At 67.2% G+C, this 111035-nt stretch carries 115 protein-coding genes and 1 pseudogene (2 of these 116 running past the window's edge); 56 read left to right on the top strand and 60 right to left on the bottom strand.

The features are described from left to right. The 16 genes from ACYQ1L_RS10530 to ACYQ1L_RS10455 form a co-directional block, all read right to left on the bottom strand. Positions 1–510, bottom strand: the 5' portion of a protein-coding gene (locus ACYQ1L_RS10530) for a cation diffusion facilitator family transporter (RefSeq protein WP_460005802.1). It extends 345 nt beyond the left edge of the window; the window shows 510 of its 855 coding nt (coding positions 1–510); it begins with the start codon at positions 508–510; its stop codon lies beyond the left edge, outside the window. Between the two features lie 59 nt (positions 511–569). Beyond that, positions 570–1511, bottom strand: a complete 942-nt coding sequence (locus tag ACYQ1L_RS10525) for a transposase (RefSeq protein ID WP_460005739.1) — start codon at positions 1509–1511, stop codon at positions 570–572. 5 nt (positions 1512–1516) lie between these two features. Then, on the bottom strand, positions 1517–1834 hold the full coding sequence (locus tag ACYQ1L_RS10520; protein ID WP_460002273.1) for a transposase: 318 nt from the start codon (positions 1832–1834) through the stop codon (positions 1517–1519). A 15-nt stretch (positions 1835–1849) separates the two neighbouring features. Further along, a complete protein-coding gene (locus ACYQ1L_RS10515) occupies positions 1850–3520 on the bottom strand; it encodes a cytochrome c oxidase assembly protein (RefSeq protein WP_460004111.1) in 1671 nt (556 codons plus the stop codon). Beyond that, complete coding sequence (locus ACYQ1L_RS10510; RefSeq protein WP_460004110.1) at positions 3517–3981, bottom strand: DUF3515 family protein; 465 nt, start codon at positions 3979–3981, stop codon at positions 3517–3519. The genes ACYQ1L_RS10515 and ACYQ1L_RS10510 overlap by 4 nt, the downstream gene beginning before the upstream one ends. 148 nt (positions 3982–4129) lie before the next feature. Further along, positions 4130–5689 carry an apolipoprotein N-acyltransferase gene (lnt, locus tag ACYQ1L_RS10505; protein ID WP_460004109.1) on the bottom strand — a complete coding sequence of 520 codons (1560 nt, stop codon included), beginning with the start codon at positions 5687–5689 and terminating at the stop codon, positions 4130–4132. 76 nt (positions 5690–5765) lie between these two features. After that, positions 5766–6704 carry a cytochrome c oxidase assembly protein gene (locus tag ACYQ1L_RS10500; protein WP_460004108.1) on the bottom strand — a complete coding sequence of 313 codons (939 nt, stop codon included), beginning with the start codon at positions 6702–6704 and terminating at the stop codon, positions 5766–5768. After that, the gene (resB, locus tag ACYQ1L_RS10495) at positions 6701–8239 is read right to left on the bottom strand and encodes a cytochrome c biogenesis protein ResB (protein ID WP_460004107.1); all 1539 of its coding nucleotides are present in this window, start codon (positions 8237–8239) and stop codon (positions 6701–6703) included. Before resB ends, ACYQ1L_RS10500 begins: the two co-directional genes overlap by 4 nt. Before the next feature lie 124 nt (positions 8240–8363). Beyond that, a complete protein-coding gene (locus ACYQ1L_RS10490) occupies positions 8364–9131 on the bottom strand; it encodes a cytochrome c biogenesis CcdA family protein (protein WP_292888481.1) in 768 nt (255 codons plus the stop codon). After that, positions 9128–9718 carry a TlpA family protein disulfide reductase gene (locus tag ACYQ1L_RS10485; RefSeq protein WP_460005801.1) on the bottom strand — a complete coding sequence of 197 codons (591 nt, stop codon included), beginning with the start codon at positions 9716–9718 and terminating at the stop codon, positions 9128–9130. The genes ACYQ1L_RS10490 and ACYQ1L_RS10485 overlap by 4 nt, the downstream gene beginning before the upstream one ends. A gap of 2 nt (positions 9719–9720) precedes the next feature. Continuing rightward, positions 9721–10050 (bottom strand): DUF6804 family protein, encoded by a 330-nt coding sequence (locus tag ACYQ1L_RS10480; protein ID WP_460004106.1) that lies wholly within the window; start codon positions 10048–10050, stop codon positions 9721–9723. Beyond that, positions 10047–10589 carry a signal peptidase II gene (locus tag ACYQ1L_RS10475; RefSeq protein WP_460004105.1) on the bottom strand — a complete coding sequence of 181 codons (543 nt, stop codon included), beginning with the start codon at positions 10587–10589 and terminating at the stop codon, positions 10047–10049. The genes ACYQ1L_RS10480 and ACYQ1L_RS10475 overlap by 4 nt, the downstream gene beginning before the upstream one ends. Continuing rightward, on the bottom strand, positions 10586–11299 hold the full coding sequence (locus ACYQ1L_RS10470; protein ID WP_460004104.1) for a copper resistance CopC family protein: 714 nt from the start codon (positions 11297–11299) through the stop codon (positions 10586–10588). The genes ACYQ1L_RS10475 and ACYQ1L_RS10470 overlap by 4 nt, the downstream gene beginning before the upstream one ends. After that, entirely contained in the window at positions 11247–11582 is a 336-nt protein-coding gene (locus ACYQ1L_RS10465; RefSeq protein ID WP_460004103.1) for a TFIIB-type zinc ribbon-containing protein, read from the bottom strand. The genes ACYQ1L_RS10470 and ACYQ1L_RS10465 overlap by 53 nt, the downstream gene beginning before the upstream one ends. Further along, positions 11579–12490, bottom strand: a complete 912-nt coding sequence (locus tag ACYQ1L_RS10460; RefSeq protein ID WP_460004102.1) for a cation diffusion facilitator family transporter — start codon at positions 12488–12490, stop codon at positions 11579–11581. The genes ACYQ1L_RS10465 and ACYQ1L_RS10460 overlap by 4 nt, the downstream gene beginning before the upstream one ends. A gap of 69 nt (positions 12491–12559) precedes the next feature. Next, positions 12560–13222 carry a DsbA family protein gene (locus ACYQ1L_RS10455; protein ID WP_460004101.1) on the bottom strand — a complete coding sequence of 221 codons (663 nt, stop codon included), beginning with the start codon at positions 13220–13222 and terminating at the stop codon, positions 12560–12562. Between the two features lie 714 nt (positions 13223–13936). On the opposite strand from ACYQ1L_RS10455, the gene cmtR reads away from it, so the two are divergent. From cmtR to ACYQ1L_RS10440, 3 genes are all read left to right on the top strand, one after another. Beyond that, positions 13937–14272, top strand: a complete 336-nt coding sequence (gene cmtR / locus ACYQ1L_RS10450; protein ID WP_292888470.1) for a Cd(II)/Pb(II)-sensing metalloregulatory transcriptional regulator CmtR — start codon at positions 13937–13939, stop codon at positions 14270–14272. Next, the gene (locus ACYQ1L_RS10445; RefSeq protein ID WP_460005800.1) at positions 14269–16380 is read left to right on the top strand and encodes a heavy metal translocating P-type ATPase; all 2112 of its coding nucleotides are present in this window, start codon (positions 14269–14271) and stop codon (positions 16378–16380) included. Before cmtR ends, ACYQ1L_RS10445 begins: the two co-directional genes overlap by 4 nt. 262 nt (positions 16381–16642) lie before the next feature. After that, the gene (locus ACYQ1L_RS10440) at positions 16643–17977 is read left to right on the top strand and encodes a peptidoglycan DD-metalloendopeptidase family protein (protein WP_460004100.1); all 1335 of its coding nucleotides are present in this window, start codon (positions 16643–16645) and stop codon (positions 17975–17977) included. Positions 17978–18335: 358 nt separating this feature from the next. On the opposite strand, the gene ACYQ1L_RS10435 is transcribed toward ACYQ1L_RS10440, so the two are convergent. After that, positions 18336–18764 (bottom strand): LexA family protein, encoded by a 429-nt coding sequence (locus ACYQ1L_RS10435; RefSeq protein ID WP_460004099.1) that lies wholly within the window; start codon positions 18762–18764, stop codon positions 18336–18338. A 203-nt stretch (positions 18765–18967) separates the two neighbouring features. Beyond that, positions 18968–19558, bottom strand: a complete 591-nt coding sequence (locus tag ACYQ1L_RS10430) for a hypothetical protein (protein WP_460004098.1) — start codon at positions 19556–19558, stop codon at positions 18968–18970. A 59-nt stretch (positions 19559–19617) separates the two neighbouring features. Between ACYQ1L_RS10430 and ACYQ1L_RS10425 the strand changes: the two genes are divergently transcribed. From ACYQ1L_RS10425 to ACYQ1L_RS10395, 7 genes are all read left to right on the top strand, one after another. Beyond that, positions 19618–19938 carry a hypothetical protein gene (locus ACYQ1L_RS10425; protein WP_460004097.1) on the top strand — a complete coding sequence of 107 codons (321 nt, stop codon included), beginning with the start codon at positions 19618–19620 and terminating at the stop codon, positions 19936–19938. 39 nt (positions 19939–19977) lie between these two features. Beyond that, on the top strand, positions 19978–20457 hold the full coding sequence (locus ACYQ1L_RS10420; RefSeq protein ID WP_460004096.1) for a hypothetical protein: 480 nt from the start codon (positions 19978–19980) through the stop codon (positions 20455–20457). Positions 20458–20511: 54 nt separating this feature from the next. Next, positions 20512–21162 carry a hypothetical protein gene (locus ACYQ1L_RS10415; protein WP_460004095.1) on the top strand — a complete coding sequence of 217 codons (651 nt, stop codon included), beginning with the start codon at positions 20512–20514 and terminating at the stop codon, positions 21160–21162. An 85-nt stretch (positions 21163–21247) separates the two neighbouring features. Continuing rightward, on the top strand, positions 21248–24790 hold the full coding sequence (locus ACYQ1L_RS10410) for a 3'-5' exonuclease (RefSeq protein WP_460004094.1): 3543 nt from the start codon (positions 21248–21250) through the stop codon (positions 24788–24790). Between the two features lie 5 nt (positions 24791–24795). Further along, complete coding sequence (locus ACYQ1L_RS10405) at positions 24796–25407, top strand: hypothetical protein (protein WP_460004093.1); 612 nt, start codon at positions 24796–24798, stop codon at positions 25405–25407. Beyond that, the gene (locus ACYQ1L_RS10400; protein WP_460004092.1) at positions 25394–26059 is read left to right on the top strand and encodes a DUF2637 domain-containing protein; all 666 of its coding nucleotides are present in this window, start codon (positions 25394–25396) and stop codon (positions 26057–26059) included. The genes ACYQ1L_RS10405 and ACYQ1L_RS10400 overlap by 14 nt, the downstream gene beginning before the upstream one ends. After that, entirely contained in the window at positions 26056–26421 is a 366-nt protein-coding gene (locus ACYQ1L_RS10395; protein WP_460004091.1) for a hypothetical protein, read from the top strand. The genes ACYQ1L_RS10400 and ACYQ1L_RS10395 overlap by 4 nt, the downstream gene beginning before the upstream one ends. On the opposite strand, the gene ACYQ1L_RS10390 is transcribed toward ACYQ1L_RS10395, so the two are convergent. The 9 genes and pseudogenes from ACYQ1L_RS10390 to ACYQ1L_RS10350 form a co-directional block, all read right to left on the bottom strand. Then, positions 26403–27272 (bottom strand): hypothetical protein, encoded by an 870-nt coding sequence (locus ACYQ1L_RS10390; RefSeq protein ID WP_460004090.1) that lies wholly within the window; start codon positions 27270–27272, stop codon positions 26403–26405. The two genes, ACYQ1L_RS10395 and ACYQ1L_RS10390, sit on opposite strands and share 19 nt — an antisense overlap. Next, entirely contained in the window at positions 27256–27705 is a 450-nt protein-coding gene (locus tag ACYQ1L_RS10385; RefSeq protein ID WP_460004089.1) for a hypothetical protein, read from the bottom strand. Before ACYQ1L_RS10385 ends, ACYQ1L_RS10390 begins: the two co-directional genes overlap by 17 nt. Continuing rightward, entirely contained in the window at positions 27702–28661 is a 960-nt protein-coding gene (locus ACYQ1L_RS10380; RefSeq protein WP_460004088.1) for a hypothetical protein, read from the bottom strand. Before ACYQ1L_RS10380 ends, ACYQ1L_RS10385 begins: the two co-directional genes overlap by 4 nt. A gap of 3 nt (positions 28662–28664) precedes the next feature. Next, positions 28665–29792, bottom strand: a complete 1128-nt coding sequence (locus tag ACYQ1L_RS10375; protein ID WP_460004087.1) for a ParA family protein — start codon at positions 29790–29792, stop codon at positions 28665–28667. Between the two features lie 91 nt (positions 29793–29883). Continuing rightward, on the bottom strand, positions 29884–30636 hold the full coding sequence (locus ACYQ1L_RS10370; RefSeq protein WP_460004086.1) for a hypothetical protein: 753 nt from the start codon (positions 30634–30636) through the stop codon (positions 29884–29886). Next, positions 30609–34139 (bottom strand): DNA polymerase III subunit alpha, encoded by a 3531-nt coding sequence (gene dnaE / locus ACYQ1L_RS10365; protein ID WP_460005799.1) that lies wholly within the window; start codon positions 34137–34139, stop codon positions 30609–30611. Before dnaE ends, ACYQ1L_RS10370 begins: the two co-directional genes overlap by 28 nt. A gap of 921 nt (positions 34140–35060) precedes the next feature. Next, positions 35061–35144, bottom strand: a pseudogene (locus tag ACYQ1L_RS10360) (hypothetical protein); the annotation flags it as partial. 103 nt (positions 35145–35247) lie between these two features. Further along, on the bottom strand, positions 35248–38376 hold the full coding sequence (locus tag ACYQ1L_RS10355) for a hypothetical protein (RefSeq protein WP_460004085.1): 3129 nt from the start codon (positions 38374–38376) through the stop codon (positions 35248–35250). A gap of 492 nt (positions 38377–38868) precedes the next feature. Then, positions 38869–39393, bottom strand: a complete 525-nt coding sequence (locus tag ACYQ1L_RS10350) for a DUF1643 domain-containing protein (RefSeq protein WP_460004084.1) — start codon at positions 39391–39393, stop codon at positions 38869–38871. 113 nt (positions 39394–39506) lie between these two features. Here ACYQ1L_RS10350 and ACYQ1L_RS10345 point away from each other — a divergent pair, with 113 nt between their 5' ends. From ACYQ1L_RS10345 to ACYQ1L_RS10305, 9 genes are all read left to right on the top strand, one after another. After that, the gene (locus ACYQ1L_RS10345; protein ID WP_460004083.1) at positions 39507–40598 is read left to right on the top strand and encodes a KTSC domain-containing protein; all 1092 of its coding nucleotides are present in this window, start codon (positions 39507–39509) and stop codon (positions 40596–40598) included. 25 nt (positions 40599–40623) lie between these two features. Next, positions 40624–41229, top strand: a complete 606-nt coding sequence (locus ACYQ1L_RS10340) for an exonuclease domain-containing protein (protein WP_460004082.1) — start codon at positions 40624–40626, stop codon at positions 41227–41229. 109 nt (positions 41230–41338) lie between these two features. Continuing rightward, positions 41339–41884: a single-stranded DNA-binding protein gene (ssb, locus tag ACYQ1L_RS10335; protein WP_460004081.1), complete on the top strand. Its 546-nt coding sequence runs from the start codon at positions 41339–41341 to the stop codon at positions 41882–41884. A gap of 99 nt (positions 41885–41983) precedes the next feature. Next, positions 41984–42349, top strand: coding sequence for a hypothetical protein (locus tag ACYQ1L_RS10330; RefSeq protein WP_460004080.1), 366 nt, complete (start codon positions 41984–41986; stop codon positions 42347–42349). A gap of 164 nt (positions 42350–42513) precedes the next feature. Further along, positions 42514–42816: an HNH endonuclease gene (locus tag ACYQ1L_RS10325; RefSeq protein WP_460004079.1), complete on the top strand. Its 303-nt coding sequence runs from the start codon at positions 42514–42516 to the stop codon at positions 42814–42816. Between the two features lie 254 nt (positions 42817–43070). Next, the gene (locus ACYQ1L_RS10320; RefSeq protein ID WP_460004078.1) at positions 43071–45071 is read left to right on the top strand and encodes a hypothetical protein; all 2001 of its coding nucleotides are present in this window, start codon (positions 43071–43073) and stop codon (positions 45069–45071) included. A 3-nt stretch (positions 45072–45074) separates the two neighbouring features. Beyond that, complete coding sequence (locus ACYQ1L_RS10315) at positions 45075–45914, top strand: hypothetical protein (protein ID WP_460004077.1); 840 nt, start codon at positions 45075–45077, stop codon at positions 45912–45914. A 29-nt stretch (positions 45915–45943) separates the two neighbouring features. After that, positions 45944–46330, top strand: a complete 387-nt coding sequence (locus ACYQ1L_RS10310; RefSeq protein ID WP_460004076.1) for a hypothetical protein — start codon at positions 45944–45946, stop codon at positions 46328–46330. A gap of 43 nt (positions 46331–46373) precedes the next feature. Continuing rightward, entirely contained in the window at positions 46374–47171 is a 798-nt protein-coding gene (locus ACYQ1L_RS10305) for an HNH endonuclease family protein (protein WP_460004075.1), read from the top strand. A 44-nt stretch (positions 47172–47215) separates the two neighbouring features. Here ACYQ1L_RS10305 and ACYQ1L_RS10300 read toward each other — a convergent pair whose 3' ends face one another. Then, a complete protein-coding gene (locus ACYQ1L_RS10300; RefSeq protein ID WP_460004074.1) occupies positions 47216–48286 on the bottom strand; it encodes a hypothetical protein in 1071 nt (356 codons plus the stop codon). A 211-nt stretch (positions 48287–48497) separates the two neighbouring features. Here ACYQ1L_RS10300 and ACYQ1L_RS10295 point away from each other — a divergent pair, with 211 nt between their 5' ends. Then, positions 48498–49376: a hypothetical protein gene (locus ACYQ1L_RS10295; protein ID WP_460004073.1), complete on the top strand. Its 879-nt coding sequence runs from the start codon at positions 48498–48500 to the stop codon at positions 49374–49376. Between the two features lie 12 nt (positions 49377–49388). Here the strand turns inward: ACYQ1L_RS10295 and ACYQ1L_RS10290 are convergent, their stop codons facing one another. Further along, entirely contained in the window at positions 49389–50096 is a 708-nt protein-coding gene (locus ACYQ1L_RS10290; RefSeq protein ID WP_460004072.1) for a hypothetical protein, read from the bottom strand. Between the two features lie 32 nt (positions 50097–50128). Beyond that, the gene (locus tag ACYQ1L_RS10285; protein WP_460004071.1) at positions 50129–50296 is read right to left on the bottom strand and encodes a hypothetical protein; all 168 of its coding nucleotides are present in this window, start codon (positions 50294–50296) and stop codon (positions 50129–50131) included. Between the two features lie 26 nt (positions 50297–50322). On the opposite strand from ACYQ1L_RS10285, the gene ACYQ1L_RS10280 reads away from it, so the two are divergent. After that, entirely contained in the window at positions 50323–51261 is a 939-nt protein-coding gene (locus ACYQ1L_RS10280; RefSeq protein ID WP_460004070.1) for a DUF3841 domain-containing protein, read from the top strand. 24 nt (positions 51262–51285) lie between these two features. Here the strand turns inward: ACYQ1L_RS10280 and ACYQ1L_RS10275 are convergent, their stop codons facing one another. Next, a complete protein-coding gene (locus tag ACYQ1L_RS10275) occupies positions 51286–51936 on the bottom strand; it encodes a hypothetical protein (RefSeq protein WP_460004069.1) in 651 nt (216 codons plus the stop codon). 133 nt (positions 51937–52069) lie between these two features. Here ACYQ1L_RS10275 and ACYQ1L_RS10270 point away from each other — a divergent pair, with 133 nt between their 5' ends. From ACYQ1L_RS10270 to ACYQ1L_RS10260, 3 genes are read left to right on the top strand one after another with little or no spacing between them, the layout of a single operon-like run. Further along, entirely contained in the window at positions 52070–54211 is a 2142-nt protein-coding gene (locus ACYQ1L_RS10270; RefSeq protein ID WP_460004068.1) for a DEAD/DEAH box helicase, read from the top strand. Between the two features lie 48 nt (positions 54212–54259). Further along, a complete protein-coding gene (locus tag ACYQ1L_RS10265; RefSeq protein WP_460004067.1) occupies positions 54260–55267 on the top strand; it encodes an ArdC-like ssDNA-binding domain-containing protein in 1008 nt (335 codons plus the stop codon). Positions 55268–55296: 29 nt separating this feature from the next. Then, entirely contained in the window at positions 55297–56106 is an 810-nt protein-coding gene (locus ACYQ1L_RS10260; RefSeq protein WP_460004066.1) for a RusA family crossover junction endodeoxyribonuclease, read from the top strand. On the opposite strand, the gene ACYQ1L_RS10255 is transcribed toward ACYQ1L_RS10260, so the two are convergent. Continuing rightward, positions 56107–56235: a hypothetical protein gene (locus ACYQ1L_RS10255; protein WP_460004065.1), complete on the bottom strand. Its 129-nt coding sequence runs from the start codon at positions 56233–56235 to the stop codon at positions 56107–56109. Between the two features lie 48 nt (positions 56236–56283). Continuing rightward, entirely contained in the window at positions 56284–56538 is a 255-nt protein-coding gene (locus tag ACYQ1L_RS10250; RefSeq protein WP_460004064.1) for a hypothetical protein, read from the bottom strand. Positions 56539–56665: 127 nt separating this feature from the next. Between ACYQ1L_RS10250 and ACYQ1L_RS10245 the strand changes: the two genes are divergently transcribed. The 9 genes from ACYQ1L_RS10245 to ACYQ1L_RS10205 are packed head-to-tail and all read left to right on the top strand — an operon-like array spanning position 56666 to position 62825. Continuing rightward, complete coding sequence (locus ACYQ1L_RS10245; RefSeq protein WP_460004063.1) at positions 56666–57664, top strand: J domain-containing protein; 999 nt, start codon at positions 56666–56668, stop codon at positions 57662–57664. Then, positions 57661–58038: a hypothetical protein gene (locus ACYQ1L_RS10240; RefSeq protein WP_460004062.1), complete on the top strand. Its 378-nt coding sequence runs from the start codon at positions 57661–57663 to the stop codon at positions 58036–58038. The genes ACYQ1L_RS10245 and ACYQ1L_RS10240 overlap by 4 nt, the downstream gene beginning before the upstream one ends. Positions 58039–58092: 54 nt before the next feature. Continuing rightward, on the top strand, positions 58093–58311 hold the full coding sequence (locus tag ACYQ1L_RS10235; RefSeq protein WP_460004061.1) for a hypothetical protein: 219 nt from the start codon (positions 58093–58095) through the stop codon (positions 58309–58311). Continuing rightward, positions 58308–58736 carry a hypothetical protein gene (locus ACYQ1L_RS10230; RefSeq protein ID WP_460004060.1) on the top strand — a complete coding sequence of 143 codons (429 nt, stop codon included), beginning with the start codon at positions 58308–58310 and terminating at the stop codon, positions 58734–58736. Before ACYQ1L_RS10235 ends, ACYQ1L_RS10230 begins: the two co-directional genes overlap by 4 nt. Then, the gene (locus ACYQ1L_RS10225; protein ID WP_460004059.1) at positions 58733–59638 is read left to right on the top strand and encodes a hypothetical protein; all 906 of its coding nucleotides are present in this window, start codon (positions 58733–58735) and stop codon (positions 59636–59638) included. Before ACYQ1L_RS10230 ends, ACYQ1L_RS10225 begins: the two co-directional genes overlap by 4 nt. A gap of 18 nt (positions 59639–59656) precedes the next feature. Continuing rightward, positions 59657–61924, top strand: a complete 2268-nt coding sequence (locus ACYQ1L_RS10220) for an ATP-dependent DNA helicase (RefSeq protein WP_460004058.1) — start codon at positions 59657–59659, stop codon at positions 61922–61924. Positions 61925–61945: 21 nt separating this feature from the next. After that, positions 61946–62095 carry a hypothetical protein gene (locus ACYQ1L_RS10215; RefSeq protein WP_460004057.1) on the top strand — a complete coding sequence of 50 codons (150 nt, stop codon included), beginning with the start codon at positions 61946–61948 and terminating at the stop codon, positions 62093–62095. After that, entirely contained in the window at positions 62092–62463 is a 372-nt protein-coding gene (locus tag ACYQ1L_RS10210; RefSeq protein WP_460004056.1) for a hypothetical protein, read from the top strand. Before ACYQ1L_RS10215 ends, ACYQ1L_RS10210 begins: the two co-directional genes overlap by 4 nt. Continuing rightward, the gene (locus ACYQ1L_RS10205) at positions 62460–62825 is read left to right on the top strand and encodes a hypothetical protein (RefSeq protein ID WP_460004055.1); all 366 of its coding nucleotides are present in this window, start codon (positions 62460–62462) and stop codon (positions 62823–62825) included. The genes ACYQ1L_RS10210 and ACYQ1L_RS10205 overlap by 4 nt, the downstream gene beginning before the upstream one ends. Before the next feature lie 27 nt (positions 62826–62852). Here ACYQ1L_RS10205 and ACYQ1L_RS10200 read toward each other — a convergent pair whose 3' ends face one another. Further along, the gene (locus ACYQ1L_RS10200) at positions 62853–63104 is read right to left on the bottom strand and encodes a helix-turn-helix domain-containing protein (RefSeq protein ID WP_460004054.1); all 252 of its coding nucleotides are present in this window, start codon (positions 63102–63104) and stop codon (positions 62853–62855) included. Positions 63105–63325: 221 nt separating this feature from the next. On the opposite strand from ACYQ1L_RS10200, the gene ACYQ1L_RS10195 reads away from it, so the two are divergent. The 9 genes from ACYQ1L_RS10195 (at position 63326) to ACYQ1L_RS10155 (ending at position 69669) form a co-directional block, all read left to right on the top strand. Next, entirely contained in the window at positions 63326–63550 is a 225-nt protein-coding gene (locus ACYQ1L_RS10195; protein ID WP_460004053.1) for a hypothetical protein, read from the top strand. An 8-nt stretch (positions 63551–63558) separates the two neighbouring features. Next, positions 63559–63981, top strand: coding sequence for a hypothetical protein (locus ACYQ1L_RS10190; protein WP_460004052.1), 423 nt, complete (start codon positions 63559–63561; stop codon positions 63979–63981). 65 nt (positions 63982–64046) lie between these two features. Continuing rightward, positions 64047–64628 (top strand): hypothetical protein, encoded by a 582-nt coding sequence (locus tag ACYQ1L_RS10185; RefSeq protein ID WP_460004051.1) that lies wholly within the window; start codon positions 64047–64049, stop codon positions 64626–64628. A gap of 72 nt (positions 64629–64700) precedes the next feature. Further along, the gene (locus ACYQ1L_RS10180; RefSeq protein ID WP_460004050.1) at positions 64701–65084 is read left to right on the top strand and encodes a hypothetical protein; all 384 of its coding nucleotides are present in this window, start codon (positions 64701–64703) and stop codon (positions 65082–65084) included. Positions 65085–65126: 42 nt separating this feature from the next. Further along, positions 65127–65567 (top strand): hypothetical protein, encoded by a 441-nt coding sequence (locus ACYQ1L_RS10175; RefSeq protein ID WP_460004049.1) that lies wholly within the window; start codon positions 65127–65129, stop codon positions 65565–65567. A 362-nt stretch (positions 65568–65929) separates the two neighbouring features. Next, positions 65930–66970: an abortive infection family protein gene (locus ACYQ1L_RS10170; protein WP_460004048.1), complete on the top strand. Its 1041-nt coding sequence runs from the start codon at positions 65930–65932 to the stop codon at positions 66968–66970. A 15-nt stretch (positions 66971–66985) separates the two neighbouring features. Next, complete coding sequence (locus tag ACYQ1L_RS10165; protein WP_460004047.1) at positions 66986–67546, top strand: hypothetical protein; 561 nt, start codon at positions 66986–66988, stop codon at positions 67544–67546. A 52-nt stretch (positions 67547–67598) separates the two neighbouring features. After that, on the top strand, positions 67599–68591 hold the full coding sequence (locus ACYQ1L_RS10160; RefSeq protein WP_460004046.1) for a hypothetical protein: 993 nt from the start codon (positions 67599–67601) through the stop codon (positions 68589–68591). 514 nt (positions 68592–69105) lie between these two features. Further along, entirely contained in the window at positions 69106–69669 is a 564-nt protein-coding gene (locus tag ACYQ1L_RS10155) for a hypothetical protein (protein ID WP_460004045.1), read from the top strand. Positions 69670–69979: 310 nt separating this feature from the next. Here the strand turns inward: ACYQ1L_RS10155 and ACYQ1L_RS10150 are convergent, their stop codons facing one another. The 7 genes from ACYQ1L_RS10150 to ACYQ1L_RS10120 form a co-directional block, all read right to left on the bottom strand. Next, positions 69980–71032, bottom strand: coding sequence for a tyrosine-type recombinase/integrase (locus ACYQ1L_RS10150; protein WP_460004044.1), 1053 nt, complete (start codon positions 71030–71032; stop codon positions 69980–69982). A gap of 77 nt (positions 71033–71109) precedes the next feature. Continuing rightward, complete coding sequence (locus ACYQ1L_RS10145; RefSeq protein ID WP_460004043.1) at positions 71110–71343, bottom strand: DUF7455 domain-containing protein; 234 nt, start codon at positions 71341–71343, stop codon at positions 71110–71112. Between the two features lie 58 nt (positions 71344–71401). Further along, positions 71402–72205 (bottom strand): hypothetical protein, encoded by an 804-nt coding sequence (locus ACYQ1L_RS10140; protein ID WP_460004042.1) that lies wholly within the window; start codon positions 72203–72205, stop codon positions 71402–71404. 45 nt (positions 72206–72250) lie between these two features. Further along, on the bottom strand, positions 72251–72628 hold the full coding sequence (locus tag ACYQ1L_RS10135; RefSeq protein WP_460004041.1) for a hypothetical protein: 378 nt from the start codon (positions 72626–72628) through the stop codon (positions 72251–72253). A 2-nt stretch (positions 72629–72630) separates the two neighbouring features. Beyond that, positions 72631–73374 carry a hypothetical protein gene (locus tag ACYQ1L_RS10130; protein WP_460004040.1) on the bottom strand — a complete coding sequence of 248 codons (744 nt, stop codon included), beginning with the start codon at positions 73372–73374 and terminating at the stop codon, positions 72631–72633. 5 nt (positions 73375–73379) lie between these two features. After that, the gene (locus ACYQ1L_RS10125) at positions 73380–73763 is read right to left on the bottom strand and encodes a hypothetical protein (protein WP_460004039.1); all 384 of its coding nucleotides are present in this window, start codon (positions 73761–73763) and stop codon (positions 73380–73382) included. Further along, a complete protein-coding gene (locus ACYQ1L_RS10120; protein ID WP_460004038.1) occupies positions 73760–74686 on the bottom strand; it encodes a ribonuclease H family protein in 927 nt (308 codons plus the stop codon). The genes ACYQ1L_RS10125 and ACYQ1L_RS10120 overlap by 4 nt, the downstream gene beginning before the upstream one ends. On the opposite strand from ACYQ1L_RS10120, the gene ACYQ1L_RS10115 reads away from it, so the two are divergent. Then, positions 74655–76034: a hypothetical protein gene (locus tag ACYQ1L_RS10115; RefSeq protein WP_460004037.1), complete on the top strand. Its 1380-nt coding sequence runs from the start codon at positions 74655–74657 to the stop codon at positions 76032–76034. The genes ACYQ1L_RS10120 and ACYQ1L_RS10115 overlap by 32 nt on opposite strands. Here the strand turns inward: ACYQ1L_RS10115 and ACYQ1L_RS10110 are convergent, their stop codons facing one another. The 8 genes from ACYQ1L_RS10110 to ACYQ1L_RS10075 all read right to left on the bottom strand — a co-directional run bounded on the left by ACYQ1L_RS10110 (position 76035) and on the right by ACYQ1L_RS10075 (position 85060). Further along, positions 76035–76475, bottom strand: coding sequence for a hypothetical protein (locus ACYQ1L_RS10110; protein ID WP_460004036.1), 441 nt, complete (start codon positions 76473–76475; stop codon positions 76035–76037). Between the two features lie 71 nt (positions 76476–76546). Further along, positions 76547–77011 (bottom strand): hypothetical protein, encoded by a 465-nt coding sequence (locus tag ACYQ1L_RS10105; RefSeq protein WP_460004035.1) that lies wholly within the window; start codon positions 77009–77011, stop codon positions 76547–76549. Then, the gene (locus tag ACYQ1L_RS10100; RefSeq protein ID WP_460004034.1) at positions 77008–77490 is read right to left on the bottom strand and encodes a hypothetical protein; all 483 of its coding nucleotides are present in this window, start codon (positions 77488–77490) and stop codon (positions 77008–77010) included. Before ACYQ1L_RS10100 ends, ACYQ1L_RS10105 begins: the two co-directional genes overlap by 4 nt. Positions 77491–77525: 35 nt before the next feature. After that, complete coding sequence (locus tag ACYQ1L_RS10095) at positions 77526–80618, bottom strand: Hint domain-containing protein (protein WP_460004033.1); 3093 nt, start codon at positions 80616–80618, stop codon at positions 77526–77528. Positions 80619–80761: 143 nt separating this feature from the next. Next, a complete protein-coding gene (locus ACYQ1L_RS10090; RefSeq protein ID WP_460004032.1) occupies positions 80762–83251 on the bottom strand; it encodes an ATP-binding protein in 2490 nt (829 codons plus the stop codon). Next, positions 83251–83421 carry a hypothetical protein gene (locus ACYQ1L_RS10085; RefSeq protein ID WP_460004031.1) on the bottom strand — a complete coding sequence of 57 codons (171 nt, stop codon included), beginning with the start codon at positions 83419–83421 and terminating at the stop codon, positions 83251–83253. Before ACYQ1L_RS10085 ends, ACYQ1L_RS10090 begins: the two co-directional genes overlap by 1 nt. Next, positions 83418–84521 (bottom strand): hypothetical protein, encoded by a 1104-nt coding sequence (locus tag ACYQ1L_RS10080; RefSeq protein WP_460004030.1) that lies wholly within the window; start codon positions 84519–84521, stop codon positions 83418–83420. The genes ACYQ1L_RS10085 and ACYQ1L_RS10080 overlap by 4 nt, the downstream gene beginning before the upstream one ends. Beyond that, positions 84518–85060, bottom strand: a complete 543-nt coding sequence (locus ACYQ1L_RS10075) for a hypothetical protein (protein ID WP_460004029.1) — start codon at positions 85058–85060, stop codon at positions 84518–84520. The genes ACYQ1L_RS10080 and ACYQ1L_RS10075 overlap by 4 nt, the downstream gene beginning before the upstream one ends. A 606-nt stretch (positions 85061–85666) precedes the next feature. Here ACYQ1L_RS10075 and ACYQ1L_RS10070 point away from each other — a divergent pair. Together ACYQ1L_RS10070 and ACYQ1L_RS10065 are read left to right on the top strand one after the other, a co-directional pair. Further along, entirely contained in the window at positions 85667–88999 is a 3333-nt protein-coding gene (locus ACYQ1L_RS10070) for a PD-(D/E)XK nuclease family protein (protein ID WP_460004028.1), read from the top strand. Between the two features lie 21 nt (positions 89000–89020). After that, a complete protein-coding gene (locus ACYQ1L_RS10065; protein WP_460004027.1) occupies positions 89021–89644 on the top strand; it encodes a hypothetical protein in 624 nt (207 codons plus the stop codon). Between the two features lie 569 nt (positions 89645–90213). On the opposite strand, the gene ACYQ1L_RS10060 is transcribed toward ACYQ1L_RS10065, so the two are convergent. The 5 genes from ACYQ1L_RS10060 to ACYQ1L_RS10040 all read right to left on the bottom strand — a co-directional run bounded on the left by ACYQ1L_RS10060 (position 90214) and on the right by ACYQ1L_RS10040 (position 98545). Continuing rightward, positions 90214–93975, bottom strand: a complete 3762-nt coding sequence (locus ACYQ1L_RS10060) for a hypothetical protein (RefSeq protein ID WP_460004026.1) — start codon at positions 93973–93975, stop codon at positions 90214–90216. Further along, entirely contained in the window at positions 93975–94589 is a 615-nt protein-coding gene (locus tag ACYQ1L_RS10055) for a nuclease-related domain-containing protein (protein WP_460004025.1), read from the bottom strand. Before ACYQ1L_RS10055 ends, ACYQ1L_RS10060 begins: the two co-directional genes overlap by 1 nt. Positions 94590–94594: 5 nt before the next feature. Further along, positions 94595–94765, bottom strand: coding sequence for a hypothetical protein (locus ACYQ1L_RS10050; protein ID WP_460004024.1), 171 nt, complete (start codon positions 94763–94765; stop codon positions 94595–94597). Positions 94766–94829: 64 nt separating this feature from the next. Further along, a complete protein-coding gene (locus tag ACYQ1L_RS10045; RefSeq protein ID WP_460004023.1) occupies positions 94830–96185 on the bottom strand; it encodes a hypothetical protein in 1356 nt (451 codons plus the stop codon). After that, complete coding sequence (locus tag ACYQ1L_RS10040; RefSeq protein WP_460004022.1) at positions 96182–98545, bottom strand: type IV secretory system conjugative DNA transfer family protein; 2364 nt, start codon at positions 98543–98545, stop codon at positions 96182–96184. The genes ACYQ1L_RS10045 and ACYQ1L_RS10040 overlap by 4 nt, the downstream gene beginning before the upstream one ends. A gap of 1037 nt (positions 98546–99582) precedes the next feature. Between ACYQ1L_RS10040 and ACYQ1L_RS10035 the strand changes: the two genes are divergently transcribed. Further along, complete coding sequence (locus ACYQ1L_RS10035; protein ID WP_460004021.1) at positions 99583–100311, top strand: hypothetical protein; 729 nt, start codon at positions 99583–99585, stop codon at positions 100309–100311. Between the two features lie 444 nt (positions 100312–100755). Here ACYQ1L_RS10035 and ACYQ1L_RS10030 read toward each other — a convergent pair whose 3' ends face one another. Then, entirely contained in the window at positions 100756–100896 is a 141-nt protein-coding gene (locus ACYQ1L_RS10030) for a hypothetical protein (RefSeq protein WP_460004020.1), read from the bottom strand. Positions 100897–101036: 140 nt separating this feature from the next. Here ACYQ1L_RS10030 and ACYQ1L_RS10025 point away from each other — a divergent pair, with 140 nt between their 5' ends. Continuing rightward, a complete protein-coding gene (locus tag ACYQ1L_RS10025; RefSeq protein ID WP_460002273.1) occupies positions 101037–101354 on the top strand; it encodes a transposase in 318 nt (105 codons plus the stop codon). 5 nt (positions 101355–101359) lie between these two features. After that, complete coding sequence (locus ACYQ1L_RS10020) at positions 101360–101872, top strand: IS3 family transposase (RefSeq protein WP_460005798.1); 513 nt, start codon at positions 101360–101362, stop codon at positions 101870–101872. Here the strand turns inward: ACYQ1L_RS10020 and istB are convergent. Together istB and istA are read right to left on the bottom strand one after the other, a co-directional pair. Further along, on the bottom strand, positions 101835–102623 hold the full coding sequence (gene istB / locus ACYQ1L_RS10015) for an IS21-like element helper ATPase IstB (protein ID WP_460003683.1): 789 nt from the start codon (positions 102621–102623) through the stop codon (positions 101835–101837). The two genes, ACYQ1L_RS10020 and istB, sit on opposite strands and share 38 nt — an antisense overlap. Then, positions 102623–103876, bottom strand: coding sequence for an IS21 family transposase (istA, locus tag ACYQ1L_RS10010; protein WP_460003682.1), 1254 nt, complete (start codon positions 103874–103876; stop codon positions 102623–102625). The genes istB and istA overlap by 1 nt, the downstream gene beginning before the upstream one ends. Positions 103877–103885: 9 nt before the next feature. On the opposite strand from istA, the gene ACYQ1L_RS10005 reads away from it, so the two are divergent. The 8 genes from ACYQ1L_RS10005 (at position 103886) to ACYQ1L_RS09970 (ending at position 109400) form a co-directional block, all read left to right on the top strand. Next, entirely contained in the window at positions 103886–104482 is a 597-nt protein-coding gene (locus tag ACYQ1L_RS10005) for an integrase core domain-containing protein (RefSeq protein WP_460004019.1), read from the top strand. After that, a complete protein-coding gene (locus ACYQ1L_RS10000; protein ID WP_460004018.1) occupies positions 104479–105183 on the top strand; it encodes a hypothetical protein in 705 nt (234 codons plus the stop codon). The genes ACYQ1L_RS10005 and ACYQ1L_RS10000 overlap by 4 nt, the downstream gene beginning before the upstream one ends. A gap of 59 nt (positions 105184–105242) precedes the next feature. Then, positions 105243–105737 carry a phosphatase domain-containing protein gene (locus ACYQ1L_RS09995; RefSeq protein ID WP_460004017.1) on the top strand — a complete coding sequence of 165 codons (495 nt, stop codon included), beginning with the start codon at positions 105243–105245 and terminating at the stop codon, positions 105735–105737. Continuing rightward, a complete protein-coding gene (locus ACYQ1L_RS09990) occupies positions 105734–106012 on the top strand; it encodes a hypothetical protein (protein WP_460004016.1) in 279 nt (92 codons plus the stop codon). Before ACYQ1L_RS09995 ends, ACYQ1L_RS09990 begins: the two co-directional genes overlap by 4 nt. A 178-nt stretch (positions 106013–106190) precedes the next feature. Continuing rightward, positions 106191–107102, top strand: a complete 912-nt coding sequence (locus ACYQ1L_RS09985; RefSeq protein WP_460004015.1) for a hypothetical protein — start codon at positions 106191–106193, stop codon at positions 107100–107102. A 3-nt stretch (positions 107103–107105) separates the two neighbouring features. Next, a complete protein-coding gene (locus ACYQ1L_RS09980) occupies positions 107106–107309 on the top strand; it encodes a DNA methyltransferase (protein ID WP_460004014.1) in 204 nt (67 codons plus the stop codon). Positions 107310–107343: 34 nt separating this feature from the next. Continuing rightward, positions 107344–108831, top strand: coding sequence for a hypothetical protein (locus ACYQ1L_RS09975; protein WP_460004013.1), 1488 nt, complete (start codon positions 107344–107346; stop codon positions 108829–108831). 155 nt (positions 108832–108986) lie between these two features. After that, positions 108987–109400, top strand: a complete 414-nt coding sequence (locus ACYQ1L_RS09970; protein ID WP_488199506.1) for a hypothetical protein — start codon at positions 108987–108989, stop codon at positions 109398–109400. 30 nt (positions 109401–109430) lie between these two features. On the opposite strand, the gene ACYQ1L_RS09965 is transcribed toward ACYQ1L_RS09970, so the two are convergent. The 3 genes from ACYQ1L_RS09965 to ACYQ1L_RS09955 all read right to left on the bottom strand — a co-directional run. Continuing rightward, complete coding sequence (locus ACYQ1L_RS09965) at positions 109431–109700, bottom strand: helix-turn-helix domain-containing protein (protein ID WP_460004011.1); 270 nt, start codon at positions 109698–109700, stop codon at positions 109431–109433. Positions 109701–109765: 65 nt separating this feature from the next. After that, on the bottom strand, positions 109766–110260 hold the full coding sequence (locus ACYQ1L_RS09960) for a hypothetical protein (protein WP_460004010.1): 495 nt from the start codon (positions 110258–110260) through the stop codon (positions 109766–109768). A 5-nt stretch (positions 110261–110265) separates the two neighbouring features. Further along, on the bottom strand, positions 110266–111035 hold the 3' portion of the coding sequence (locus ACYQ1L_RS09955; protein WP_460004009.1) for a tyrosine-type recombinase/integrase. Its footprint extends 307 nt past the window's final position; the window shows 770 of its 1077 coding nt (coding positions 308–1077); the start codon falls outside the window, past its right edge — the gene reads right to left on this strand; it ends in the stop codon at positions 110266–110268.

The following is a 111035-nucleotide window of genomic DNA, read 5'->3' as shown; positions in this document are numbered from 1 at the left end:
CAGAACTCCGACCCCGCCGATCACGACAGCGAGAGACGTGAACCCATCGGTTCGGGCATGGACCCCGTCGGCGACGAGGGCTGCGGATCCGATCCGGCGGCCGATACGGATCCGATAAATCGCGACCGCCTCATTCCCGACGAAACCGATGAGCCCGGCGACGATCACCCACCACACGTTCTGCAGCGGCTGCGGATGCAGCAGCCGGTCGATCGACTGCCAGGCCGCGACCACCGCAGACAGCAGCACGACGAAGACAATGAACAGGCCCGCGAGGTCCTCGGCACGTCCGAACCCATACGTGTATCGGCGAGTCGCGGCACGGCGGCCGAGAACGAACGCAACCCACAGCGGGATCGCGGTGAGCGCGTCAGAGAAGTTATGCACCGTGTCTGCCAGCAACGCGACCGATCCACTGAGGAAGAACACCACCGCCTGCAGGATCGTCGTGACGAGCAGAATCACCATGCTGATGATCAGCGCCCGCACGCCCTCGTGGCTGGCCTCCATCGCGTCGTCGATCGAGTCCCCTGCGTCATGCGTATGCGGCACGAACAGCCTGTCCCGCGTCAAGTAGTTGGCAGGATTTCTTCTCTTTCAAAGGTGGGGATGGTGGGGTCGGCCAGGCCCAGGTGCACCTGCATCGGCCTGTTCCAGGCGATCGCCTCGTGCGGCCGCTCGGTGTTGTACTCGACCCGGTAGTCCTCGGCGCGTTCGATCAGCGTCAAGGCGTCGGGGATCTCATCGAGGAACAATCGCTCGTACTTCAGCGTCCCGAACCCGCGTTCGCGTGACCCGTTCTGCCCGGGCGAGCGCACCCTCGTGCGGACGTGCCGCAGCTCGGGGTGCCGCATGATGAACAGCTCGAAGTTCAGCGACCGGAACGGGCCGCCGTTGTCGGTGACGATCGTCACCACCGGCAGCACCTCACCCGTCTCTTCATCGACCTGACATTCGTCGACGAGCGGGTGCTCGAACATCTGCTCGTAGTCGGCGAGGGCGAGTTCGATCGCGGCGATCGCGTCGTACTGGTTCGCGGTCGGCGACACGTGGAACGGGTACTCGAGCTTCGAGTACCAGTCCCGGCACCCCGCGATCCGCCAGGTCCCACCGGTCGTGGTCTCGAACTCGCTGAAGTCCAGCTGCCAGACCTGGTTCGGTCCGGTCGGGTTCCGCGCGAACGCTGCCTTCCGCTCCTTTGCCAGCTCGCGGCGCTGCTTCTGGTACTCCGACGGCAGGATCAGCCCGTCATCGCGCATCAGGCGCAGCACGGTCGCCTGCGACACCTTGTGACCGTCGTGCCGAGTCAGCGCCCAGATCTTCCGATGCCCCCACGCCGGCTTCGCCAACGCATGCCCCGTCACCAGCGGGCGGGCGGCGTCCCTTGCAGGCTGCGGCCAGGGCCCCTTCGTCGGCCGGTCTTGCTTCGCCTTGGCCTGCCAGCGCCGCCAGGTGCGTTCGGGCATGTCGATCAGGCGGCAGAACCTCGAGGTCGACATGCCCGCCTCCATGCGGATCACCTCGAGGTCCTCGAAGGGCCCAACCGGCCCTCCGCACTCTTCTTCCACACCCGAATCTCGACGGCCGCCTCGCCCAGCGCCTGGGTCAGATCGGCGACCTCCGCCTCGAGCTGCTGCTCCCGGGTCGACGGCCCCGTCTTGCCAGCGGCCAGGCCGGTCTTGCCAGCCTCGAGGAAGTCCGCCTTCCACCGGCCGATCGACTGCTCGCTGACCTTCTCACGCCGAGCCGCTTCAGCGATCGTCATCTCGCCGGCGAGGATGCTCAGCACGATCCTCGTCTTCTTCTCCACCGGGATCACTGGTGGTCTACCCATCGTCAAACACTCCGCTCAGGACTCAATCAATCGTCCTGCCACAAAGTCTGACGCGCGACACATCCAGAGCCGCCGCACGCCGCGATGAGGCGCTGTGCTCCTGGCGGAGCGGAGCAGAATGGCGCCGGCGAGGACGGTGATCACGATGCGCGTCTGGTGCCCGAGTGGGTCGGACAGCGCCCATCGAAGTCCCGGCCCGGTCGACGTGGCGGCGGTGACCAGAACGAACACCGCTCCGGCGATGAGTGGGTGTGAGAGCGCTTTGACGGGTCGTGAGTCGCCGATTCGGATCAACCATTCGCGGGCGCCGTCGCTCCCGTCTGTGCGGATCGGGAGAGCCTCCACCGCGAGGCGGTAGGGGGCTGCAGTGACGAGCAGCGCCGGAACCAGCGTGAGGAGCAGAGCGCGTCCCAGCACGTCGATGCTGTGCAGGTAATCACCGTACGCAGCGATGGGACCACTGGTGACCCAGACGAGCAGCAACATCCCCGCGACCCAGGAACAGGTGCGCAGTCGCGGCCAGGCCTCACCGCGGCGTCGCAGTCTCCGGGCCGCCCCGACGTATCCGATGATCGTGAGGGCCGCGATGACAAGCCACAGGACGTCCAGGTCCCACTCGGTGAGCCAGGCCATCGGGGTGAGCGGGGGCGGCACGGGCGCTTCGGTGAGAATCTCCGCAGCGGTCTGGAGAGGCGCCGCGGTGGTGTCGGCGGGCGAGGGTGTTCGCGCGAGTGCTGCGGCGGCTCCGCTGGCGATCCCCATGACGGCGAGCTCGACGGCAACGAAGGTCCAGAAGGTGCCCCCGCCCGTTGCGCTTCTGCTGATGAATCGCCGGCGGTACATCGCACCGAACGCGCCGAGGATGAGGAGGGCCACGACTTTGAGGGCGAGGACTGTTCCGTAGGGGCTGATCAGGTCGCCCGGGTTGCTGACTGATGCGATGGTGCGGGCGACACCGGAAATGACGACGATGCAGAACGCGATCAACGCGAAGCTCGAGTATCGTTCCACGATCACCGGCAACCTGCGGGCGGGCAGCGTCGGCCGGATGATCACTAACGCGACGAGTCCGCCCAGCCAGACGGCGGCACCGAGAGTGTGGAGCACGAGTGCCATGACGGCAGCGTCGTGGTTGGCGAGGCTTCCCGAGTGTCCTTGTGTTGCCATCGGAATGGCCGCGGCGACCGAAAGCGCCCATGTGGACAGGGTCACCCAGGGGCCCCTTGCGGCGAAGGTCACGATCGTGATCGTCGCCGCGGCGAGGGTGGTGATGAGCCAGACGCGGCCCAGTTCCGTGTCGATGAGGAACCGTCCCAGTTGTTGACCGAACTCTGTCCCGAGGGACAGTTTCGGGTTGAAGGACGACAGGAAGGTCAGGAAGCCTGTCGCCCCGCTGGCCACGGTGAACACGGCGGCACTGGCTGAGGCTGTGTCGAGTGCTCTGGCCGACTCCGCGTCGCGGCGGCGCAGCAGGAAGGCGGCCAGGGTCAGTGCACCGATCATGACGGACAGGGAGAGGTTGGCGATCAGCTTGGCGGCCGGGAGCCCCCACCGTACGATCGCGCCGGGATCGTTTACCAGGCGTGGGGCTGCTCCCCCGCCGATAGCGAGCCCGAGGATCATGGTGAACAGCGCAGCGGTGACGAGTATGACGGGGCCGGCTGCTCGGAGCGTCGGTGACTTCATTGCGATTTCTGCCCATCTGCAGGAGACGGCGTTGGCGTGGAGGTCGCACATCCGGTGGTGGTTGCCGGGAGTTGCTGCAGGGTGGAAGCGAGTGCGGCAGCGACCTTGTCTGCCGAGAGGACCCGGGTATCGACGATGGCTTCCGCTGCGGGCGTGCGGCCGCTCGTGGTGAGGCGCAGCTGGGGGCTGTTCGTCGCGTCGACGGTCCAGTCGACGCCCTTGATGATGACGCATTGCAGGGTGGTCTGCGAGGGGGCTTCGACTCCGCATCGGAGGATGGCCGCTTTGTTGCCCCAGGCAGCTGTGGCCTGCGCGTCAGTCCATTGCCGTTTCAGGCCGTCGATCGTGTCTGGAAGGCGCACGGACACGTTCGCGCATCGGGGATCGTTGGCCGCCGGGGCAGGGTCCAACGCGATCGTGGTCGTGCAGCCCGTCACCATCGCTGCGGCGAGCATCAGCATGAGGACTCCTGCTGCGGTCCGCCTCCGCACGGGGTGCTGTGTTGTTGTGGGTGAAGCGTCGGGGCGAATGTTGGAACCTCCGGGCAAGGTTGGCGGTGGGGCGGGGCGGGTCTTGCTGGCGCCCGCGGCGGGTGGGTCTGGTTGGTGTTCAGCTGGCATGGCCCTCGACCGGTGATCGGCCTTCCGGTGCCGCCGGTGCATTGGCGGCGTCCCGCGGACGTCGTCGCCGATGGATGATCCCGAGGCTGAGCATCGCGCCCACGGATAGGACCGGGAGTAGCCCGGTGCTCCGCGGGCCGATGACCGAGGCGGGGGTTCGCCCGGTGCGCAGCGGGAGCGTGGTGACCGTGCCTGCGGCGGTGTCGACGGGGAGAGTATCGATGACGGTGCCGTCTGGGGAAAGGGCTTGGCTCGTTCCGACGGTGGAGATGTTGACGACCGCGCGCCCCGTTTCAATGGCCCGCATCTTCGCGAACGCCAGTTGCTGGAGGTTCTCGCTGCTGCCGCGGAAGTCCGCGTTGTTGGTCTGGAAGACATACAGCTGGGCGCCATGGTCGACCCCGTCCCAGATCACGCGGTCGAAGATGACGTCGAAGCAGATCGCGAGGCCGATGGGCACGCCGCGCAGGTTGACGACCGGCGCATTGCTGCCCGGGGTGTATTCGCGCTGGATGAGTCCGACAAGGTCCGGGACGAGCCGCTCGTAGAACCAGCGGTCTGGCACATACTCCCCGAAAGGCACCGGATTCACCTTGTCGTGGAGTTGACGGTTCGTGGCGTCCGGGTCCCAGAGGAAGGACGTGTTGAAGGTGCGGCCGCCGCGGGTGGTTGCCCCGTTGGCGAGAAGTGGGGCGCCGACCGAGGTCGCGACCTGGGTGAGCGTCGCTGCCGTGCCGGGGGTCGCGAACGCGTCGGAGTCCACGGAGCCTTCTGGCCACACCAGGAGGTCCATGCGGGCACCGCTGATCCGCTCGGAGACGGTCCTCTGCGCCGCGAGCACGTCGCCGGGATTCTTCTGATCGAAGTAGCCGGCCGGGCCATTGCCCTGAACCCACCCGACGGTGAACGTGCCGGTATCGGTGGTGGGGAACTGAGGAACGATCAGCAGCACGGTGAGGATGGTCGCGGCTGGGAGTGCCCCACGGCCGAATCGCCAACCGCCCGCGCGCGCCCATTGCAACAGGCCGGCTGCGACCGCAGCGATGAGGAAGGAGAGACCCGTGACGCCGGTCCAGGAGGCGACTTCGCGGAACGGCCCGTCGACCTGTGTCATGCCCAAGCGTGCCCACGGGAACCCGTTGTAGGGCCACGCTCCGATCACGACCTCCCGGCTGACCCAGATTCCTCCGATCAGCAGCGGGACCAGGATCAACTGTGCCGCTGCTCTGTGCGTCCCCCGGGCCGTCCACCGGTAGGCGAGGACGATCGGCACGGCTCCTGCTGCGGTGAGGAGGGCTTCGAGACCGGACAGTGCGAGACGCGGGATCGGCCCCAGGAACTGGCCGACCCACGCCAGGTGGAGCCCGTAGAACACGGCGCCGAAGACGACGCCGACGAGAAGTGCTGCGCCGACTGACCGTCCGATGAGCGTCGCGAGGGACAGGCCGACTCCGACGAATGCCATCGGCCACCAGCCGGTCGGCTGATAGGCGAGGTTGAGCGCGAGCCCGGCGACTGCGGCGACCGGCAGCGCCAGCCTCAGTCGCATCAGCGGGCCCTCTGTCCCTGGCTGTGTGGGCGGGGCGGTCGTATCGGTGGCACGACGGTGCCTGAGCAGCACCATGTCAGCGTCCGTTTCCGTGCAGGTTTCGGAGGTATTCGTTGTAGCTGTCCAGTTCGGTGTCTCCGTGGGCGTCTTTGTACCGGTCGTCTGCCGCGGTCCGGGTCGTGTCATCGCGGAACCAGCGGTGCATGACGTAGAGCAGCATCAGAACCGTCGGCGCCTCCCCGTAGGACCAGGCGAGACCGCCGGCGAGGCGCTGGTCCTCTAACGGGTCAATCCCGAGGGCGGTCGTGGTGGCGGTGAAGTCGACGACGAGCAGGCTGGTCGCCATCATCAGGAACACCCCGAAGAACGCGTGTAGTGCTGCTTCGGCGAACACGTCCAGTGCGCGGCCGGGGTGACTGAACTTCGAAGGCAGCGGGTCGGACGACAAGACGGGGATCGTGAAGAGGATCCCCGCGACGAGGAAGCCGATCTCCAGCGCAAGATGACCGCCGGGGGTGGCGAGGACGACGTCGGCGAATCCGGCGAGATAGAGCCCGTAGAACGCGGCCAGGTACAGGGGCAGGGTCACCCAGGGGCTGAGCGCCCATCGTGCCGCGGGGTGCCGAAGTCCCGCATGAGCCGTGCGCAGCATCACGAGACCGACCCCATGGTGCGGTGTCGCACGGAGGAGCAGGGTTCCCGGGGATCCGAGGATGAGCAGCGGGGGGACGGTCATCATGAGCGTGAGCTGCTGGAACATGAAGACCGATAGCAGGGCATACCCGTACGCTTCGACACCGACCCCGGTCGTCGCGGCAAGCACCAGGCAGCCGAGCAGGAAGCACACCGTGCGCCAGAGAGGCCACCGTCGACGCTGACGACGAAGACGAACGACCCCGAGCAGGTAGGCGATCGCGAGCACGGCAGCGAGCATCGGCAGGGTCGGAAATGGTCCCTGCGCGGGCAGGAGGAGGTTCGTCAGCGTCGGCGCGTCGTCCGGAATCCAGGGAGTCATCGGTTCTCGCTGCCCGGACGGTCATCGTGGTACTGCCGTGCGTGGTGCTTCGCCAGCGCTGTGACGGCGCCCTGCAGGGTGGGGTCATCGCCTCGGGCGAGCCCGGCATATTCGACCACGATCCCGTCCGTCACGGACCGTGCTTTCACCCACAGCCGCCGGCGCGGCAGGAACAGGCCCGCGAACAGTCCGAGGGTCGCGACAATCGCGAATCCCAGTACCCAGCCGCTGCTCGGGTCGTGCTGGATCTGAAGCGACGCGAAACGCTTCACCGGCGCGGCCGACGAGGAGATCTCCCAGGTGACCGTTCCCAGCCCGTCGGGCAGGTCGGCCGAGGTTCCGGGGGTGAGTTTGAGGGCTTGGACGCCGGTCTTCCCGCCTGTTCGTTGGGTGAGGCCTGAGGTGTCGAGCGTGTAGACGGAGCGGGGCGTGCCGTCGTCGATGCCGAGATCTCCGCTGTACACGTTCATGGTGAGGACCGGGTTGATCACGTCCGGGTAGATCGACGTGAACGCGCCGGAGGGAAGGGTGCCCTGCGTGGGGTAGAAGAACCCGACCAATCCGAGTTGTTCCGGCATCCCGTCGACGACTTTGATGACACCGAGCGAGGTCATGTTCGTGTCTTGCGGCAGGAACGGTTGAGAGTCTCGGTAGACGACGTCCCCGCGGCCGTTTCGGACGGTGAGGGTGGGCGCATAGCCGTTGCCGAGCAAGTAGATCCGGTCGCCGGCGAGCGTCAGCGGAGCATTCACCCGTACGGACAGGTCCTGCTTCTTGGCCGTATCGTCGCCCCGCACCGTCACATTCGCCGAGAAGTCCCCCGCCTGACCGGCGCCGGGCGCGCCGGGCAGTTGGTAGGCGACCTTGAAGTCGTTGAGCCTGAGTGAGTACGGGGTGAGGCCGGCGCCGTCCACGAAACGTCCCGGGTTGAATGAGGAGTAGTCGCTGAGGGCGTTGACGAACGTCGTCCCTTCCACCACCACCCGTTGGCCGGTGTATGCGAAAGATCCGCCGATGGCGACGGAGACGATGATGCCGACCAGCGCGACATGAAAGACCAGGTTCCCGGTTTCGCGGAGGTATCCACGTTCGGCGGAGACTGAGCTCCACCCGGGCCCGGAGTACAGCTCGACTCGATAGCCGGCCTTGCGGAGGAGACCCTCGGCGAGTGTGATGGCCCGTTCCGTGCTGTCGTTCTCACCTGCGGTGACGGGGAGCGTCGTCTGCGTGTGGGCGCTGAGGCGTGACAACCGCGCAGGAGTTCGTGGCGGGCGCGACCGAAGCGCTGTGTAGTGGTGGCGGGCGCGAGGCACGACACAGCCGACCAGCGAGGTGAACAGCAGCAGGTAGATCGCGGAGAACCACGGCGACACGTAGACGTCGAACAGTCCGACACCGTCGACGAACGCAAACAGGTCCGGGTTGTCCCGTTTCCATTGGGTGACGCCGTTCGGGTCGGCGCTGCGTTGGGGGAACAGGGAGCCGGGTACGGCTGCGACGGCGAGGAAGAGCAGCAGCACCAGGGCGGTTCGCATGCTGGTCAGCTGCCGCCAGGCCCAGATCGGTATCCCCCGCAGGCCAATCTGGGGCTGCGTCACGTCGACGGGAGCGCTGTCCAAGTGGTCGTCCGGCCGGTGCGGGTCGACACCGACTTCGGTGTCAGAGCGGGAGGGGAACACGGATCACCACCTGTTGCAGAGCCGACATCAGGGCCGTCCACACGCCGGTCACCATGAGAAGGCCCAGCAGAATGAGCATGACCCCGCCAGCGAGGTTGACGACGCGGATATGGCGGCGCACGAAGCCCGCGGAGCGGGTCGTCCATCCCCAGCCGACGGCGAGCAGCAGGAACGGGATGCCCAGCCCGAGGGAGTACGACAGTCCCAGCAGACCGGCCCGCCACGGATCGCCAAGGTTCCAGGACATGGAGAGAATCGCGGCCAAGGTGGGGCCGATGCAGGGCGTCCAGCCGAGGCCGAGAGCGACACCCAACAGGGGCGCTCCGATGAGCCCGATCTTCTTCGGCAGTCGCGGTCGGATGGTTCGCTGCGCGGTCGCGAACACGCCGACGAAGACGAGGCCGAGCAGGATCACCACGCCGCCGAGAACGCGGACGAGCACGGCCGTGTACTGCTGCAGCAGGAGCCCAATTGTGCCGCCCAGGATCGTCACGGTGATGAACACCGCCGCGAACCCGAGAATGAATAGCGCCACGCCCAGCAGAAGCCTGCCGCGTGAGCGCGTGCTGGTTGCCGGTGCGGTGGAGCTTCGGGGCGAGGGGTCGCCGCCGAGGGCGCCCACGTATCCGAGGTATCCGGGCACGAGCGGCAGCACGCAGGGCGAGACGAAGGAGACAAGACCGGCGAGAGCCGCGAGCGGCAGTGCGATCCACAAGGCACCGTCGACGATGATCTGACCGGAGTTCACCGCGACTCCGCGAGGGTGTCTTTGACCAGACTGGCGAGTATCGAGGAGCTCGGCAGTTGACCGATGATGCGGGCGGCGACGCGCCCCTGCCGGTCGAGGACGACCGTCGTGGGTGTCGCCTGGATGGGTGTCACCCGGGCGAAGGCGAGCTTGACGGTTCCCTCATCGACGTCCATGACGCTGGGGTACGTGATGCCGTTGTCGCGGGCGAACGACAGCGCGGTGGCGGGCTGGTCGTAGGTGTTGACGCCGAGGAAGCTCACGTCCTGCTCTTTGTACTTCTGCCAGACCTTCTCCAGCAGCGGCGCTTCGACGATGCACGGACCGCATGCCGCGTACCAGAAGTTGACGACGAGGACTCGTCCCTCAAAGTCGCTGCTGGAAACGGTCTCTCCGCGCTCGGTTCTCCCTTCGAAGGTGACCGGGTCTCCTCGCTCTGCACGGGGAATCTCAACGACCTGGAAGTTGCCCGCGATGTACCCCTTTTCGTTGCCGCCGCGGTACTGCTCCGTCAGCGGCCCATTTGCTGCGCAGCCGGTGAGGACGAACAGGAGAACTGCTCCGGCAACCGCTGCTGCTCGTCGAATACTCACGGGTGCCTCGTCTTGATCACGGCGCCCGCGACGAGGAACACCAGTGCGGCGGCGGGTTGAGCGATGTCCCAGACGATGCCTGAGAACGGGAACGGCAGCACGGGGTTCCATAGCACCGCGATCGCGCCGAAGATCAACACCCATGCCCACTGTCGGGCTCGGAATGCGAACCATCCGATGATCAGCGCCAGGATCGCCGTCGCGAACAGCGCTACCAGCTTCCAGGATCCAGCCGGCAGGATCGGCGAGAGGAACAGCACCGCCGCCGCGATCAGGGACGGGGCAAGCGCGTTGCGTTGGACAGGTGCCGGGTCACGGGGTTTCATACACGCTGGCCTGAGTTCGGGGACGTGGCACGGGGCTCGATCGCGGCGCTGACCGCCTGGTTCCTTGACCGGCGTCGTAGCCAGGCGCCGACGCCGATCACGACGAAGCCGACGCCGAGCGCGATGTCCGCAAGGTTTCCGATGAACCATGTCCCATAGGCGAGGAAGTCGGTCACATACCCGCGGCCGAACGCGGGGGGCGCGAAGACACGATCGATCAGGTTCCCGATCGCTCCGCCCAGCAGGAACCCGATGCCGATGGCCTGGGACCGTGTGCGGGTGCGAAGAGCTGCGACGAACAACAGCACGGTTATTCCTGCTCCGAGCAGGGTGAGAAGACCGGTGACACCCGATCCGAGGGAGAGCAGGGCGCCCGGGTTGAAAGCCAGGGTCAGCCCGAGGAAGTCACCGAGCAGAGGGATTCTCTGTTCGGTGCTCAACCATGTCATCGCGGCTACCTTGGTGGCCTGATCGATGACGGCGACAAGGCCGGTGACGACGCAGACGATGAAGAACCGGCGTGCTTGTCCGTGTGTCATTGCTGTGCCTCCGCTGGTGCGTCCGTGTCGACTTGTTCGGCGCGGTCTCGTTTGCGGCGTTGCCATCCCGCGTACATCACGACGCCGGCTGAGGCCCCGAGAATCGCCCCGAAACCGAGAACGGTGAGCACACCGATCTGTCCCAGGTCCTCCCGCGGCGGGGCCTCCTGGTAGGGGACGTCGTCTGGTTCAGGAGCGGGGGTCGGTGATTCGTCCGCCGCGGGAACAGTGTTCGTTGCCGCGGTGACGTCGTAGCTGAACGAGTCGGTGACGGTCTTGCCATCGCGCCCCATGATTCGCCAACGCACGGTGAAGGCACCGGTGCTGCTGGTTTTGCGGACGGGTTGGATGACCGTTCGATCCTGGATCCTGGGGTTACCGTCGGCGAGCTCCTGACCTGCCGCATCGGTCACTTCGACGACGATGTTGCTGTCGAGGGCGTGCATGAGTCCGGTGAAGGTCAGGGAGATCTCGGCCGGTGCGACGTCGATTGTGGTGCCCGCGGCAGGTGTCGATGATTCCAGCCCGTCTTCCGCGGCTGCGGGAAGGGCGGCCGACATGGCGAGGGCGACGCCGAGCAGCGTCGCCGTCCCGCCGGCAATGACACGTCGAGGCCATTGCCGGCGGGCCGAGTGCGCTCGCGGCGACGCGTGACTCTCAGAAATCAAAGAGGTCACCGAATCGCCGCCGCCCGCCATGGTGCCCTTCACGGCTGCCGTGATGACCGTTGCCCCGGTTCTGCCCTCGGTCGTAGGTGGGCATGGGTGGGGCGTAGCCGTTGTTCGCCGGCGGTGCGGGCTCGGTGAAGCCTGTGCTGCGCTCGATGATCTTGTCCAGTTCGCCGCGATCGAGCCAGACCCCGCGGCACTGTGGACAGTAGTCGATCTCGATGCCTGACCGGTCTGCGATAAGCAGGTCGGTGGCGTCAATGGGGCATTTCATGGTGACTCCTTCGTATATTTCCGGTTGCGCGTCCTGGTCGGTGCCAGTCACGCGTGGCTTACGTGTTCTTCCGGGTGTGAGCGGGGCTCGAGCTGGAACGTCGAATGCTCGACGCTGACGGGGAAGTGTTCCGCGACGCATTCCTGCAAGGAACGCAGCAGATCGGCGGATTGCTGGGCGGTGAGCCCGTCGTCGACGACGACGTGTGCAGTGAGCGTGGGCAGGTCGGTGGACACCTGGGACGCGTGCAGATCGTGGACCTCCGCGACGTGGTCGAGCTCGTTGAGGTGGCGGCGCACTTCGTCCAGGTCCAGCCCCGGAGGGGTTGCTTCGAGAAGAACGCTCGCTGAGGCGCGCAGCAGGATCAGAGTCCGGGGGATGATGAGCGCGGCGATCAGGATTCCTGCGACCGCGTCCGCCTGGTACCAGCCGAAGACCGCGATGAGGATGGCGCTGATGATCACGGCGACGGAGCCGAGCGCGTCATTGACCACTTCCAGGAACGCGGCCCGCATGTTCAGGTTGTGCTTCCGGCCGCCGAGCAGCACGATCAGCGACGCCACGTTGGCGAGCAGGCCGATGATCCCGAAGAAAAGCAGGCTGCCCGATGCGATCTCGGGCGGTTCGAACAGGCGCCGGACACCCTCCACGAGAGCGAAGATGCCGACCGCGAGCAGCAGCGACGCCTGGGTCAGGGCGCCAAGGACCTCTGCCCGTCGAAGACCCCAGGTGTGCTTCTGGGATGGCGGACGGTTCATCAGATGCGCCGCTGTGACGGCGAGAGCGAGACCGATGACGTCGGTCAGCATGTGCGCTGCGTCGACGAGCAACGCCAGGCTCCCCGTGATGATCGAGCCGACGACTTCGACCACAAAGAACGAGGCCGTGATCCCGAACGCTATGAGGAGGCGCTTGCGTGGGGTCGTCTCGCCTGCGTCATGGCTGTGTCCTGCGCCCATGATGGTTTCCTTTCACCAGGTGACGGATCGGGCCGGGGTGGCGACGGTTCGCCACCCCGGACGATGAGGTCAGTTCTTGTTCTTCGTCGCGGAGGCGACGGCGTTCTCCAGGTCGTTCTGCTTCTGCAGCTCCAACCGCTTGCCGTCAAGGAAGAACGTCGGGGTGCTGTTCACGCCGAGGTTCTGGCCGTCGTTGAGGTCCTGCTCCACCCGTGTGATGGTGGCGGGGTCCGCGACGGCCTTGTCATAGGCCGCCATGTCCAAGCCCAGCTCGGTCGCATATCCACGGAACACGTCAGCGCGCGACGTTTTCGCTTCGGCCCAGTCGGGTTGGGTCGCGAAGAGACGGCGATACATGTCCTCGAATCGTCCCTGCTGGGCAGCCGCCTCGGCGGCGACAGCGGCGTTCGTCGAGTTGAGGTGGCCGGGCAGGGGGAAGTAGCGGACGACGTAGGTGATCTTGCCGGCGTAGGTCTTTCGAAGCTCTTCGACGACTGGGTACCAGGCGCCGCACGCCTCGCACTCGAAGTCGAGGAACTCGACCAGTGTGACCGCCCCCTTACCCCCCTCGTCGAGGACGTGTGAGTTGGGTCGCTGGACTGGGGGCGGCCCGGCTGTGGGATCCGGGGCCCCCTGAGCTGACGGGCGGGTGAGGGCAAAGACCAGCACGATGATCAACAGGACGACGATCACGGCAGCGGTCACGATCGTCGCTTTGACGGACGTTCTCATTCGGGGTACTCCAAACACAGGTACGGCGGTAGAAACCTCGGAGGAAGCTCCGGGGCTCGAGGCATCATCGGCAGAGGATGATGGCCGTACTCAGGTTCGGGAAAGACCCAGCTGTGACAGGGACGGACCGGTCGTGCGCGGGAGAAGGTCGCGCATCATCGACAGACGGAACGGAAGCTCTCGCCGAGGGGCGAGAAGACCGACGAGCGTACGCCGTCGCAGCAGCCCCCTCAGTGCGAGGGCAAGGATGAGGCCGCCCAGCGCCCCCAGAATGCACAATGCCCCGGCGCTGAGGGAGCCGTACTCTCGCTCGGACGCTGCAGGAGCGTCCGAGGACGATTCCGCCGTCGCGGCGTGCGTCATCGCCGAGTTCGGGAGTGCGCTGGTCGCCGTGTTTGAGGGGGCTTGGCTGCCCTCGAGGTGCGATGCTGCGGCGATGCCGGTGACGAGCAGTATCGCCAGGCCGAGGATGCTAATGATTTGCATTATCAGCGCCGCGTGACTCCGCTGCTCGCACTGGGTTCCAGCCGAGAGGGTCACATGCCAGATGATACCCGGTCGTCCCACGAGAACCTGATGAAGGAGCCGATAATCGGACGGGCAGCGGCGCTGAGACCGCCCGTGCGACCTGCGTCGAGCACCCGGCGGCTTCCCGTGAGAGGGCAGCCAGGATCTCGACCATCCAGAATTCACTATTCGCTGTATAGTCAGTACATGCTGACTATTGCTTCCCGTCTGGATGTGATGAACCGGCTGGGGAGGGCGATGGCGGACCCGACCCGAGCCAGAATCCTTTTGGAGCTCTTGGACCACCCGGGGTATCCCGCGGAGCTCGCGCGGGACCTCGACCTCACGCGCACCAACGTGTCCAACCATCTGGCGTGCCTGCGTGGCTGTGGTCTGGTCGTCGCGGCGCCGGAGGGGCGCCGCACCAGGTACGAGATCGCCGACCCGCACCTGACGATCGGACTGCGGCACCTCCTCGAGGCCGTGGTTGCCGTCGATGAAGGGGTCAGTTGCGTCGACGAGAACTGCGAGTGCTGCGCATGAGCGAAGAGTGCTGTGGCTCTGATGAGCAACGGCAAACCGTTGGGCGCAAACGTGTCGAGCTGCGACGCTCACAGGCAGGAGGCGACGCCTGCTGCGCGGTGAGCTCGGCGACTGACAGCGTCGATCTCGCCTCTAGGTCGTCTGAGGCCGATGCTTGCTGTGGTCCGGACGGGGCCGCGGTTGCTGCGGTGGCCGATGCGGCCCGCTCGTCGTGGTGGCGCGACTCCGCGTTGCTGCCGTCTGCCCTGTCGGGGGCGTTCCTGGCCGTGGGGTACGGGCTGGAGTGGGCGGGCTTGCCCATCCCTGCGTTGGTGCTGCAATGGGCGGGTCTGCTCGTCGGCGCCTACACGTTCGCCCCTGGGGCGATGCGTCGTCTGATGCGTGGCCGTCTTGGTGTCGGCCTGCTGATGACGATCGCCGCGATCGGGGCAGTCTTGCTCGGCCGTGTCGGTGAGGCCGCAGCCCTGGCATTCCTGTTCTCCCTCGCCGAGGCACTCGAGGACCGGGCGATGGACCGCGCCAAAGAGAGCCTGCGCGCCCTGCTTTCGTTGATCCCCGACACCGCCCGCATCTCCCGGCTGAGCGGAGACCTGACGGTCCCTGCCCAGGATGTCCGTGAGTTGGACATTCTGGTCGTCGGTGCCGGCGAACGCGTACCGACGGACGGTGTTGTCGTCGAGGGGCGCTCCAGCCTGGACGCCTCGGCGATCACCGGTGAGTCGATCCCGGTCGAGGCAGGACCCGGCGACTCGGTCATGGCCGGATCCGTGAATGGGGCGGCGACACTGCGGATCGAAGCGACCGCGGACGGTCGTGACAACTCCTTGACCCAGATCGTGTCCCTGGTGGAGCAGGCGCATGCTCGCAAAGGCAACAGGGCACGTCTAGCCGACAAGATCGCCCGACCTCTTGTCCCGGCCGTTCTGGTCGCGTCAGCACTCGTTGCACTGTTCGGGATCCTGATTGGCGACCCGTGGACGTGGATCGAACGCGCTCTCGTCGTTCTCGTCGCGGCCTCACCCTGCGCATTGGCGATCGCGGTCCCGGTCACGGTGATCAGTGCGATCGGAGCCGCGTCGAAGTTCGGTGTCGTGGTCAAATCCGGGGAGGCCTTCGAACAGCTCGGGACGATCCGCACTGTTGCCTTCGACAAGACCGGCACCCTGACCCGCAACGAGCCCGCTGTCGCCGAGATCTTCCACACTCCCGGCGTCAGCAACGACGAGCTCCTCGCATGGGCGGCGGCCGTCGAAGCGAGCAGCACCCACCCGCTGGCCGCGGCGATCACCAAAGCATCCTCCTCCGCCGTACTGGCGACGGGAGTGGTCGAAAACGCCGGGCGCGGTGTATCCGGAACTGTGGACGGGCGGCGGATCCGGATCGGGAACGTGCGATGGATCGATCCCGGTCATGCTCGCGACGTCGCGGAGTCGATGTCCGCACGAGGCATGACCGTCGTCGTCGTCGAAGCGGACGGAGTCATCGCCGGATTGATCGGCGTGCGAGACGAACTGCGCCCGGAATCAGCCGAAACGATCCGAATGCTGCAGGAGCTGGCGATCGATGCGGTCATACTCACCGGTGACAACGCCCGCACCGCCCGGGCGATCGCATCGGAGGCAGGCATCATCGATGTCCGCGCTGAGCAGCTCCCCGCCGACAAGGCCGCGGCCATCGACACTCTTGCCGAGACGCAGCCGACCGCCATGGTGGGCGATGGCATCAACGATGCCCCCGCCCTCGCGGCCGCGACGGTCGGGATTGCAATAGGCGTGAACGGCTCGGCCGCCGCAATCGAGTCAGCCGATGTCGCATTCACCGGACACGATCTCCGCCTCATACCCGACGCACTCGCCCATGCCCGCCGCGGCCGCCGCATCATGACGGCCAACATCGGTCTCGCCCTGGCCGTGATCATCGGACTCTTCCCGCTCGCGCTCCTCGGCATCGTCGGGCTCGCCGGCGTGGTCTTGGTGCACGAGCTTGCAGAGATCGTCATCATCCTCAATGGCCTTCGAGCGGCCCGCCGCCCCCTGCCCGACCGCCGGATGTCACCGCTCGCCGAACTGTCGCCGAGCCTTGCCACGGATAGCGTCGACGTGCAATAGCCGCCCCCGGCTGCGGGTCCGTGGCTTCGGCCAGCCTCCGAGGGCTCATCGCACAGATGTCGACCCAACCGATGTGTTGCGGTGCCACGGCGGGAGCGTGTGACATTTCTTTCATCGAGCTGGGAAAGCACCACCTTTGGGCGTGCCGACCGGGAGCCTTCGCGATGCCCGGGACTATGGAATCGTCGGAGGCCGCCACAACACTGAGCACCGTTCCCTCCCGACGTGACACGCCGCTCCAATCGCCCACCGAAAGGGCAAAGTGAACGACCAGACTCCGAAACACCCCCGACGAGAAGCTGACCCGCGAGGATTCGGCTCCACGACGACGGCACGCGACTCTGTTTGGAAGTTGCACGTCAGCCGGCGCGGCGCCCTGGGAATCGGAGCGCTGAGCCTCGCGGCCTTCTCCTCGCTCGGCATGGGTATCCCCGCTGCGTTCGCATCGTCGTATCCCAGCTGGGACGATGTACAGCGCGCAATGAACGACGAGGGCGCCAAGGCAACAGAGGTCGCTCGCATCCAAGCGCTCATCAGCGACCTGACGCAGAAGGTCGCCGACACTCAATCCGCCGCCGCAGCAGCCTCGGACCAGTTGTATGCCGCTCAGCAACAGTTCTTCGCCGCGATCACCAAAGCAGATCTCCTACAGGCGCAAGCTGACTCGAGTGCACGAGTCGCAGACCAGGCGGCACGCAAAGCGAATCAGGTCGCCGCGCAGCTGGCCCGCGACGAGGGCAACGACCCCGCCCTCCGCCTTTTCTTCGCCGGTAACGCGGAGAACACCGATGACCTGCTCACCCGTCTGGGCACGATGGACAAGTTCCTCGACTACAGCCGGTCTGTCTACGAGAACGCAGTCTCGACGCGGAATACTGCGCAATCGCTCGCCGACCAGGCGAAGGTCGCGCGAAACGAGAGAGACCGGCTCCAGCAGGCCGCGGAAGAGAAGATGAAGGCCGCGCAGGCAGCAGCCCAAGCAGCCAAAGCGGCCCTGGACGAGCAGGCTTCCAATGTCGAGACCCTGAAGGCACAACTCGCGGCGTTGAAAGACACGACGACCAACACCGTCGCGGGGTACCAAGCCGGCGTTGCCGCCCGAGCGGCGGAAGAGCAGGCACGACGTGAACGCGAAGCGGCCGAAGCCGCAGCGAACGGAGGTGGCGCGGCCGCCGGATCAGGCGGATGGGTCCGACCCCACGGCGGCGCACGCAGCTCGAGCTACGGCCCCCGCACACCCGACTGCGGTCCACAGGGCTGCTCCTCCAGCTACCACTATGGCGCTGACCTCGCGAACGGGTGCGGAGCCCCCATCTATGCCGCCAACTCCGGCACGGTGGACTACGCCGGCCGCAACGGAAACTACGGCAACTACATCCGCATCCAGCACGGCGCAGGCATCAGCACCGGCTACGCGCACATCATGGATGGCGGCATCATCGTCGACAGCGGTCAGCAGGTCGGCTCGGGCCAAATCATCGCCTACGCCGGCGACACCGGACGCTCCTTCGGATGCCACCTGCACTTCGAGGTCTACATCGACGGCGGATACACCAACCCCATCCAATTCATGGAAGACCGCGGAGTCTACGTCTGACCTCAACGCACTCCACGAAGCAGAGCTCGCAGTAGACCTCAGATACGCCCTTGTCGCCGAGCAGCGTCCCCCGCAGAACGGCCGGCTTCGCCGACGACATCTGATGGGCGCCTTCTCGCTCGTTTGACGCACGCAACTTTCCGCAGGCCGTGACCTCGGAGTGCGCTCTGTCCTCGTTGATTCTGCGTTTGGGTCCGAGGTTGCTCGTGGTCCGACGTGCCGTGGTCGCCGAGTGCCTACTGGACAGTGTCGAGACGTACACAAGCCAGAACGAGTGGCACCCCCTCCAGATCCGGGCGGAACACCCTCTCCCAGCTCGCGTAGGCGGAGTTAACATCCACGTGGGCCAGAATTTCGATCACCTCAAATGGTGCAGGCAGTACGTCGCGACACCCCAGACGGTCAGGTCCGCGAGCTCGGGGACGACGATGTCGGGGTACTCGGCGTTGTCGGCCTTCAGGACGACGCCACCCGCGGTGACGTGCAGCCGTTTCAGGGTGAGCTCGCCGTCGAGGACGGCCACGATCACGTCACCGTCGCGGGGCGTCGTCGACCGGTCAACGAGGAGCTCGTCGCCGTCGTAGATTCCGGCGCCGGTCATGGAGTGCCCGGACGCCCGGACGATGAACGTCGCCGCGTCATCGTCGACGAGCATCGCAGTCAGGTCGATCGGGCCGTCGTAGTAGTCCTGGGCGGGGGAGGGGAAGCCGGCGCTGACGGCGATCGGGGCGACGTTCAGGACCGTTACCGTGGCATGTGACACGGGCCGAGGCGTCAGCAGGTGCATCACACCACCCCTAGAACCGAACAACAAGACGATAGTCAAGTATGTGCTGGTTGACTGACATTCGGAAATATGCCTGATCGGATCCGCGTGGCGTACTTCATCGGTCGCACCGGGTATGTGGAAGGCATCGCGGAATCGCCTCCGGGCCGGCCACCAGCCCTCGGGGGCGATTTCCCAGTCCGCGGGGAACGCCGGAGCGGTCGTCAGGCACCGTCGGACGCGGCACGCAGCCGTGCGACCGCGTCCGGGAAGAGACCATCGAGCTCAAGGTACGACGCGAGATGCTTCGCGTACGCGTCCGTGTTCCGGTCCCGGCCCGGGTCCTCCGCCGCACGAATCGCGTCCGCGACGACCTGATCGGACGCCTGCCCGGTGCGCACGAGCCGGGTCAGCTCCCGCATATCGTCGAGCAGTTCCTTCGGGTCCCGGGCGTTCGCGGGCAGCGGGGCGGCGATCACGCGCAGGCGTGCGTTCGCCGGGACCGGGTAGCTCGTCGTGCCGTCGTCGTAGATGATGTCGATCATCGACCGCATGTCGGACAGGCGCGTGTACCCGCGAACGTCGAAGACACGCCGCTGCACGATGACCTCGCTGTCCGTCTCGTCGTTCCACGCGTCGCCGACGACGACGTCACCGACACGGATTGCATCGGCGCGGGTCGGCACGGGCTCAGCCACGACGACCGGGGCCTCGAGGGTGTCCGTGGGGCGTGTGCGGGCGTGCGCCGCGAACTGCCCGCCCGCGGTGGTTCCTGCCGGGTGGTGGATGTTGCCGTGCCCGTCGATGCTCGTCATGCCCAGTACACGAGCGGCCAGGAGGCGAGCGTGGCCGACCGGCCGGGTATGTGGTCGGTATGGACTCTCCGCAGACCGACGTCAGGGACGTGAACCTCGACGAACTGGAAACACTCGCACACGCGGCGACCGCCGGCCCGTGGCGATGGACCGACCACCGCGTCCCGGACCTTCTGGGACGTGCCGGGGACCCGGGTACCTACGAGTACGAGCGGGAGGTCATCGAAGCCGCGCACTGGGGTGACTGCGGATGCCGGAGCGCGTGCACGCTCGAACTGAACATCCGCCCGCAGGACCGTGCGTACATCGCGAGCGTCAACCCCGCGACGGTGCTGGCCCTCATCGGGCGGGTCCGGGAGCTCGAGGCCCGGATCGCGTGACCGGCCGGGCGGGGCCCGCCTGCCGCCCGTATCTCCCACATGAGCACGTTCGAGCACGACCATCCCCGCGGCCAGCCCCGCAACGCAGGACAGTTCCGCCGGAGGGCGGCGACACTGCCGGATGAGAACCTCCCGACGGCACACAGGAACCGGTTCGAGGACCTGGACGACAGCATCATCGAACGAGGCGAGCGTCCGCTTCGCCCGCACCTGCCGTTGCAGGCCGGCGATGACGACGAGTTCTTCGACTGCCCGGCCGGCACCCGGCTCATCTACATCGACGAAGACGGTCAGCACGAGTACGTGAAGCGATGGGACGAGTCCGGCTTCGGCGTGTGGGCGGACACGACGAATCCTGACGGACGGGAACGGACAGCGGGGGAGGTCTGGGAGAGCCTGTTCGAATCCCCGCAGGTCGCGGTCGGGCTCGAACCCGGCAGCATGCATGACGCGGTCCTCCACCTGCCCGCCGGCATCCAGTACTCCGATCGCACCCACTTCATCCGGGACGCCAGCTGACACCGGCACGGCGCCGGCGGCCGCAATCGGTCGTTCGCCGCACGTGTAGCGAGCATGACCACCTTCGAGCAGGACCATCCCCGCGGCCAGGCCGGCAAGTTCACCGTCAAGGACCGCACCATCCCGGACGCTGAGCTGTACTCCGAGGACGACGAGGCCGCTGACGCCGCATTCGAAGCCCTCTGCACGCAAGCGGACGAGCTCATGGCGCAGGCGGACGAGGCGGGCGTCGATGCCACGGATCTCGACGACAGCATCGACAGCGGAGACCCGGAGACCATCCGGGACGGGATCCGACGGCTGCGAGCCCGACTTCACCCGGACTTCGCCGAGCAGGTTGACACTGCCGATCGGGCGGTTCTCGAATGCGCCCTGTGGTCTTCGAGCGACTGGACGAGCGGTGAGCCGCTCGACGGTGCGTACGGTGTCGATGACTTCGACGCGGCGACCGCGGCGCAGCTTCGCGCGGACACGGACGCGTTCATCGCCGACAACCATGAAGCGCTCTCCCGGGTCATCGACGCGTCCGGTGGCTCCTACGACTGGTCCAACGTCGGCCACGACTTCTGGCTCACACGGAACGGGCACGGTGCGGGCTTCTGGGATCGTGGGTTCGGGGAAGACGGCAAAGCGCTCAGCGAAGCCGCCCACGCCTACGGCGCCATGGACCTGTACGCCGGTGACGACGGGAGGATCTACGGCTGAACGGGAGCACGCCGCGACCGCCCGGAGGTGCCCGGTCACGGGTATGTGAAAGGCAGACACCACCCGCGATCCCCTGGGAGCATCCGTGAAGCCCACCGAAGAGCAGCAGCACGCCATCGACCTTTTCGCCGGCGGCGGGAACGTCGTCGTCGAAGCCCTTGCGGGAACCGGGAAGGCGCTGCGCAACGACCAGCGTGTCCTGACCGATGAGGGGTGGGTTCCGATTGGGGACGTCACGATCAACCATCGCGCGTACGGGTCTGACGGGAAGGCCCACGCCATTACCGGAGTGTTCCCGCAAGGCCAGCGTCCTCTTTTCAGAGTCGTCATCAGCGACGGCACCGAGATCTATGCCGACGGAGACCACCGTTGGACGGTTGAGAATACGTTCGACAGATCGGCGAAGCCCGGGTTCACCGCGCGGGTCATGACGACCCTTGAGTTGATCCGTCACGGGGTCCGTAGCCCAAAGGGCCGGGCGAAGTGGTACCTGCCTCCGCTTGCTCCGATCGATCGAGACGACGTGGAGCTGCCCATTGACCCCTGGCTTCTCGGCGTGATCCTCGGGGATGGCTGCATCAGCGCCTCGCTGGCCATCAGCATGCCTGACCCTGAGATCCTCGCCCGGGTGCGGGGCATCGTCGAGCCCCTGGGCGTGCAGGTGAGGAGGAATGGTTCGGATGAGTCTTGCATCGACTACCGAATCTCTTCTCGCCGGAGTCGACCGGGGAGGAAGGGATTCTGGAACCCTCTTCTTGATGCATTGAACGATCTCGGGCTTAGGGCGGCCGCGCAGACGCTGGCTACGAAGTCGAACGTGAAGTTCGTGCCCGAACAGTACCTGCGAGCATCCGCATCGCAGCGGCTCGAGCTACTCCGAGGGCTCTTGGACACTGACGGCACACGTGGCACAGGTCCCAACTCGTTCGAGTTCTATTCCATGAGTGTCGATTTGGCGGATGCGGTCGTGTCCCTCGTAAGGTCTCTTGGCGGGACAGCCCGCAGAAAGAGCAAGCGCAGCGCGGTAAAGGGTGCGCATGGCGCACGGTACGACGAGTCGTTCCGCGTCTACGGCGTCTTCCCGAGTGCCGTCTGCCCATTCTGGCTACCGCGGAAGGCAGCGGACTGGGGACTTGGGGCCCGGCTTGAACCGTTCCGGACCATCGCGAGTATTTCGCCCGCGCCCGCCGCAGAGGCCACCTGCATTGCGGTAGACGCGCCGGACAGCCTGTACGTGACGGAAGGCTACGTGCTCACCCACAACACCTCGACATTGCGGTTCATGGCTGACGTCGGGGCGGCGCGACGGCGGCGTGGTCTGTACGCCGCGTTCACGAAGGGCGTGCAGCTCGAAGCGCAGCGGAAGTTCCACGGCACCGGGGTGCAGGCCCGGACGATGCATTCCCTCGCGTTCGCGGAGTTTGGCAAGCCTATGCAGCATCGGCTCGGGAAGCAGCCTCCGATGCGGCCGACGGAGAGGGCGCAGATCCTCGGGATCAACGACAAATACCTGCTGACCGCCGCCGACGGCAGCGGGCTCCCCGGGGCGCTCAGCCGTCAGCAGCTGGTGTCCTACACCGGGCACACGATGAAGGCGTTCCTGGGGTCCACCGCCGAGCATGTCGACCCGGGCATGGTCTACCTGCCGCCGACGCTCGCCCCGAAGCTGAATGAGCGGGGAGAGGCGCGACTGCGCGCCACGATCGCCGAGTTCGCGGAGGCGTACTGGCGTGACCTGCAGGACCCGAACGGGCGGATGAAGTATCTTCCCGACGCGTACCTGAAGTCCTGGTACCACTCACATCCGGTTCTGCCGTTCGACTACGTCATGTTCGATGAATGCCAGCCCTCGGACACTGTGGTGTGGGCTCTGGAAGATGGCCACGGCAACTTCAAGAACCGCATCCGCCCCGTCACCATCGACACCCTTCGGGAAGGCGACCGCGTTGTCTCGTACAACAAGAACGGAAGGCTTCGTGCTCATGGGGCTCGCGTTGCGGGGATCTCCAGCAGGCACTTCACTGGCGACCTCGTTACGGTCAAGACTGACTCTGGCCTCACGTCGTCGTACACGCCGAACCACCGATGCATCGCCGTGCTCGGGCCAGCGTTCCTCGGTAAACACGCGGTCTATCTGATGCGTAGGGGGGACAGCTACCGAATCGGCGTGACGGGGCCACGGACGGTCGCACGGAGTCGAACCGCCGACTGGTCTGGCAGAGCGATGCCCCTTGGTCTTGCAACCCGTATCAGCGAGGAGAAGGCAGACGCGATCTGGGTACTTAGCCTCCATGAAACCAGGGCCGAGGCGCGGCTGGCAGAAGAATGCGTGTCAGCCAAGTTCGGTATTCCGCAAACCCGATTCATTGCCGGTCAAGGGCGACTAGATGTGACGCAGGAACGCCTGGACGAATTCTGGCGCGAGTTCAGCGACAACTCTGATCGCGCTGAGGCGGCGCTCCGTGCTCACAACCGGGATATCCGCTATCCGTTCACGAGTCGCGGTGAGTCACGCTCCCTGACGTACTGGAGGCCACGCGAGATCCGAGCCGTGAACCTCGTTGACGGGATGCTCGTTCTCGACGCGACCGTGATGGTTGACACTAACGGGCAATGGAACCGCGGCGCCACGACTCCGATCCGGGTCGGCCGTAGGGGCTACGACGACAGGGTCTGGTCGATGACCATCGATCCTGATCAGACGTATGTCGGTGACGGAATTGTTACTCACAACTGCCAGGACGCTGACGCGATCATCACCGCCGTGCTGCTGGAACAGGACACCCAGATCGTCGCGGTCGGCGACAGGAACCAGCAGATCTACGAGTGGCGCGGCGCGAACTCGGCCATGGATGCGTTCGGCGGTGAGCGGGCGACTCTGCGGAAATCGTTCCGGTTCGGGCCCGCGATCGCCGACTACGCGAACGGCTGGTTGGATGCGATCGGCGCTCCCGTGGACATGCGGCTCATCCCTTCCGACAAGCTGTCCACCGTCCGGCGTCGCACCCCGTTCACGGGCCGGCAGCCGGACGGGGTGCTCACCCGCACGAACGCGACCGCGATCGACGAGATCGTCACCGCGCAGGAGGAAGGCATCGCGGTAGGGATCGCGGGGGAGAAGAAGGCTCAGGAGCTTCGGGAGCTGGCTCAGGCGGCCGAGGACCTGCAGGAACGCGGGTGGACGAAGCACCCGGAGCTCAGCGTGTTCAACACCTGGTCCGACGTTCGCACACACGCGGAATCTGAGGACGGTGAGGACCTTCGCCCTCTCGTCGCTCTCGTCGACCGGGTCGGTGCGCGGCAGGTCGGACGGGCGATCGACCGGTGCGTTCCCGTTCAGGATGCCCGGACCACGGTGTCGACCGCCCACGTCGCCAAGGGCCTGGAATGGCCGCAGGTGCACATCGCCGACGACTTCCGGGAGCCGAAGCCGGGGGAACCGATGCCCGCGGAGGAAGCACGCCTCGCGTACGTCGCCGCGACGCGTGCGATGCGGTTCCTCGACCCGTACGGTCTGGAATGGTTCGAACGGTTCCGTGCCGATGGTGGTGTCGTCGCCGGCGCGGAGACGCCTGTGAGCGCTCAGACGGGTTCGACAGTGGCAACCTCGGCCGGTGGGGGTATGTGAACGTCATGAGCACCCTCACGACACCCTCGACCCCGGCCGATTCGGCAGCGATGTCGCATGCCGACCGGCTGGCTGCGCTGACGGCGCTCCGCGACGCCATCGACGGTCACATCGACCAGGAGAAGGACGCGATCCGCACGGAATGGGCAGGTGCCGTCGACACGGTCACGATCCCCACCCGGTTCGGTGGCATCAGCTTCCAGCCGGGACGCCGACCGATCGTCATCAACGAGGACGCGCTCCTCGCCTACGCGAAGACCTACGCCCCGGATCGGGTGGTCACGACCACGACGAAGGAAGTGGCCATCACCGGTGAGGAGTTGATCGCGTTGCTGGAGCGCGTCGCCCCGGACGCTCTGCGCACCGTCGTCACCGAGACCGTCCCGGAAGCGCTCCGCAACGTCCTCATCGCCGATGCGACACCGCTGGACGAGGACACGTTCGTGCGCCTGTCCACGGGCGAGCCGATCGACTACGCCACCTTCGGGAAGCAGGCCGAAGCCCGGGTCTCCTACCCGGCGTCGAAGGAGCAGAAGCTCACGAAGCTCCGCGCCCGGCACGCTGTCGCGGCACGGATCGACGGGCTCACCCTGGAGGTCACCGATGGCACCCTCTGATCACCGGGCCGCGCGCATCAACCCAGACCGGCAATGGGTGGCGACGGGTGCGATCGGGCTGGTCCTGATCGTCATGCTCGCCTCGTTCGTTTTCTCGTTCGTCGCGATCATGAACTCCGGGATCTGGGCCGGCGGCACCGGATGGGTGGCCGCACTCGCGCCCCTGTTCATCGACGGGCCGATCCTCATGTACACGACCGCGCTCGCGATCTACCGGGCACGCCACGACACCGCAACTGTCGTCCGCCGCACCCGGCGCCGGCTGTGGGCGTTCACGTTCGCTTCCGTGCTGCTGAACGCGGCGCACGCCAGCGCGTTCTGGCAGTGGGACTACACGCGCATGGAAGCCTGGTTCGGCACGCTCGTCGCCGCGCTCGCACCGCTGGCCGCTCTGCTGTCCGCGGAAGAGCTCATGCACCTCGCGTTCACCGACACCGCCGTCAGCCCGCCGGACATCGAACCGGATCCCGCGCCCGCCGCAGACGATCGGACGGAGGCGGGAGACCCGGACACGGGTGACGGCGTAGCGGGGGAGCAGGACCTCGACCAGGAGCTGCTGGAGATCACCGCCGCCGAGGAACGGACCTCCGCTCCCGTCATCGTCGGTGGCGCGTTCGCCCACCCGTCCGACAGCGAAGCGGGTGCCCGATGATGCAGCTGCGTGAAGAGGTCACCCTCGCGGTCCTCGACTACTCGCTCGGCGGCACCCCGTACCCGATCCCCGAACCTGTCCTGGTCGAGTACCTCGAGCAGGCTGCTCCCGGCGCCCCGGTCACCCGGGACGCCCTGGACCGTGCCGTGGACGTGTACATCGGCGAGTTCGACACCGTCGCCGACGCGGCCCGGGCGATCACCGCGCAGTCCCTGCCGCGAGATGTCCGGCACCTGATCGCCGGATGGCCGTTCACGTACCTGGACTGGGATGCGGCCTCGCATGCGCTCACCGGCGAACTCGACGGCTCAGATGGCGGGCGTGTGCTCCGGATCGGCCGGCACTACTTCGCGCGAGACTGAGCGTCCGCCTTGTCCTGGTCCCGGAACATGCTGAGGACCGCGTTCACCCGGGCGACCAGCTGGCCCGCCCGGTACCGGGACACACCCATCCGGTCTCTCAGGTTCCGGTCCGTCCACGATTCGCCCTCGAGGGCGATCGCCGCCCAATGGCCGATGGCCGCCGAGACGTCGTCCGCGGATTCCTTCCCCGGGAATGCTGTGAAGGCGAGTGTCTGCAGCTGACGGATGGTGGCGACCAGGGCGCCACGCGTTTCGGGGTCAGGGGCTGCGGAGGTCAGAAGGTCGTACTCCACCGCGTCCAGGGACGTCTTCGACACCCGTGCGCCGGTCACGTCGTCGACGTCGATGAGTGCGCCCTGCTTGGCCGCGTCCGAGCGGGCCGCGAGGGCGTCCGCGTTGTACGCCTCGACGACTTCCTCGTCGGCGACCTGGCGTCCGAGGTCGGCCTCCATGGCCGAGCGCTTCGCGGCGGCCGCGCGGCGGCGACGCATGATCCCGGACATCTCCCCGGCGATCGTCACGGCCGAGGAGTCGCACCACGCCTGAACGTGGTCCCGGCCCCAGCAGTACAGGCGCTTCTGCAGGTCGAGCCGGACACGGCTGAGGAGGTCCGGGGTGAGGTCCATCAGCTTCGCGATGATGCCGACGGTCAGCTCGTTCGTGGTGTCCTCGGCATGGATGCCGGCGCTCGCGAACCGGCGGGCGAGGTAGCGTCCCCACTGCGTGAGCGTTCCGCTGTGGTGCAGGAGCTCGATGAGCTCGTTCACCTTGGTACGTTTGCCGTCCTCGTCCGTCTGCTGAGCGATCTGCTCGAACAAGGAGCGCAGCTGGTCCTCACCAGGTACCGCCATCGCTCCCACCCCCATCCGTTCCGTATGCCTGCGATCGTTCCGGGCCCGGGCTGTAGGGAAACCCCGGCCACGGCCGCCCCTCTTTCGTCCTCGTTGCGTCACAGAATGCCATGAGCCTCCGACCTCCGCTCCTGCCATCGACGAGCCATTGCACCTTGAGGCGAACGGCTTCCGGCCTGGTCAGAGGTTCGGCGCCCAGTAATTCTTGCACCCTGCCCAGAATTCGGACAGCCTTCGCCGTGCTGTAGCCGGGCTGCTCCGCGATCACCCGCGTCAACGGCAGCCGAAGCAGCGCGTGGAACCCGGGCTGGCACGCCTGACGGAGAAGACCCGGCAGGTCCGTCTCGCCCTGCTGCAGCTTCAGCAGCCATTCCGCGCGGATCCGACGCGCACCGTCCAGCTGGTCGTTGACCTGCCGCATGCCTGCGCTCACCATGCCTCATCACGCTCCGGCGGCCGGTAGTCGATGCTGAGGGTCCCGGACGCGGCGATCGTGGCGCCAGCGGTCAGCGCGGCGATCACCCGGCCGCGGGCGACATCGTCGGGGTTCCTCATCCGGTACTCCGCGAGGACCAGGTCCGGGTCCGTCGATTTCAGATCCCAGGCGACCTGCCGGATCTTCCGCCCCTGATGCGGGTCACCGATCAGGGAACGGACCTGGGACTCCGCGGCCGACCAGATGGCCCGGGACATGATCGCCATCGTCGACTTGCGGATGACATGCCCGGTCGTCGCGGTACGCACGATCAGCCGGGTGACCACGGAGCTCGTCTCGCCGTCCCGCCCGTACAGGAGCCGGGAGATGACCTGCTCCACGCCCTCCCGGTCGATCACGCCGCCGCTGCTGTCCTCGCCGAGCCGGTGGATCTCCCGGAACACCTTCCGGCTTGCGCTCTCCACGGAGCTGCGCGCATACGGGCCGAGCAGGTCGACGAGATAGAACAGCGCCGCCTTGCCGTCATCCGCGAGTGCGCGCAGCGACGAACGGCAGTTGCCTTCCAGGATCCGCACGACCTCGCCCGGCCAGGCCGGGTCCGGCATGGCACCGGACAGCGTCGCGACCCCGCCGTGCACGGACACCGTCACGGATCCGGTCTGAGGGGCGTGCCCGCTGTCCTCGACCACCCACCCGAGTTCGACGGCATCCCCTTCCGACAGGACCAGCACGGTCCTGTTCGTGCCCGGGAAACCGCCCCACTGCACCCGGTTGATCAGCCGGCTGCTGTTGTGCAGGGTCGTCGCGAACTGCGGCAGCGCGACCACCACCGATGCCAGAGGATCGAGGTCCGTGAGGAGCTCACCGGCACGATGCCCGCGTGCGACATCGGTGAGATACCGGGCAAGGTTCTCGCCCGTGGGGAAGACGGACCGGAGGGACTCGGAGAGCATCACTCAGCGCCCCGCCCCCGTGAACTGGCGTCCGATCCGCTTGAACACGCCCGGTTTCGGCTGCGGCGGTGCCGGATCGAACACGTCGGAGCGGCCGGTGACACGCAGCAGGATCGCGTTCAGCGCCGACGCCACCGCCGAGGACGAGGCTGCGTCCTGCACCCGGCCCCAGTTCATCAGGTCGTGGAACGCCGGATCCGACGCGGTGTGGCCGATGAACGACCCGAGCGATCCGAACTTCTTCATGAAGTACGCGGCGTCCTCGTCGGTGAACCCGTCGTACCGTGTGGCCAGGAGGAGGGACCGGGACAGTTCGACGCCGAGCGTGCGCAGCTCGGAGAGGCGCTCCTCGAGGTTCGCGAGAGCGGGCCGGTCGTCGGATGCCAGGCCCAGCAGCCACGCGCCGCCCTGCCGCAGCAGCGGGGTGTGCAGGTGCGCCCACAGGTCACCCTGCGGCGCGTACATGATCGATGCGTCGATGATGACGAGGTCCGCGATGCTCCGGGCGTGGTCGATGATCTTCGCGTACACCGACGCGGACACGATCCGCTCGTCAGCCTGCTTCGCGGTCGGTCCGAGCACGACGGCGAAGTCGGGGACTTCCAGGCCCGCCTGCTGACGGTACGTGGCGTAGTCGCTGGGGCGCATGATCGCCCGGTCCGGGTCCCCGGTGACGTACGCGTCGTATGCGGTGGGGACGGGGGCTGTCCGGGGGAGCCGCAGGTATTCGCGGACATCGGCCTGCCCGCGGTTCGCGTCGATGACGATGGTGACGAGTCCGGCCTCCGCGGCACGGTCCGCGAGGGCGATCGACATGGTCGTCTTCCCGACCCCGCCGCGGCCGGCGCCGACGATGATCACGTCCGCGAAAGCGATGCTGGATCGGCGGTTCGACCGTGCATCCTGGTCGATCGCGCCGCGGGCGACCGCGCGTCGCTCCAGGAGGTCGGGCTCCTGCGCTGCCGGCGCTGGGGCGGGGCCCGTGATCTCGATCGCGGGCGCGGGTGCGGGCGCTGACGACGGTGCGATCGCCGGGTCGGACGCCGGTCGTGCGTACGGGTTCCGGCGCAGGTACGGGTTCACCGGGGCGTTCGAAGTCCCGGGCTCGGTTGGGCTCGGCTGGTCGGTCATGTGCTCGCTGCCTTCGCTGATGGTGCCCATACCTTGTAAGAGGCACTCGGGGAATGATCGGTCCACAAAATCGACATGCGCGGTCCGGCGGTCATGCCATCACCACCGCGAAAACCGGGGTCCCCGCGCGGGTCACGGTGACCGCGGAACCGCCCGTGGTCCGCGCGGTCCGGGAGATCTCGGAGGTGAGCTCGCGTCCGTCAGGGCCGTCCGGGAGCGGGACGTCCCGTCGCACGCGGACGAGGATCTCGCTCAGCCGGCGACCTGCGTAAACGGGCACGTCCGGGTGTGCGCCAGCGACCACAGACCAGGTCGGGCTGGGGGCAGGGGCTTGGAGCTCGGCCGGCGCCGACGCCTCGAGGACGGTTGTCTGCGCCGGGACGGGGGCGGCGCTGACCGCTTCGAACAGGGTGTCGTCCAGCACGGCCGCACGAGTCGACGGGGCTGTTGGACGAGCCGTCGTCGCGTCGGACTGGTCGCCGTCGTGCACGTCGTCCGGGGCAGGCTCCGCCGCCTGGACGAAGGGGATGGTCTCGGGCACGGGTGCGGGCGTGAAATCGATCCGCGGGAACGTGGTGGCGGGGAAGCCTCCGGTCTGCGGGTCCAGGAGCGTCACCCGCCGCACGGACTGGACGGTGAGCTCCTTCACGGCCACAGAGTCGGAGTCCGGGTCGGATGGGTCGGACAGCACCTCCCGGTAACGGACCTTCCCGCGTGCGACCACGACGTCACCGGGCCGGGGGACGGGTGCGTGGTCCGCGGTCTGGTGCACCTGGGTCAGCACGTCATCCCAGATCGTCCCCGGGATCGACGCGTTCACGCCGTCGAGACGGACGTTCGCCATCCGTCCTCGCGAGTAGTTCTTCTCGGACCAGGACCCGATGATCGCGAGGATGTCCACGACCTCACGGACGTGTTCGGGATCTCCTCCACCCGGACCGGCTTCGCGTCGAACCGCGGATCCGCGGCAGGCACGGTCACCTGATCCAGCTGGTCGCTGAGGAGGGTCATCGGGCTGTCCCCGAGGGACACCAGCAGCCGGTCCCGCTGCCGGGTGGCCCGCTCGAGCACACCCCATTCCATCGGGGGCACCGGGACCGGCCCGGCGGCGAGGGCGGCAGAGACGGCGGTCAGGCCGAGCCGGGACCCGAACGCGTCCGCGGCGCCGGAGTCGATCAGGGTGCGCAGCGCGGACTGCGTGACGACCGCTTTCGTGGTCTTCTCGCCGTCGCTGCGGTCCGCGTTCACGAGCCGGACGATGTCGTGCAGTGAGGAGAACGGGCCATGCAGGTCCCGTGCCTGGGCGATCAGCGCCCCGGGCTTGCCCAGCCCCTTGATCTCGCTCAGCCCGAACCGGATCGCCATGCTCCCTTCCGGGGCGGTCCGCGCCTGGGAGAGGTTCACATCCGGGGGCAGGACGGTGACCCCCTCCCGCTGCAGCGCACGGAGCACCATGATGCGCTTCTCGTCCTTGCTGGTGCTCGTCGTGGTCGCCAGCATGGCCGCAGCGAACTCCGCCGGCCAGGTGCCCTTCAGGAACGCGGTCACATAGCTGAGCAGCCCGTACGCGGTCGAATGGGAGGCATTGAACGCGTACTCCGCGAACGACACCATCGTGTCCCACAGCGCCTGCACGGTCTCCGGGCGGAACGGGGCGGACTGCACGGACGTCGCAGAATCGGTGGTGGCGATCACACCGGACGCCATGAACTGCTCACCGACCGCCGCCATCACGTCCTTCTTCTTCTTCGACGTGGCCTTGCGCAGCTTCGAGCGGCCCGTCGCGTCGAAACCGGCGACGACGGATCCGATCCGCATGATCTGCTCCTGGAACACGATCACCCCGAACGTCTCCGCCAGCACGGAGGCGATCAGCTCCTGCTCCTTCGGGTCCGAGGTGAAGTCCCGATAGGAGATCTGCTCCTCACCGCGCTTGCGGCGCGCATACGTGTCGTGCATGCCCATGCCCATCGGGCCAGGCCGGTACAGGGCGATCGTCGCAGAATGCTCCGCCAGGCTCCGGGCACGCACCCGCATCGCCAGCTCCGTCATCGGCGGCGAATCCAGCTGGAACAGCCCGGCCGTGCGCCCATCCGCGATGACCCGCCAGGCCGCGTCGACACGTTCCGCATCCCGCCCGGTGTGCGGGACGTCCGGGTCGGGGATCTTCGTCCAGTCGAGCTGCTCGCCCGTCGTCTGCGCGATGTACTTCACGGCCTGATCGATCACGTCCAGGGTGCGCAGCCCGAGCACATCCACCTTCAGCAGCCCGAACTGCTCCGCATCAAGCCCGGACCATTGCATGACCCACCCGCGGCTGTCCTTCCGGAGCGGAACCAAGTCGCCAAGCGGCTGGGACGACACGATGATCCCGGACGCGTGCATCCCGAAACCGGCGACCACGTCCTCGAACGATGACGCGAGCTCGTGGATCCGCTGCGCGGCCGGGTCACTCTCGACCAGGTGACGGTACTCGGCCGCGGCCGTCACCGCCGGGTCCATCAGCTGCGCGGCCGGCATCGGCTTCGCTTCAGCGTTCGGGACCAGCTTCTTCATCCGGGCGCCGAGGGGCGCCTGGTCGAGGACCCGGGCCGCATCGTCGATGGCCCTCTTCATCCGCGACATCGTGAACGTGCCCAGGAACGCCACGTTCCCGTGCCCCCAGCGCTCCCGGAGGTACTGGATCACCTCGTCACGCCGGGACTCCGGAAAGTCCAGGTCGATGTCCGGCGGTTCGCTGCGACCCGCCTCGTAGAACCTCTCGAACAGCAGCCCGTACCGTCGCGGCTCGATCTGCGTAATCCCGAGCAGGTAGGCAATCTCGGACCCCCCGGCGCTTCCTCGTCCAGGGCCGACGGAGATCGGCTCCTTCACAGGCCCCCCGGGCCTCGCGGGGGCGTCGGAGCGCGCCCAGGTCACCAGGTCGTGGACGATGAGGAAGTAGTCCACCATCCCGGCCTGCTCGACGACCCCGGTTTCGGTGAGCACCCGGTCCCGGGTCGCCTGATCGATGCCCCCGTACCGGCCGGCGGCACCGGCACGGAGCAGATGGAACAGGTACTCCCGGTTGGTCGTGAAGCCGTCCGGGGTGGGGAAACGGGGGATCAGGTTCCGCCAGGTCGGCAGGGTGCGCTCAGCGCAGCGATCGGCGATCGTGTTCGTCGTGTCGCACGCCTCCTGCCACCACGACTCCGGGCGCAGCGCCCGCATTTCCGTCTCGGACCGCAGATGGAAGCCGGATCCGTGGAACCGGTACTTCGGGTTCTCCAGCGTGGACTTCGACTGCACCAGCAGCCAGGCAGCGTGAGCCTGCGCGTCGTCGGCGGTGAGATGGTGCGCGTCGTTCGTCGCGACAATGCCGACACCCTCCTCCCGGGCGAGAGCGACCGCATCGGCGAGGATCGCGGATTCGGCGGGGATCCCGTGCTCCATCAGCTCCACGTACACGTTGTCGGATCCGACGGCGCCGATCAGGGTGCGCAGGTAGGTGCGGGCGCTGTCCGCCTCCGCCCAGATGCTCGCGGCCGCGGCCACTGCTTCGTGGACGTCGGCACACCCGGACTCCTCCAGGGCTGCAGCCACCGTGGTCAGATCCGGTGCGTACGGGACGACAGTCTTGGCGAGGGCTTCACGGTGCAGTTGAACCGCCCGGTCCGCGACGGACTGCAGGCGTTCCGCCCGCTCAAGAACCCGGGCGCGCCGGGACAGTGGCCCGAGGACCGGGCCGCCGACGCACCCGGTGAGCACGATCAGCCCCTCCGCATGCTCGGCGAGCAGGTCGAAGTCGATCCTCGGCTTGGACCAGACCGACTCCTGCGCGGCGTTGTTCAACCGGACCAGGTTCGTCCACCCTTCCGGGGTGCGTGCCAGCAGGGTCAAGTGGAAGTACCGGCTCTTCTTCAGACCATCGGTGATCGTCGCGTCGGCCTTGTCATCGCTGCGTTCGGAGTCCTCGTCGGTGGAGTTGTCGTCCGCGTCCACCCAATGCGCGTTCCGCTCGTGCCGGGAACCGATCGCGACGTAGGCCTCGCAGTTGTGCAGCACGAAGTCCGAAACGTAGGAGTTGTCCTCGGCGACCTCGAAGTTGTAGACCGTCTCGTCCAGCTCTATTGCGTTGATCTCGCTGATCGGACGATAGACGTGCTTGTCGTCCTCCAGCGACCGGGGGTACGTGCGATCAGGTGAATATGCGACGGTGTAAACAGGTCGACGTGTGAGCGTGGGGCTTTTGTTCCCTGCGATTGTGCCTTCGTCGCTCCGTTCGGACTTGTGGACGCCGACGAAGAAGCCGAACCCTGCGATGAGTGTCCGGAACCCCCATGCAAGGTCCCGGGATACGACACGCAAGTTGCCGCGCTGGCGGGGAATGGAGGATGAAGATGAACGCCCATCCCCGTCGACGAGACCTTCGATGAACCCGCGCCGTACTGTCTCCGGGCCGACGAGTACGTGTTCGGGTACTCGCTTCTTCCACGAATGGCGGCCAACGAGGGCGTCAACAATGTGCGCGAGTGGAAGGCATGAGACTTCGACGGTCAGGCTGGAGCGTCGATCATGACGCTGCACAGCGCGACCACGTCCTCCTAGCGATCTTGCGAAAGAGATGACTCGCTCCGCATAGGCAATCTCGGCCACATTCAGGTGAAACGAGATCCGGCCGGTGAGCCGGTCATCAGCATGTACACCCAGGGTGCCTTCCGCGGCGTAGAGCCCGAGGAAGTAGCCGAGCTCCTCCGACAAGGGGAGAAGCTTCGGAAAGCCAGTCCAGGTGACTCGGCGGTCGCGGATCGACGACTGCTTCGACACTGACCCGTCACTCACACCCCAACGCTCGCTGGTCGGAACCAGCGCCAGCACGTCGAGGGGTGTGTCTCGCACGTCGGGCTTGGGTACGCATACGTACGAATTCCAGTCCGAGATCCCCCTGTGTGAACCGCGACGTCCGGCGACAATCTCTCCGGGCTTCAACCACTCGCGGTGACCGTTGTGATGGCGTACGAGGATGGGATGCTCGTCAGTGAGCGTAAGCGGTCGTGTGTATCTGCCAGCGAGGCGCACCTCATATGCGCGACCACGATGAACACGGGGCGCCATGACTGAGAGCACGGGACGGTATCGTCCCCGGTGAGTCAGGACCTGATCGCCGACCGTGATGTCCTCAACGGCTTTGACGCCGACGTTCGTGAGGATCTCCTGACCAGCTCGGAGGCAGCCGGCGATGAACTTCACACCCGCCCGGTCCGCGGCGTTCTGGGCCGCCCAGGCCCCGGACAGCCCGCCGTGGTCGGTGATCGCAAGGGCATCCTGACCCATCCCGGCGACGTGCTCGAACCCGTCCTGGATGCGGATCATCCCGTCCAGGGGGCTGTGCTCGCTGTGCACGTGCAGGTGGGTGAACGCCACGTCGGGCTCCTTTCGGCTGCTGGTACTTGCTCAGATACCCGCATCACGACGATCAGCTGTCATCGACGCTGAGCATCCGGGACAGGATCACCGGGACACCACGCAGCCGGGCCGATGTCCCATCGAGCTCACCGCTCCCGGCGAGGCGGGCTTTCGTCTGCACACCCTGGTCCGGCTTCCAGTTCGCCGGCGCGAAACCGTCCGCGTGCGTCCACACCTGCTTCCACGTGTCCGCCGCCCGCTGACCGGACGGGATCCAGTCCGGATAGTGCCGCTGGGCGAGCGCGAACGCAGACTGCGACGAGAACAAGGCGACGAGCTCTGGCACGCCATCCGGGCCGTCCGCGGCATCCGCGACGCCCGTCGGGATCCCGACCACCCCGATCGTCTCCCCGCGTGGTTCCCACTCGCCGCGGGAGTTCACCCGCCACCCGCACGCCCTGTTCAGCAGGTCCGCATCCTCGCCGGACTGCACCGGACGCTGCCCGGACACCGTCGGATGCTCCAGGTGCGCCTTGCCGGTGGCCATCAACTCCCGCAGCGCGCGCATCAGACGGTGCGTGTTCGAGTCCTTGCTGGCGAGGACCAGGTCCCGGCGGGCGTACCGGACGAGCTTCTCGTGCAGCCCCTCCTCGTCCGTGAACAGACGGATCAGCGGGTCGTCGTCGGCGACCCCCGCCCACGTGCCCAGCCACCGGAACACGTCCAGGGTGAACGCGATGTCCGCGAACATGCCGGAACGGCGGTCCTTCAGTCCTCGATCGACATCGTCACCGAGGCTGCGGGCCATGATCTCCTTCACGTCCCGGATCCCCACCTGGGCGATGTCATGCATCTCCGCCCACGTGGACGGGACCGGCAGGTCCGCGTAGTCCTCCCGGAGCTCGTTGACCTTCGAGTCGTCCGGGTCGATGTTCACCCAGAACCGGATCATCGCGGCCGTCAGCCGGGACAGCGGCTGGTCCGGGCTGTCCCGCAGATCCTGGATGTGCTCAGCAGCCTTGCTGGACCGGTCGAGGGTGCCGAGCGGGATCCCGATCATCCGCTGACGGATGGACGCCTTCACCTGGTTGTTCTCGGCGGTGAACACCTGCACGGCCCGGGGAAGCTGCTTCGCCCGCTGGCCGCCGTCGACCGTGCCGCGACGCTTGCTGTTCCCGTTCTGCTTCGCCCGGATCAGGTCCTCGATCTTCTCGGACTGCTCCTCGTCCTTCTGCCGGGACGTCTTCGGGGCGATGTCGTCGATGACGAACAGGGGAGTGCGGGCGACCGAGTGCTCGAGCGCGGCGAACGTGTCGTTCGCGGAGCCGGGCAGGTGATGCTGCGTCCACGCGGAAGGGCGGGACGCGTAGAAGCCCATCATGAACGAGCCCAGCCAGCTCTTGCCAGCGGACGGCCCGCCGTAGATCTCGACACTCGTGATCGACTGGGAGGGGACGGTCGGGCGCAGCGCGGTCGCGAGAGCGATCGCACCGATCGCGGGGTCACCCCACGGGCAGTTCGCGATGAACGCGTCGGCGATGGTCGTCCAGTCCTGACGGACCTGGTCCTTCCACCCCTGCAGGTTGCCGGCATCGTAGAACGCCCAGTAAGTGTCGTTGACGCCGTACCGGGACACGCCGTCCATCACCTTCTCGGTGACGCCGGGACGGTTCGCGAGCTCGTCGTCCCTGGTGCGCCCGAGGACCTGCTCGCCGACGATGAACACCGGCCATCCGCTGCGGGTGGGGACGTACCCCATCGTGTCCCAGGTGTCCTGCTGCTCCGTCTCCTCGGCACGGTGCGCCTTCATCGCACGTCGGAACCCGTCCGCTTCCTTCCCCTTCGTGGGCGGGAAGTCGGGGAGCATGGTGATCTCATCCGGGATGTGCGCCCCGTACCGGTTCCAGTCGGCGGGCGACACCAGCAGCAGTTCGCTGGTGCCCGTGATCGTCGCGGTCCGCGTCGTACCGTCGTCGCCCTCCCAGGACAGTTCGATCACCGCCTCGCCGGGCTTCACGGACCGGATCGTGTTCTGCTCGGTGACGAACCCGACCCGCGGTGTGATGTCGGTGAGCGCGTGCAGGGAGGACACGGACCGGACACGGGCGCCGTACGGGAGCCGGTCCTCCCACAGGAACAGGTCGCCGCTGCCGTCCGGCGCGGGACGGCGGACGTATTCCTGCGTGGTCAGCCCGTCCGCGGTGATCCGGTAGTCCCCGGGCCGGTACTGGTCGTCCTCCGCCGCACGCGGCTCCGGCGGGAGTGTGTCGTCGATGAGGTGCAGCAGGTCCGGCCATCCGCCGACGTGGGACAGGTAGTCGTCGATGCCGAGCTTGCCGACGAACCCGACGACCGCGGCGTCCTTTTCCGCGTTCGCGCCGCCGAGGTCCACGACCTTCGGGATGCCGCGCTTCTTCTCGATCAGGTCCCACATCTTCGACGCCTGGCGCCACACGTTCCGGTTCTCCCGGAGGTCCCCGTCGAACGCGGTCAGCACGTCCCGGTTGTCCAGCTTCAACGTGGACCATTCGACGTTGTTGTGCCAGTTCCCGACGCCGACCAGGGACACGATCGTGACCCGGTCCCGCGGCGGGACGGCGAGCAGCAGCGTCTGAGCTTTCGCCCTGGCATCCTCCGCACTCGCGGTCGTGCCGGCGTTGTCGGTCAGGACCGCCAGGTCATCCGCGGCGGCCCCGGCGCTGAGCAGCAGCGCGGTGAGCGCCGCGTCCCCTTTCAAGCAGCCCTCGGTGATCAGGACGGCGGGAGACTGGGCGATCCACTCGGCCGGGGTCGCCGGGTTCGTGTCGAGGACGGAGTCGTGCCCGGCGAGGAGCTCGTACTTCGCGGCCCGCTTCGTCTTCGGGTTCAGCAGCGGCTTCGACGGTCGCAGCTGCAGTGCACCGAAGGTGGCAAGTGCCTGTTCCCGGGCGACGGTGCTCACGGAGTACCAGGGCAGCACGAGGAAGTCCTCTGACCCGTCGACCATCGTCTGCAGCTTCTTGACGATCGAGCGGGTGGAGCCTTCGACTCGAGCGGACTCCGCGACGGTCTTCGCGGTGTCCGGGGCATCCACGGTGTAGTAGCCGCGCGCTTGTGCGATCAAGGGGGCGACCTGCGAGTCGGCGAGCTTCACGGCTCCGGATCCCGTGATGACGGGGGCGTAGTCGGCGGCGGTCCACCGGGCGTCAGGAGATGGCATGCGCTCCACATACCCGCAGACGCAGGGGAAAGGCCGGCCCAACTCCTCATCAGCGGCTGGGATACCGGCAGATTCCTACTCCTGACTGGGATCGGGGGTGGTCGGCCCACCAGCCCGGCCCACCCGGCCCACCCCGGCCCAACACAAGTTGGGCCGGGTCTTGCCTTACTCCCGACTGGGAACACGAGGGGCCGGCCCAACTACTACTACTTACTGATCTACGTCTAGAAGAGAGAGAGAGAGAGAGTACAGGGCGCTCCCCTTCGCCCTAGACGTGTGTTTTCACGTCCCCCTCTCTATACGTATGTTCCCCCGCAAAAACGGTGGGCCGGTGGGCCGGACACACATAAACAACCCGTGAACAGGGCTTTCCTGCCGTAGACAGGTTGGGCCGGGGTTGGGCCGGCCCAACCTGAAAAATGGGCCGACCCCGAAAAGCCGCGAAATCAGGGCCGATCCGGCCTGCGGGTAGGTGACGACCGGCGCGGCGCCTCAAGCGGCGAGGCTGCGGAGGTAGGCCCGGACGTCGAACGGCTGCAGCGGCAGCGCGTAGGCCGCTCGGGATGGGTGCCGTGGATGACCGGTCTTGAGCGGCGCTCCGATGCGGGCCCATGACCCACCGGCACGGTCGACCAGGGGCACGATTCCGGTGAGCAGCTCGGGCAGGTACGGGCGCCTGGTGATCTCCCAACCCCATGCGGCGAGCATCGTCAGCGGACGTCCGTCTAGGAACTCGGTGATCCGGAGCTCGTTCTCGGCGCGCAGGTCGGGGCTGTACGTGCGATGCATGCCCGCAGGATCCGTGGATCGCTGCGGGTAGATGTTCAGCATCGCCCAGCTGTCGAACCCGTTTCGTCCGGCGAACCCGATCAGTTTGCTGACGGTCTGGTCTGGGCTCCCCGGCGCAGCGGTGCTCGGGTTGACGCCCACGCAGACGAGCGGGTTCTCGCCGATGGTGCCGAGCACGAATCGTGCCGAGTCGTCGGCGCTGTGCTCGTAGATCCAGGCACCAGTCATCCGGGGTTCCTTCCTGCTCCCCACACGGTACCGGTGCCCACAGTCGCTCCCGTGAACCGGTGGTCCCGGTGGGCTTCGGCCAAGCCGGAGGACATGCCGCACGTGTAGAGGTCATGGCAACGATCGATGGACACGGCAACATCCACCGCGGCCGCGGGATCCCTCTCGCCGGCGCATTTGCAGGACACGTACGCACCGGCCCCGCCGGTTCCCTGGGCGAGGAGGAGCGCGCGGACATCCGCCGTATGCTTGCACGACGCGCGCAGCTGGAGAAGGACGGGTACGTCGCCGCGGTCGCTTCGTACTCGGAGGGCACCTCGGCCCGGTCCGCGGAGAACATCGAGGGCTGGTACGCGCAGGCGCGACGCAACGCCGGGGTCAACACCGGGTACGAGCTGATGCCCGAGGACTGGGCTCCCGCCGGTGCGCACACCTCGACCGGGCACTCCCTGGCCGGTCGCCGCCGGATCGACAGGATCAAGTACGAGGGCGGCGGACTGGCCGTCCGCATGTACCGGGCGAGCACCATCAAGCAGTTCGCGAAAGCGCATGGCGGCACGTTCGAGTTCCCGATCGAGATCGAAGGGACCGCCGGGCGGTCAATGATCGGCCATGTCCGGGTCACCCAGAACGCGCCGGGGAAGTGGACGGTCGAGCCGCTCGGGTTCCCCGCGAACGTGTCCTGGCGTGCGTCCGAGGCGGTCGCCAGCGTCCTGGAGGCCCGGCGTCCGTCGCATGCCCTCCGTGACGCCGGCGACCTGCTTGCGAAGCACCGGGAGCGGATCGCATCCGCGGGGACCATCCTGCAGGAGAACGAGTCCGGGTCCACGTTCGTGAAGGCGATGGGGTACAACCGGGCGTCGCAGGAGATGACGATCCAGCTGGGGGAGCGCACCTACGGGTACCACGTGGATGAGGAGATCTACGAGGCCGTGCAGCAGGCGTCCAGCGTCGGGGCCCGGTACAACGAGCTCGTGAAGAACCATGCGGAGCGGGTTCCGGTGGACCAGTGCGGATCCTGCAAGCGCTGGTTCAACGCGGACCGTGGGCACCAGTGCCGCGCCCATGCGAAGCCAGTCGCCGGGCGGGTCACCCCGTACGAGGCGCTCGTGCAGGTGCACGTGGCTGCGGAGGCGGGAGCGGCGAGCTTCGCGGACATCACGAACGCCCGCGAGCTCTACAGCGCATCCCTCGCCGCGGCATGACCGCACCCCCGGGTATGTGGACGGCATGACGACGAACAGCATCGGTGCACCCGCGTTTCTGCACTGCGACATGGAGACGACCGGCCTGGACGAGCAGGAGGACCATCTGCTCGAGCTGTCCCTCATCCTCACGGACGAGGACATGCGCGAGATCGACCGGATCCACACGCTCGTGCGCCCGGAGTCCGGGACGTGGGACCGGATCCACGCGAACCCGTTCATCGAGAGCATGCACCGTCGAAGCGGGCTCCTCGCGGACCTGACCGACAACGGTCCGAGCGCGCCCACACTGGCGCAGGCGGACCGGATGCTGGGTTCCTGGCTCGCGGAACGCATCGGTGACGAGACCGTGCGCTTCGCTGGGGGCGGGGTCGCGAACTTCGACTGGCCCTGGGCGAAGAGGTACCTGCCCGCCGTCGCCGATCAGCTGCACTACCGGCCGCTGGACTTCTCGATCATCGCCATGGCGATCGCACGAGCACGGAAGACCGGCGCCCTCACGAAGACCGGCGACAAGGCGCATCGTGCCGTCGCGGACATCGATGAGGATCTGGCGCTGGGCCGCAAGATTTGGGCGCTGCTGGCCACCGTCGACCTCAGCGTCTTGGACGACCCGGATGCGGGTATGTGACCGGTAGAGGCCGCATCCTCGCGGCGTCTCACCCGCTGGCAATCCCGCCGGACGGGGGTCGTATGAAGTATGGGGCTCCTCCGTGGAGGACCCCGGAACGGAACGGATGATGAACGAGACCAAGGTGACGGTCGTGGGGAACCTGGTGGCTGACCCGGAGCTGCGGTACACGCAGAACGGGATCCCCGTGGCGAACTTCACGGTCGCGTCGACGGAGCGGGTGTTCGACCGGAACACCCAGCAGGCGACGGACGGCGACAAGCTGTTCATCCGGGTCGCCGCGTGGCGCGACCTCGGCGAGCACGTCGCGAACAGCTTCCACAAGGGCGAGGAGGTCATCGTCTTCGGCAAGCTGAAGAACCGGGAGTACCAGAAGCAGGACGGCACGACCGGGTGGAGCCTCGAGATCGAACCGGAGGCCGTCGGCGCGAGCGTTCGCTGGGGCACGACCGCGTTCACGAAAAGCCCGCCGAAGGGGCAGCCGACCGCTCAGCCTGCTGCTCCGGTGGCTGCGGCGCCCGCGCAGCCCGGTCCCGCCCCGGTGACGCAGCCGCAGTACGCGGCCCCGGCCGCACAGCCCGTGGCTCAGGCCGCGCCGCAGTACGCGCAGGCGCCCGCCGGGAACGTCGAGTCGATGCCCGACGACCTGTTCTGAGCGACGAACACAGCAATCCGCCCTCCCCGCGACTGGTTGCGGGGAGGGCGGATTGCTGTGTTCAGCCAAGAGCGACGGCACGCCGCACGTATGTGCGGTATGAGCACGTTCAACGAAGCCGACCACCCCAGGGACCGCGGGCGGTTCACCCAAAAGCACTGGTCCGACCCCGCCGACGGGCTCGACGATCTCGCCGCCCCGGCGGAGCCGCGGCCGTTGAGCATCGCGGTCCTCGACGAACCGGACCCGCGGGGCGGCTACGACGTCGCACTGGAAGCACCCACCGGGCTGTACCTCCTGAAGGACGGGCACCTGCACAATGCCGACGGTCCCGCCTACACCGGGGTCGACGGCGAGCAGCAGTGGTGGGTGGACGGGCAGCTGCACAACGAGCATGGGCCGGCGGTCATCCACGACGACGGCTCCGAGGAGACCTGGCTGCGCGGGGAGCCGATCGCGATCTGACCCCCGTTCGCAGGGGTGGACGGTGAGGAGGTGCCCTGATCTTCACCACCCTGCTTGCCACTCTGTGGCCGCTGATCGTGGCGGTCGCGGTACTTCTGCTGCCGCCCGTCATCATCGTGACGCGGATCCGGTCACGACGGGCGCCGATACGGGACCGTATCCGCATGTTCCCGGCCGCGGACCGGCGCGTCGCGTTTGAGCGGGCGCGCGGGCAGTGCGAGTACGACCGGTGGCTGCTGTGGCGGTGCACGCGCACCGCCGCGCATGCGGATCACTTCTTCCCGTGGACGCGGGGCGGTGCGACGAACCTGCGGAACTGCCTCGCCGCATGCGCACGGTGCAACACTTCGAAGGGGGCGAAGGTGCCGGGCCGGATGCAGCGGCTGCGCATCCAGGCCCGCCGACGTCGCTACTTCCCGCGCGGGGTGCCCGTTGAGCTCGGTGATTGGTGCCGAGGGGCGTCATGACAGACAACGACAGCGGGTCCAGCACGCCCGCAACGCCAGCACGAACCGGCAGATCCAGCGACGCCGCCAGCAGCAAACCGTCTGGAACCGGACGATCCGCCTCGTCCGCGCGCCGAGGAGCCGACGCGGCGCTGCGCGCCCGAGCGGAACAGCAGAAGCAATCCTCAACGGCAGCAGGCGTCGGGTCGGCGACCTCGAAGCCGCGCCCGACGCCCGGCGCGGCCGGCCCGCCTCCGGGGAGCGGGGGTGCGGGCATGCCCGGTGCGGGCGTCGGGCAGATCGGAGCCCGGCTCGCCCAGGGGGCGATCGGGAAGGTGCGCCAGCGCAACGCAGAGCCGGACCCGTGGGAGGAACGCGACTCCCCGTCCGGTGACAGCGCGCAGCCGACGGCGAAAGAGGCGATCGGTGACGTGGCGTCCGCAGCCCTCAGCGGCGCGGTGCAAGGAGCTGTCGGGGGCGCGGCGGGTGCCGCGGCGGGGGCCGCGAAAGGCGCGGCGTTCGCCGCGTTGGGGAATAAGCGGATCCGGACGGCGATCATCAGCGCCATCGTCGTCGTGCTGTTCGTCATCGTGTTCGCGTTCACCGCCCCGCTGCTGACCGTCGGCGCGCTCCTCAGCGCCTACCAGCCCGGTGAGGACGGGGCGACCACGAAATCCGCAGAGGAGTCCGGCGCCACCTACCAGGAGGTGAACGCCGCACGGGATGGGCAGGACCGGTACGGGCTGCCGTGGTACCTGGTGCTGGCCCTGACTCAGGCGGACAAGAGCGTGAACCTGCAGGCTGTGGCGGACAAGCTCGCCGTCGAGGACCACAGCCGGGAATGGCGTGACCTTCGCATCGGCGGCCTGCACTACTCGGACCGGGGATACCTGACCATCCCGACCGACAAGAGCTCCCGCGACTACCAGAACGCTCAGCACGTCCGCGACCTGCACATCCCCGCGATCGAAGCGGCCGGGTTCAGCGAGCAGCAGGCGAACAAGATCTACGCCCAGGCGCTGTCGTGGGCGCTCGGGGAGGACCAGTGCACAGCCGATGGCGGCACCGGAGCGAACCCCAGCCCGATCGGCGATGACGCTCAGATCGGCGGGGAGACCTGGAACGGAAAGCAGGTCGCGAACATGAAGACGATCATCGGGATGGCGAAGACCATGTACCCGGCGTCCGCCCGGCAGGCCGCGGTCATCGCCCTGATCACCGCACGCGTCGAATCGAGCTTCCAGAACTACGCGAACGACGGGATCATCACCGACGACGATGGGCACCTCTCCGCCAGTGAGGCCGCCGACTACGAGAAGCTGAAGTTCTCCCTCACGCTCAACCACGACAAGGTCGGCTCCGACCATGCGAGCGTCGGCGTGTTCCAGCAGCAGGCACTGTTCTCCTGGGGTGACATCCCCGGGTCCACCTGGAAGACCGACTACCAGGGCGTCCTGCGCCGGCTGCTGGACCCGGCGTTCGCGGCCTTCAAGTTCCTCGAACGGGTCCGTGACACCAGCGGCTGGGAGAGCATGGACCCCGGATCCGTCGCCCAGGCCGTGCAGGTCTCCGCCAAACCGGACCGGTACGCCCAGCGCGTGCCGCTCGCGGAGGCCATCTGGACGGCGTATGGGGACAGCTCGCCGGCCCTGCCGCTCCCGGACGGCACCAGCTGGTCGGGGCCTGGGGACAACGGAGACGGCAACGGTGACGGGCGCATGAGCGCCGCCTGCAATGAGGGCACACCGGAAGGCACCGTGCCGGCGGCGTCACAGCAGCAGCTCGCACAGCAGATCCTCGCCTACGCGGACGAGGGGAAGATCATCTGGTTCGCCTCCGCGCCGGAAGGGTACGACCAGATCGCCGCGTACGCCGCCGGCGGCAAGATCAGCGACGCGTGCACCCTTGACGTCCGTGTGCTGCAGGTGATCGTCATGGCCGCGCAGATGTTCGACAAGATCTCGATCAACTCACTGAACCGACGCTGCACGTCCAGCCACGCCGGCACCGGCGAGGCCTCCTACCACTGGAAGGGCCAAGCGGCCGACATCGGCGACCTGAACGGCAAGTCCACCGCCGGAGACCCGGCCATCCCGGAGGCCCACACGTTCTGGGCCCGGTTCGCGCAGGTCGCAGCAGACTCCGGGGGCGGGCTCGGTCAGCTCGAGTGCCGCGGCGGGCAGGAGTACCCGGGCGTCGCGAACTTCTACGACTCCTGCGACCACATCCATTTCGAGGTCGGCCGTGACGGCAACACCAACCCGCTGAAAGGATGACCGATGCGCACCACCCAGCCCCTCCGAGCACGGGGCCTAGCGGCCGCGGCATGCATCGCCGCCCTGCTCGCGGTCGCCCTGACCGGATGCACCCCGCCGGATCCGGGACCGTCCCCGTCCCCGACCGCAACGATCGCGGACTCCAAGCCCGGGACGGGAGAGCCCGCACCTCCGGCGGACACCGCCGCATTCCGGGCCGGGCAGGCCGCGAACGGCGGAACGTTCGCGCCGCTGCGGATCCCTGACGGGGTTCCCTTCGGCAACGACCTGACGCCCCGGGCGGCGGACCTGAACGGAACCGGGCTGCGGCACGTCGGCGATGACCCGGTGATCGTCTGGTCCGGGCCGTGGTCGAGGACGAACACGAGCCGGAGCGCGTTCCTGTTCACCATCGACGCGGTCACCGAGCCGCTGACGGGCCCGGACTATGAGGCTGTGTACGCGTGGTCCGGGCTCGCAGCCGGAGGGACACCGCATGGGGCGAACATCCAGATGATCACCTACCGGGTGCGTGAGATCTCCGCGACCAGAGACGACGGCGGGGAGCCCTTCGACTTGTACGCCGTCCTGACCGGGCTGGACGTGACCGGCGCGAACACGTTCCTGCTCCCCGCCGACGGCGCACGTCTCGGATGCCAGAGCACTCCCAGCCCGTTCGCCGACCACGGATGGGCCACGGGAGACACCGTGCAGGGGTGCATGTTCAGCGTGTCCGCCCCGCCGCACCCGGACGCGGTGTTCTACGGGATCCGCACCGAGGGACGACTGCCGGACGGGACCACTGTGAAACAGCGGATGTTCGTGTCCGACAAGCTCCCCGTGCAGCCCGACGACGGCCATTGAACCAGCCAGGGTGCGGGTATGTGAAGGGTATGGCCCGCACGAAGAAACCCCAGCCGGTGAAGACGTTCCGGCACAGCGCCGACGCGCCCGAGCCGTGTCAGGCAGCGCAGGTCGCAATCCTCACGATGAAGGCACTGAAAGTCGGCAAGTGGGCGCAGGTCGTCGAGATCGCGGCCGCCGGCGACGTGCGCGCGACGGTGACGCTCACCCCGGTCCAGCAGTCCCTGCTCGACCGGTACGCGCACCTGCTCCCGTACCTGCGGGTCCGGCCCCTGCAGACCGTCGTGGCCTGCACCGTATGCGGCCTGCATGGCATCACCGGTGGAACGGGCACGATTCCGAAGAACTGCTACTTCACTCTCGGGTGCGAAGGGCAGCTCGTGAAAGCATCATCGATGGCCGCGAGAGCCGCGTGACCGCTCACCGCGGCGCCCGCGGACGTGCGGGTATCTGATGACCATGAGACGCAACCTCCTTCGCCTGATCTTCGCCGCCGTTGTGATCGGCGCGGTCCTGCTGTGGATGAACCTGACCGGCATCCTCCCGAACCTCACTGCCGCTGTCGACCAGACCACCGGGCAGCACCACGGGCAGGAAGTGCAGAAGGCGGCCGACGAGGCCACGAACACGGCTGAGGACCTCGGCGCCCAGGGTGCGCAGCTGATCCAGCAGATCAACGCCGGCGGCGTGGACAGTGTCCCGCCGGCCGAGCTCATCCAGCTGCTCGGCACCATCCCGGCGGGCACCCCGGGTCAGCGGATCCCCGACTACCGGAGGGACCAGTTCGGCCCGGCATGGATGGACGTGGATGGGAACTCCTGTGACACGCGTAACGACATTCTGAAGCGAGATATGACGGACACGACGACGGACAGCCGGTGCCGGGTCCTCACCGGCACTCTCACTGACCCGTACACGGGGAAGATCATCCACTTCGTCCGCGGGGAGAAGACCTCACCCGCCGTTCAGATCGACCACATCTACAGCCTCTCCCAGGCCTGGGAGAACGGGGCGTGGCAGTGGACACTTGAACGTCGCGAGCAGTTCGCGAACGACCCGATGAACCTGCTCGCCGTGGACGGGCCGACCAACCAGGCGAAATCGGATCACGGACCCGCGAACGGGCTCCCGCCGAACCGGGCCTTCCACTGCCAGTACGCCCGCTCCTACGTGGCGGTCGCCGTCAAATACGACCTCCAGATCACCGACGCGGACAAGACCGCCCTGACCACGGCCCTCGGAACATGCGCGAAGTGAACAACCGAGACATCCGGCACGGCACCGCGTGGTGAGGCTGCTGATCAGTCCGCCCAGTCGGTCCAGTACGCGACGCATCCGTCGTGATTGAACAGTTTCGTGCTGCCGGCGACGTGAGTCAGGAGCATCGTCTGCCAGTCCTGGGGTGCGTCCGCGTGGATCGGCATGTCGATCGGCACCGCCGACTCCGTCAGCATGCTCGTGCCGATCATGCTGCCCGGCGCGAGCGGGTGGTTCCTCGTGACGGGCTCGTCGTCACATTCCGCGCAGACTTCCAAAGTCTCGAACGGCAGGGCGTTGATGCTGTTCACGTGCGGGTAGTCGTCGACAGTCCACGGACGCAGTGCGTCTGTCTGCGCCGCGATGTGCCGTTCGACGCTGCTCCAGCTGACGAAGTTCGCGATGTTCGGAGTCCGGAACTCCCAGTAGTACGCAGGACCGTATGCGGTCGGCGCCTCCCGCAGCCGGACCCCCAGGGCGGGGTTCATGGTTGCGGTGATGCGTCTCATCTCCTTGGGCAGAAGATTCCGATGTGCCGTGAATCGCGCGAACTGCGCCTCGACGCTGAGGTCAGGCAACCACCTCGTGACCAGGGCGCCCGACTCGTCGACGAACCGGAACGCGTCGCCGTTCAGACCGTCGGTGGCATCGCCGTTCCGGAGCCCGGGGGAAGCGGCCGCGGCCTGCGGGGTAGGGAACCGTCGAAACCAGGACAGGGACCATCCGCTCGCGATGCGCGGGGCTGCGTCCCAGAAGATTGGGTTGCCGAACACGGCCCCGCGAATGTAGTCCGTCTGCCGCAGGAAGCCATTGCCGTACGGATAGTTGTGCCAGAGCGAGGGTCCGCCGGGGACGTCGGGGGCGTAGAACCCGGTCGTGACGACGTCGCCGTCCTCGTGCGATGCCGCTTTCGCGTCCGCCAGGGTCTCGTACATTGCCCCTTCCGCTGTGGGGTGAAGGTAGTCGTGCTGGTCCCAGCTCAACAGCATGTACGTCGCCAGCGGCTCAACGGCGCCCGCGTTCGCGATACCGAGCGCGCGGAGCGCTTCGGTGTACTTGACGTCGTTAGCGCGCATGTAGGCGCGGGCGGCGGATTTGCGGTCGGTGCTCGTCATGAGCGTGCCTCCTGAAGACATGCGGCGATGCTCGTGCTCTTCGCCTGTCCGTCAGGGTGAGAAATCTCGATGACTCCCTGGGGAGCTTGTCCTCGATCGCCGGAGGCCGCACGAGCGCCTGGCCGGCTCAGAGATGGGCGCCATCATCCGCCCGCCTCGACGCTAACACGGTCACGGCGGAATGTCCGATGCCCGTGGCATCGTCCACCACATGTCAGCTTCGCAGCACACCCCCGTCCGGATCGCCTTCGTCGATTTCGTGTACGCCCGCGGCCACACGGGGAAAGTGCCCATCGTGAACTGGGCGCTGAATCGCCTCGGAGTGCTGTTTGTGAACACCGATCCCGGGTTCACGACGTTCACGGTCGTCGACGAGTGGGAGGACGAGATCCGCCCCCGTGAGGATTCCAGCGGGCTGGACATCGAACTCGAGAACTGGGGTCTGAACTTTGACATCATCGTCTCGTGGAACGGGCTGTTCGGGGACTACCTTCCGCTGGCCAGGCTCAGCGACGAGGTCGCCGGGATCGTGCCGCTGAGCGTTGACCTTCAGCGTCAGCTCTCCCTCGATGTCGAGGATGTGTTCCCTGCGAAGAAGGCGTGGCCGGGCATCGGGCTGGGACTGGAGCAGGTCTACAGCTCTTTCGGCGACGAGTTCGACATCGGCCGGAAGTACCGTGGTGACTCGACGCTGGACGACTGCTTCCGGATCTTCAGCATCTACCGGAGGCTGCTGGCCGGCGAGCCGCTGCGTTACGAGCACGTCGTCCGCAGGGGGCCCGTCAACATCGTGGACGACCGTGCCCTCATCGCACCGTCCGCGCGCACCCTGGCCGCAATGCGAGGCGAAGGTGCGATGACGCACGGCGATCTCAGCGACATCGACTGGTCGAGAGTGCACCTTCCGGAGAGCGTGATCGGGCTGCTCGACGGCATGAATGACTGGGATCGGGTCCCGGTGCTCCGGTTCGCTCTGCAGATGTTGGCCCCGACCGTGAACGAACGGCTTCGAGCCCAGCTGCGAGACGGCGCAACGCCATCGCCCGCTGATCTCGAACGGCTCAAGGTCGCGCTCGAGATGACTCCCTGACCGCGCGTCAGGCTACGGCTGACCGGGCACGCGTTTTGGCCCGCTGGTGTCCCAGCCGTCGCCGCCGGCACGTGCCGTCCGCACAGCCGAGGCCCACATCTGCGCGTCGACGATGCGCATTCTTGCCTTGAGGTCACCGGACCACTTCCAGCCGTCGGGATCGGCCATCGTCACGATGATCTTGCCGCAATCCCGGTCGTAGAGCTCCTGAATCCGACTCAGGTAGGGCTCGGTCTTGATGTCGAACGACTGGGTGTGCTCGTTGTGGGCTGCAGCGTAGGTCAGGTGCAGAACCTGCTGGTGTTCGAGATCGTAGGCTTCGGCGACGGTCATCGGCCACCATTCGATCCGTGCGAGATCTCCCAGGAGAGCTTTGTCGTCGGTGTGCTCGATCGGTTCGTCCGGCGCCTGCGCGATCGCTTCGCCGTACTCGACCCGCCAACCGGTCGCCGTCCTCGTGATCCTGGTCGGCTGCGTCCACGGTGTCGGTCGCGGCCGACGTTCCCCTGACGGCCCCATTCGTGAGGGACCGGACCGATCCGGCAGACCCCCGTATCCGAACGGTGCCGTCGGGGGCCAGAAGAACTCCAGCGGTTCATCATCGCTCACGTGAAGGTCGGTGACCTCCCATCCTCGCGCGATCAGCTCCGCCTGCACGTCCGACCCGAGCAGACGCCAGCCTTCCTTGATCATCCGGATTTCATCGTCACCTGATCCCACGGATCCTCCTCCTATCGTGCGGTGTTGCCGCGTCAGAACTGCCCGAGTGCGATGGCCATCGCGATGTGCTCGTCCGGCCACTGCGCCCGGATCTCCGCGGCCTTCTCGGCGGAAATCCCAGGCTCCAGTCCTCGGCAGCGGAGGAACAGGTCCCGATCTTCGTCCGTGAGCTCCTCAGCGTCACCGATCATGCCGGCCACACCCGGTTCCGCCTCGTGGGGCGATCGTGGACGTCGAGGACGGTGGATCCGCCGAACCAGAGAGCGCCACAGTCGGGGCATTCGATCTTCCACTCATCGGATCCTGGGATGGCGATCATCCGGCCGACATTCAAGCCGCTTGCCGCGCACCGCCCCTCCATCTGCTGCTCGGACTGCAAGAGCGACTGCTCGACGCTGAGAGCGTCAAGGTCGTGAGGTGCGTGAGGGGCCATGACCGTCACGGTACGCCGGGGGTGGGACATTCCTCGGCGGCGATGTCGGCCGGTGCCGTCAGGATGGTGGTCATGCACTCGTTCCCTATCCGGTCTGCGCCTGCTGAGCGGGTGCTGCCGGCGGGGAGGATCGGATATGACCTGGGCGCGGATGTTCTCCGGCTGCACACCATCCAAACGGTCGAGGCGGTCGATCAGCTCCAGCGGACGGGCGCTCTCCGGGCGGAGCCGGCCTGCGTGTGCACGGAATGGCCGGAGGCGTACGACTGGATGAACCGAATGATGCGGGAGCGTCTGCCGACGACCGGTGACACCGCACTCTGGCTGTGGGCGCGGATCCGGCGGGACGACCTGGTGCGCATGTGCCGCCGTGAGCGAGGTCAAGTGCTGCTCGAATGCCGGATGCCGCGGGAACGGGTGCTGCTGAGCCACTTCGACGAGTGGCATTCGGCGCTGAACGTATGGCCCGCAGTCCCGAGAATCCCGGGGGAGCCCGATAGCGACTACGACCGACGGTACGACCAGATCGCCGACGACTTCCGAGCATGGCTGGATGCAGCCGGAGCGGACCGGAGGCAGATCAGCGGCTGGCCGAAGGACCTGCGCGCCGACGTCGAACAGTCCTGGGAGTGCATGTTCGACCAGTCCTGGTACGGACGCTTCGACTGCTGGCAGGCGACCGTCCATGAGCTGCTGGCGAGCGACGTCGTCGAGGCCGTCCTGATCGAGTAGAGCTGCGGGTGCCGAGACGTCGATCTACATGGAGCTGAGGCTGTCGATGGGCTGTCGTGCGACGCCACGCACACGACGGTGTCCGCGCAGATACTCGAGCAGCGGTTCGCGAGCGGAGTCGGCCGGGATCATGGTCAGTGACGGCGTCAAGCCGTTTGGGCCCGGCACGATCGCGAGCTTGCAGGTATCGCCCGTGGCGACGTCAACCGCTTCGGCGGACGCGATGTACTTCCGGCCTCCGGCGGAGACGGCCTGCCAGGTGGCTCCGAAGTAGATCAGGATCGGCCGCCCGGCCCGGAAGATCACGACAGTGGGGCGTGTGAGCGCGAGCCGCCACTCGGCGCAGGAGCGCATGACCATCGTCCTCAGCTGCCCGATCTCGGACGGCGCAATGCCGCGATGCTGGCGTCCGACGATGCTGCTCGGACGCGGGGACCTCTCTCCGAGATGGATGCCGACGACGCGAGTGCCCGCGAGCTGTTCGAGCGTCGCGCCGTCCATGCGGGGGAGGGATCCCGATCCGGTGAGTTCGCGGAGGAACTCAGCCGCTTCCTGATCCCTGTTCGCCTGCGCGAGCTGGTGTGCCCACACCAGGTGGGCCGTGAAGTCCTCGGTGCTGAAGCCCTCGGCGCCCGCGGCTTCGATCAGGTCGAGGAACCCCGGCGTCATCGTCATCGTCCGTCTGGTGGCCGTGCTGTCGAGGTCTCTTGCGCTTCGATCCGTCATGATCTCTTCCCGTCGTTAAGTGGTGATCCAAGATCATAGCACCGACTGTGCAGTACGGTGGCGCTGCGGGTATGTGAACCGTATGCCTGCCGCTCTCACGATCGCACCCGGTACCACAGGGTTCGCCACCATCGACGGCACGATCCGAGAGCCGTCCCTGCTGTTGCGGATCCACCCGAAGCTCCCTCACCCGCAGGACCGGCGACTCACCATGCTCGACTGGGTGAAGCAGCTGCACGGGCGCTGGGATCCGCAGGAGCGCACCTGGCGGCTGGGCGGGGTCGGATCGTTCACGCCATCGCAGGCGCTCGCGGATGCCGGCATCATCCTGGACTGGGACAGCCGTCCGGGGGAGTTGCAGCAGGTCGCCACGATCGATGAGCTCGCCGTCCCGATCGCGAAGCTGCACTCGAACGGTCGCCTCATCATGGTTCGGCATCGTCTCGCGGGTCGGGACTTCACCCAGGGGCTCCTCGGCGGCGGGGCTGTCTGGGACAACGACCGGGGGATGTTCTGGACCTACGCGGGAGACGTCCTGGACCGGGACGGGAACATCCGTGGTGGGATCCAATGGCCGGCGAATGCGATCACCCGCGCGTTCGAGCTCCGCACCGTGCAGAACATCGACCCGGCTGTCGCCCCGCTCGCCAAGCACCTCGCTCACGCCCTCAACATGGACGGCATCCCAGCGCACGACATCGCGACGTTCGCGCCGGACGGGTTCCCGTCCATGGCTCCGGGCCGGGAGCTGCTCGGCTACCAGGAGGCGGGAGTCCTCGCCATTGTCGGCGGACGCCGCGGCCTGTTCGATGAGCCGGGGCTGGGGAAGACCGTGCAGGCGCTCATGGCTGCTCGCCTGCTGTGCTCTCGCCGAACCCTGGTCGTCTGCCCTCCGCTGCTGAACAGCAACTGGGCTCGGGAAGTCCGGCTTGCGGGGCTCCCGGATCCTGTCGTCTTCCGCGCCGGGAGGAAGGAACCGGACCTTCCCGAGCAGGGGACCGTCATCATCGCCGACAGCCTGCTCGCTGCACGCCCGGAGACGGCAGGGCGGATCAGCAGGTGGGGTGCGGACGTGCTGCTCGTCGACGAGGCGCACCGCATGATGACGATCGGCTCCGATCGGAGCGAGGCGGTCCTGAACGTCGCGGCGAGCGTCCGTCACGCCCCGATCGCGATCACCGGGACGCCCATGTTCGCGTCCCCCGCGCAGCTGGTGCCACTCCTCGAGCTCACCCGGACGCTGTCGCCGGTGTTCGGGGGCCGCAGTGTCTTCCTGGACGATTTCTGCCGCCAGGACCGGTTCGGGAACTGGCATGCGAAGCAGGCTGCGCTGCCACGGCTGAAAGCGCTGCTCGAGCATCACGTGTGGGTCCGGCGCCGCAAGCGCGATGTTCTCCCGCAGCTCCCCGCGAAGAGCCGTCGAGAGCTGGTCGTCGACGTCCCGCTCACCGAGTACCGGCGCACGCACAAGGACGTCATCGCGAAGGTCCACACCTGGGTCAGCTGGTTCGTCGAGAGTACGCGCGGGCGGATGCCGGACCAGAACGACATCGAGCAGTTCGCTCAGACGGCGTCGTTCGAGATCGTCAGCCAGCTGCGTCGCGCCGCCGGACTGGCGAAGGTGACTGCCGCGCATGACCTCATCGCCGACCACCTGAACGGGACCGGGTTCGAAGACGGATCCGATGGCGTCCGCCGCTGGAACCGGCCACTGATCATCTGGACGCATCACCTGGACGTGGCCGCGGCGCTGCTGGAGCAGGTTGCAGATGCGGAAGCGATCATCGGCTCGACCACGGACCGGGAGCGCGACGCCATCGTCGAGAGGTTCCAGGATGGCCGGGTTCCCGTCCTCGTCGCTGCGATCACGAAAGCCGGTGTGGGCCTCACTCTCACCCGATCCAGCGACGCGATCTTCGTCGAAGTGGACTGGACCCCCGCGCTCGTCAAGCAGGCCGAAGACCGGATTCACCGGATCGGGCAGGTCAACGCTCCGGTCTACCTCACCCTCATCGCCCACGGCACGCTCGATGAGCCGATCCAGCGGGTGCTTGGCCGGAAGACGAAGATCCTGGAAGCCGCGATCGGGGACACGGACGATGCCGTGGCGGTGCTCGGTGAAGATGATGCTGCCGGGCTGATGGAGATCGCCCGGTTCGTCATCGACGACGCCGTGAAGACCTGGCGTGGCCCGAAGAAGACGAAGATGCAGAAGGCTGCGTGAGCACCCAGGTTCGGCCGCATCCCGCCCGCTGCCGCTCGTACTGAAGGTATGGGCACATTCGTGGAGGCGGAACACCCGCGCGGTCAGGCCGGCAACTCAGGGCAGTTCCGCGACAAGGAACGCACGGCACCGGGGGAGGACCTGACCGACAGCCCGGCCCCGGTCACGTTCACCGGGTACGACTCCGTGCAGGAGAAGGTCGAAGCCATGCGCGCCGAGCTCGAAGTGGCCGTGGAACGTCTCGCCGACGACGAGGAGTGGAGGCGCTACCTCGACGTCATGGCGCGGTTCCACCAGTACTCGTTCGGGAACCAGCTGTTGATCGCCATTCAGCGTCCCGATGCGACCCGGCTGGCCGGGTTCAAGACCTGGAAGGCGGTCGGCCGGTCCGTGCGGAAAGGGGAGAAGGGGATCTCGATCCTCGCCCCGCGCGTCGTGAACGCGAAAGACGACAACGGGCAGCCGAAGAAGGACGAGGACGGGCGTCCCGTCCGCACCGTCGTCGGGTTCACCTCAGCGTCGATCTTCGACCTGTCCCAGACAGAGGGGGAGGACCTCCCCGTCATCGAGCAGTCGCTCAGCGAGACGCCGCCTGCAGGGTTCCAGGAGGATCTCGAAACGGCGATCGCCTCCGAAGGGTTCACCGTGTCGTACGAGCAGATCCCTGGGTCCGCGCAGGGATTCACGGACCCGAAGGCGAAGCGCGTCGTCATCGACCAGCAGCTCGGCGAGGCGGACCGTGCCGTCACCCTCGCGCACGAGCTCGGGCACATCATGTGCGGGCACGCGACCGAGGACGGGGACGAGGACGGCCGCACGTACACGACCAGCCACGGCGGCAAGCGCGGGGAGATGGAAGTCGAAGCCGAGTCGTTCGCGTACGTCCTCGCGAAGCTGAACGGCATGCAGACGCACCAGAAGGCGGCGAGCACCTATGTCGCCGGGTGGCAGCGGCACGAACCGGACGCGATCCGGAAGGTCGGGGAACGGCTGTCGAAGGCGTTCAAGCGGACCATGACCCACCCGTGGCGGAATGTCGCCAGCTCGCCGGGGTGAACCCCGGCGTCCACGGGTATGTGGAAGGCATGCGCAGCATCACGTTCACCGCCCGCGGGCTCCCCGCACCACAGGGGTCGAAGACGTACAAGGGGCATCGAGGCGGTCATGCCATCCTCGGAGAGTCCAGCAAGAAGGTCGCACCGTGGCGGCAGGACGTCGTCGCCGCCGCGGCCGCCGAGATCCGCAACCACCCCGGCTGGACACCGATCGCCGCGGGCGTGGAGCTGCTCATCGAGTTCTACATGCCCCGCCCCACCGGGCACCCGAAAACGCGGCGGACCATCCCGGACGTCACCCCGGACCTCGACAAGCTCATCCGATCCACCTGCGACGCGCTGAAGACCGCCGGCGTGTACGCGGACGACGCCCGGGTGGTGGAAGTGTCCGCACGCAAACGCTACGCGGTCGTGGACAGCACCATCGGGCTGGACCACGAGATGGTGGGGACCGGAGCGATCATCACGGTCAGCGAGCTTCACCCGGACGCATCCTGGGCGGACGGGAAGCTGATCCCGCTGCTCATGGCGCCCGTGCTCCCGCCGGCGGTGCACCGGGCGATCCGATGGGTCGAGCAGGAGGAATGGGCCCCGGCCACTGGCGTTCTCACGGTCACCGCGTCGATGACGGACGCGAAAGCGGTGGCCTTGCTCGGCCAGGCCGCGAAGAGGGGCGCCGTCGTCGCCGTCGAAGACGGCGCGATACGGCTGGCGTCGATCCCCGGGAAGCCCCTCGACCGGCTGCAGGAAGCAGTCGTGGACTACGGGCAGCTGGTGGACATCGTCCTCACCGTGGCGGCGGAGAACACGCGGGCCGAGGACACTGCGGTGCGTGCCTGATCAGTCGATGCGAGTGAACGTCGGCGCACCGTCGAGCGCCCACCGCTCGTAGCGTTCCGCGGCGTCCGGCCCGTCGAACACGTACAGGCCGTCACCTTCCACGTCGACGCTGATCGGGCTGTCATCCATGGGTCTCACCTCACCGTCCACCCCTGCGAAGGAGTCAGCGCGCAGATCTCACCGGCACGGGATGATCGCCGCCGTCGGCGCCGAGGCAAGATGAACCGGCTGCGCCTGGGCGCGGAACTGCTCGCATTCGGCGAGAACGCGCAGGAGCGCCGGGAGCTGATCGGCGGTGACGCCGAACTGCGGCTCCCCGTCGCAGGCCACCATCACTGTCCCGGAACCATCGGGGGCGAGCATGATCGACGCGGACGTTGCCGTGTCGTCGTCGACGTCCAGACGGGTGTACAGCGAAGTCTTCGAGGCCATGTTCGGATCACCTCCCCCAGGTCAGAGTACCGTAGGCGGCTGAAAAACCCCAGGTGAATGAGGTTATCGACCGCTCATGCCGGCACTCCTCAGATGGAGCTCGATTCGCACCGGGTATTCGAAGGTCATGAGCACCCACTACGACACACTGGGGGTCGCGCACACAGCGCCCGTCACCGTGATCCGCAGCGCCTATCGAGCGATCATGCGCGACGTGCACCCGGACGCGGCCGGCGGCGGAGACACCGACCTTGCCCAGCGTGTCAACGAAGCGTACGGCGTGCTCTCCGACCCCGGCCGGCGTGCCGCATACGACCGTGAGCTCAACGTGACCGGCAGCCCGTTCCTCGGCGCCACCACCTCTCCGGGCGACAACGCCGCGCCGTCCACGACGCCGAGCGCGCACAAGGCGCCGCACGACGTCGGCAAGACGGTCCAGGAGCCGGAACCGACCATCTCATTCGCCTGGTACGCCGCGGATGAACACGCCCGGAAGATCCCGTGGTGGCGTCGGATCGCCGTCATCGTCGTCACCGTCCTCTGGGTCCTCGCCGCCGCGACGTTGGTCCTCCTCGCGACCGAGCCGACCCGCCTCGCAGCGCTCGGCGTCATCGCCCTGATGATCACCGCGCACCTGGTCCTGTACCTGCGCCGAAAGGTCCTGCTCACGCTCCTGCTCGCCGCCGGATGCGCGGGCATGTTCATGGTCACGCCCGCCAGGGACCTCGAACCAGGCTGGGCATGGCTCGCTCTAGCCATCGGCCTCGTCGCGATCGTCGGCCCATGCTGGGGACTGTTCAAGGTCATCGACACGTTCGAAACCGCCGCCGTCAGAGTCGGACAATTCTGGGCGGCCGCCGAAATGCCCGGGGCCACCGCCTGGTTCGTCGCAGCCGTCGAAAGGGAAAGCACCAGGAGAAGCCTCTGCCTGCTCGACAGCGTCGGCCTCCCCGGGCAGGAGGCACGGGCAACGAGGAGCCTGTGGGGGAGCATCCCGCAAGGGGCGTACATCCTGCTGGACGGATCCCATGACGAGCCGACGTTGACCGTCAGCAACTGGGACATGCGCGCGGGCACCAAACTCATCACGCTCCGATCCCACCTGCGCAAACGCTCCCGGACATGACCAGGAACAGCCAGACGTCCCGGTCCGCCGCACGTGTAGTCGATATGGCGCACCAAGAGTTCAATGAGCAGCTGCATCCACGCGAAGGCACAGGGCGGTGGGCGACGAAACCACGCACTGCACCCGAGTCAGCTCTGACGGGAGACACGGCCGATGGGCTGCCCAGAACCCCATCCGAGCTCACACCGAGCGCCCTCGCCGAGCAGGCGATCGCACGACGTGGCTACTCCGAGGCCGACTACCCGGAGAACCGGTACGGGGAGAGCGGACTCACCGCCGCCCTCGCCCAAGGTGACGTGGACGCCGACGACATCGCCGCCATGATCCAGGACGCCATCGAAGCAGACAGAGCCACCCGACACCTGCCGGGATGACCGGGGCACGCCACGAGGCAGAACCGGTCCGAGGCCGGAGGAAGTGAGACGCAGATGGCCGACAAGATAAACGAATCCATCGTCTGGGGCGGCAGTCAACCGCACCAGCGCACGGGCGACGGTCAGGACGAAGTGCAGCTCATCGACCTGCCGCATGTGCTCCTCAATCGCGCGCCCAGCCGGGCCCGCGTCGAACCGTCGCCGCCGGCACGATGGTCCGGGTTCCGGCCCGCAAGCATCGACGACGTCATCGCGCACCTGGACGCCGCATGAGCGGCACGGGTGGGCAGCAGCGTCACCCCGCAGGTGCTGAAGAACGGCGGGGTGGGCAGTTCGCCGGGCGGATCCGCAATGGGCCGCTCGAATCGCTCGGGGCACCGTCTTCCGCGACGATCGCCCGGGCATCCGCCGGTGACGCTCAGGTCGTCTACGAACGTGACGGAGACAAGATCCGCGTCACCGTCCTCCTCCGCGAGACGGACAGTGAAGGGAATCCGATCTGGGTGGAAGAGGGCAGCGTCCTCACCAGCACTCCCACCAGCGCCAGACCGGAGCAGTTCGTCGACGTCATCACCGGGCAGGCCACCCGCATCGCTGATGCGGATGACCCGCACGAGGAGACCGCCAGGTTCCTCGCCGGGCTCGAGGGACGAACAGACCCGGCGATCACCCGCGCACCCGATCGGCTCGCCTCATGATCGAAGACGCGAACGGCAACCTCCACGCCCGCGATGACGGACGGTTCCAGCGCAAGCACCGCACCGACCCGGCAGAAGCTCTGACCGACCTGGACACCGGTGCCGGCCTGAGCCCGGAAGATGTGCGCACCGTCGAGTTCACCGTGCAGACGCTCCGCGACTGGGCTCACGGGGCTGCCGGCGACGGTGACCTGGATAAGGGGATCATCGAGATGGCCCGCACCGCGGACGGGCAGCGACGATTCGTGTACTGGCCGTACGGGCTCAACGCGGTCACCGCCCGTTGGGTCACCGTGGACGACCGCGGGGAGATCACCGACGTGGTGGAGAGCTTCGAGGGTCCAGACGGCCGGGAGCAGTACTGGAAGGCCGGCGACGACGAATGGCTCCATGACCTCCGGCACACGGTGAACGTCGCCCGCCTCGCATTCGCCGGCATCTACGTGCACGGGCAGGACAACGACGGCGGGTACGGCGGCCACAAGTACGTCGGCGGTCGGGCCGCAGACCGGTGGGAAGACGGCGCGCAGATCGCGAAGCGGATCCGTGCGAGCCTGAAGCAGGCGCAGAAGTACGGTGCCATCCCCGAGGACCTCACCTATCGGGTGCAGACGCGGAAGTCGTCGACGAGCCAGTCGATCACCATCACCGCCGAAGGTCTCCCGGACGCGGAGATCACCCGAGTCGATGACGACGGCCGGCGCGGACGCCCCCACCCGAGAGCGGACGAACTCGCGAAGACGCTCGACATCGTCGGCAACCAGTGGAACGTCGTCGACAACGACTCCCAGTCCGACTACTTCAACGAGCGCTACTTCCTGCACGTCACCATCCCGACGCCGGACCAGGTGCAGTGGCAACAGCAGGAACGTGAACGGCAAGCCTCCCGCCGGCGCCCCTGACACGGGTATGTGACGAGCATGACCACAACCGGCCTCGAGCGTGCCTGCATCCTCACATCCGCCGTACGCGCCGCGACCGGGACCGCCGGCGCCGAACCGCGGCCCGGGCAGGCGATGCTGTTCGCCGACGTCCAGACGGCCCTGCAGCAGAGGGCCGACCTGGTCGCCATCGCCCCGACCGGATCCGGGAAGACGTTCGTGGCGCTCAGTGCAGCATTCGAACGGTCCGTTCACCACGGGGAGCGGACGGTCATCTCCACGCACAGCCTGTCCCTGATGGACCAGCTGTACGACAAGGACGTTCCCGTCATGCACCGCGCCGGCGACGGCGAGTACGGCCATGTGCAGGTGGCGTTCCTCCGCGGCGTCGGCAACTACGTCGACCCGGGCCGGACGATCGCCACCGCGCAGGCTCTGCTCGGGACGGGAAGCGAGGACTTCGAGACGCTCGCGAGCCGGCTGGAGGCCGCGCAGTTGCGGATCGGGGACCTGTCCGGGTTCCAGGGCGTCGGCACCGCCCGCGCCTTCCAGAACCTCGTTGTGTGGGCTCTCCGCCAGTACGGGAAGGCGGGCATCGGGCAGGCCGGGGACCGGCACTCCTGCCCGGTCCCGCATACCGACAATGCGTGGGCGGCGGTGTCCGCGCAAGCCGCCGAAGCGGACGACGGGTCCCGGTTCGGCGTGACGTCCAAGGCTGAGGAGGCGAAGCTCCGTGCCGGTGAGGCGGACGTCGTCATCACGAACCACTCGCTGCTCGCCGTCCAGGCCGCCCACGCCATCCGGGTCATCACTGGTGGCGCGAAGCTCGGGACGTTCGACAACGTCATCGTCGACGAAGCGCATGCACTCCCTGACGCGGTACGGGCACAAGGTGCCGCGAAGGTCTCCGGCGGGCATCTGATCTCCATCGCACACCAGACCCACAGGGCAGCCGGGTCACCCGGCGGGAGCATGCGCCGCTGGCTCGCCGACGCAGACCATCTCGCCGACGCCATCGAACGTGAGCTCCGCCCGCTCGCCCCGAGCGGCACCCGGAACGGGCAGCAGGAGGACGCACGCCGGCTCGGTGCCGCAGACGCACCCCTCGACGAGCTGCACCACGTCCTGAAGACCTGGCTTGCCGAGGGCGCAGCGCACCTGACCGGGCAAGGGCACGATCCTGCTTCACGACTCGCGATCGCCGCGGCGACGGACCGCATCGACGGATTCCTCCGTGCTGTGAAAGCCGTCCGCAAGCACCGGACCGGCTGGGCGCGGTGGGTTGAGCGGCCTGAGCCGAAAGAGGGACGCCGCCGCTGGTCAGTCGCCAACGTGTCGCCCGTGAGCGTCGGCTGGCTCCTGGAGGACAACGTCTGGTCCGATCCGGTTCCGGAGACTGAACCCGGCCACGACCACGACGACGATCACGATGTTGACGATCCGCGGCCTCGCGACGCGCAACGGAAAGGGCGCCGGCTGGCCGTGATCGCACTCAGCGCGACCCTGCCCGCAGGGTTCGCCGTCCAGGCGAGCCTCCGCGCACAGCCGAGGACCTACCCGTCACCGTTCCAGGACGCATACGCGAACAGCGCGCTCATCATCCCGCACATGCCCACAGGATCCTGCGAGGACGTGAGCAGCCCCGGGTGGGGGAACAAGCTCCGGTTCGACACGAAGAAGCATGCGGCTTGGTCGTCCCGCCAGATCATCGGCCTGGTCGCCGCGAATCGCGGTCGGGCGCTCATCCTGTCCGCGACCGCAGAGAACGGGCGCGCATACGCCGCGGCGCTTCGCAAGGAACTCCCGGACCTTGTCGTGCACTCCCAGTGGGACGGCGGGACACCGGGGGAGATCACCGCCACCTGGCGGGACGACATCGGCAGCGTGCTCGTCGGGACGAAATCACTGATGACCGGTGTGGACGCTCCGGGGGAGACCTGCACTCTCGTGATCATCGACCGGGTGCCACGGAGCCCGCGGAACGCCATCGACGAGGCCCGGACCGAGGAGATCGCCGCCCGCCTGCAGACGAGCCCGATGCAGGCCGCCCAGTTCACGTACGTGGAGGACGCCGCACTTCTGCTGTCACAGTCCAGCGGGCGGCTCATCCGCAGCATCGCGGACGCCGGAGCCGTATGCCTGCTCGACCCGCGGATGCTGAAGCGGACACCGCTGACCTATCCGGAGCCGACCCGGCGGACGTACATGAGCGCGCTCGAGCCATTCGCGCCGTTCGGGACGAAGATCGTCGACCTGGCTCAGGCCCGCACCTGGCTCGCCGACCATGCAAGCCGCGGGCGCGGGTGACCGCACGGGTATGTGATGGGCATGAGCACCCACGCACTCCCGAAGGCCGGGACCACCCGCTACTTCCGGCTCCGCCGGACGATCCGCACCCTGTTCTGGGGGTCGATCATCGTCGCCGAGGTCGGCTGGATCACCGCGATGGTCTGCACGCGTCTGGATGAACTCGCATGAGCACCGCCGACGAGAAGGAGCGTGCCCGGCGTGCCAGCATCCCGAAGGCACTGCATTCCCAGTGGCGGAAGGCGGTGTGGAGCAAGACACCGCTGAAGTCCGGCGAGTACGAGGACATCCTCGGCGAGCTCTGGGACTGGTTCAACGAGATCCAGCCCGTCGTCCCCGACGCACTCACACACGAGGAGGCCGCGGACCTGTACGAGAGCATTGCCGTCGAACACGGGCTCATGTCCAACGCCGAGGAGGAGCTGCACCGGGTGAAGTACCTGCGACTCGGCGCGGACCGGACGGCCGAGCAGGTGCTCGAGGCTCTGGTTCAGCAGGAGATCGACACCCGGCAGCGGCGGGAGGCGATGCCGGCATGACCGGGCCGATCACCGCTACCCTGTCGATCGCGATGGTCCGATCGCTCTGGCGGCTCGTCGAATGCGATCACTACTTCGTCGCCGCGTACGACTCGATCGAACGATGGAATCAGCACGTTGTCGTCGTTGTCCCGGACCTCACGCAGCCCGTGTTCATCCTCACCAGGGGCGGACGGGTGCCACGCCGCCGGAACATCATGGCCGTCGCGATCCCGTCCCTGGAGCACCTGACTCTTGCGATGGGCCAGCAGATCACGGGAGTGCGCACCGACTACATCGCCGTTCGGGACTGGTCGGAGGCGCACCGTCGCGCCGGGACCTGGAAGCCCGGCAACCTCGTCATGACGCTGAACGGCCGGTAGAGGACCGATCGAGCGGCCTGGCCCGCATCATCCGTCCTGGTCGAACATCCCCGGGGTCACCCCATGGAGCAGCGCTCCCGGCTCGACGTCGAGTGCGACCGCAATCCTGATCAGCGTTCGCAGGCCAGGCGTTGACCGCCCGTTCTCGTATGCCCGCATGTTCGACGAATCGACCTCCGCCGCAACGGCGAGCTTGTCGACCGTCACGTCCTGGCGTTCCCGGATCGCACGGATCGTCGCTCCGATGTGGCGGGATGCGGCGGAAGTCGTTCGGGCCATACCACCATCTTTGCGTACTCGCCCGGGTACGAGTACCGCGGCCGCGAAGGCGATCAGCGCCGGCAGCACCGAGGGCCAACGGCAGCCCCGACCGGGTATGTGGGGTGCATGGATCCGAACGCGACTCAGAGCTCAGCGCCGACGCTGGCGCCCGCGTCGGGTTCGCAGGGGCAGCGACGCCTGAGAGCGTCGGATCCGGCAGACGGATCGGAGACAGGGCCATGGCCGATCTGAAGACCAGACGTGCCAGCGTGATGTGTGTCCTTTGCCGAGACGTCGGTATCGTCGAGACGAATTTGGAGCGCTCACAGGGCGCCGCGTCCGTGGCGGCCGTCGCCGGGCACTTCACCATCAAGCACCCGCAGGCCACGGCGCCCATCGCCCAGCACCTCGTCATGCTGATGCTCGACACGGACGCACCCGCAGACGACAGCACCGACGGATAGGTGAACGCATGACGCGCGAGCAGAGACTCCGCGACTGGGCCGAAGGTATCGAGCCTCTCGCGGCGGCCACCGAGCTGCTGATCCGCGCCGGCTTCGCCCAGGAGTGGCGACCGTGGATTCGCTTGGATGAGACGAGCTTCCGGCACTGGGTGGACTTCGAGCACATCCCGGAGCTCATCGGCGGGATGAGCGGGGGAGAGCAACGGCTGCTCATGATCGCAGCGTCGATCGGGGACTTGAGCGGGACGGTCACGATCAGCCTGCAGAACGAGCTCCCCGGGCTGGACCGTGACTGGTTCATGCTGGTCCTCGCCGCGATCGCGCACGCTGGCGGGTTCCACAAGCCCGGCCGGCGGATCAAGCAGGACGCCGGGGGCGTGAGGATCGTCGACGACGGCCCGCTTTACGCATGGCCGGCGCACGATGAGTAGAACGTGCGGATCCTGACGCGCGTGCCCCAGGGGTGATGTCCGGCATGCCTGCGAGGATGAAGCAGATGAGGAAGACACCACCGCCACCAGCTGTGAACAGCGCGCCCGGAGAGACGTTCGCTCAGGCCGTCCAGGGCCTCGGATGGTCGATCCGTCGTCGCCCCCGCCTGTACCGGTTGCCGCTGACCCTTCTGCTCATCGAATGCGTCGTGATCGCCTTCGTGGTGCTGTGGGGCAAGCCGTGGCAACTTCAGGTCGGAGTCGGACTCGTCATTTTCGTCGTGGCGCTGCTTGCTGGATTCTGGATCCGCCACGTCAGCCTGACCCGTCGTACGTACGCGTCGGTGAACGCACGGCTCGCGATCTCACAGCAAAAGCGAGGCTGGTACGTCGTTGACCACATCGCGCGGCCAGGAGCCAGGGGTGAAGGGCATCAGCTCCGCGTCGCTGTCGCCGGAGAACTGACGGCGGCCGCCGACGAGCAGCAGGTCATCGTGTACGCCAGGACCACGTCGATGAAGCTCGCTCACGCGTACATGGACGACATCCCAGGGCTGCGCATGGCGCCAAGCCGCGACTCGAAGATCCTGCTCGTTCGCGTTCCGCGGAGGCGGATCGGCGCGAACGTCGAGCCCCGCCACACTTGATAAATCCACCCTGGATAAGGGCAGTTATCCAAGGTGGAGCAGGGCACTGCGCCGTGCGGGTATGTGGTGGTCATGGACGATGACGAACTCGAAATCGTGGCAGGCGTCGATGAGCAGACCAAGTTCGACGCGATCATCGAAGCCGCCGTCGAGCACACCCGCGTCGAGAACGCTGCCCTCGAACGCAACGACACCGCGGCCGCCGACGAAGCGCACGAGCGACGTGACGCGATCCTCCCGACAGATCCGTTCGAACTACGCGACCTCCTCGACACCGCCATCGAGTACCTGGCGATCGAGCAAGAGGAGAACGACGATCTCCGGGACGCGATGATAACCGGAGCTTCTGCCGTGCTCGACCGTCGTGAGAGGATCCTCGATCGGTTCTTCCAGGGCTCCGCTGTCGGTGGCGGGATCGTCACGTTCGTCATACTCGCCACGATGGTCATGAGGTGAGGTTCATGGCTTGCGATGTAACAGAACTGGGAGGCCTCTGAAATGCCCATCCTGAACTACACGACCACGATCGCGGTCGAGAAGACCATGGGGGAGATCAACGCAGCGCTCGCGCGGCGGGGCGTCATTCGGATCTCAACCCTCTACGACGAGAACGGCGTCGCGGCCGGCCTCGGATTCACGATGCGCACCGACTACGGGTTCCGGGACTTCGAGCTTCCGGTGCGCACCGAAGGGCTACTCGCCGCAATGAAAGCAGACCCGTCGGTGAAGCCCGGGCAGAAGACCCAGGCGCAGGCTGCGCGCGTCGCGTGGAGGATCGCGAAGGACTGGCTTGAGGCCCAGTCCGCGCTCATCGACGCGCAACTCGCAACGCTCGACGAGGTGATGATGCCCTACATGGTGGACGCGAAGGGGCAGACGATGTACTCCGTGTACCGGTCCAACCAGAAGGTCATCGCGACGAAAGAGGGGAAGGCATGAACCGCAAACAGATCGGTGAAGGGACCCGCGCGGCCCTGGAACAGGCGGCGACGGTGTCTATTGATAGTCCCCGGTTCTGTGCGGATACATGCCGAGTCTGAGTCGCGCCGCCGCATGAGTCGGGCCTTCCTCGAAACTGGCTGATTCGGGCCACACCCGCTGGACGTAAAGCCGACAGGTCAGGGCCGGAACCTTTGACGAGATGGCTGTCGGATTCGCCCACCGAGTCGTCCGCTACTGGTGGGATCGTATCGACGGACGAGCCCGCAGTGTCTCCGACACGGGCAAACAGTCGATACCCCGAAAGGCTCTTCGGTCCGACTATCTGCCTGTCACGAAGAGTGAACTCGTACAGTGAGGGCATGGCATTCCAATGGCGGCAGGACATGCCCGCAAATTTGGTCGAACTGGCGGTCGGGAAGTGCCTCATCGCCGAGATGGATGAATCTCGCTGGACCGAACTTGGACTGGTGACCGGAACGAAGGACCGGATCTACGAGCATCCGCGCCTGCTCCGATCGCTTCGATTCGGCGACGATGATTACGACGGACACGTCTACGACATGGTCCCTCTACTCCTCGGTGACGACGAGCTGAGGTGGGGTGCGCCGCCACCCCAGGACATTCAGGTTCGATTCCCGCGGCTCGGTTTGGTTGCTGACTTCCTCGATCTACCTGCGTGGCTCGCGGTCAACGAACCAGCCCTCTTCTCGCGGCTGTTTCTCGTCGACGACGTGGAGACGACGCTCCCGGACGGGACCGTGCTGTCCGAGGCGGAGTCGGCAGCGGTGAGGCTTGGAGTGGCCGAGATGCGACGACAGATTGACCGAATCCGACGGGACTACGGCAGCGACCCAGAGGCAGCGATCGGTCAGGCGAAGGAGCTGATCGAAAGCACTTGCAAGACGATTCTCGGGATCACGGGCGACAGCGACGACAAGCACGATGTGCCTGCACTAGTGAAGCAGACGCTTCTTCACCTCGGTCTCGATGCGAGCCAAGTAGGTGCTGGTCCGGACGAGCGCGCAGCGAAACGATTGCTTGGAGGGGTGGCCAGCATCCTGAACGGCGCCGGAGAACTGCGTAATGCTCGTGGAACAGGGCACGGTCGGAGCGGCGCAGATCTCGTTGACGGGGCTCTCGCTCGAATGGCTGTGGGAGTCGTGCTGCCTGCCGTGATCTACCTCATCGAGAACTGGGAGGCACAAGTTGGGGCGTCGTATCCTCAGCCGCCGGAGCAGACGACTCTACCGCCTAGTGCTTTCGAGGTCGGCGAAATCCTTCGACACGAGACCTTCGGTGAGGGGCAGGTACTCGAAACCGCCGTGACACCGCACGGGACCGTCGCGACGGTTGACTTCGGTCCGAGAGTCGGTCGACGCCGCATCCTGTTGCACGGTTGAACCGGGTGCAGATCCGTGATTGATGATGCCCGCACGAAACGACTCGAAGACAAGCTCCAACCCGAGAACGTCGCGGCGGCTCTGATACGTGCCGGCGCACTGCTCACCGGCTACGAACTGGTCAAGACAACCATTCTCGACGAGGTGAAGGGCTTCTACGTCGAGGGCTTCAACGAGGGCGGGCTGATCTATTCGAAGAGCTACGAGACGAAGGTGCTCACACTCGGGAAGAACCCGTTCGAAGCATCCATGAACTGGCTGGTCCAGATGAACGCGATCACCCGAGAGCAGGCTGCCTCGCTGGACGCGATCCGGGCCCACCGGCATTCGGTAGCTCACGAGCTTGCTCGATTCCTTGTCGACCCGGATGCCGATGTCAGCGTCGAGCGGCTCACGGAGCTGCAAGGGATTATGCGTTCTCTCGACCGTTTCTGGGGCGGCATCAGCGCAGAAATCGATCCCGACTTCGACGGCGTCGAGCTGGACCGCGACAACATCGTCAGCGGCTCTGGCGCGCTCCTGACGTACTTGCTCCAAATCGCTGGCGTCGAAGACTCGGGCACGGCGGCAGAGTAGGGCTTCGATCATCTTGGAGACGTACCCGGGCGGGTGCTCGGATACTGAGAGCATGAGAGAACTGGATGGTGCTGATGTCGAGAGCAAGGACGTGACTTCGCCGCCGACGGATCGGGAGCGGGTGCTGAGCGCGGGAGTGAACTTCACGAATCGCCCCGAACTGAAGTACGCCCGAGCTGTACATCTCGCCAACGAGCTGCGCGGGCGAATCGATGAGTGGTCGGCATCCGAGACACTGCTCGCGCGGCTGCATCAGATCGACGATCACACGATCCAGTTCCGTCTGGAGGTACGTTCCCGGCCGCCCATCGATGAGTGGTCACTTATCCTCGGTGATGCGTTGCACAACTTGCGGAGCGTATTCGACACTGCGATCTGGGCTCTCGCAACACTCGATGGTGCGGAGCCGAAGTCACCAACCCAGGTCATGTTCCCTCTCACAGCGAACAAAGGTGAGTGGGGGAAGCGAATCAAGACGCTCGAGTCAGTCCCTTCAGTCTTTCTCGAGCGAATAAGGCAGCTGCAGCCCTGGGCAGACGGCGCCCAACGAGATGACAGTCTTCTTTGGCTGCTTCACCGGTTCGACATCGTCGACAAGCACCGCGGCCTCATCTCAGGCGCATTGCACTTCAAGCAGCTCACAGTCCCGGGCCTGGAGTTGAACTTCCGACCGGCTGACACGGCAAGCGATGCGCAGGCAACCTACGAGATTCAGAAGGATCCGATCCAAGCGAAAGACGGAACAGTCCTCACGACGATTCGCTGCAGTACTCACACGATGCACCCGGAACCCGGTTACCTCGCGAGAGTTCAAGTGCAGTTCAGGCTGCACTGGGACGAGGAGCGTGGCGTCTTCCTTGATGCGTTCCTTGGCGACCTGATCTCAAGGACTCGCCAGTGGCTCGACATCATCTACGGCGGCCGAACTTATGCGCAAGCACAGGCGATGGCGCGCGAAGGGACCGGCCCCAACATCGTGTCGGGATACCACGACGAGACGGGAAAACTCCATCTTCTGCGGTTTCAGATGGGGGAACCGAAATAGTCCCCTGGGTCGGGCCAGTGAGCGGCGCTACGCGTAGCGTCAAAGTCTTGCGAGCGGCCCCCGGGCCCGGCCGCAACGCGACCGCGTCTTGGATGCCGTGGGGCCAGCAAATGCCGATCACCGAGTGAACGTTTCGCTCAACTTGTCGTCGATTGCCACTCGGCTTCTTGTATGGTCGCAGCGCGCCGCCAACGATCATCGGAGTCGAGCTTCGCCCCTCGCTATGAGACCGCGATGCGGAGCGGTTCATCGATGGGGGCGGCGAGGCTGGACGCCAGAGCCGGCTCCGCATAGCGCTCCGCGGTGTTCCTCCAGTCCTCGAGAAGAACTGAGAATGCGTCGAATCGGTCCATCGATTCGGGCGATGACAGAACCTCAACGCACTCCCGCATGAGCTGCTCCCGATCAGACAGGGGCAGCCTCATCATCCACGAGGTCGAGCTCACGAGTTCAATCTGGCCCCAGCGATGGCGGCCGCTTAGCCCAGGAATCGGGCGAGCGGTAGCATCACTACGTGGACGGATTCTCGATGCTCATGAGTGCTGGCGTAGTCGTCATTGGGATGATGATCTGGTCATCTTTCAAGAGTGCGGCTAAGGTTCGTGAACTCAGAGCAGATCTAAATGACGCGACTTACGGGTCGAATCCCAGCCCTGCTCATGTCGCGCAGGTCAACAATGGACGAAGCCTCTACGCAAGAGGGGTTCGGGAACTGGCAAATAGGGATACATCGGCCGCACGCGTGACATTTCAGGAGTCCGCCAGAACTGGGTACCTCCCGGCGGTTACCGCGCAGGGAATCATTGCCTTATGGAGCGGCGATGTGAATGCGGCTCGCCGCGAATGGGAACGCTCCGCGTCAGGAGGCGACGTTGCCGCGCAAATCCTATTGAGCCTCGATGCGGACGACTCGGTCGAATTTGGCTCACATGAGTTCGCTCGGGCTTTGATGCGTGCAGACGATCAATATCGCAAGGACGAGGAAGCGCGTGAATTTGTACTCGGGGTTGCGGGCCACCTTGGATTCAGGGAATGGGCTCGCGCCCGTGCGATCGAGGAGGAGCTGGGCAACCCTTGATCCTCCCGTAGGACTGTCCTGGTTCTATGCCCACCACAGCCGCCGGAAAAGCTATCCGCCAGCAACTCACCGGCACAACGACTCCGTGTCCGCGCCATCCCGGGCCGGGCGAAGGTCGCGATTGCCTTCGCGGTTGGACGAGTACCCGCACCGTTGCGAGCGGATGATGGTCCGCTCACGCAGAGCGGAATCGATGCTACGCCCGGGCGGATCTCGTCGTTGATGGTATGCCAACTTTGGGCGATGCATTGTTGGGAGCCGCAAGATTCGGCGCATCTCGGCGTGACTGCAACGCCCCACCGGGCGCTGGCTACTCCGGGCGGGCGCCGGTGAGGTACGCCGTCTGAGCGACTCGTTCGACCGCGACCCGCCGGTAGACGCCGACGGTTGCCAGGGAGGTGTGGCCGGTGATCTTTGCGATGTCGAGCTCGCTGGCCCCGGCGGCTGCGGAGAGCGTGACGAAGGTTGCTCGGAGGCTGTGCGAGGAGAAGCCTGCGGTGACCTCGTCGTCGACGCCGAGGCGTCCGATCCGGTCCCGGAGCATGTTCGTGATCGTCTGGTCCGGGTGCGTGAGCCGGTCGCTCGTGATGCTGTCGTTTCCGCGGATCCGCGGGAACAGCGGGCTGTCGAGGCTGGCACCCGCGGCGGTCAGGTGGCGTCGCCAAGCTAGGAGTTTCGTGACGGGGTCGAGGTGCCGGCTAGCGTCGTCGATCGCTCGTTTGATCGGGATGTAGGAGCCTCGTCCGGTCTGGTCTGTCTTCGACGTTCGCAGGTGAAGAACCAGGCCGTCGATCGTCTGTGCCTGCGCGACGTCCCCAACCTGGAGGTTCCCGATGCTGCTCGCACGAAGCGCGGCGCCGATCCCGGTGGCGATCAGTGCCGCGTCGCGGATGCCGCGTGCGGTGCGTTCGCTGGCGGCCTGCCGGTAGAGGCTGCCGAGAAGGTCTAGCGTGAGGGGCTCGGCTTGCTTCCGCGCGGTCTGAGCGTCCCGGCGGGCAAGGCCCCGCAGTCGAACCTGCAGTTGGGGGTGTGAGAGCGCGGCCAGGGTCTCGACCGAATTCGCCCTCCGTGCGGCGTACCGGATCGCGTGGACGACCTGACCGGCTGTGCTGGGGCGGACTCCGGCGTTCACCCGCTCCGACAGGAACAGAATCAGCGCCGCGACGTACGGTTCACGGTCCGCTGGACGGTCGCACAGCCCGGATGCGCCATGGTCCGAGCACCAGGTGGCCCACACCCGCCACGCGTTCTCGTACGTCCGACGCGTGTTCGCGCTGACGGCCTCGTCGGCGAGCTCCGCAGCGGTGCGCAACGCAGACGCGCCGACGTCACCCGCTGAGGTCAAAGAGCCGAACGTCGACATGCTCAAAGGCTACGCCGCGTCCGTGCGGCGCCTGTGGCGGGTGTTCGGTGTGACGCGGATCACTCGTCGGTGTCTAGCTATGCGGCGTTCAGCAGCGACGCACGCTCGTCGTGCCAGGAGGAAGCGGCCAGGAACAGGTTCTCCTCGTACTTGTTCGCGTGATGGCCGCAGTAGAGGAGTTCGGTCCTATTGACGACCGCGGCCAGGTAAGCCTGGGCGCCGCAGGCATCGCACCGGTCGTGCGCGTCGAGCGGTTTCCGGTCCGTTGCGATCAGTGCATCGAGCGGTGCGGGGATGGTCTCTGCTGTCATATCCATGCCTTTCACATACCCGGTCAGCGGGATGTCAACCGCCCTGGGGCCTTTCGGCCTATGAGAGGTCGAGGATGAAGGTCGCGCCATTGCCCTCCGAGCTCGAGAAGTGGCGGGACGGGTTCGAGATGTTGGATGCCACCTCGTCGAGCTCGTCTTCCAGGTCGCCGGCAAACACCCCGTTGCCAGGCCACAGCGTCGTCCCGTCGGCATCCACGACCTCGGTGACCGTCATGAACTCTCCGTGATCTGACCAATCCAACTGCAGCCGGCGGATCCCCGCCGAGCGGGACAGCCCCGTGAGGACGTCATGGGCGGCATCCTCGACCTCGTTCGCTGCGGACACCCAGTCCTCATGCTCTTCACCGACGTGCCGGTACCGGTCGATCGCTTCCTGAAGCCGGCGACGAGACGCAGCGATCCCCGTCGGCTTGTTCGGCTCTTCCACGTCGAGGGTGAAGTCCGGGCCGTCCTGATGCATGTGCCGCAGCGCCCCGGTGCCGAGGTTCCCGAGGTCGTAGTACGCCTCACGGATGCGGTCGTCGACATCGTCGGGGGTGACGGCGTTGCCGTGCTCGTCGCGGAACCCGGTGAACTGCAGGTCGTCGCCATCCCACGAGTAGGCGATCGTCTCCATCCCCGCGGGTGCGATCCTTCGCATGTCCCGGATCGTCTCCCGCTCGTACACGGCACGGGCTTCCAGGAAACGGCGAGTGGCGGCGCCGAGCGCATCCGACGGCGCCGGATCCACCCCGCCACCATGCTCGAGAACGGCGTCCGGGTCGCTGCGGACGTGGTCACGGAACTGGCCGGCGTTGTCGGGCTGACCGCGACGGACCTTGGACTCGTCGAAGGTGCTCATGCCTCTTATACGGACGGCATCGTTGCGGTCCTGGCCGGCCGACGGTCAGTCCGCGCCGTCGATCCCGGCGCACTGCGGGCAGTACGGGACCTCATCGTCACGTTCGAAGAACCAGAACCCGCCGCATGCGGGGCAGCCACGGGGAGCGAAGGTCGTGAAGACGACCGCGAACCGGCTGTCCGCTCCCATCCGCCATTCCGCCACCCGGTCCTTGGGCGACAGGTGCTCGAACTCGTCGAGCGTGCGCTGCATGATGCTCGCTCGGCGAGCGGTCGACGCGTCCCGGTATTCGACCAGCGCGCTGACGCCCACGCCCACCACCGTCGGCATCGGCGCAAGCTCCAGCTCCGGAGCGGAGCGGATCCGTTCCGCGAACTCGCCGCCATGCGAGGAGACACCTGAAGGAATACGGGGGATCGTCACCGTCAGATCACCGCCTGCGGGTAGTCGTCATCGCCGAACCGGAGGTCGCTCTCACGGATGAAGTTGTCCAAGAGAGTGCGCACGTCGGCCCCGTATGCGCGGTCGAGCTTCTTCTCCCGGGCGAGGATCTCGACCACTTCCCGCTCCGTGCGCTCGACACCCCGGAAAGCGACCGTGGGGACGGGTACCCCCGTACCGGTCGCAACGTACAGCGACACGGGCCGCCCCTCGGCCCCCTCGCGGACACTGACCCAGCTGCGACCGTCACCGTCCCGGACGACGTCCGTGACCACGCTGAAGTTCTGCCGGGCCCATTCCGCATCCGGGCCCTCATCGAACAATCGCGACAGGTCCACCCGGTCGCCGGGACGCAGATCGAACGTGGAAGTGACCCGTCCCGCCTGCCCGTCCGCGAGCACCTGAGACATCTGGAACGCCGCCTGGTGCGCTTCATCCGAGTCGCCAAAACGCTCCCACTCCTCCCAATCCCATCCATCCGGTTTCGAACCCACAGGGTCCTCCAGGAACAGGCGGATCTGCTCCCGGGCCGGGACACCATCGGCAGGGAGTGCGCCGTCGTCCTCCAGCTGTGACACCCAATCGCCGATGATCGTGCTCTTCGCGGCCGCGGCGTCGAACAACTCCCGACGAGACAGGGTGAGGGCTTCGGTTGCGTGCTCGCGCACATGCCCGGAGAACAGCCCCCGCCGGTCATGCAGTGCGCCGTTCGCGTCGATGATGGTCATGTCGTTCATACGTGCGGCGCCGTGGTGGATTGGCCGAACCGGTCCCGTTCCCCGGAGTGCAGGCGTTCCCTGGCCAGGTCGTCGGTTGCCTGACGTTCCGCGTCACGGACACGCACCGACGCGGCGACGCCGCTCAACGCGAACGTCACGCAGATCACCGCGAACGACGCCTCCCCGAGCAGCCCGGCACGCTCTGAGGCGTCCCAGAACGACTCGACACCGACCGCCCCGGCCGCACACGCGAGCAGCAGAAGGACCAGCACACGCACCCGACGCAGCCGCGGGCGCATGCGCAGCCGTGGGGACACGAACATCCACGCCGACATGGATGCGAGGGCGAACGGCGGGAACATCAGCATGAGCAGGAACATCAGCACGGCGACGGTCATCGGGGCACCGCTGCGCTCGGGTGCATCCGGTCGTGCTCACGCCATTCCAGGTGCGCCTGCCGGCGGATGTCCTGCCATCGGGCGGACGCCAGCGCAGGCAGCATCCCCTCCACGATCGTTCCTGCCAGATTCCGGACGTCCCGATCGGTCAGCTTCAGCCACGACTGCCGGTGCTGCAGCACCGCGAGACGGTCAGCGACGTCGTTCAACAGGTTCCCGTGGTGCGCGCGCACCCACACAACCTCGAGCGCGCCGGAGCGGAGCATCCGCAGCGTCTGGGCCACACGCTTGCTCGGGAACGCGGACAAGATCGACGCGTCCGCGGTCAGCAGGATGCGCACGGCCTGCATGCTGTCAGAGAAGAGCACAGCCTTCGAGAACTCTTTCCCCTCCTTCCGAGGACCGCAGCGCTTCGACGCGTGTGTGCAGGCGAAGTCGATGATCGAACCGAGCTCTGCGGTCAGCAGGTTGCCGGTGCAGTTCTGAGTGCGGAACTGCCCGGTGTGCGTGACCCACGACCATGCGGGCCGGCCATGGCGTGGATGAGCTGAACCGTCCGTGCCTGCGTACAGGACCGGTGCATGGCCGTACGTCATCGCCTCCGCGGCAATACGGTCGTGCAGCTCGGTGACGGCCTCCGCCATCCACCCCAGCCCCCGGTTCAGCATCGTCACAGAGGGGACGATGAACCGGGGCAGCCGCACCGCGTCGGCGATCACCGTGCGCAGCGCCTCGGTGGCACATCGCACCACGACAACCTCCCCGTCGAGGGCATTCAGCCATTCCGCGACGGAGTCGCGCAGACCCGACCAGCGTCCTTGCCGTGCGGCCTGCACCCGGGTCTCGGACGCTCCCGCGAGCGTGCGTGCCTTCCACCCGAATCCGTCCTTGGTGACGATCCCGACGACCTCCGCGACGGTCACCGTACCGGCATGGGACGCGCTGGACAGCACATCCATCAGCGGCGGCGGTGCCGGCGGCGGGACGGTGAGACTCCCTGATGCGATCAGCGTTGTCATACCCGTCACATACCCGCACCACCCCTGCATCGGGGTCGGCAAGTTTTCCGGCGAAACCGGGGATATGGGGGTCATGAGATCACCGCACGATCAGCAGGCGGCCGCCCGGATCCGGGAGGCCGCGAAACAGGCGCTGAACGACCCCACTGAAGAGATTGCCGTGCGCTTGCAGATCGTCGGGGTGCTGTTGGACCCGGCGCTCGGGATCGTCGACCGTGCTGTCGCCGGGTTCGAAGGACGGCAGCGGCTCAATCAGCTCGAGCGGGAGCGGCTGCAGGACCATGTGACCCGGTCGCTGGAACGGAAGGTACTGGGCACGGCCCTGGCGCCGAACCGCGGTCGTCCGCACACCAGCCGCATCCCACTGCAGGGACTGATCAACAGCCCCGTCGGGTGGGCTCGAAGGTACGCGTCCGAGAGCGTGAAAGGCGGAATGACCGTGGTCCGGCGGATCCGCACGCATACGCAGCGCGGGAGCGGTGCTGTACCGGACGCCGGCCAGGTCCCATCCGCGGAAGAGGAATGCATCATCGATCTGGATGAGGCGAGGGCCCTGTCGCAGATCCGGGAAGTCGAACATTGGGATCGCAAGCGGATGCTTCCCTACGAAATCGATCGTGCTGCTGCGGAGCAGCTGCTGCGCTACCTGGGCCTGCCCGCACCGTTCGTCGCCGACACCGCCACCCGTCGGTGGATTGAATCGCTGACCTCGACCGGTGAGGGGAGGGAGCGAATCCTGCTGTCCGTCTACGCCGCCCGCGACCTGTGCGAGCGACACCCCGGACGCGCCCAGCACATCGACCCTCGCCTGCTTGATCTGTGGCTGGACTACACCTACGACGACCTGGAGACACTCATCGAAGAGCAACCCGATGTCGTCACCACGATCGTCCGCGGAACGGTCGTCTTCCCGTCACGGCCCGCAGAGAGCACCCGCCGTTACATCCGACGCGCCGCGAAGTCCATGTCCACGCGGCGCGGATGGTCGAGCCTCGTCCACGCGGCCGAGCAGGCGTGGGCAGCGGAGTTCTTCGCACCCGCCAGCGAACGCGACTTCCGTGGCATCCCGCAGACCGAGAAGCACCGCGCGAAGGCCGCCGCGGAATGGCCTGACGCCGCCGGCGCGCTCATCCGGTTCCCGGACAACCCGCTCGGCGCCGGCGTACGCACGATCGCGGATGTCGCCCGCTGGTTCGAGAACGCCCTCGAGGTCGTGCAACGGGAGGAGCGCCAGGAGGCCGCGGCCGCGTGATCAAGACTTGTTCGCGCTGGACGTGTCCAGCGACCAGATGCACGGGGCGGTGTCTGCCTTCAGCCGGACGGTGACGCTGAACGTGCCGGCCCTCTCGTCCGTGCCAGTGACCACGTAGTGGTTCTTGTCGTCCTTCGCCTGCTTCGTGCCGCTGACTTTCCAGTCCCCACCCTTCGGGATGACCATGCCGCTGTCCCCGGACGTGTACAGGTCGTACAGGGACTTGTCGAACTTCGAGCTGATGATCCCATCCGACCCGGTCGGCTCCTCGCAGGTGAATTTCGCCGCATCGGCGGGCTTACGCTCCATCACCGCGTTCACCCACCCCTGAGCGGCCTGCTGGGCGGCCTGTTCCGGGGAGGCCGGAGCGCACGCGCTCAACGTCACGGACAGTGCCACGGCGGTCGCGGCGGCGATCATCGTCGTGCGGAACTTCCCCATGGTGCTGCCCTCCTCCACACGGCACCGCGAAATACTGGCGCCTGGTCGATCCTGACAGCCCGGGCGGAACGTCAGGCGGCGTCCTCCAGCGTGTCGGGATCCGCGACGAACAGCTGCACCGCGCCGAGGCGGGCGAGCGAGTCCAGGAACGTCCGCTCCGTGAGCGGGTCCAGCCAGACGATCGTCGCCCCGGACGGACGGGGCACATCCGTGAACGGGGCGTAGCCGGTGGCCATCAGGAACAGAGGGAGGACCGACTCCCACCCGTCGAAGATCACAGTCTCCGTGCGGCGATCATGCAGCATCACCGTAAGCGCGTCCTCGCCCAGCGCCTCCGCACCAGCATCGGCGACGATAAGCGCTTGGAGCGTGTTCGCGCGGTCCGCGAGGGCATCATGCCGCAACGCCAGCCGGCCGTCGGCGGTCTCAGTGCCGTGGCCGGCGAGGATGCTGTCCGTGAGCTCCAGGATGCTGTCCGACGTGGTCACCTCCTGGGTGGTGTTGTCGATGAGTGCGAACTCCCGGTTTCGGGTCATGCTGCCTGCTCCAGACTGTCGAAACTGATCCGCCCGTCGGCGGCGTGCACGAGCGTGGGGGATCCGAGGACGACGTCCACCACGTCCACCCCCGGGCGGAACCCGAAGTGAGCGAGCACCCACCGCGACCACCATTCCGGTTTCCCGCCCGCGTACGGTGCCGAACGGTCGACGGTCACCACCGAGCTGGTGGCGCCGTCGAGCGGGATCACGAGCGCGGGCCGGCGGATCGCAACGACCTCCGTGATGGTCCACTTCCCACCCGGGCGCAGGGGATGCTCCCAACGCAGCAGTTGCGTGGCGCCGGCGTGCAGCATCAGCCCCGCGTCGTCCTCGCGCATCACCACCGCCCACCCGTCGTAGCGGCTGAGCACGTCCCGGATCCGGAAGAGCTCATCGTCGTCGAACGTGCGGTCGGCACCATCCGGGTGGGTGGTCGGCAGGTCCGCGATCGCGTACCGGAATCCCTTGCTGTTCATGGGCTCCGCATACCCGGTTCCGCAGGGAATCATGCTCACCCCGCCTTCGCGGTCTCCGTGGCTTGGTGCCGGGCGGCGTTCGCTCGAGCGAAACCCTGCAATGGCCGTCCGGTCTCCGGGTCGAGCTCCCAGGGTTCGTACACCCGCGGCCCGGTCCCGTACTGGGGTGTGGCTGCTTCCCGGGTATCGGAAGCCTGCTGGGCAAGGTCGGGGAACCGGGCGTGCACGGCCGCATGCGCGGGACGAGTCTGATCCAACTGGGTCTCCGGGAGAGGATGGATGCCTCGCTGACGCAGCGCTTCGATGAGAGTCTCCTCGGTCGCGTAGTAGGACTTGAACACGACCGTCGGCTGACCGGCGAACTCGGCGATGCCGACGCCTTTCGCGACATCCTCGTCCTGTTTCACCCGGTCGGGGATCTCCGGCGCCGCGGACACGTTCGCGAGGATCAGCTTCCTGTTCCCGGCGGTGGCGACGGCGCCGAGCAGCATCTTGTGGGGGAGATTCGTGCGCAGCGAGGTGCTGATCCCGGTGTCGGTGGATGCGACCTGGGTGGACAGGATCAGGTGGAAACCGACGAACCGCTGCTCGGCCGCGATCTTCTGCACGAAGGTCTTGATCAGCTCCTTCGCGTAGTTGCGGTTCTCCGCTTCGACCCGGAGGGGGTCCTTCCCACTGAGGCGGCGGGGGACCGTCTCCGGGGCGAACAGCCCGGTGACCTCGTCGATGATGATGACGACGTCCCGCATCGTCGCGCGGACGTCCGCCGGGAGCTCGTTGACGTTCTTCGCCTTGTACCGCTTCAGGACCGAGGCCCGTCGCTCGCCTTCCCGGTACAACTCCTCGAGGACGACGGCGCCTTCCTCGAACGACTCGCACCCCCACCCTCCGTTGCGGACGAATGGACGCCAGTTCTCGAAGTCGACCGCCTTCTGGGGCACGTCGATGATCGCCAGCTCCGCACCGCCGGCGAGGGCGCCGGAGATGATGTCGTTGAGCGTGACCGAGTTGTGCGTCGGAACGAATCCGGCCGTCAGATAGGTTCCGTCGGACGAGTCCACTTGGATGCAGCGCCCCGGACGTGACTGCACGGAACGGATGGCGGTGATGTACAACCAGCCTTGCGTCTGCCGAGTGGTGCGCGGCAACCGTTCGGACTTTCGCTGAAGCCCGAACACTGCCTCCGTCGTTGTGAACGAAATGCGGTATCGAGTACCTGTGACGTGAGTGACACCGGCCTTCATGTATTGGGCCGCGCCAGTCCGCATGGACGCCTTGATGCCAAGGCTGCGGATGAGCTCGAGCACATCTCGAGCTAGGTCGCCCTTCGTGAGATCGATGCCGCAACGCCCGCGTGAATCGATTGTGCCGTCGGTGTCCATGATTCCTCGCAGGAGCATCATGCGTTGGGCGAGCGAGGCACGGAGGTATGTCTCTGGAATGCGCTTGTCGAGTTTTCGACCGTCATTGGACTCTGCAAGCGGCAACAGGCCACCAAGAGCGGCCCGCAGGCCATCAATGTGGAACGTGGAAGCGCGCCCGTGAGCGTGCCCCGTGCGCGCGACCGTGTACCCCTCGGCGAGGACAGACGCGATGACTTCTTCGTCCATGGACGTGATGGCGCCAGTACGCGCCGTGCCGTCTCCAAGCCAGGCGCCGAGCGTGTACGGAGCGACTGGCAACGTCGCGTTCGGCAGGTCCGCACCCGCTGAAGTGCGGATGGCGAAGCGAGTCCCGCCGACACGAGTCTCCGCGATGATCTCGGCCGTCGTCATGATTCGTTCATCAGGATCGAGTGAGCGAGCCTCCCCCGCAATCCATTCAACTCGTTCAGAGAGACGCTCCAGGGCTCTCCGTTCCGGGTAGACAACTGGGTGAATGGTGATCCGGTCGCGAGAATCGGCTACAGTTGCGGAGCGTTCGACCAGGCGCGACGGCACATCCATGAATTTCAGTGCGCTTCGGACGCTGGCAGGGTAGTTCCATTCCAGACCTTCGATGTCGGTGATGGATTCGAACAATTCGCGCTCCGTGACCTCTGCATGGGCATCCGCAGCTGCTGCGCGAAGACGGAGCTCTGTTGCGACTCGCAGCAGTTTTGCCTGGCGCGCGAAGGCACGGAGGAACTTGGGCTGATGCTTGCGAGCACGTTGTGTATGTGAGCAGACGACCCATTGATGGTCAGCGTCGGCCTCGATTGTCTGCCCATCGTCAAGCGTGATTTCGTACAGATCAGGTTCGGGGTTGGTTGCGCTCACGGCGATGACACGCGTGGGCTCGCCGCTACGGCTCAGCACCTCATCGCCGACAGAAAGCTCGCCCATTGTCGTGATGCCAGTCGGAGTCGGAATTTTCGCATCGAGCGGAAGTAGCTTTCCCGCTCCGGTGATGCCACCGAGCTGCGCATGCGGGGCGGCGGAGAAGTTCAGGTACAGGGTCTCGTTCGGCTCATCGCCACGATCCGCGAGACGCTCACCGATCGGGATCGGCCTGAGCGCGCCGTCCTGCGGGTGCGGCATCCGGTCGAGCGGGTAGGGGATCGATGCGGGGAACATCGGCGGTGTGGACGGGATGATCTCACCGGTGAGTGCGTTCGAGTTCCCCACGAAGTACCAGCCGAGCTCGCCGACAGTGATCTCCGCGACCTCCGCGAGCTTGTCGTCGTGCTTCGATGGCACGTACTGGGGCGGCAGACCGAGGCGGAACCCGCCACCTTTCCGGGCCGACACCTGCACATCCCAGGGCTTCACACCGAGGGCGGTCGCTACCGCACTGCGGCAGCGAACCTCGGCGTCGGTGAGTTTCGACAGGATCCCGCGGTTGATGTGCGGCTGGAACCCGGTGAGGTACCAGCCGGCGTTCTTCGGATCCGATTCCAGCATCTGCGCGGCCTTCTCACCGTCCGTGGCGCGCATGATCCCGCCCAGGCTGACCGTCCGGGTCGTCCCGGTGCCTTCCACACGGTGGATCAAGCCCCGGCGGACCAGCGTGAGGACACCGTCGGCGAAGTCCTGGATCTCCCATCCGGGGCCGTGATTCTCCTCGACTTTCCGCAGCACGGTGTCGACGTGGGCCTGGTTCCCGGGGTCGAAGTTCTTCCCGGTCAGGTCGATGCTGGTGCGATCCACTGTTCCCCCTTCACCGTCCACCCCTGCGAACGGAACCGCGGTCGGGCAGCCCATGAAAAGGCCCGGTGCCTTCCCACGGCATAAGACGACACCGGGCCAGGGGGCCGGCAGCGCGGATGGGGGAACGCTGCCGGAGTCTGTGATCACGCTGCGATCGGTGAGCCTTCCTTCTCGCGTTCGCGCCGCGCGACGTCCTCGGGGCGGGACGAGGCCATCTTGATGAACTCGTCGGACGGCCGCACTTCGACGGCCGCGAACCGGGAGCGCAGGTCCGCGTAGTAGAACACGCTTCCGCGGAGAGCCCGACTGGGGTCTTCCGGGTGTGGCAGGTGCTGCAGGCTGTTCCAGTTCAGCCCGCTGCCGGTGCCGTCGTAACGTTCCGCGGTGATCCGCTCCAGCGCCACCCGGTTGTCCTCCAGACCGAACAGTTCGAGCGCGGCACGCGCTTCGACAGGGTCCTTGATGTGCCCGATCAGGGCCCGGGAGATGTACCCCTTCAGGCCGATGTTCAGCTGCCCGGACGGCTTCTGCGTGTAGAGGATCGGGAGCACATCCCACTGCCTGGCAAGACGCCCGACCTGGTCCAGGTCCTCGGAAGCAGCTTTCTCCATCACCCAGGACTCATCGAAATGGATGACGCCGCCGCGACCGCGGAGGGACGCGAGGGACCCCCAGATGAGCATCCGGATCACGTTCATGCTGTTGCGGATCGTCGGCTCCTGACGGTCCCCGTCGCTGGCGTTGATATTCGGGAGCTCGAATGCGCTGTCCCCGACGTGCACGTATGTCAGCCCGTCGGACAGCTCCAGGCCTTCAGCGTCTCCGGACATGCCGAACGTCACCCGGAACATGGGGTAGACCTCTGCGTAGCGGAAGATCGGCTGCACCTGCTCGGTGGTCAGGATCTTCTCCTCGTATGCCATCTGCAGCGCCTGCCCGGTGGCTTTCGCTCCGTTGTCGACCGCCCACTTGATCGCGTACGCGAGGTCCGTCGAATACGTCTTCACCCGATCGTCGCCGTACGGGTTGACCCGTTCGATCATCGAGGACGCTTTAGTGATCGCGTCCGCGCGGGATGGGAAAATCCGCAGCGGATCCAGCGGCCCGTCCTGGGTCGTGAAGTCGTCCAGGCTGATCGTCCGGCCCCCGGCGTAGGCTACGACCGCGGACAGGTCCGACTTCTGCTTCGGGTCGATGATCACCTGCGGGTGCTTGAGCCGGTGGAACTGGTTCGCCAGGTACTGCAGCAGCAGGGTCTTCCCGGCGCCGGTCGCGGCGTACACACCGCAGATCGGGAGCCCGTCTTCGGTGGATGCGGCGGTAGGTGACAGGTAGCCGGGCTGCCGGTCCCGTTCGGTGAATCCGAGCAGCGCACCGTCCGCGTCGCCCACCTGCGTCAGGGACGGCAGGCCGCTGAACGAGATCATCGTCTGCGGCAGGTCATGCTCGAGCGGGTTCGCGCGCACGGCCGAGCACACCATGGTCTCGTGCCAGGCCGTTGGCTGACGGTTCAGCATCGGGGACAGTTGCAGGGCGGGCGGCGCGTACTTGTCGATGTCATCGATGACGCCGGAGAATCCGACGATGACGCTCGTGTTCGTGAGCGTCGCCGGACCCTCGCCGTTCGCGTACATCCGCTCGATGCTGGTGAGGTTCTGTTCCCGTTCGGCGATCTCGGCCCGGTCCGCCTTGTTCTGCTGGGCGAGCTCGGCAAGGTCGGCGCGGTACCGGCGCTGCTGCCCGCGGAGTTCGTTGCGCGTGACCTTCTGGGGCTCCACCTTCGCTCGCACGCTGATGATCCGTGCCCCGTTGTCGAGCATCGGCAGCACCCAGTGGGAGATGGGATCGGTTGCGGGTCGGAACTCCAACTCGAAGTCCTCGACCGCCGCGAACGACACCGCGTGCTCGCCGAGGTCCGCAGGCCACTTCCCGCAGTCGAGCTTGTCGATGCTGACGGCCAGCCGCGCCGCGGCCGCTGAGTGGAAGTAGTGCATGTGCTCGTCGTGGGGGAGTACCGGCACGCCTTTCGTGAGGCCGTAGTTCCACCAGCTGTCCGCGAGACGCATCTGCGCGGGCGTGGGGACGGAGAACCCGGCCCGGGCGAGCATGCCGGCGACCTCACGGTGATCCTTCTCATAGTCGCTGAGCGGCGACCCGCCGTACATGAGCGTCTCCATGACGGAATCGATGGCGCTTCCGATGGTGCCGGTGCCGGTGGTCGGCCGCAGCTCGACCCCGAACAGAAGACCGCGTTTGAGGACCGGGTCGTCACCCTGCTCCCGGTTCAGGTAGTCCGCGATCGGGGATCGCGGGTCTGCCCGGTACGTGTCCGGGATGTTGTACAGCAGAGCGTGCGTGTCCCGGTACGTGGACTTCACGCCCGCACGGTGCGAACCCCGACCGGCGAGCATCGCCAGCCCCTCGTACGCCTTCGACAGTCCCGCGCCGACGCCGAGGAGGTTCTCGACGTTGCGGGCGTCGGGGACGGATCCCATGGGCACGGACCGCCAGAGCCACATCCGCCCGTTCGTGCCCGGCCACAGCCCGTCGAACAGGGGCCGCTTGGCGCGGGTCTCGAACTGCGGTGTCGTCGGGATGACCAGGGAGGTGTTCACCTTGGTGCGGCGGGACATCATGCACCTCCGGCGGCACGGCGGGGGAGCGGCACCGTACGCAGCGGGTCGAGGGTCTGGTCGGTGTTCACCCCAGCACGGACGACACCCCCGCCCAGCTGGGCTGCGAGCTCAGCGAAAGGGTCGGCTGCCGTGGGGTCGACCCGGACGGTCGGCGTCGGATCGGTCATGGCGTGCCTCTAGTGCTCGTCGGCGTCGGTGTGGGGCTCGTCGTCGGCCCCGGGGTGCCCGGCTTGCCGGAAGGCCCGCTCGACTGCTCTGGATCGACGCCGGTCATGGCGTTCATGTACGGGGTCAGGCGTGGCGCCTCGCCGGGACCGCCCCACGCGGTCACGTAAGCGTTCGCGGTGTCCGCGTCCTGCACCAGCAGGTCGTAGGTGATCGCCTGGGGCGTCTTCTCCGCCCCCTGGTTCTTCTGCTCCTCGGTGGGCTCCTGCCCGTCCCACCAGAATTGCACCTGGACCTGGACGAGCATCCGGGTCTTGTCCGGCGCCCCGTCCGGGTCGCCCTTCTTCACCGGGTAAGCGGCCTTGACGACCTGGGCGGCGACGACGGATGCGACGCCGTCCATGGGGACGTAGACGTGCGAGGCGTCCGCGTCCCGGACGACGCGGCGCAGGTTCGACGGGTCGCCGCTGGTGAACGCGGCCGCCCATTCCTTGACGGCCGTGTTGACCGCGTCGCCGGCGGAGGCGTCCTGCGCGTCGAACCAGGGGGACGCGTTCGACTTGTCGGCGACGAGCGGGATCGGGGTGAGGTCCGGGGTTCCGAGCGCGGACGCGGCCTCACCGTTGACGATGACCTGCACGCTCGCGGAGTACAGGGCGTTCCCGCGCTGCAGGGTGAACCGGTGCGTCTCGTACTCGTAGCCGAGCGGCTTGTCACGGTCCGACTTCGGCTTCGGCGGCTCCCACCGCTGGAAACCGTCCCAGGACATGATCCGCCCGTCCGGGAGCGGCGACGGATCCGCCGCCAGCCAGTCCTGGACGGTGGTCCATGCGACCGACTTCCCACGCGATGAGTTCGTGTCGACACTGCTGACCGTCGCTTTCGTGAGGTTCTGCGCGCTCACGAGCACACCGATCGCGACGATCGCGCAGATGCACGCGACCGGGAACAGGCCGAACACGGTGGCCCGGAGGAGGACCCGGAGGAACTTCCCGCGCCGTTCGGATGTGCGGATGCTCTGGGCGTCCGGGTTGTACTGGCTGTCGGCGTCCTCCCACAGGCCCCTGTTCGCCGGTGCGCGCCGGTTCGCTGACTTCTTCATCGGCGTGCGAGCTCCGCGACTTCCCCGAGGAGGGAACGGTCCGCAGCGGTCAGCTTGCCGGCGGCCTTCGCGACGGCGACCGCCGCGGCAGAGTCCTTCGACGGCAGTGCGCCCGAGACCCCCGCGAGCTGAGCGGTCGCGAGCAGTTGCCAGGTCTGCTTCACCTCGTCCCGGCCGAGGTCCATCGCGTGCAGCATCGCCTGGTAGGGGTCTTCCGCCTTGTCGGCGAGCGACAGGAGGGTGGTCACGGCAGGCTGCTTCTTCCCGGCGACGATGGTCGCCGCGATCGCGACCAGGTCGGTGCCGGATGGCAGGTCGAGTGATGCGGTGAGCAGGTGGATGTGCTGGTCGGTCGCGCCGGTCAGCTCGACGTACTTCTCGATCGAGCGTGTCGCCCCGGCGCGGGTGATCTGCACGGGGCGGCGGGTCCCGCGGGCGCCGCGAACCGTGGCCTTCGTGGTCTGCTCGCCCGGATCGGCTTCGACGCTCGTGTCGTCGTCGATGTCCTCGAGGACTGTGTCGTTCTCGTACTCCGCCATCGCGCTTCCTCCATGCCGTGAAAAGTGCGGTCACCGTCCACCCCTGCGAACGAGAACAGCCCGTCGCCGAACAGGCCACAGACAGTGCGGTGGTAAGGCTCGACGCCTCGACGACCCGGCTTTCCGCGGAGGCCGCCGGATCGGCCCGGATTTCGCGGCTTTTCGGGCCCGGCCCACTTTTCAGGTTGGGCCGGCCCAACCCCGGCCCAACCTGTCCGCGGCAGGAAATCCCTGGTCAGGGCAGGGTAATGTGCGCCCGGCCCACCGGCCCATCGTTTTTGCGGGGGGACATACGTATAGAGAGGGGGACGTGAAAACACACGTCTAGGACGAACCGGGACGCCCTTTACTCTCTCTCTCTTCTAGACGTAGATCAGTAAGTAGTAGTAGTTGGGCCGGCCCCTCGTGTTCCCAGTCGGGAGTAAGGCAAAACCCGGCCCAACTTGTGTTGGGCCGGGGTGGGCCGGGTGGGCCGGACAGGTGGGCCGAGCGGCGGCGATCCCTGTCGGGAGTAGGCAAGAACCGCCGTTGGCGAACACTGCGCCAGCGGAAGGGTCGGCCCACCCGTAACGGCTGACATCCCGCGGATGCGGGTATGTGGGCTGCATGACCCAACCCCTGCTGACCGACGTCGCCTGGTCCGGCGGGCACCTGCTCCTCGGAGACCCTGATGCCGTGCGCCGCGTCCGTCGCAAGAGGATGAGCGCCTCCGCATCCAGCGCCACCCTGAAGTGCCCCGCGTCGATGGCTGCCGGATACCTGCTCCCTCGCGTCGAGGACCCGTTCGCGGACAACGAGATCGGCACAGCCATGCACGCCGTGTTCGAGGATCTCTACCAGCTGCCCGCTGAGGAGCGCACGCCGTCGGCCGTGGACAAGCTGGTGCTTCAGCACGCGTCGGTGAAGTGGTCCATCGACCAGCTCGCCAGGCAGACCAAGGACGCCCTGCGCGCAAACGACGCGAACCGGAAGCGGTGGGTGGAGATCGTCGGTCGGCTCGCACGCGGGATCTTCGACATCGAGGACCCGACCAAGGCGATCGTCCTCTCCACCGAGCAGAAGATCGTCACCGACCTCGCCGGCGGGGTTCCCACCATCTGTCACGTGGACCGGGTCGATTGGATCCCGTCCGCCGCGGACGCGCCCGGGGCCGTGCACGTCAGCGTGTTCGAGGACCTCCTCGTCCGGCTCGAGGCGGAGCTCGTCGGGTTCCCGGACGAGACGGACCGGGAACTCACGTACGACGAGTGGAAGACGGCCCTCCGAGACGCGGGTGTCACCGGTGACGCGTGGAACGCCGTGATGAAGGCGAAAGACGCCCGACTGTGGGCGCGGAAGATCATCACCGTCATCCACGACTCCGGGCACGTGAACGGCACGATCGCGGTCCGGGACTACAAGAAAGGGCTGGCGCTCACTACCCGGGTCGCGACGCCCAAGGGCTGGACCACCGTAGCCGACCTTCGCGTTGGTGACGACGTATTGGCACCCAATGGACTGCCCACGAAGGTGCTCTCTAAGTCAGCCGTGCATGACAGACCTTGCTACGAGCTGACCTTCTCCGACGGCGAGAAGATCGTTTCCGATCACGTCCATGACTGGGTTGTCAGCGTCATGGACGCAAGCGGAGCGTGGTCCACAAAGGTCAAGGTAGAGGCCCGAGCACTTCATGACCTAATGGAAAGACTTCGTGTCGAGGGACGCACGCATTCGATCGTCGTCGAGAACACCGCACCGATCGAACTGCCCCCCGCGGCGCTTCCGATTGATCCGTACATCCTCGGAGCTTGGCTGGGGGATGGGAAGTCGGCATCCTCGCCTATCTTCAGCAGCGATCAGGACGTTGCGGAGATGTCGTCTCACCTGGCATCTCGCTGGGACGGGGAGCTCAAGGTCAAGCGGTACGCGAACGTCTCGTCACCCCAGATCTGGTTGAAGCAGAACCCCGCGCTTTGCCGTCGTGGTCATGACAGGAGTGTTCTGGACCCGTCACGACCACGCGCGGGCACTCGCCCAGCATTGATCAAGCGGACCGGAGCCGACGGCTGTCGTACCTGCATTGCGGAGAATGCTTTGGCGAAGTACCACGGTCGTAAGCCGGAACTCCCCCTGGTTACCAACGTCTCACTGGCCTTCAAGCTCGACGCCATCGGCGTCCTGCGAAACAAGCACGTACCTGTCGAGTACCTTCGTGGATCACGTCAGCAACGGATCGAGCTCGTACGCGGCCTCATGGACACCGACGGATCGTGGAACGGGCAGCGGAAGCGAGCAGTCTTCGTCAACACGAACCGCGCGATCGCGGACGCAATGGGATCATTGCTCGTCTCACTCGGGATCACCGTGCAGCGCTTCACGGTGGGTCAACGGGAAGGCGCGAAGGAAAGCTACCGCGTTGAATTCACCCCGACCGGGTTTGTCCCCTTCCACCTTTCGCGCAAGGTCGAACCGGCCGCCCACGCTCTTCGAAGGCTTGACGCGCGACTCAAGAATGGGATGCCGATCAAATCTCGTCGGCGCACCATCACCGACATCCGGCCTGTCGCAAGCGTCCCCTCCCAGTGCATCGAGGTGGATTCTCCCGAACACATGTTTCTGTGTGGCGAAGGTATGGTCCCAACTCACAACTCGAACAACCCACGAAAGCTGAAGAAGCCCCAGCTGGGGCACTCCGACGATTACGGGGACCAGCAGCGGCTCTACACGCTCGCGATCGAGGACTTCATCGGCGTCCGCCCGGCCGAGGCGGCGATCCTGTTCCCGGCCCTCGCGAAGCAGGGCGGATGGCGGTACGTCGATATCAGCGAGCGGGAACTGGAGACCACCGCGCTGGGCTATCACGGCTCCTGGGAGCTGATGAACGCGTCCGCGGACCGGGCGAAGTTCGAAACCCGCCCGGGGATCCTGTGCTCCTGGTGCGACCTCGTGAACTCCTGCCCCTCCGCGAACCAGCGCGGAGCCGCCGAACCGGGCACCCCGGCCGAGCACCTCGACAAGTTCCAGCTGGCTCGCCGGCAGAAGCCCTCCGCCGTCGATCTGGGAATCCCCATGATCCGCCCCGGCGCCGCACCCGCCGAGGCACTCTCCGCACCGCTCCCGCAGCCCGACCTGACCCCGGCGCCATCGGTCGCACCGGTGCTGACACCGGCGGCATCCACAGGCGGCACGGTAGAGCTGATCCCCGCCCACGGTGACGACCTGTTCCCGATCACACTCCACGAGGCCGCAAACACCGCGGTGACGGCCGGTGCCGGTGCACGCCCGACGGAGCTCCTGGAACCTGCACCAGCCGCAGCTGAAGAGCCCGGGCGTGCGCCCACGCATCCGGCGGCGATTCCGGCGGAGGGCGGGCTTGGAACCACGGGCGGGGACGGGATCCCCGACCCTGCACAGCCGGGGGAGATCCCGGGTATGTGGACAGAGAACGATCCGAACGAACCGCAGCCCCGAGGAGCTGGAATGACCGAGAACAACATCCGGGTCCGCCCGGAAGGACTCCCGTCCGTGGAACTCGTCGGCGACGACCTGAACCTGAACAGCTACGCCGCCATCGCCGTCGGCTCCGTCATCGCCCAGGCGTACAAGCACCTGGACGAGAAGGGCGTCCCGATCCGGCCCGAAACTCTCAGCCGATTCGATGACGTCCTCACGGGGGTGCTCCTGCGCGCACAGTACCGGCTCACCGGCCAGGTCACCTTCCAGGCCGGCGCCCAGTCCCGGCTGCGGGGCTTGCTGTTCACGTTCATGGAGCGCCGCCCGTTCCCGTTCGCGAAGAACGCTCAGGTCATCGAGAAGTGGATGAGCACCGCCGAGCAGTTCCTGGTCGTCGGCGTGGAAGAGCTCATCAGCCTGCACGAACGCTCCAGCCGGCTGCTGCGCAACGACTCGCACCTGTTCTTCGTCCAGGACACCCCGACCGAAACGCCCACCGTCCAGTAACCGCATCGAAGGAACCAGACCATGACCATCGAGATCACCGACACCCTCAAGGCGCAGATCACCCTGTCCGCCATCACCGCCGCCGGCGTCGGCGCCACCGACGATGCCGTCACCAGTCAGATCGCACGCATCATCGAGATGCTGCAGGACGGATCCCCGCAGCAGCGCGCGTTCGACGCGGCCGCGAAGCGCGCCGAGAACTTCGTGAAGGCCGACGGGTTCAAGGGCACGATCGTGTACGTCGACCTGGAGGGGAAGGGCGTTGACGGCAAGCAGCCCACGAACCGGCCCATCGTCTTCCTGAAGACACAGCCCAGCAAGTACTACGAGGACGGGATCGAGCACATCCGCCTGCAGCGCACCGACGACCGGCAGTTCGGGGAGCGGGCGAAGCAGCTCGCGAAGCAGGCGCAGGGCCTCCTCGGCCATGTCGTCAGCGTCTCGAAGATCATCGAGACCGGCGGCGGGAACAACCAGCGGGTTCTCAGCGGCCTGCAGGACCTCGGGCCGGACCCGGAGTTCTCGAACGGGCTCACGCTCGAACAGGGGGCGGCGATGATCGACTGGACCCGCAGCAACAACCCGCGCCGTTCCGAGCTCGTCCCGCGGCTCGTCCGCCTCGCGCAGCTGCAGCCTGCCGGGTAACCGCACTCACACGACGACCGGCCGCCTGAACCATTCCAGGCGGCCGGTCGTGAAGTGCGGACAGACCCGGACCGGTCAGTGGGAGCGGTTCGTGCCGGGGAGCCCACCCGACGTCACGGAGATCGCGCCCGGAACCGCGTAGATCCGGCGGTCCAATGGTGAGGCCGGCGGGGGAGTCCCACGACGTTTCTCGTTCGCCAGGGAGAACGCCGCTTCACGCTCCTCATCGACATGTGATGTCAGCGGGCGTGCGCGTCGGTTCGCTCGTTGCGCGTCGGCTCGTTCCGTTCGTCGCGCAGCTGCTCGTTCTGCGTCACGGCGAGCACGAAGCTCGCTGGGCGGCAGAGTCGCCGGGAGGTGGAGCGGTGGTTCCACGCATCGCTCGCCGTGGGCGTTGGTGTGGATCGACATGAGGCCGTTGCGCTGCACCAGATGCACTTCCCCGCACGCGCGGCACTCTCGTGAGCTCAGCATCGTTCCCCAATCAGTACTGGCCGATGAATGACGACGATACTGCGAGCATCGGACGCCGTGCACGGTGCGCCCGCGGACCGTGCACGGCCGGCACGTCAGTCGAAGAGCCCGTCGGACTCCACGGGCGTTCGCGTGGCCGGGATCACCGTCGCGGTCTTGGGGGCGCCGTCGGGCGGGTCGTCCTCGAAGAGCCCGTCGTCGTATGCCGCAACCGCTGTGGTGCGTGGGGTGGCGACCGTGTCGAACAGGCTCCCCGGATCCGCCGCAGCGTCCTCGCGATTCGGTTCCGAGTCCTCGGTGCCGGGTTCCTCGGTGCCGGGTTCCTCGGCCGGGGTGTCGAAGTCGAAGTCCGAGGCGTCAAGCCCGAGCTCGACATCGACGATGTCCTGCTCTTCCGTGCGTTCCTCCGTGTCTGCGACGACCGATCCGAATACGGACGTGGCAGGCGCGGCCGCCGTGATCGTGTCGAAGTCCAGCCGCTCCTCGTCGCGAAGCGCCTTCCGGACGGACGAGATCCGCTCTGCCATCCGGGCGAAGTGCTCCGTCTGCGACCCGCCTGCCCACCAGGTCTGCACACTGAACGCCGCCTGCGCCGTGGACTCGAAGATCCCGCGCCCACGCGGGACGGACGGCCCCAGCAGCCCGAGTGCGCTCTTCGCGTCCGTGAACGCACTCATCATGTCCCCGAAACTCATCTTGCCCAGGGCGAGACGCGACATCTGCGACTTCATCGTCGGGCCCCCGGGGATCTTCTCCAGCAGCGTCGCCGGCAGCTTCTGCGCGGCGAGCACCATCACCAGTCCGGTCGCCCGGCCCTCGAGCAGCACCCGGGCGATCGCCGCGGCGATGATCCGCTTGATCGCGTTCACGCGTGTCGCCTCCGCGAACTGGCGAAGCTCGCGTTCGTCGGCGTCCGCGGACGGCTTGATGACCGGGTCCGGGATCACCAGGCTCGTGAACTCGTCCAGGAACAAGCACGCGATCCGGGGACGGACCTCATCGGGGAGGTCGCGGATGTTCGACACGCCGTACTTCGCGTTCAGCTCCTTGCGCTCGTCGAGCAGGTCCAGGAACTTCCGCGCCATGGCTGCGGTCTGATCGTAGGTGGTCGACCGCGCTTTCAGCCACGGGTCGGCGAACGCGAAGTCGTTGAAGCCCTTGATCGGGTCGCCGGCATACACGTCCCACATCTTCATGAGCATGTCGGTGACCATGACGGTCATCGCGATGCCTTTACCGGAACCGTTCTGGCCGAGCACCAGCAGGTGCGAGTCCAGGTCCAGGTCCCAGCGGACCGGCGCGCCCTCCACGTTCGTCGCGAACGCGGTGGACCGTGGCGACTGCGCCCCGAGGCAGTCCCAGTGGAACGGGGCGGGGCTCGGCATCGGGTCCACGTCGCAGACGAGCATCGTGAACGTTCCCGGCTCATCGCCGGAGCGGATGTTGATGAACTCCTTCTTCGCGGCCGCCCGGACCTTGTCGACCGCTTTCTGCTCCTGGAAATCCGTGAGCGCCAGGCCGCGGGGGAGCGTGAACGTCATCGCCTCGACCTGCTCGTTCGTCGCCAGCCGCCGAGTGGACACGAGCTGCGGGGCGGTCCCATCCACCGGGGAGGAGAGCTTCGCGTCCGTGAAGAACTGCTCCCAGTCCATCGCCAGGCACAGCTTGCGGGCTTCCAGTCGCGTGAACTCCACACCGCGGCGTGCCGGATCCGCACCGGCGACGATCCGGATTCCGTCCTGCATGGCGGTCACCCGCAGCCACGGCGTGGCTCCCATCCCGGAGCGGATCTTCTCGCTCGCGGTCTTCACCGCCGCAAGCGTCACCCCGTCGTACAAGCGCACCCGGATGTCCCAGATGTAACCGCTCGAGTCCACCGTCGTCAGCGCAGCGACGGACACGACCTCCGGGCGGGGCAGCTTCGCCGCATCGAACCCGGCATTCACCGCGGCGCACATGGCCCAGCGGATCGCATCGGACCGGCGCCCACGCGGCTCCGGTTCGATCAGTGCCGGATCCAGCGGGATCGACGTCGGCGACCACAGCACCCGGAACGCGCCAGGGTGCCGGCTGCCGGGACGGTCCTCCTTACCCTCCCACCCGATCACATGCACCCACGGGGCGTTCGACAGCGTCGGGGCGAGCTTCTGCTCCTTGTCCCGAGTCATGTAGTCGAGACCGCTGACGCCCTGCGGGGTCATGAACGGCTGGCACTCGATCGTCTGCCCGGACGGCATCTGCACGGTCTTGTAGACGGCGGACTGGATCACCGGCTGCGCCTCACCCATCTTCAGCGCGTCCGACCACCGGCGTCGCCAGCGGGCTTCCCGCTCCAGCACCTCGAACCGTGCCGGGAGGCTCTCATCCATGAAGGTGGTCCGCTCGTCGGTGAGCGCGCCAACGTACAGGGTGGCGCCCTGCTTCGGGTCGTGAACGCCTTCGGTGCCGGCCGCACCGCCGACACCGCCTGCGATGGCGGGGAGGACCTGGGTGATGTCCGTGTCCGGGCAAGCCCAGGTGGTCGCGTATGCGGCGGCCGCGGACTCCTCGCCCCACAACGGCGTCACGTCGAGCAGGGACGGAATCGGGTAGCCGATGCTGACAGCGGCTTGCGCTCCCGCGACACGGATCCGGGTGCGAACCAGGTCCGTGTCCGCGGCCGGGTCGGTGATGTCCACGGTCGTGTCCGCAGGCCAGCAGACCACCGCGAACCGTGTCGGGTGCTTCGTGCCCTGAACAGGGCTGCCTTTCCCGTCCACATCCGGCTCCGGGAGGACCGTCACCTGCATCCCGCCGCCGACGGCGGGGGACAGCTTGTCCCGGAGCGCGATCGCCCCGGACGCGCCCAGCGACGCCGGCGCATCGAACACGTCCACGGTCACAGGCGCAGACTCGTCGCCACCGTACCGGGTGTGCGTGAGCAGGTACGGCTGCGGGTCCAGCTTCACCGGCTCCCAGCGGTTCTTCCACAGCTGACGGGCGTCGACCGTGTTCCGCCAGCCCGCGAGCCCCGGCCGGCGGCAGATCAACCACCAGATCGTGCTGGCCACGGCGACTGCGACCGCGACGGCAAGCAGCCAGGCGGGGAAGATCAGCCAGGCCAACGACACCGCCACCAGTCCCTGCACTGCACCGAAACCGCAGGCAATGCCCGCGAGGATCGGGCCGAGCACGGCGGCCGCGATCACCCACCCGCGACGGGAGCGCAGCGTCACGATCAGGTCCCCGACCCCGAGGTCCGGCATGGGGTCCTCTTCGGCCGCGAACCGGCGCCGCGCGGCGGCGGGCACCATGACAGCGACGTACGCGGCCGCGGCGTTCGGCCACATCAGCCACACAGCCGTGTCCGCATCCGGGAACAGACCCCAGGACGCGATGGCGTCCACGGGGAAGGTCAGCACCGCAGCGCCAGCGGACAGGGCGAACAGCGACGAGAACGTGGTGGGGATGAGCAGCCAGCCGACCGTGATGGCGACCATCACCGGCCAGGCGAGCGCGTGCAGCGGGCCGACCGCGAAACGGTCCGCACGGTCGCGGACATCACGCAACCAGTCGACGTCGTTCAGCAGCCATTCCCGGTTCGGGAGGAGCAGACGCCAGCGGATGAACCGCCACCGACGGTGCGCGAGCATCGCACGACGCTCACCCGGGTTACCGATGGTCGGGTAACCGGCGGAGTCTTTCCGGCCGGTCATCGGCGGGGCGACCGTGTAGAACGTCGAGGCGACCATGCCGGCCAGCAGCACCACGGCGCCCGGCAACCGGAACCAGGTCGCCGCGGCCGCCAGGAGAACCGCGACCATGAACACCAGCGGTGCGATGTTCGGCTGCGGTGCGACGGAACGGGGTGCAGCCATCAGCCGGCCTCCCTGAACGATGCCGGACGGTTCACCAGGTTCGCGAGCGCCTGCACGAGCACCGGGTTCGCGGGTGCGTGCCCGGTGACCCGGCGGAGTTTCCGGGCCAGACTCGGACCGGGAATCACCATCGCGTCTTGCGGCCGGTACAGCCAGGACAGGAAGGCGCCGGGCTGCTCGGTCCAGACGACGAGGACGCTCGACGCGAACGTCGCGCTGCGGACGGTTCGCGATCCGAGGTACTGCTCGAGGGCGCGGCGCCCGGTCGGCAGCGTCTTCTTGTCACAGTGCGGAACCGGACGCATCCCGCGGCGGGTGACACCACCGAGTGTCCAGTAGAACCCTGGCGCCCACGCCTTGGAGTCGATCAGGGTGATCCGGTCCCCGGCGACGACGACATGGTCGATGTTCGCGGTGAACCCGGGGATCGGGATGCGCAGGTCATGCAGGACGGTCGGCCCGCCGGGCTCCAACGCCATCCGGTTCAGGATGGCTGCAGTCCGCAGCTCCCCGTCACGTCCGGCTTTCACAACCCCTGAGTTCTGCGCCCACCCTGGTGCGCCCTGCAGGGATGCGCCGGCGGTGCCGATCACGGATCCGGGGGTGCGCGGCATGCTCATCATCCGAGGAACCCGATCAGCTGCGCGACGGCCACCCACACGAACCCGATGACGACGCCGCCGGCGAGTCCGATGCCGGTCCACATGCCCTTGCGGGAGTGGAAGAACCCGCCGATGTCGTCGGCGTCCTCCCGGATCTGCTCACGGAACTGGTTGAAGATCTTGGGCATGCGATCCCTCCTCGGATGATGGGGTGCTCACTGTCCACCCCTGCGGATGAAACGGGCGTCCGGGTCAGTACCGGAGACGCGCTGGTGGGCGGATCTGCGCGGCGATCGCACGGTCCTTCACATCCAGTGACTGGGTCTTCCCGGTGCGCCGGTGATGCCCGACGAACGGGATGGGGAACAGGCCCTGCTGACGCAGCGGGAGCTCATGCAGCGCGGGCCGGTCCGGGACGCCCCGGCGCAACCAGAACGGGGTGGAACGCAGGCCCGCCGCGGCGTGCACGACCGTCAGCGGGTCAACACGCATCGCCGACGTGTCGAACGGCACGGACCCCTCATCGAGAAGGTGCGCTTCCGCCCACGTGCCACCAGGCCCGTTCGGTCGTTCGCATCGGAGCGTGAACATGTCCGCGGACGCCTCATGGCGGGCGGGGAACATCTCCTGCCAGCTCATCAGGAACATGCGGTCCGCGGTCCGGTTCCCGGCAAGGCCGGGAATCTCACGGGTCGCCTGCGCGATCTCCTTGCGGACCTTCCGGCGGATCGTCTCCGTGTTGCGCTGGTCGAGACGTTCGATGCCGACGAACAGGACCACCAGGCCAGTGTCCGCGAGCGGCCGGCGGGCGAGGACCTGCGCCCACGCCCGAGCCTTCCGGAGGAAGTCCGTTCCCGCCGCGGTCGCCGTCGACTCGACCGCGATCCGCAGACCGTCAGGCCGGACGATCACCGCATCCGCGGTCTTGTTCGACTGCCCGGGCGGTTCGGCCGCACCCGCACCCGTGTACGCGAGCGTGCGCACTCTCGCGTCCCGTTCCCCGAACACGGCGGCCACGTTCGCGAACTCCGCCAGCCGCAGGCACAGTTCCGCAGTGAGGATGTTGTGACGGGCGAACTGCCCGCCCGCGATCCACGATTCACCGCCGGTCACGGACACCTGTTCCGCGAACGTCAGCAGCGGCGCCACGTGACGGTCGAACGCGTCGCTGTTCGACGGACGGTACAGCGCGGCACGGTCTGCGAGCCGGGTCTCCAGCTCCGGGTTCCAGATCGTCCCCGCATCGATCAGGTCGGAGGAGAACAGGTCACCGATGATCTGATCCTGCGCATCGAACACGCGTCGCCCGCTGAACGCCGCCTGCTGCTCCCCGGTGAGCGTCCGCCACGCGTTCACGGCGCCGAGCAGATCCAGTTTCACGTCCAGGTTCCCGGGCAACCGGCCGATCGCGTCCGCAGGGTTCGTGCGCAGCCGGGACGGCAGGTTGCGGATCAGGCCCGCCGCACGCAACCGGTCCGAATGACCGCGGCTGAGCCACGTGCCGGCGCTGCCGAGATTCCACAGACCGTCCCAGTACGGGTCCAGCCGGATGGCCGCACGGTGCGGGGAACGGGGGATGGAGGACGGGATGTCAGCGAGCCGCATCATGCCACCTGCTGTGCGTCCCGGGCGGCGCGGTAATCGGGGAACCGGGTCGTGAACGGCTCAAGCCGGTTCCCGGCAGGACCGGTCGCGCGGATGATCGCTTCGAACTGCCGCAGGTTCACCAGATCCGCGGTCGACCAGTCCGCACCGGACAGCACAAGAGCGTCCACGATCTCCCGGACCGTCTGCGACTCCTCCTGCCGGAACAGGATCAGGTACGCGAGCCCGAGCATGATCCGCCGCAGCTCCGGGTCGAGGGTGTCCGGGGTCTGCGTGGCGATCACCAGACGGACCCCGTACGCGCGGGCGTCGTTGCGCGCCCACTTGATCACGTCCGCACTGACCGCGGCGATGTGCTTCACCTCGTCGGCGAAGATGCTGACCGCCCGGTTCTGCTCGAACCAGCCGTCACAGGTGCGTTTGATCGCTGCGCGCAGCGAGTACAGCATGAGGCTCGCCAGGTCGCTGATCAGCACCTCGTCCGAGTCGTCACCGGACGGGGACTTCCCGAAGTTCACGATCACCGCGGCGTTCGACTCGAGCAGCTCATCCCAGCTGCGTTGCACCGGCCGGGCCCACCAGCTTTCCGCGGACGTGAGCGCGGACACCTTCGTGCGCGGCGCGTCCGCGAGCGAACGCCGCTGCGTCGGCGTCACACCCGACCCGGTGCCCGGGCTTCCGAACAGCGGGGACAGCCGGGCGACCGCGTTCGCGAGCTCGCCATCCGGGTCCGCGCCGGGTTGCACGGCCGCGTTCGCGAGAGCCGCGTGAAGTTCGACGGCGACGTCGTCACCCTGATTCAGCAGCAGGATGTCCGCGTAGTACCACGGGGATGCTCCCTGCGTGACCTTCTGGATGGTGACGGCCCCGGGAACGTCCGGGCGCTGGGAGATCAGCAGCGCGGCGGCGAGGACCGCGGTGAGCGTGTCGAACGACTGCGGGCCGATCGACTTCGGACCCCACGCGTACTGCAGCGCACCGGTGACGACACGAGCCCAGTCGCGTGCGCTCTGACCGGGAAGGACCGGGAACAGGTCGATGCCCTCCTGCTGTTCCCGGTCCGCCGTGTGGAAGGTCGTCGCCGCGTCGCCAGCGTGCGCGGACCAGGTCGCGTACTCGCGAGCGGCACGGCCGTCCCCTTTCGTGTCGAACCCGATGAGGGCGTGCGTGACCGGCGCGTCGTCGATGCCGGACGGGTGCACGCGTTCGGCGGACATGAACCCCCACAGGTGCTCCAGCAGCGCCGTCTTCCCAGACCCGGCCTGACCGATCGCGCCGATCCCGCCCCACAGCTTCGCGAACGGCAAGTGGACGACGAGCCCGTCGGTCTGCCCGCACTCCGGGCCGATGCGTTCGGTCAGCTCACCGGGAACGGACCGGGTCGCGGTTGTCGACGCGCCGGACGCGGCACCGGTGTGCGGGGAGACCAGTGCGATCGGGATGTGCGGGCCGGCGAGGAACGTGGTTGCCGCGGCCGGGTAGTCGCCGTCCTGCGCGGGCACCTCACGGTGCTGCCCGGTGTTCTTGTCGAACGCCGTGGATGCTGCCTTCGGGGGATGCCAGGCCCCGAACCGGCGGGGGGCGACAGGCACCAGTCCGGAGCCGGTGAGGGTGCGCACGGTCCGGTCGAAAGACGGCAGCCGGCGGGTGGCGACACCGGCGCCGACAGTGGCGAGAGCCGCCGCGGTGAGTTCCGACACGCCGGGACCGGGCCACCAGATCCCGGTGCTGATTCCCCACACGATCCCGCCGGCGGTGAGCGCGCACGCGGACGTGGTGAACGCGGCGACAGCACCTGCCCGGGTGATCGTCTCCGCGCGTACGGTCAACCCCAGACCGGGGATCGCGCTGGCCGCGCGGACGATCGTGTCCCGCGCCCGCTGCCGGGTCGTCCCGCCCGCGAACAACTGCATCGCCGTGGCGTTCGGGACCAGCGAATGATGCGTGCGAACCCCGTGATGCGTGAGCCACAGGTCGTTGCGTTTCACTTCCGCGCGGGTCGGCTTCCGGATCGACGCAGCCACCCACTCGCCCGGCTTCAGCAGGTCCCCGACGACACGGGAGAACACCGTGAAATCCGCGCCCGCCATCGTGTCCGGGCGGGGCGTCACACCCGCGGTGACAGCAAGCCGCGTCACGTGCGGGGCGCCGGTCAGATCGGGGACATCATCGAGCTCCTCCGAATGCGCGTTCATCGCCTTCGCGATCGCGAACGCCACCGACTCGACACCGTCCGACGCAGGTGCGACCAGCGCATGCTGCAACCCCGTCGGCGTGCGCACGATCACGAACGTGGACCCCGACGGGGCAGCCGCCAGCGCCGACGCTGCAGCGTTGCCGAGGTCCGTCGGGCTGGTGTGCATTTCGCCCGCACGAGTGAATTGGAATGCGCGAACAGCCGGGGCAGGTCTCATACCGTCCACCCCTGCGAACGAAACGCGCGGAACACGTGCACGCTACGGGCGCTTTAGGGAACACCGCCGCCCGCACATACCTGGCGCCGCGTCGGCGTAAAGCGCCCGCAACGCCCCCGCCCGAACCTCTGTCCGTCAGCTCCGACCCTTGATGCGATGGTTCCCGGCATGGGTGTCGCTGCTTCACGTTGCGTTGCGGGCGGGGTGTTCCGTGGCGGGGTCGTGGCGTTGCGCTTCGCGCGGGATGGTTGCGTTGCACACGACGATCCGGCCGCCTGGACGGCGTCCTGATCTTGTCGTGTGCGCTTCGCCGACGCCCTTCGGGCGCGGCTTCGCTGTCTGTGGGTTCCGGTCGTGAGGGTGGGCCTGGTCACTTCTCATACGTGCGGCAGGGTCCGGGGTTTGGCTGAGGTGTCGCATGCTGCGCATGCGGCCTGCCGGCGGCATGATGCGCACGACGAACGCGGTGGTGACGGGACGTGACGGGAAGTGACGTCACGTTCAGGACCGGACGGTTCCCACGAGACCCGGCCATGACGCGCGCAGCGCTGAACCATCCGAACCACCCGACCCGACCTTCACAGCCCGGGTGACGCGCACGCGAAGCGTGCACAGCACGCCGCGCAGCGGGAACAACACGTGCCACAGAACGCCGACGTGAAGCACGGAACGTGAACGAGACGGCACGGCACGGGACAGTCCGGACACAGGACGCACACGCCCAGAACGAAACGCCAAGCCCGCAGGGCGCAGGACGCCAACACGACGACAACCAGACGCCGACGAGACGCACGACGACACGGCGACCCGAGCGCCAGCGAGGGGAGCTCTTCTGTATGGGGGTCGGGTTCGGCTATCGCCGCGGCGGTGGTCCAGTCGCCACGACTGGCTGGTTGATCTGGCTACTGATCTTTCACACGATCGTGTGGCGCCATTACATACACGGTTGATATCGTCGCTGACGTGACCTTCCCGAAAGCCACGTCATGCCGTTGACGACGCGTACCGCCATCACCGCGTTCGACGATGTCCGGCACGCGGCACGTCAGTCTGCTCCGGATGCGGCGACGGTTCTGGTCGCCTGGTCGAGGGCGCACATGTCGGTCGCTGCGGTCGGTCTGCTGGACGATGACGGGCGGCCTCTGGATCCGAAACCGGAGCTGCTGGCGATGCTGACGGCGTTGTTCCCGGTGCCTGTGGATGAGGACCTTCTGCGGCTCGCGTACCCGGAGACGTTGCAGGCGTTCGCGCAGGGTGAGTTGCCTGCTGCGGAACGTGTGGACGGCATGACGGATGGCTCCGGTCAGCTGCTGTTCCAGATCCCCGTCGACGAGCCGGAGTGGGCACGCGTCACCGACAACGTCCTCGAACGTGTGCAGGCCGGGCTGTGGGTGCAGGACGCGGACATCCGCGACGCACTGTGGTCGGTGCTGTCCGCGCTCGGGCTCCCCGACGCGGTCGTTCGAGTTCGCCGGGTCGGGGTCGCACGGTCGTTCCCGGACGAGCCGTTGTTCATGCCGGTGGAGCTGATCGGGGACCCGCCGGAGCATCGGACCATGACATGGGATGCGGCGAAGACTTGGATCCCTGTGCACGGCGCGGTGGAGGCGATCGTGGAACTGTCCAGCGAGCTTGCGGAACGTCAACAGCGTGCACTCGTCGCGCAGGACGTGAAGGAGCCGCAGGTGCTCCTCGAAGTCAACGTCACCCTCTGACACCCGGGCGCGGAGCGGGCGTTATCCGGCGGGGTCGAGGATGTGCGCAGCGTCCTTCTTTTGTCCCGTTGCGAGCGCGGTGAGCTCGTTCTCGATGCGCACCAGTGTGTCTTCCAGGTCCATGGTTCTGTCCGTGCGTGCCTTCTCGAACGGGGCCGGTTCGTTCCACGCCATCGATAGCCCTGCGGGCGGCTACCCAATCCGTCACCCTCACGCGGATCTGATCCGCGACGTCCACGCTGAGTGTCGCGGCGAACCCGTGCCGGCACGACCGGCCATGAGCCTGTCCGATCAGCGTGACGACGTCGGTCAGCTGCGTGGGGATGCGCGTCTGATCGAACAAACCCTAGCGGAGGGTGAGTTGCAGCACGGGCGCTCCTTCAGGGAACTGCCGACGGTAGGACGTGACCAGCCTGGCCTCGGACCGGGGCCTCACGCGCACCATCAGCCAGCCTCCGCCGTCGTAGTGACCACGACCTGGAAGTCGGACGCGGGAAGACCGGAAGGCCCTGCTCCCTGGAAGACGAACATGACGTTCGTGACGTGTTCGGCGCTGATCTTCCGTGCCAGCTTAGATGCCGCCATGAGGTGCGTCGTCCCGGCCGGGAAGGTGCGCGTGCCGGTGCGGCCGCGCGCACGAGCACGGACCTTTCCGGTGCTGGGGGTGTCGCGCGTCAGACTTTGTGGCAGGACGATTGATTGAGTCCTGAGCGGAGTGTTTGACGATGGGTAGACCACCAGTGATCCCGGTGGAGAAGAAGACGAGGATCGTGCTGAGCATCCTCGCCGGCGAGATGACGATCGCTGAAGCGGCTCGGCGTGAGAAGGTCAGCGAGCAGTCGATCGGCCGGTGGAAGGCGGACTTCCTCGAGGCTGGCAAGACCGGCCTGGCCGCTGGCAAGACGGGGCCGTCGACCCGGGAGCAGCAGCTCGAGGCGGAGGTCGCCGATCTGACCCAGGCGCTGGGCGAGGCGGCCGTCGAGATTCGGGTGTGGAAGAAGAGTGCGGAGGGCCGGTTGGGCCCTTCGAGGACCTCGAGGTGATCCGCATGGAGGCGGGCATGTCGACCTCGAGGTTCTGCCGCCTGATCGACATGCCCGAACGCACCTGGCGGCGCTGGCAGGCCAAGGCGAAGCAAGACCGGCCGACGAAGGGGCCCTGGCCGCAGCCTGCAAGGGACGCCGCCCGCCCGCTGGTGACGGGGCATGCGTTGGCGAAGCCGGCGTGGGGGCATCGGAAGATCTGGGCGCTGACTCGGCACGACGGTCACAAGGTGTCGCAGGCGACCGTGCTGCGCCTGATGCGCGATGACGGGCTGATCCTGCCGTCGGAGTACCAGAAGCAGCGCCGCGAGCTGGCAAAGGAGCGGAAGGCAGCGTTCGCGCGGAACCCGACCGGACCGAACCAGGTCTGGCAGCTGGACTTCAGCGAGTTCGAGACCACGACCGGTGGGACCTGGTGTCAACGACGGCTGAAAACTGACCCCTTTTCGTCGGCGAAAGTTGACCCCCTGGGTCGTGTTTCTAGTGTTCCGCTGCCGTGGTGGCGGGCGGGGTCTTGAGGAGCTCGCGGCGGGCTCGGGTGCGGTAGGAGTCGCCGGCGAGGGTGAGGACCTCGGCGTGGTGGACGAGGCGGTCGATCATCGCGGACGCGACGATGTCGTCGCTGAAGATTTCGCCCCAACGGCCGAAGGGCATGTTGCTGGTGACGAGGATCGAGCCCTGTTCGTAGCGGGACGCGACGAGCTGGAAGAACAGGTTCGCCGCGTCGGCGTCGAAGGGCAGGTAGCCGACCTCGTCGATGATCAGCAGCCGGTAGCGGCGCAGTCGTTTCAGCTCCTGCTCGAGCCGCCCGCTCTGGTGCGCGGTCTGCAGGCGTGACACCCAGCCGGTGGCGGTGTCGAACAGCACCGGGTAGCCGGCGTGGGCGGCCTTGTGCCCCAGCGCGATCGCGAGGTGGGTCTTGCCGACCCCGGGAGGACCGAGGAGGATCACGTTCTCCGCTTTCGGGATCCAGGTCGTCGTCGCCAGGTGCGCGAGGACGTCGCGGCGCAGCGAGGGCTGGTGGTCGGCGTTGAAGTCCTCGAGGGTCTTCACTGCAGGGAAGTGCGCCCCGCCGATCCGCAACGCGGTGCCGTTGGCCTCTCGGTCGGCGACCTGGCGTTGCAGCACCGCGGTCAGATACTCCTCATGCGACCACCCCTCCGCCCGGGCGGTGGTCGCGAGCTGTTCCCAGACCCGCCCGATGGTCGGGGCCTTCAACGCGCGAGAGAGGTAGCCGAGCGTTGCGGCCGTGTCCGTCGCGGCGCCCATCAGAACACCTCCCCGGTGGCCGGGTCGAAACGGACCCCGAACAGGTCGTCGTAGTCGGACGTGTCGCGGAACATCACTCGCTCCCCAGGGCGGGCGAGGGTCTGCTGACGCTCGCGGTCTCGCTTCGCCGCGGAGAACGTCGCCCGCAGCCCTCTCGCGGTCTCGACATGGACGGGATCGGTGACGACAGCATGGTTCGCCCAGCAGCGCTCATGATCGGCGACGACCTGCCCCTCGCAGATCACGATCACCCGGGTCAGCGTCGCGGTGACATCGAGCAGCCGGCCGATCACCCGCGGATCAACGGAGTAGTCGTTCCCGTCGAGACGGACGTAATAGTCCCGTCCGAGCCTCACCCTCGTCTGCAGCCCCGTCGCCGGCGGGTGCGGGGGAAGGAGCGTCATCGCGGCGAGGTCCCGGTCCAGAACATCGACGGGACGTCCACCGAGGGAACGGACCGTGCGGGAGTTCGCGCGCGGCAACCAGTCCGCCAACTGCGCGTTGAAGTCCACCGGCGACGCGAACTGCCTGCCGGGCAGGAACGACGTCTCGAAGTAGCCGTTGTTCCGCTCGGTCATGCCCTTGAACTCCGGATCCCGAGGCGGCGCCAACACCACCCTCGTCGCGAGCGTCCCCGCGAACGCAGCCGCCGCCTGCGTGACCACGCCCTTCCCGCCGATCGCGGACTCCCGATCCCAGACCAGCGTCTTAGACACCGCCCCGACCTGCGCGATCAGCTGCCACATGCCCGCCAGCAGATCCCCCGCCTGACGCGAGGGAAGCATCACCGCCGACAGGAACTTCGAGAACGTCAGCGTCATCACCAGCACCGGCAGCATGCCCGCCTGCCCGAACCCGACCGGGATCCGCGGCTCCGGGAACCACAAATCCATCTGCGCGGCCTGCCCCGGCTCGTGAACGATCCGGTCCGCCGGATCGACACCCGCGTACTCGGGCCGGATCTGCCGGATCCGGTCCTTCAGGATCGTCAGCGAGTGCTCCCACCCGATCCGCTCCGCGATCACCGTCGCCGGCATCTTCGCATCCACAGCCAGCAGCTTGCGCACCTCGGGCTCGGCAGCGTCAACCAACGACTGCTTACCCGCCCGCTGATACTTCGGCGGCACATCCGACGCGAGCGCCGCCCGCACCGTGTTCCGTGCCACCCCGAGATGCCTCACGATCGCCTTGATCGGCATGCCCTCGGCCCTATGTAACCGGCGGATCTCCGCCCAATCTTCCAAACTGATCACCCTCCAAGAGTGGTCGGAGGGGGTCAAAATTCCCCGACGTCTGAGGGTCAGTATTCACGCGTCGTCGACACCTGGCGGATCGCGGGGTGCCGGGACTGGTACTCGAAGCTCGAGTACCCGTTCCACGTGTCGCCGACCGCGAACCAGTACGACGCGATCGCCGCGATCGAACTCGCCCTCGCCGACTACGAGCAGATGTTCGAGCACCCGCTCGTCGACGAATGTCAGGTCGATGAAGAGACGGGTGAGGTGCTGCCGGTGGTGACGATCGTCACCGACAACGGCGGCCCGTTCCGGTCGCTGAACTTCGAGCTGTTCATCATGCGGCACCCCGAGCTGCGGCACGTCCGCACGAGGGTGCGCTCGCCCGGGCAGAACGGGTCACGCGAACGCGGGTTCGGGACGCTGAAGTACGAGCGATTGTTCCTCGATGAGATCCCCGACGCCTTGACGCTGATCGAACGCGCCGAGGACTACCGGGTCGAGTACAACACCGAGCGGCCGCACGAGGCGATCGCCTGGAACAGGCCGATGCAGGTGCACCTGGGCCTGGCCGACCCCACCATCCCCACCTTTGAAAGAGAAGAAATCCTGCCAACTACTTGACGCGGGACACGCTCACTCGGCCCACCAACGCGATCGTCATCGGCGTCCTCACAGTCGCCGTCGCGACGCAGACGGCTTCGTTCATGCTGATCACGCGCACGCCGACGACAACTGATCTGATGCTGGTAGCCCACCGAGAGCCGGCGGCATTCGTCTTCTCCATGGCGCACTTCCTCTTCTTCAGCCTTGCCTGCGTCATCGCTCTGCGAGTGGGCGTGATGCTGATGGGTTCGCACGCCGGAGTTGCAGCCTCGGTATCAGCCGGTGCCATGTTCGTCGCCGGTGCAGCTGGAATTGCCGACGTGATTGTCACCGTGGCGCGCGATAGATCCCGGCTCAACGGCGACATGTCTTTCGAATGGATCGATCCGGTCTTCCGGGCGCTGATCCTCACCGTCGCCTTCGCCTTTTGTATTGGCCTCTCCGTACCCGCTATTGCGGGTGCGGCACGACGCTACCGAATCGCCCGGGTACTCGGAATCCTCGAGCAGGCCCTCGCCCGATCCGAGTACAAGGGCTGGGAGCCCGTGACCACCGTCGAGGACCGGACGGAGCCTCCGGCTGCGTTCGACGCTCTTGCAGCGCTGAATGAGACCGTCATCCATCTCCGTGACGGCCAGATCTTCGAGAAGGGTGCCGAACTCACCCCGGCTGAGGTCGCCGCGCTCGCGTCTGCTGAGCGGATCCTTCAGGGGAGGTAGTTCTCCGCGTGAGTCCCGGGAGCTCTTCCCGTGGGGTCCTGACGGAGTATGTGGTGACCATGACCGAGATGATCCGAGACGCCGTGATCGTGGACGTTGACGGGACCCTGTGCGATGTCCGGGGAATCCGCCATTACGTCCTCGCCGATCAGCTTCGGCGTAATTTCGATGCCTTCCACAAGGCTTCGGCCCTATGCCCGCCGATCCCGGAGACCCTCGACTGGGTGCAGGGTCACCGTGACGCGGGCAACGCGATCATCATCGTCACGGCACGCAAGCGGCAGTGGGAGTATCTGACCAGGCGGTGGCTCCGGAAGTGGGACATCTGCCACGACCTGCTGCTCATGCGCGCCGACGACGACAACCGTCACGACGACCTGGTGAAAGCCGACATCCTCAGCAGCCTGCGCGGCCGCGGGTTCCGGATCGTCGCAGCGATCGATGACAACCCTGCCATCGTCGCTCTCTGGGAGCGTGAGGGGATCCCGGTCACGGTCGTTCCCGGCTGGTTCGTGCCCGACAAGGACGCCGTGACGAATATGGTGCCCGAATGAGCGTTTACCACCTGCAGATCCTCGACCTGGGGGATGCCGTGTGCACCGTGCAGGAGCTCTGCGCTCGAATCAACGGCAACGCCAGGTTCCCGTCCGCCCAGGTCATCGAATCGTTCACAGCCCAGGGCTCGCGGGATCGTCCCGCATGGGTGATTGCGTTCGACACCACTGGGATCCGCGGAGCCTACGTTCACGACATCGCCTGCCGGGCAGGGTTCGTCTGCAACCTGCAGCACCCAGACCAGACGGCCCTGAACCGGAAGTTCCGGACCTGACCGCAGGATCCGGCCCGAACCGGGTATGTGAAGGGCATGAAGATCCTGATCGGAGCAGTCGCCGGCGCCGTAGTCGTCATCGCCTCCCGCCATTGGAGCCTCGTGCTCCGCGCCTGGTGGGCGCAAGGGCACTGACGCCCGCGGCAGCCAACGCCGTCGATGCGGGTATGTGGCCCCTATGGCACATGCGCGCATCCTCCACGGCGACGCCCTGGAATCCCTCCGGCAGCTGCCCGACGACTCGATCGACGCGATCGTCACGGATCCGCCGTACGGGCTGACATCCCTCCCGCAAACGAAAGTCGAGCGGACCCTGGCGAAATGGGTCAGCGGGGAGCGGGACTTCATCCCCGGCGGTGCCGGGTTCATGGACCGGAAATGGGACAGGTTCGTGCCGCCCCCGGCACTCTGGGCGGAGGCCCTGCGCGTCCTGAAACCAGGAAGTTTCCTCGTCTCCTTCGCGGGCGCCCGGACCCTCGATCTGATGGGAATCTCCATCCGGCTGGCCGGATTTGAAGTCCGCGACATCCTCGCCTGGATCCGCGCGGACACGTTCGCGAAAGCACCGGGGATGCTCCGCAGCGGGCATGAGCCGATCGTCATGGCCCGCAAGCCCCTGGTCGGCACCGTCGCCGAGAACCAGGCCCGCTGGGGGACCGGCGCGCTCAACATCGACGCCTCCATGGTCCCGTATCGCAACGCCGCCGACGAGACCGAGTCGAAGACGAAGAACGCGCATGGGAGGTTCGGGACGCTCAACGGCGGCAATGCGGTCTTCGGTGATTTCGGGACGCGACCTCGCACCGACTGCGACGCACCGGGCCGTCAGCCCTCGAACGCGATCCTCGACCCGGCAGCGGCCGCGCTCCTTGACGCGCAGCATCCAGTCGGCCGCTCCCGAAGCGGACAGCCCCGGCGCGCGGCAACGCATGGGAACGGGTGGGGTGCCACTCACACGGGCAGGGAGCACGACGATATCGGCGGCCCCAGCAGGTTCTTCACGATCGCCGAGAGCGCGGACGGGTTCCGGTACGCCGGCCGAGCGAACGTCCGCGAACGTCCAGTCGCACCGGACGGGACGAAGCACTAGACCGTGAAACCGCTGTCGATCATGGACTGGCTCGTCACCCTCGTCTGCCCGCCGGCGGGCACGGTCCTGGACATGTTCGCGGGGTCGGGCACCACTCTAGAATCTGCGTTGCGCTGCGGTTTCGACTGCATCGGCATCGAGGGCGAGTCGTCCTTCATCCCCCTCATCGAGCAGCGGATCGAACGTGCCGCACCGCCGGCAGCCTGACGCCGACGGCCGAAACCCAGGATCCGCCGCGCGTATGGAAGATATGACCACGATCGACGTCCACGGGAACCATCACCGCGGTGCTGGCATCGACGGCGGGCAGTTCATCGAGCATGCGCGCAGCGCGCCGGAGCTCGACGATGAGCTCGACGCCCCGGAGCCGGAGTCTGGACTGCGGCCGTACGTCTACTCGATCCCTACCCAGAACATCGGTGCGCTCCGCATTCGCGTGGGCAAGGCGAACGAACGGCTCGCCAGGGCCGGCGTCACCGAGCGCTTCACCTACACGATCACACCCCGGATCGTCACGAACCCGCGCAGCGGCGAGACGTGCGAGACGAACGACGTGCAGCTGAACACACCCCGGATCAGCGCCGGCGACTGGAAGTTCGACGGCGTGCATGAACAGGCAGCGAACGGGAAGGTCATCTCCCATTACACGCACGGCGCGGAACCTGTCGTCGGCGCCAGCGACGACGGGCGGGACCTACTGCTGTGCGAGCACTGCGGGCACCGACGGGCGAGGTCGAAGGTGTTCGTCGTCACCAGCCCCACCACCGGGGAGACGAAGCAGGTGGGATCCAACTGCCTCGAACTGTTCCTCGGAGTGAAGCCCGCGGGGCTGTGGGCGCTAACCGACGACACCATGCTGGAGGACCTTCGCGTCGACGAGGATGACCTCGAGTCGTGGGGCGGGCTTCCCGACGGGACATCGATCAGCAGCGCCGACGATGTTCTGGCGCTCACCATGCGGGTCGTCGCCGAGGACGGCGGGTACCTGTCGAAGTCGAAAGCGGGGTTCCATGAGATGCCGACCGCAGTCAAGGTCCTGGGCCGGCTCGCGGAGCATGGCGCCCGGCACGCGGAACTCACCGACGCCGAGAAGGCTGAGATCGCAGAGGTCTTCGCGTGGATCGATGCTGAGGCAGCGGTGGCGGACCATGACCGGAGCAGTTACATGGACAACCTCGTCAAGGCGCTCGCCACCGACGAGGACGGCCTGCGTCTTATCAGCCGCAAGCATGTGCCGATCGTCGCGTCCGCGGTGTCGTCGTACCGGAGCCACAAGGCACGTGAGCTCCGCCGCGCAATCGAGGAGGAATCGAAGAGCACCCGTGACGCGATGAAGAAGCAGGAGTTCCTTGCGCCCGTCGGAACGAAACTCAAAGGCGTCGGCGTCGAAGCGACGATCCTGTCCGTCCACCGCGGTCACGACTACGGGTACGGCGCGCCACTGCACGTCAGCATGATGGACGACGACGGTCACGTCCTCTACTGGAAGTGCACCGGCTTCCTCAGCGGCAGTTACACGACGCCCGGAGGCAAGCACATCAACTGGACGCCAGACCAGGGCTCACGCGTATCGATCACATCCGGGACGGTCAAAGACCATCGGGTCAGCGAGTACAACGGCGACTGGGAGACCGTGCTCACCCGCGCCAAGCTCGAACCCCCAGCAGCTGCCCTCGAATCCTGGGACAGCATGACCTGGGACGAGATCGACAAGGACCTCGGTCGATGATCCCTAATGGCGAGTGCGGCGCTGACCGCACCGGATCCAGCCAATCGTCTGTGGGTGACAACGTGCGGTCCTTCCCGCGGGTCATGGTCACCGGTCACAGGCCAAAGCTGATGAGCGCGCACCAGCAGCGCCACAGCAGGACTGAGCTTGAGCGCGTGGCACAGAAGCTCACGGCCGTGTACGGGATGGAAGTGGGCATCTCAGGTATGGCGCTGGGCGCCGATACCGATTGGGCCCACGCCGTTCTGAACGCCGGCGTGCCGCTGTGGTCTTTCGTGCCCTTCCCGCAGCAGGCTGAACTCTGGTCGGACGCGCAACGGTCTGAGTGGAACGAACTCCGGAGTCGGGCCGCACGCGAGGTGGTCGTCGCTGATGCGTATTCCGTGCGGGCGCTTCACGCTCGAAACGACGCAATGCTGAACGACGCTGACCTCGTCGTCGCCGTCTGGGATCCCCGGGTCACGACAGGCGGGACCGCATCGTGTGTGCGCAAGGCGCGGGACCGCGGGATGCCGATCATCCACGTCGACCTGGAATCCCTCATCACGCGCAGCTCCGGAATCCGGTAGTCGGAGTCCGGGGCCTATATGCGTCGGCGGTCAGTGCTCTCGTTCGGTGAAGACGATCTCGACGTCGATACCGAGGACGTCGGCGAGGTGCACGAGCTCGTCGAGGCCTGGCTTCGCTGCACCGCGTTCGATGCGGCTGATCCGACCTTGGGGCATCCGGCTGGCGGACTCCACATCTCGCTGCGTCAGCCGGCCGCCCTTGCGCGCGGAGGCGAGGAACGCGCCGATGGATTCCCGGTTGCTGGCCGGGAGCGTGACGGGAGACTGCTCGAGCATGCGCTCCAGCGTGCCACGGATCACGCATCGGCTCCAGCGGCTGCGGCCCGTAGCGGCCCGCTAATGCCTTGCTGGCGCCCGGACCCGCGTCACCGGGTGCTGGCGGACGTCTTCGTACGTTCCCGTGCCGTGAGCCGCCACCCGGGGGCGTTCTCGTCCAGGCGCTTCATCTGCGCCGGGGTGAAGGTGCCGCGGGCGCGTCCTTCGGCGATCGCACGGGCTCGTGCCAGGAAGGTGGACAGCGCGCGCTCCTCGCCGCCCTCGGCCTGATGGCGGGGCAGTAATCCCTGGTGGACGACGAACGCGCCGAGCCGGTCGATGTTCTCGTCCATCGTGTGGTGGGGGCCGCGGCCGCGCCAGCCCGGGAGCACCGAATTCAGGTGTTCCACGCGATCGGCGGTGAGCGGGATGTCCGTCGCCTTGCCCCGGTCCGACTGGCGGATCCGCTGCAGGAAGTAGGCGAGGGAGCGCTCGGTGTCGCTCTCCGCGTACCGGGTCGGGAACCGGCCGTGCTGGTGACGGAAGTTGATGATCTGGTTGACGCGCGCGCGGAAGCGCGAATCGTCCAGCCGTCGTGAACTCATACCTGTCACATACCCGGTTCGAAGTCGAGGGAGGACGCCCGTCCTTCCATCGCGGCGCCCAGGCGCGCAAACGCCCGGTCGAGGATTTTCGCGGCTTCGGGGTCCACGTCCCGGATCTCCTTGATGTAGTGCTTCTTCGTGATCCGCACGTCTGCGTGGCCGAGGACCTTCGCCGCGAGCTCCGCGCCGCCACCTTCGTTCACGACCGACGCGACGGTCTTCCGGAGTGCGTACGGGACGAGCAGGTCGACGTCCACGCCGACCTGGGTGAGCAGTTCCCGGTGTTGGTCGCGGAACGTCCGGAAGAGACGGTCGATGTAGTTGACCGTCATCGGGGTGCCCTTCTTCGTCGGCAGCAGCAGCTGGTCCGGGTTCGGCTTGTACGTCGCGACGAGCCGTCGCAGGGTCGCGTCCGTGTACGCGGGCACGACCATCCGCCGTTCCTGACCTCGGCCCTTTGGGTGGTCCTTGCGGATGTTCTTGAACTTTTTCGTCCGGTTCACGTTGCCGCTCAGGCTCACCCGCGCTGGCCGGTCGATGAGGCTCACATCGTCGAGGGTTAGACCGAGCACCTCACCCGGGCGCAGGGAGGTGCCGAGCGTGATGAGGATGAAGTCCTCCATCGCACGGACGTTCGGGCGCGTGCCGCCCGTGCCGGTGAAGTTCGGGCGCCCCCACTCGCGGATCAGCCCGATGATGAGCATGACCTGATCCTCCTCAAGCTGGATCTTCGCCTTGGGGGAGTTGTTGCGGATCTTCGGCACGTCACTCATCG

The organism is Microbacterium xylanilyticum, assembly GCF_054654695.1.
The sequence above is the reverse complement of the archived record's forward strand: the minus strand, read 5'-3'. Positions and strand labels throughout refer to the sequence as shown.

What these genes read in the sequence shown, in the direction of transcription:
- ACYQ1L_RS10110 (WP_460004036.1), bottom strand. Translation starts at nt 76,475, where the DNA reads ATGGGGAAGTTCCGCACGACGATGATCGCCGCCGCGACCGCCGTGGCA.
- ACYQ1L_RS10265 (WP_460004067.1), top strand. Translation starts at nt 54,260, where the DNA reads ATGGGCACATTCGTGGAGGCGGAACACCCGCGCGGTCAGGCCGGCAAC.
- ACYQ1L_RS10035 (WP_460004021.1), top strand. Translation starts at nt 99,583, where the DNA reads ATGCCGTTGACGACGCGTACCGCCATCACCGCGTTCGACGATGTCCGG.
- ACYQ1L_RS10305 (WP_460004075.1), top strand. Translation starts at nt 46,374, where the DNA reads ATGAGACGCAACCTCCTTCGCCTGATCTTCGCCGCCGTTGTGATCGGC.
- ACYQ1L_RS10250 (WP_460004064.1), bottom strand. Translation starts at nt 56,538, where the DNA reads ATGGCCTCGAAGACTTCGCTGTACACCCGTCTGGACGTCGACGACGAC.
- lnt (WP_460004109.1), bottom strand. Translation starts at nt 5,689, where the DNA reads ATGCGACTGAGGCTGGCGCTGCCGGTCGCCGCAGTCGCCGGGCTCGCG.
- ACYQ1L_RS10295 (WP_460004073.1), top strand. Translation starts at nt 48,498, where the DNA reads ATGTCAGCTTCGCAGCACACCCCCGTCCGGATCGCCTTCGTCGATTTC.
- ACYQ1L_RS10030 (WP_460004020.1), bottom strand. Translation starts at nt 100,896, where the DNA reads ATGGCGGCATCTAAGCTGGCACGGAAGATCAGCGCCGAACACGTCACG.
- ACYQ1L_RS10150 (WP_460004044.1), bottom strand. Translation starts at nt 71,032, where the DNA reads ATGTCGACGTTCGGCTCTTTGACCTCAGCGGGTGACGTCGGCGCGTCT.
- ACYQ1L_RS10075 (WP_460004029.1), bottom strand. Translation starts at nt 85,060, where the DNA reads ATGGCGGAGTACGAGAACGACACAGTCCTCGAGGACATCGACGACGAC.
- ACYQ1L_RS10425 (WP_460004097.1), top strand. Translation starts at nt 19,618, where the DNA reads ATGGACTCTCCGCAGACCGACGTCAGGGACGTGAACCTCGACGAACTG.
- ACYQ1L_RS10500 (WP_460004108.1), bottom strand. Translation starts at nt 6,704, where the DNA reads ATGACTCCCTGGATTCCGGACGACGCGCCGACGCTGACGAACCTCCTC.
- ACYQ1L_RS10320 (WP_460004078.1), top strand. Translation starts at nt 43,071, where the DNA reads ATGCCCGGTGCGGGCGTCGGGCAGATCGGAGCCCGGCTCGCCCAGGGG.
- ACYQ1L_RS10085 (WP_460004031.1), bottom strand. Translation starts at nt 83,421, where the DNA reads ATGACCGATCCGACGCCGACCGTCCGGGTCGACCCCACGGCAGCCGAC.
- ACYQ1L_RS10200 (WP_460004054.1), bottom strand. Translation starts at nt 63,104, where the DNA reads ATGGCCCGAACGACTTCCGCCGCATCCCGCCACATCGGAGCGACGATC.
- istB (WP_460003683.1), bottom strand. Translation starts at nt 102,623, where the DNA reads ATGGGCGCCGCGACGGACACGGCCGCAACGCTCGGCTACCTCTCTCGC.
- ACYQ1L_RS09990 (WP_460004016.1), top strand. Translation starts at nt 105,734, where the DNA reads ATGAGCGTTTACCACCTGCAGATCCTCGACCTGGGGGATGCCGTGTGC.
- ACYQ1L_RS10145 (WP_460004043.1), bottom strand. Translation starts at nt 71,343, where the DNA reads ATGACAGCAGAGACCATCCCCGCACCGCTCGATGCACTGATCGCAACG.
- ACYQ1L_RS10065 (WP_460004027.1), top strand. Translation starts at nt 89,021, where the DNA reads ATGACCATCGAGATCACCGACACCCTCAAGGCGCAGATCACCCTGTCC.
- ACYQ1L_RS10205 (WP_460004055.1), top strand. Translation starts at nt 62,460, where the DNA reads ATGACCGGGCCGATCACCGCTACCCTGTCGATCGCGATGGTCCGATCG.
- ACYQ1L_RS10260 (WP_460004066.1), top strand. Translation starts at nt 55,297, where the DNA reads ATGCGCAGCATCACGTTCACCGCCCGCGGGCTCCCCGCACCACAGGGG.
- ACYQ1L_RS10255 (WP_460004065.1), bottom strand. Translation starts at nt 56,235, where the DNA reads ATGGATGACAGCCCGATCAGCGTCGACGTGGAAGGTGACGGCCTGTAC.
- ACYQ1L_RS10080 (WP_460004030.1), bottom strand. Translation starts at nt 84,521, where the DNA reads ATGAAGAAGTCAGCGAACCGGCGCGCACCGGCGAACAGGGGCCTGTGG.
- ACYQ1L_RS10515 (WP_460004111.1), bottom strand. Translation starts at nt 3,520, where the DNA reads ATGAAGTCACCGACGCTCCGAGCAGCCGGCCCCGTCATACTCGTCACC.
- ACYQ1L_RS10230 (WP_460004060.1), top strand. Translation starts at nt 58,308, where the DNA reads ATGAGCGGCACGGGTGGGCAGCAGCGTCACCCCGCAGGTGCTGAAGAA.
- ACYQ1L_RS10480 (WP_460004106.1), bottom strand. Translation starts at nt 10,050, where the DNA reads ATGAAACCCCGTGACCCGGCACCTGTCCAACGCAACGCGCTTGCCCCG.
- ACYQ1L_RS10405 (WP_460004093.1), top strand. Translation starts at nt 24,796, where the DNA reads ATGAGCACCCTCACGACACCCTCGACCCCGGCCGATTCGGCAGCGATG.
- ACYQ1L_RS10225 (WP_460004059.1), top strand. Translation starts at nt 58,733, where the DNA reads ATGATCGAAGACGCGAACGGCAACCTCCACGCCCGCGATGACGGACGG.
- ACYQ1L_RS10040 (WP_460004022.1), bottom strand. Translation starts at nt 98,545, where the DNA reads ATGCACACCAGCCCGACGGACCTCGGCAACGCTGCAGCGTCGGCGCTG.
- ACYQ1L_RS10475 (WP_460004105.1), bottom strand. Translation starts at nt 10,589, where the DNA reads ATGACACACGGACAAGCACGCCGGTTCTTCATCGTCTGCGTCGTCACC.
- ACYQ1L_RS10020 (WP_460005798.1), top strand. Translation starts at nt 101,360, where the DNA reads ATGGAGGCGGGCATGTCGACCTCGAGGTTCTGCCGCCTGATCGACATG.
- ACYQ1L_RS10175 (WP_460004049.1), top strand. Translation starts at nt 65,127, where the DNA reads ATGCCCATCCTGAACTACACGACCACGATCGCGGTCGAGAAGACCATG.
- ACYQ1L_RS10310 (WP_460004076.1), top strand. Translation starts at nt 45,944, where the DNA reads ATGGCCCGCACGAAGAAACCCCAGCCGGTGAAGACGTTCCGGCACAGC.
- ACYQ1L_RS10300 (WP_460004074.1), bottom strand. Translation starts at nt 48,286, where the DNA reads ATGACGAGCACCGACCGCAAATCCGCCGCCCGCGCCTACATGCGCGCT.
- ACYQ1L_RS10435 (WP_460004099.1), bottom strand. Translation starts at nt 18,764, where the DNA reads ATGCACCTGCTGACGCCTCGGCCCGTGTCACATGCCACGGTAACGGTC.
- ACYQ1L_RS10130 (WP_460004040.1), bottom strand. Translation starts at nt 73,374, where the DNA reads ATGACCATCATCGACGCGAACGGCGCACTGCATGACCGGCGGGGGCTG.
- ACYQ1L_RS09985 (WP_460004015.1), top strand. Translation starts at nt 106,191, where the DNA reads ATGGCACATGCGCGCATCCTCCACGGCGACGCCCTGGAATCCCTCCGG.
- ACYQ1L_RS10055 (WP_460004025.1), bottom strand. Translation starts at nt 94,589, where the DNA reads ATGCCGCGCACCCCCGGATCCGTGATCGGCACCGCCGGCGCATCCCTG.
- ACYQ1L_RS09975 (WP_460004013.1), top strand. Translation starts at nt 107,344, where the DNA reads ATGGAAGATATGACCACGATCGACGTCCACGGGAACCATCACCGCGGT.
- ACYQ1L_RS10525 (WP_460005739.1), bottom strand. Translation starts at nt 1,511, where the DNA reads ATGGAGGCGGGCATGTCGACCTCGAGGTTCTGCCGCCTGATCGACATG.
- ACYQ1L_RS10520 (WP_460002273.1), bottom strand. Translation starts at nt 1,834, where the DNA reads ATGGGTAGACCACCAGTGATCCCGGTGGAGAAGAAGACGAGGATCGTG.
- ssb (WP_460004081.1), top strand. Translation starts at nt 41,339, where the DNA reads ATGAACGAGACCAAGGTGACGGTCGTGGGGAACCTGGTGGCTGACCCG.
- ACYQ1L_RS10170 (WP_460004048.1), top strand. Translation starts at nt 65,930, where the DNA reads ATGGCATTCCAATGGCGGCAGGACATGCCCGCAAATTTGGTCGAACTG.
- ACYQ1L_RS10240 (WP_460004062.1), top strand. Translation starts at nt 57,661, where the DNA reads ATGACCAGGAACAGCCAGACGTCCCGGTCCGCCGCACGTGTAGTCGAT.
- ACYQ1L_RS10275 (WP_460004069.1), bottom strand. Translation starts at nt 51,936, where the DNA reads ATGACGATGACGCCGGGGTTCCTCGACCTGATCGAAGCCGCGGGCGCC.
- ACYQ1L_RS10395 (WP_460004091.1), top strand. Translation starts at nt 26,056, where the DNA reads ATGATGCAGCTGCGTGAAGAGGTCACCCTCGCGGTCCTCGACTACTCG.
- cmtR (WP_292888470.1), top strand. Translation starts at nt 13,937, where the DNA reads ATGCTGACTATTGCTTCCCGTCTGGATGTGATGAACCGGCTGGGGAGG.
- ACYQ1L_RS10245 (WP_460004063.1), top strand. Translation starts at nt 56,666, where the DNA reads ATGAGCACCCACTACGACACACTGGGGGTCGCGCACACAGCGCCCGTC.
- ACYQ1L_RS10190 (WP_460004052.1), top strand. Translation starts at nt 63,559, where the DNA reads ATGACGCGCGAGCAGAGACTCCGCGACTGGGCCGAAGGTATCGAGCCT.
- ACYQ1L_RS10235 (WP_460004061.1), top strand. Translation starts at nt 58,093, where the DNA reads ATGGCCGACAAGATAAACGAATCCATCGTCTGGGGCGGCAGTCAACCG.
- ACYQ1L_RS10125 (WP_460004039.1), bottom strand. Translation starts at nt 73,763, where the DNA reads ATGACCGTCGCCGTGCTGATGTTCCTGCTCATGCTGATGTTCCCGCCG.
- ACYQ1L_RS10370 (WP_460004086.1), bottom strand. Translation starts at nt 30,636, where the DNA reads ATGGCGAACGTCCGTCTCGACGGCGTGAACGCGTCGATCCCGGGGACG.
- ACYQ1L_RS10345 (WP_460004083.1), top strand. Translation starts at nt 39,507, where the DNA reads ATGGCAACGATCGATGGACACGGCAACATCCACCGCGGCCGCGGGATC.
- ACYQ1L_RS10330 (WP_460004080.1), top strand. Translation starts at nt 41,984, where the DNA reads ATGAGCACGTTCAACGAAGCCGACCACCCCAGGGACCGCGGGCGGTTC.
- ACYQ1L_RS10460 (WP_460004102.1), bottom strand. Translation starts at nt 12,490, where the DNA reads ATGGGCGCAGGACACAGCCATGACGCAGGCGAGACGACCCCACGCAAG.
- ACYQ1L_RS10100 (WP_460004034.1), bottom strand. Translation starts at nt 77,490, where the DNA reads ATGAACAGCAAGGGATTCCGGTACGCGATCGCGGACCTGCCGACCACC.
- ACYQ1L_RS10050 (WP_460004024.1), bottom strand. Translation starts at nt 94,765, where the DNA reads ATGCCCAAGATCTTCAACCAGTTCCGTGAGCAGATCCGGGAGGACGCC.
- ACYQ1L_RS10325 (WP_460004079.1), top strand. Translation starts at nt 42,514, where the DNA reads ATGTTCCCGGCCGCGGACCGGCGCGTCGCGTTTGAGCGGGCGCGCGGG.
- ACYQ1L_RS10185 (WP_460004051.1), top strand. Translation starts at nt 64,047, where the DNA reads ATGAGGAAGACACCACCGCCACCAGCTGTGAACAGCGCGCCCGGAGAG.
- ACYQ1L_RS10400 (WP_460004092.1), top strand. Translation starts at nt 25,394, where the DNA reads ATGGCACCCTCTGATCACCGGGCCGCGCGCATCAACCCAGACCGGCAA.
- ACYQ1L_RS09960 (WP_460004010.1), bottom strand. Translation starts at nt 110,260, where the DNA reads ATGAGTTCACGACGGCTGGACGATTCGCGCTTCCGCGCGCGCGTCAAC.
- ACYQ1L_RS10270 (WP_460004068.1), top strand. Translation starts at nt 52,070, where the DNA reads ATGCCTGCCGCTCTCACGATCGCACCCGGTACCACAGGGTTCGCCACC.
- ACYQ1L_RS10380 (WP_460004088.1), bottom strand. Translation starts at nt 28,661, where the DNA reads ATGCTCTCCGAGTCCCTCCGGTCCGTCTTCCCCACGGGCGAGAACCTT.
- ACYQ1L_RS10415 (WP_460004095.1), top strand. Translation starts at nt 20,512, where the DNA reads ATGACCACCTTCGAGCAGGACCATCCCCGCGGCCAGGCCGGCAAGTTC.
- ACYQ1L_RS10220 (WP_460004058.1), top strand. Translation starts at nt 59,657, where the DNA reads ATGACCACAACCGGCCTCGAGCGTGCCTGCATCCTCACATCCGCCGTA.
- ACYQ1L_RS10390 (WP_460004090.1), bottom strand. Translation starts at nt 27,272, where the DNA reads ATGGCGGTACCTGGTGAGGACCAGCTGCGCTCCTTGTTCGAGCAGATC.
- ACYQ1L_RS10105 (WP_460004035.1), bottom strand. Translation starts at nt 77,011, where the DNA reads ATGACCCGAAACCGGGAGTTCGCACTCATCGACAACACCACCCAGGAG.
- ACYQ1L_RS10315 (WP_460004077.1), top strand. Translation starts at nt 45,075, where the DNA reads ATGCGCACCACCCAGCCCCTCCGAGCACGGGGCCTAGCGGCCGCGGCA.
- ACYQ1L_RS10355 (WP_460004085.1), bottom strand. Translation starts at nt 38,376, where the DNA reads ATGCCATCTCCTGACGCCCGGTGGACCGCCGCCGACTACGCCCCCGTC.
- ACYQ1L_RS10195 (WP_460004053.1), top strand. Translation starts at nt 63,326, where the DNA reads ATGGCCGATCTGAAGACCAGACGTGCCAGCGTGATGTGTGTCCTTTGC.
- ACYQ1L_RS10430 (WP_460004098.1), bottom strand. Translation starts at nt 19,558, where the DNA reads ATGACGAGCATCGACGGGCACGGCAACATCCACCACCCGGCAGGAACC.
- ACYQ1L_RS10340 (WP_460004082.1), top strand. Translation starts at nt 40,624, where the DNA reads ATGACGACGAACAGCATCGGTGCACCCGCGTTTCTGCACTGCGACATG.
- resB (WP_460004107.1), bottom strand. Translation starts at nt 8,239, where the DNA reads ATGCGAACCGCCCTGGTGCTGCTGCTCTTCCTCGCCGTCGCAGCCGTA.
- ACYQ1L_RS10060 (WP_460004026.1), bottom strand. Translation starts at nt 93,975, where the DNA reads ATGGCTGCACCCCGTTCCGTCGCACCGCAGCCGAACATCGCACCGCTG.
- ACYQ1L_RS10090 (WP_460004032.1), bottom strand. Translation starts at nt 83,251, where the DNA reads ATGTCCCGCCGCACCAAGGTGAACACCTCCCTGGTCATCCCGACGACA.
- ACYQ1L_RS10160 (WP_460004046.1), top strand. Translation starts at nt 67,599, where the DNA reads ATGAGAGAACTGGATGGTGCTGATGTCGAGAGCAAGGACGTGACTTCG.
- ACYQ1L_RS10420 (WP_460004096.1), top strand. Translation starts at nt 19,978, where the DNA reads ATGAGCACGTTCGAGCACGACCATCCCCGCGGCCAGCCCCGCAACGCA.
- ACYQ1L_RS10215 (WP_460004057.1), top strand. Translation starts at nt 61,946, where the DNA reads ATGAGCACCCACGCACTCCCGAAGGCCGGGACCACCCGCTACTTCCGG.
- ACYQ1L_RS10025 (WP_460002273.1), top strand. Translation starts at nt 101,037, where the DNA reads ATGGGTAGACCACCAGTGATCCCGGTGGAGAAGAAGACGAGGATCGTG.
- ACYQ1L_RS10375 (WP_460004087.1), bottom strand. Translation starts at nt 29,792, where the DNA reads ATGACCGACCAGCCGAGCCCAACCGAGCCCGGGACTTCGAACGCCCCG.
- ACYQ1L_RS09995 (WP_460004017.1), top strand. Translation starts at nt 105,243, where the DNA reads ATGACCGAGATGATCCGAGACGCCGTGATCGTGGACGTTGACGGGACC.
- ACYQ1L_RS10350 (WP_460004084.1), bottom strand. Translation starts at nt 39,393, where the DNA reads ATGACTGGTGCCTGGATCTACGAGCACAGCGCCGACGACTCGGCACGA.
- ACYQ1L_RS10180 (WP_460004050.1), top strand. Translation starts at nt 64,701, where the DNA reads ATGGACGATGACGAACTCGAAATCGTGGCAGGCGTCGATGAGCAGACC.
- ACYQ1L_RS10045 (WP_460004023.1), bottom strand. Translation starts at nt 96,185, where the DNA reads ATGATGCGGCTCGCTGACATCCCGTCCTCCATCCCCCGTTCCCCGCAC.
- ACYQ1L_RS10210 (WP_460004056.1), top strand. Translation starts at nt 62,092, where the DNA reads ATGAGCACCGCCGACGAGAAGGAGCGTGCCCGGCGTGCCAGCATCCCG.
- ACYQ1L_RS10455 (WP_460004101.1), bottom strand. Translation starts at nt 13,222, where the DNA reads ATGAGAACGTCCGTCAAAGCGACGATCGTGACCGCTGCCGTGATCGTC.
- ACYQ1L_RS10070 (WP_460004028.1), top strand. Translation starts at nt 85,667, where the DNA reads ATGACCCAACCCCTGCTGACCGACGTCGCCTGGTCCGGCGGGCACCTG.
- ACYQ1L_RS10140 (WP_460004042.1), bottom strand. Translation starts at nt 72,205, where the DNA reads ATGAGCACCTTCGACGAGTCCAAGGTCCGTCGCGGTCAGCCCGACAAC.
- ACYQ1L_RS10445 (WP_460005800.1), top strand. Translation starts at nt 14,269, where the DNA reads ATGAGCGAAGAGTGCTGTGGCTCTGATGAGCAACGGCAAACCGTTGGG.
- ACYQ1L_RS10510 (WP_460004110.1), bottom strand. Translation starts at nt 3,981, where the DNA reads ATGCTGATGCTCGCCGCAGCGATGGTGACGGGCTGCACGACCACGATC.